Origin of the sequence: Microtetraspora fusca, assembly GCF_001570365.1 — a bacterium.
Classification (GTDB): Bacteria; Actinomycetota; Actinomycetes; order Streptosporangiales; family Streptosporangiaceae; genus Microtetraspora; species Microtetraspora fusca.
The window spans coordinates 1-111560 of sequence record NZ_BBYK01000049.1; the positions used below are offsets into that span (position 1 = coordinate 1).

General features: G+C 69.9%; 118 protein-coding genes and 2 pseudogenes (1 of these 120 running past the window's edge). 84 read left to right on the forward strand and 36 right to left on the reverse strand.

The features are described 5' to 3' along the window. Positions 1–97 precede the first annotated feature (97 nt). The 3 genes and pseudogenes from AWQ68_RS40995 to AWQ68_RS18860 all read left to right on the forward strand — a co-directional run. A pseudogene (locus AWQ68_RS40995) lies at positions 98–421 on the forward strand (SDR family NAD(P)-dependent oxidoreductase); the annotation flags it as partial. Positions 422–531: 110 nt separating this feature from the next. Further along, a complete protein-coding gene (locus AWQ68_RS18855; protein WP_245655981.1) occupies positions 532–1548 on the forward strand; it encodes a GAF domain-containing sensor histidine kinase in 1017 nt (338 codons plus the stop codon). Next, complete coding sequence (locus AWQ68_RS18860; RefSeq protein WP_066942183.1) at positions 1545–2174, forward strand: response regulator; 630 nt, start codon at positions 1545–1547, stop codon at positions 2172–2174. The genes AWQ68_RS18855 and AWQ68_RS18860 overlap by 4 nt, the downstream gene beginning before the upstream one ends. 4 nt (positions 2175–2178) lie before the next feature. On the opposite strand, the gene AWQ68_RS18865 is transcribed toward AWQ68_RS18860, so the two are convergent. Further along, entirely contained in the window at positions 2179–2901 is a 723-nt protein-coding gene (locus tag AWQ68_RS18865) for an Rv1486c family protein (protein ID WP_066942185.1), read from the reverse strand. Positions 2902–2970: 69 nt separating this feature from the next. Here AWQ68_RS18865 and AWQ68_RS18870 point away from each other — a divergent pair, with 69 nt between their 5' ends. Next, on the forward strand, positions 2971–3759 hold the full coding sequence (locus AWQ68_RS18870; protein WP_066942187.1) for an ABC transporter ATP-binding protein: 789 nt from the start codon (positions 2971–2973) through the stop codon (positions 3757–3759). 202 nt (positions 3760–3961) lie between these two features. Continuing rightward, positions 3962–4708: a sulfite exporter TauE/SafE family protein gene (locus AWQ68_RS18875; RefSeq protein ID WP_066942189.1), complete on the forward strand. Its 747-nt coding sequence runs from the start codon at positions 3962–3964 to the stop codon at positions 4706–4708. Positions 4709–4808: 100 nt separating this feature from the next. Here the strand turns inward: AWQ68_RS18875 and AWQ68_RS18880 are convergent, their stop codons facing one another. Further along, positions 4809–5588, reverse strand: a complete 780-nt coding sequence (locus AWQ68_RS18880) for an IclR family transcriptional regulator (RefSeq protein WP_066942191.1) — start codon at positions 5586–5588, stop codon at positions 4809–4811. A 151-nt stretch (positions 5589–5739) separates the two neighbouring features. On the opposite strand from AWQ68_RS18880, the gene AWQ68_RS18885 reads away from it, so the two are divergent. Continuing rightward, on the forward strand, positions 5740–5970 hold the full coding sequence (locus AWQ68_RS18885) for a DUF8836 family protein (protein ID WP_066942358.1): 231 nt from the start codon (positions 5740–5742) through the stop codon (positions 5968–5970). Positions 5971–5982: 12 nt separating this feature from the next. Here the strand turns inward: AWQ68_RS18885 and AWQ68_RS18890 are convergent, their stop codons facing one another. The 3 genes from AWQ68_RS18890 to AWQ68_RS18900 form a co-directional block, all read right to left on the reverse strand. Next, complete coding sequence (locus AWQ68_RS18890) at positions 5983–6894, reverse strand: Rieske (2Fe-2S) protein (protein ID WP_066942192.1); 912 nt, start codon at positions 6892–6894, stop codon at positions 5983–5985. Between the two features lie 59 nt (positions 6895–6953). Beyond that, a complete protein-coding gene (locus AWQ68_RS18895; RefSeq protein WP_066942193.1) occupies positions 6954–7526 on the reverse strand; it encodes an HD domain-containing protein in 573 nt (190 codons plus the stop codon). Positions 7527–7999: 473 nt separating this feature from the next. After that, on the reverse strand, positions 8000–8212 hold the full coding sequence (locus tag AWQ68_RS18900) for a hypothetical protein (protein WP_066942194.1): 213 nt from the start codon (positions 8210–8212) through the stop codon (positions 8000–8002). 286 nt (positions 8213–8498) lie between these two features. On the opposite strand from AWQ68_RS18900, the gene AWQ68_RS18905 reads away from it, so the two are divergent. The 4 genes from AWQ68_RS18905 (at position 8499) to AWQ68_RS18920 (ending at position 11847) form a co-directional block, all read left to right on the forward strand. Continuing rightward, positions 8499–9356: a helix-turn-helix domain-containing protein gene (locus AWQ68_RS18905; RefSeq protein WP_066942195.1), complete on the forward strand. Its 858-nt coding sequence runs from the start codon at positions 8499–8501 to the stop codon at positions 9354–9356. Positions 9357–9406: 50 nt separating this feature from the next. Further along, a complete protein-coding gene (locus AWQ68_RS18910; protein WP_066942196.1) occupies positions 9407–9613 on the forward strand; it encodes a DUF397 domain-containing protein in 207 nt (68 codons plus the stop codon). 377 nt (positions 9614–9990) lie between these two features. Further along, on the forward strand, positions 9991–11097 hold the full coding sequence (locus AWQ68_RS18915; RefSeq protein ID WP_066942197.1) for a CapA family protein: 1107 nt from the start codon (positions 9991–9993) through the stop codon (positions 11095–11097). 99 nt (positions 11098–11196) lie between these two features. Beyond that, positions 11197–11847, forward strand: a complete 651-nt coding sequence (locus tag AWQ68_RS18920) for a TetR/AcrR family transcriptional regulator (protein ID WP_084464167.1) — start codon at positions 11197–11199, stop codon at positions 11845–11847. 8 nt (positions 11848–11855) lie between these two features. Here the strand turns inward: AWQ68_RS18920 and AWQ68_RS18925 are convergent, their stop codons facing one another. Further along, positions 11856–12143: a hypothetical protein gene (locus tag AWQ68_RS18925; RefSeq protein WP_157545457.1), complete on the reverse strand. Its 288-nt coding sequence runs from the start codon at positions 12141–12143 to the stop codon at positions 11856–11858. A gap of 173 nt (positions 12144–12316) precedes the next feature. Between AWQ68_RS18925 and AWQ68_RS18930 the strand changes: the two genes are divergently transcribed. Beyond that, positions 12317–12853 (forward strand): hypothetical protein, encoded by a 537-nt coding sequence (locus tag AWQ68_RS18930; RefSeq protein WP_066942200.1) that lies wholly within the window; start codon positions 12317–12319, stop codon positions 12851–12853. Between the two features lie 85 nt (positions 12854–12938). Here the strand turns inward: AWQ68_RS18930 and AWQ68_RS18935 are convergent, their stop codons facing one another. From AWQ68_RS18935 to AWQ68_RS42560, 8 genes are all read right to left on the reverse strand, one after another. Beyond that, complete coding sequence (locus AWQ68_RS18935) at positions 12939–13586, reverse strand: hypothetical protein (protein WP_066942201.1); 648 nt, start codon at positions 13584–13586, stop codon at positions 12939–12941. Between the two features lie 147 nt (positions 13587–13733). Continuing rightward, entirely contained in the window at positions 13734–16328 is a 2595-nt protein-coding gene (clpB, locus tag AWQ68_RS18940; protein ID WP_066942202.1) for an ATP-dependent chaperone ClpB, read from the reverse strand. Between the two features lie 149 nt (positions 16329–16477). Further along, positions 16478–16825, reverse strand: coding sequence for a heat shock protein transcriptional repressor HspR (locus AWQ68_RS18945; protein ID WP_066942203.1), 348 nt, complete (start codon positions 16823–16825; stop codon positions 16478–16480). Positions 16826–16829: 4 nt separating this feature from the next. Then, on the reverse strand, positions 16830–18008 hold the full coding sequence (gene dnaJ, locus AWQ68_RS18950) for a molecular chaperone DnaJ (RefSeq protein ID WP_066942204.1): 1179 nt from the start codon (positions 18006–18008) through the stop codon (positions 16830–16832). Positions 18009–18087: 79 nt separating this feature from the next. Beyond that, the gene (gene grpE / locus AWQ68_RS18955; protein WP_066942205.1) at positions 18088–18729 is read right to left on the reverse strand and encodes a nucleotide exchange factor GrpE; all 642 of its coding nucleotides are present in this window, start codon (positions 18727–18729) and stop codon (positions 18088–18090) included. Continuing rightward, on the reverse strand, positions 18726–20594 hold the full coding sequence (gene dnaK / locus AWQ68_RS18960) for a molecular chaperone DnaK (RefSeq protein ID WP_066942206.1): 1869 nt from the start codon (positions 20592–20594) through the stop codon (positions 18726–18728). The genes grpE and dnaK overlap by 4 nt, the downstream gene beginning before the upstream one ends. Before the next feature lie 169 nt (positions 20595–20763). After that, positions 20764–21219 carry a hypothetical protein gene (locus AWQ68_RS18965; RefSeq protein ID WP_066942207.1) on the reverse strand — a complete coding sequence of 152 codons (456 nt, stop codon included), beginning with the start codon at positions 21217–21219 and terminating at the stop codon, positions 20764–20766. Between the two features lie 35 nt (positions 21220–21254). After that, entirely contained in the window at positions 21255–21539 is a 285-nt protein-coding gene (locus AWQ68_RS42560) for a hypothetical protein (protein WP_157545459.1), read from the reverse strand. A 253-nt stretch (positions 21540–21792) separates the two neighbouring features. Here AWQ68_RS42560 and AWQ68_RS18975 point away from each other — a divergent pair, with 253 nt between their 5' ends. From AWQ68_RS18975 to AWQ68_RS19020, 11 genes are all read left to right on the forward strand, one after another. Beyond that, positions 21793–22527, forward strand: a complete 735-nt coding sequence (locus tag AWQ68_RS18975; RefSeq protein WP_218006928.1) for an ABC transporter ATP-binding protein — start codon at positions 21793–21795, stop codon at positions 22525–22527. Beyond that, the gene (locus AWQ68_RS18980; RefSeq protein WP_066942208.1) at positions 22524–23258 is read left to right on the forward strand and encodes an ABC transporter permease; all 735 of its coding nucleotides are present in this window, start codon (positions 22524–22526) and stop codon (positions 23256–23258) included. The genes AWQ68_RS18975 and AWQ68_RS18980 overlap by 4 nt, the downstream gene beginning before the upstream one ends. 71 nt (positions 23259–23329) lie before the next feature. Continuing rightward, the gene (gene proC / locus AWQ68_RS18985) at positions 23330–24124 is read left to right on the forward strand and encodes a pyrroline-5-carboxylate reductase (protein WP_066942209.1); all 795 of its coding nucleotides are present in this window, start codon (positions 23330–23332) and stop codon (positions 24122–24124) included. A gap of 117 nt (positions 24125–24241) precedes the next feature. Beyond that, positions 24242–25492 (forward strand): MFS transporter, encoded by a 1251-nt coding sequence (locus AWQ68_RS18990; protein ID WP_066942210.1) that lies wholly within the window; start codon positions 24242–24244, stop codon positions 25490–25492. 143 nt (positions 25493–25635) lie between these two features. Then, on the forward strand, positions 25636–26823 hold the full coding sequence (locus AWQ68_RS18995) for an acetoin utilization protein AcuC (RefSeq protein WP_066942211.1): 1188 nt from the start codon (positions 25636–25638) through the stop codon (positions 26821–26823). A 37-nt stretch (positions 26824–26860) separates the two neighbouring features. After that, positions 26861–27640, forward strand: coding sequence for a phosphatase (locus AWQ68_RS19000; RefSeq protein WP_157545461.1), 780 nt, complete (start codon positions 26861–26863; stop codon positions 27638–27640). Between the two features lie 312 nt (positions 27641–27952). Then, positions 27953–28156, forward strand: coding sequence for a helix-turn-helix domain-containing protein (locus AWQ68_RS19005; protein ID WP_030456159.1), 204 nt, complete (start codon positions 27953–27955; stop codon positions 28154–28156). A gap of 161 nt (positions 28157–28317) precedes the next feature. After that, positions 28318–28416 (forward strand): 30S ribosomal protein bS22, encoded by a 99-nt coding sequence (locus AWQ68_RS41000; RefSeq protein ID WP_018654693.1) that lies wholly within the window; start codon positions 28318–28320, stop codon positions 28414–28416. An 83-nt stretch (positions 28417–28499) separates the two neighbouring features. Further along, positions 28500–29546 (forward strand): NAD-dependent epimerase/dehydratase family protein, encoded by a 1047-nt coding sequence (locus AWQ68_RS19010; RefSeq protein WP_066942213.1) that lies wholly within the window; start codon positions 28500–28502, stop codon positions 29544–29546. A 93-nt stretch (positions 29547–29639) separates the two neighbouring features. Then, positions 29640–30482, forward strand: coding sequence for a lysophospholipid acyltransferase family protein (locus tag AWQ68_RS19015; RefSeq protein WP_084464193.1), 843 nt, complete (start codon positions 29640–29642; stop codon positions 30480–30482). A gap of 124 nt (positions 30483–30606) precedes the next feature. Next, positions 30607–31644: an alpha/beta fold hydrolase gene (locus AWQ68_RS19020; protein WP_066942215.1), complete on the forward strand. Its 1038-nt coding sequence runs from the start codon at positions 30607–30609 to the stop codon at positions 31642–31644. Between the two features lie 21 nt (positions 31645–31665). Here AWQ68_RS19020 and AWQ68_RS19025 read toward each other — a convergent pair whose 3' ends face one another. From AWQ68_RS19025 to AWQ68_RS19035, 3 genes are all read right to left on the reverse strand, one after another. Continuing rightward, complete coding sequence (locus AWQ68_RS19025; RefSeq protein ID WP_066942216.1) at positions 31666–32532, reverse strand: HAD family hydrolase; 867 nt, start codon at positions 32530–32532, stop codon at positions 31666–31668. Positions 32533–32626: 94 nt separating this feature from the next. Beyond that, positions 32627–33352 carry a DUF5667 domain-containing protein gene (locus AWQ68_RS19030; RefSeq protein WP_157545463.1) on the reverse strand — a complete coding sequence of 242 codons (726 nt, stop codon included), beginning with the start codon at positions 33350–33352 and terminating at the stop codon, positions 32627–32629. Positions 33353–33402: 50 nt separating this feature from the next. Beyond that, a complete protein-coding gene (locus AWQ68_RS19035) occupies positions 33403–34047 on the reverse strand; it encodes a sigma-70 family RNA polymerase sigma factor (RefSeq protein ID WP_066942218.1) in 645 nt (214 codons plus the stop codon). Positions 34048–34205: 158 nt separating this feature from the next. Here AWQ68_RS19035 and AWQ68_RS19040 point away from each other — a divergent pair, with 158 nt between their 5' ends. Then, a complete protein-coding gene (locus AWQ68_RS19040; RefSeq protein ID WP_066942219.1) occupies positions 34206–35708 on the forward strand; it encodes a putative quinol monooxygenase in 1503 nt (500 codons plus the stop codon). 132 nt (positions 35709–35840) lie between these two features. Here the strand turns inward: AWQ68_RS19040 and AWQ68_RS19045 are convergent, their stop codons facing one another. Further along, positions 35841–36089, reverse strand: coding sequence for a glutaredoxin family protein (locus AWQ68_RS19045; protein ID WP_066942220.1), 249 nt, complete (start codon positions 36087–36089; stop codon positions 35841–35843). Positions 36090–36382: 293 nt separating this feature from the next. On the opposite strand from AWQ68_RS19045, the gene AWQ68_RS19050 reads away from it, so the two are divergent. The 13 genes from AWQ68_RS19050 to ccsB all read left to right on the forward strand — a co-directional run bounded on the left by AWQ68_RS19050 (position 36383) and on the right by ccsB (position 49681). Next, complete coding sequence (locus AWQ68_RS19050; RefSeq protein ID WP_066942221.1) at positions 36383–37120, forward strand: redox-sensing transcriptional repressor Rex; 738 nt, start codon at positions 36383–36385, stop codon at positions 37118–37120. Beyond that, positions 37117–38424 carry a glutamyl-tRNA reductase gene (locus AWQ68_RS19055; RefSeq protein WP_066942222.1) on the forward strand — a complete coding sequence of 436 codons (1308 nt, stop codon included), beginning with the start codon at positions 37117–37119 and terminating at the stop codon, positions 38422–38424. Before AWQ68_RS19050 ends, AWQ68_RS19055 begins: the two co-directional genes overlap by 4 nt. Next, positions 38421–39332 carry a hydroxymethylbilane synthase gene (gene hemC, locus AWQ68_RS19060; protein WP_066942223.1) on the forward strand — a complete coding sequence of 304 codons (912 nt, stop codon included), beginning with the start codon at positions 38421–38423 and terminating at the stop codon, positions 39330–39332. The genes AWQ68_RS19055 and hemC overlap by 4 nt, the downstream gene beginning before the upstream one ends. Next, positions 39329–40918, forward strand: coding sequence for a bifunctional uroporphyrinogen-III C-methyltransferase/uroporphyrinogen-III synthase (locus AWQ68_RS19065; protein ID WP_066942224.1), 1590 nt, complete (start codon positions 39329–39331; stop codon positions 40916–40918). The genes hemC and AWQ68_RS19065 overlap by 4 nt, the downstream gene beginning before the upstream one ends. A gap of 68 nt (positions 40919–40986) precedes the next feature. Continuing rightward, the gene (gene hemB, locus AWQ68_RS19070; RefSeq protein WP_066942360.1) at positions 40987–41976 is read left to right on the forward strand and encodes a porphobilinogen synthase; all 990 of its coding nucleotides are present in this window, start codon (positions 40987–40989) and stop codon (positions 41974–41976) included. 87 nt (positions 41977–42063) lie between these two features. Then, entirely contained in the window at positions 42064–42708 is a 645-nt protein-coding gene (locus tag AWQ68_RS19075) for a bifunctional DNA primase/polymerase (protein WP_066942225.1), read from the forward strand. A gap of 49 nt (positions 42709–42757) precedes the next feature. After that, complete coding sequence (hemL, locus tag AWQ68_RS19080) at positions 42758–44047, forward strand: glutamate-1-semialdehyde 2,1-aminomutase (protein WP_066942226.1); 1290 nt, start codon at positions 42758–42760, stop codon at positions 44045–44047. Positions 44048–44103: 56 nt separating this feature from the next. Further along, positions 44104–45003 carry a LysR family transcriptional regulator gene (locus AWQ68_RS19085; protein ID WP_066942227.1) on the forward strand — a complete coding sequence of 300 codons (900 nt, stop codon included), beginning with the start codon at positions 44104–44106 and terminating at the stop codon, positions 45001–45003. Between the two features lie 22 nt (positions 45004–45025). Then, a complete protein-coding gene (locus AWQ68_RS19090) occupies positions 45026–45664 on the forward strand; it encodes a histidine phosphatase family protein (RefSeq protein ID WP_066942228.1) in 639 nt (212 codons plus the stop codon). Between the two features lie 76 nt (positions 45665–45740). Further along, positions 45741–46322 (forward strand): TlpA family protein disulfide reductase, encoded by a 582-nt coding sequence (locus tag AWQ68_RS19095; protein ID WP_157545465.1) that lies wholly within the window; start codon positions 45741–45743, stop codon positions 46320–46322. Then, the gene (locus tag AWQ68_RS19100) at positions 46309–47046 is read left to right on the forward strand and encodes a cytochrome c biogenesis CcdA family protein (RefSeq protein ID WP_066942229.1); all 738 of its coding nucleotides are present in this window, start codon (positions 46309–46311) and stop codon (positions 47044–47046) included. Before AWQ68_RS19095 ends, AWQ68_RS19100 begins: the two co-directional genes overlap by 14 nt. Before the next feature lies 1 nt (position 47047). Next, entirely contained in the window at positions 47048–48700 is a 1653-nt protein-coding gene (resB, locus tag AWQ68_RS19105) for a cytochrome c biogenesis protein ResB (protein ID WP_066942230.1), read from the forward strand. Positions 48701–48703: 3 nt separating this feature from the next. Continuing rightward, complete coding sequence (gene ccsB, locus AWQ68_RS19110) at positions 48704–49681, forward strand: c-type cytochrome biogenesis protein CcsB (protein WP_066942231.1); 978 nt, start codon at positions 48704–48706, stop codon at positions 49679–49681. A gap of 60 nt (positions 49682–49741) precedes the next feature. Here the strand turns inward: ccsB and AWQ68_RS19115 are convergent, their stop codons facing one another. Continuing rightward, complete coding sequence (locus AWQ68_RS19115; protein WP_066942232.1) at positions 49742–50068, reverse strand: PLD nuclease N-terminal domain-containing protein; 327 nt, start codon at positions 50066–50068, stop codon at positions 49742–49744. A gap of 292 nt (positions 50069–50360) precedes the next feature. On the opposite strand from AWQ68_RS19115, the gene AWQ68_RS19120 reads away from it, so the two are divergent. Together AWQ68_RS19120 and AWQ68_RS19125 are read left to right on the forward strand one after the other, a co-directional pair. Next, positions 50361–51269 carry a hypothetical protein gene (locus AWQ68_RS19120; protein ID WP_066942233.1) on the forward strand — a complete coding sequence of 303 codons (909 nt, stop codon included), beginning with the start codon at positions 50361–50363 and terminating at the stop codon, positions 51267–51269. 10 nt (positions 51270–51279) lie between these two features. After that, the gene (locus tag AWQ68_RS19125) at positions 51280–51621 is read left to right on the forward strand and encodes a hypothetical protein (protein ID WP_245655983.1); all 342 of its coding nucleotides are present in this window, start codon (positions 51280–51282) and stop codon (positions 51619–51621) included. 158 nt (positions 51622–51779) lie between these two features. Here the strand turns inward: AWQ68_RS19125 and AWQ68_RS41005 are convergent, their stop codons facing one another. Then, complete coding sequence (locus AWQ68_RS41005; RefSeq protein ID WP_082776639.1) at positions 51780–52019, reverse strand: BldC family transcriptional regulator; 240 nt, start codon at positions 52017–52019, stop codon at positions 51780–51782. A 236-nt stretch (positions 52020–52255) separates the two neighbouring features. Here AWQ68_RS41005 and AWQ68_RS19130 point away from each other — a divergent pair, with 236 nt between their 5' ends. Next, positions 52256–52462, forward strand: a complete 207-nt coding sequence (locus AWQ68_RS19130; protein ID WP_066942234.1) for a DUF4229 domain-containing protein — start codon at positions 52256–52258, stop codon at positions 52460–52462. On the opposite strand, the gene AWQ68_RS19135 is transcribed toward AWQ68_RS19130, so the two are convergent. Then, a complete protein-coding gene (locus tag AWQ68_RS19135) occupies positions 52459–53706 on the reverse strand; it encodes a delta-60 repeat domain-containing protein (RefSeq protein WP_066942235.1) in 1248 nt (415 codons plus the stop codon). The two genes, AWQ68_RS19130 and AWQ68_RS19135, sit on opposite strands and share 4 nt — an antisense overlap. Before the next feature lie 101 nt (positions 53707–53807). Here AWQ68_RS19135 and AWQ68_RS19140 point away from each other — a divergent pair, with 101 nt between their 5' ends. The 17 genes from AWQ68_RS19140 to AWQ68_RS19220 all read left to right on the forward strand — a co-directional run bounded on the left by AWQ68_RS19140 (position 53808) and on the right by AWQ68_RS19220 (position 72515). After that, complete coding sequence (locus AWQ68_RS19140) at positions 53808–54545, forward strand: demethylmenaquinone methyltransferase (protein WP_066942236.1); 738 nt, start codon at positions 53808–53810, stop codon at positions 54543–54545. A 129-nt stretch (positions 54546–54674) separates the two neighbouring features. Further along, entirely contained in the window at positions 54675–55982 is a 1308-nt protein-coding gene (locus AWQ68_RS19145) for a geranylgeranyl reductase family protein (protein WP_174554121.1), read from the forward strand. 43 nt (positions 55983–56025) lie between these two features. Next, positions 56026–56385 carry an NADH-quinone oxidoreductase subunit A gene (locus AWQ68_RS19150; protein ID WP_066942238.1) on the forward strand — a complete coding sequence of 120 codons (360 nt, stop codon included), beginning with the start codon at positions 56026–56028 and terminating at the stop codon, positions 56383–56385. A gap of 2 nt (positions 56386–56387) precedes the next feature. Next, positions 56388–56939 (forward strand): NuoB/complex I 20 kDa subunit family protein, encoded by a 552-nt coding sequence (locus AWQ68_RS19155; RefSeq protein ID WP_066942239.1) that lies wholly within the window; start codon positions 56388–56390, stop codon positions 56937–56939. A gap of 55 nt (positions 56940–56994) precedes the next feature. Next, positions 56995–57684 (forward strand): NADH-quinone oxidoreductase subunit C, encoded by a 690-nt coding sequence (locus AWQ68_RS19160; protein WP_066942362.1) that lies wholly within the window; start codon positions 56995–56997, stop codon positions 57682–57684. Beyond that, complete coding sequence (locus AWQ68_RS19165) at positions 57681–58997, forward strand: NADH-quinone oxidoreductase subunit D (protein ID WP_066942240.1); 1317 nt, start codon at positions 57681–57683, stop codon at positions 58995–58997. Before AWQ68_RS19160 ends, AWQ68_RS19165 begins: the two co-directional genes overlap by 4 nt. Before the next feature lie 76 nt (positions 58998–59073). Then, positions 59074–59745, forward strand: a complete 672-nt coding sequence (nuoE, locus tag AWQ68_RS19170) for an NADH-quinone oxidoreductase subunit NuoE (RefSeq protein ID WP_066942241.1) — start codon at positions 59074–59076, stop codon at positions 59743–59745. Continuing rightward, positions 59742–61028, forward strand: a complete 1287-nt coding sequence (nuoF, locus tag AWQ68_RS19175; protein ID WP_066942242.1) for an NADH-quinone oxidoreductase subunit NuoF — start codon at positions 59742–59744, stop codon at positions 61026–61028. Before nuoE ends, nuoF begins: the two co-directional genes overlap by 4 nt. Then, positions 61025–63472 (forward strand): NADH-quinone oxidoreductase subunit G, encoded by a 2448-nt coding sequence (locus AWQ68_RS19180; protein WP_084464169.1) that lies wholly within the window; start codon positions 61025–61027, stop codon positions 63470–63472. Before nuoF ends, AWQ68_RS19180 begins: the two co-directional genes overlap by 4 nt. Beyond that, entirely contained in the window at positions 63469–64830 is a 1362-nt protein-coding gene (nuoH, locus tag AWQ68_RS19185) for an NADH-quinone oxidoreductase subunit NuoH (RefSeq protein WP_066942243.1), read from the forward strand. Before AWQ68_RS19180 ends, nuoH begins: the two co-directional genes overlap by 4 nt. Further along, positions 64817–65332, forward strand: coding sequence for an NADH-quinone oxidoreductase subunit NuoI (nuoI, locus tag AWQ68_RS19190; RefSeq protein WP_082776637.1), 516 nt, complete (start codon positions 64817–64819; stop codon positions 65330–65332). The genes nuoH and nuoI overlap by 14 nt, the downstream gene beginning before the upstream one ends. Beyond that, on the forward strand, positions 65325–66248 hold the full coding sequence (locus AWQ68_RS19195; RefSeq protein WP_084464170.1) for an NADH-quinone oxidoreductase subunit J: 924 nt from the start codon (positions 65325–65327) through the stop codon (positions 66246–66248). The genes nuoI and AWQ68_RS19195 overlap by 8 nt, the downstream gene beginning before the upstream one ends. Then, on the forward strand, positions 66245–66541 hold the full coding sequence (gene nuoK, locus AWQ68_RS19200; protein WP_061253845.1) for an NADH-quinone oxidoreductase subunit NuoK: 297 nt from the start codon (positions 66245–66247) through the stop codon (positions 66539–66541). Before AWQ68_RS19195 ends, nuoK begins: the two co-directional genes overlap by 4 nt. A 9-nt stretch (positions 66542–66550) precedes the next feature. Then, positions 66551–68452: an NADH-quinone oxidoreductase subunit L gene (gene nuoL / locus AWQ68_RS19205; protein WP_373281532.1), complete on the forward strand. Its 1902-nt coding sequence runs from the start codon at positions 66551–66553 to the stop codon at positions 68450–68452. After that, positions 68452–69960 carry an NADH-quinone oxidoreductase subunit M gene (locus AWQ68_RS19210; RefSeq protein ID WP_066942244.1) on the forward strand — a complete coding sequence of 503 codons (1509 nt, stop codon included), beginning with the start codon at positions 68452–68454 and terminating at the stop codon, positions 69958–69960. Before nuoL ends, AWQ68_RS19210 begins: the two co-directional genes overlap by 1 nt. Beyond that, the gene (gene nuoN, locus AWQ68_RS19215) at positions 69957–71507 is read left to right on the forward strand and encodes an NADH-quinone oxidoreductase subunit NuoN (RefSeq protein ID WP_066942245.1); all 1551 of its coding nucleotides are present in this window, start codon (positions 69957–69959) and stop codon (positions 71505–71507) included. Before AWQ68_RS19210 ends, nuoN begins: the two co-directional genes overlap by 4 nt. Before the next feature lie 12 nt (positions 71508–71519). Further along, a complete protein-coding gene (locus AWQ68_RS19220) occupies positions 71520–72515 on the forward strand; it encodes a polyprenyl synthetase family protein (RefSeq protein WP_066942246.1) in 996 nt (331 codons plus the stop codon). An 80-nt stretch (positions 72516–72595) separates the two neighbouring features. Here the strand turns inward: AWQ68_RS19220 and rarD are convergent, their stop codons facing one another. Then, complete coding sequence (rarD, locus tag AWQ68_RS19225) at positions 72596–73507, reverse strand: EamA family transporter RarD (protein ID WP_066942247.1); 912 nt, start codon at positions 73505–73507, stop codon at positions 72596–72598. Between the two features lie 124 nt (positions 73508–73631). Here rarD and msrA point away from each other — a divergent pair, with 124 nt between their 5' ends. The 8 genes and pseudogenes from msrA (at position 73632) to AWQ68_RS19260 (ending at position 79523) form a co-directional block, all read left to right on the forward strand. After that, complete coding sequence (gene msrA, locus AWQ68_RS19230) at positions 73632–74294, forward strand: peptide-methionine (S)-S-oxide reductase MsrA (RefSeq protein WP_066942248.1); 663 nt, start codon at positions 73632–73634, stop codon at positions 74292–74294. Between the two features lie 123 nt (positions 74295–74417). Next, complete coding sequence (locus tag AWQ68_RS19235) at positions 74418–74888, forward strand: hypothetical protein (protein ID WP_066942249.1); 471 nt, start codon at positions 74418–74420, stop codon at positions 74886–74888. Beyond that, on the forward strand, positions 74885–75241 hold the full coding sequence (locus AWQ68_RS41010) for a hypothetical protein (RefSeq protein WP_084464171.1): 357 nt from the start codon (positions 74885–74887) through the stop codon (positions 75239–75241). Before AWQ68_RS19235 ends, AWQ68_RS41010 begins: the two co-directional genes overlap by 4 nt. A 39-nt stretch (positions 75242–75280) precedes the next feature. Beyond that, positions 75281–75373 (forward strand): annotated as a pseudogene (locus tag AWQ68_RS46445) (peptide-methionine (S)-S-oxide reductase MsrA); the annotation flags it as partial. 217 nt (positions 75374–75590) lie between these two features. After that, positions 75591–76427: a hypothetical protein gene (locus tag AWQ68_RS19240; RefSeq protein WP_066942250.1), complete on the forward strand. Its 837-nt coding sequence runs from the start codon at positions 75591–75593 to the stop codon at positions 76425–76427. Beyond that, the gene (locus AWQ68_RS19245; RefSeq protein WP_066942251.1) at positions 76424–76801 is read left to right on the forward strand and encodes a GntR family transcriptional regulator; all 378 of its coding nucleotides are present in this window, start codon (positions 76424–76426) and stop codon (positions 76799–76801) included. Before AWQ68_RS19240 ends, AWQ68_RS19245 begins: the two co-directional genes overlap by 4 nt. Before the next feature lie 1036 nt (positions 76802–77837). Then, entirely contained in the window at positions 77838–78599 is a 762-nt protein-coding gene (locus AWQ68_RS19255) for a neutral zinc metallopeptidase (protein WP_245656002.1), read from the forward strand. Positions 78600–78887: 288 nt separating this feature from the next. Then, the gene (locus AWQ68_RS19260) at positions 78888–79523 is read left to right on the forward strand and encodes a GNAT family N-acetyltransferase (protein ID WP_245655985.1); all 636 of its coding nucleotides are present in this window, start codon (positions 78888–78890) and stop codon (positions 79521–79523) included. Positions 79524–79673: 150 nt separating this feature from the next. On the opposite strand, the gene AWQ68_RS19265 is transcribed toward AWQ68_RS19260, so the two are convergent. Next, entirely contained in the window at positions 79674–80525 is an 852-nt protein-coding gene (locus tag AWQ68_RS19265; RefSeq protein WP_218006929.1) for a helix-turn-helix domain-containing protein, read from the reverse strand. Positions 80526–80683: 158 nt separating this feature from the next. Here AWQ68_RS19265 and AWQ68_RS19270 point away from each other — a divergent pair, with 158 nt between their 5' ends. The 3 genes from AWQ68_RS19270 (at position 80684) to AWQ68_RS19280 (ending at position 82585) form a co-directional block, all read left to right on the forward strand. Next, positions 80684–80917: a putative antibiotic biosynthesis monooxygenase gene (locus AWQ68_RS19270; protein ID WP_505781420.1), complete on the forward strand. Its 234-nt coding sequence runs from the start codon at positions 80684–80686 to the stop codon at positions 80915–80917. Continuing rightward, a complete protein-coding gene (locus AWQ68_RS19275; protein WP_066942256.1) occupies positions 80914–81894 on the forward strand; it encodes an SDR family NAD(P)-dependent oxidoreductase in 981 nt (326 codons plus the stop codon). Before AWQ68_RS19270 ends, AWQ68_RS19275 begins: the two co-directional genes overlap by 4 nt. A gap of 382 nt (positions 81895–82276) precedes the next feature. Beyond that, on the forward strand, positions 82277–82585 hold the full coding sequence (locus tag AWQ68_RS19280; RefSeq protein ID WP_066942257.1) for a VOC family protein: 309 nt from the start codon (positions 82277–82279) through the stop codon (positions 82583–82585). Between the two features lie 300 nt (positions 82586–82885). Here AWQ68_RS19280 and AWQ68_RS19285 read toward each other — a convergent pair whose 3' ends face one another. From AWQ68_RS19285 to AWQ68_RS19300, 4 genes are all read right to left on the reverse strand, one after another. Beyond that, on the reverse strand, positions 82886–83479 hold the full coding sequence (locus tag AWQ68_RS19285) for a hypothetical protein (RefSeq protein WP_066942258.1): 594 nt from the start codon (positions 83477–83479) through the stop codon (positions 82886–82888). Positions 83480–83727: 248 nt separating this feature from the next. Further along, entirely contained in the window at positions 83728–84246 is a 519-nt protein-coding gene (locus tag AWQ68_RS19290; protein WP_066942259.1) for a GNAT family N-acetyltransferase, read from the reverse strand. Between the two features lie 365 nt (positions 84247–84611). Beyond that, positions 84612–85775, reverse strand: coding sequence for a glycosyltransferase family 4 protein (locus AWQ68_RS19295; RefSeq protein ID WP_066942260.1), 1164 nt, complete (start codon positions 85773–85775; stop codon positions 84612–84614). Positions 85776–86124: 349 nt separating this feature from the next. Continuing rightward, positions 86125–87114 carry a S66 family peptidase gene (locus AWQ68_RS19300; RefSeq protein ID WP_066942261.1) on the reverse strand — a complete coding sequence of 330 codons (990 nt, stop codon included), beginning with the start codon at positions 87112–87114 and terminating at the stop codon, positions 86125–86127. A gap of 80 nt (positions 87115–87194) precedes the next feature. Between AWQ68_RS19300 and AWQ68_RS19305 the strand changes: the two genes are divergently transcribed. From AWQ68_RS19305 to AWQ68_RS19320, 5 genes are all read left to right on the forward strand, one after another. Then, a complete protein-coding gene (locus AWQ68_RS19305) occupies positions 87195–87911 on the forward strand; it encodes an HAD family hydrolase (RefSeq protein ID WP_157545469.1) in 717 nt (238 codons plus the stop codon). A gap of 77 nt (positions 87912–87988) precedes the next feature. Further along, a complete protein-coding gene (locus tag AWQ68_RS19310; protein ID WP_066942263.1) occupies positions 87989–88480 on the forward strand; it encodes a GNAT family N-acetyltransferase in 492 nt (163 codons plus the stop codon). Between the two features lie 441 nt (positions 88481–88921). Beyond that, positions 88922–89347, forward strand: coding sequence for a VOC family protein (locus AWQ68_RS19315; protein ID WP_066942264.1), 426 nt, complete (start codon positions 88922–88924; stop codon positions 89345–89347). Between the two features lie 179 nt (positions 89348–89526). Further along, positions 89527–89655 (forward strand): hypothetical protein, encoded by a 129-nt coding sequence (locus AWQ68_RS45735; RefSeq protein WP_281217685.1) that lies wholly within the window; start codon positions 89527–89529, stop codon positions 89653–89655. Beyond that, positions 89652–90752, forward strand: a complete 1101-nt coding sequence (locus AWQ68_RS19320; protein ID WP_066942265.1) for a winged helix DNA-binding domain-containing protein — start codon at positions 89652–89654, stop codon at positions 90750–90752. Before AWQ68_RS45735 ends, AWQ68_RS19320 begins: the two co-directional genes overlap by 4 nt. A 91-nt stretch (positions 90753–90843) precedes the next feature. Here AWQ68_RS19320 and AWQ68_RS19325 read toward each other — a convergent pair whose 3' ends face one another. From AWQ68_RS19325 to AWQ68_RS19335, 3 genes are all read right to left on the reverse strand, one after another. After that, the gene (locus AWQ68_RS19325; RefSeq protein WP_174554122.1) at positions 90844–91842 is read right to left on the reverse strand and encodes a helix-turn-helix transcriptional regulator; all 999 of its coding nucleotides are present in this window, start codon (positions 91840–91842) and stop codon (positions 90844–90846) included. A 273-nt stretch (positions 91843–92115) separates the two neighbouring features. Next, positions 92116–92697 (reverse strand): dihydrofolate reductase family protein, encoded by a 582-nt coding sequence (locus AWQ68_RS19330; protein ID WP_066942267.1) that lies wholly within the window; start codon positions 92695–92697, stop codon positions 92116–92118. A gap of 67 nt (positions 92698–92764) precedes the next feature. Beyond that, positions 92765–93604, reverse strand: coding sequence for a helix-turn-helix domain-containing protein (locus AWQ68_RS19335; RefSeq protein WP_218006931.1), 840 nt, complete (start codon positions 93602–93604; stop codon positions 92765–92767). Positions 93605–93753: 149 nt separating this feature from the next. Between AWQ68_RS19335 and AWQ68_RS42570 the strand changes: the two genes are divergently transcribed. After that, a complete protein-coding gene (locus AWQ68_RS42570; protein ID WP_157545473.1) occupies positions 93754–93900 on the forward strand; it encodes a hypothetical protein in 147 nt (48 codons plus the stop codon). After that, positions 93897–94265, forward strand: a complete 369-nt coding sequence (locus AWQ68_RS19340) for a type II toxin-antitoxin system death-on-curing family toxin (protein WP_066942268.1) — start codon at positions 93897–93899, stop codon at positions 94263–94265. The genes AWQ68_RS42570 and AWQ68_RS19340 overlap by 4 nt, the downstream gene beginning before the upstream one ends. Positions 94266–94379: 114 nt before the next feature. Here AWQ68_RS19340 and AWQ68_RS19345 read toward each other — a convergent pair whose 3' ends face one another. Continuing rightward, positions 94380–94826: a protein-tyrosine phosphatase family protein gene (locus AWQ68_RS19345; protein WP_066942269.1), complete on the reverse strand. Its 447-nt coding sequence runs from the start codon at positions 94824–94826 to the stop codon at positions 94380–94382. A 183-nt stretch (positions 94827–95009) separates the two neighbouring features. On the opposite strand from AWQ68_RS19345, the gene AWQ68_RS19350 reads away from it, so the two are divergent. The 5 genes from AWQ68_RS19350 (at position 95010) to AWQ68_RS19370 (ending at position 102387) form a co-directional block, all read left to right on the forward strand. After that, a complete protein-coding gene (locus AWQ68_RS19350; protein WP_066942270.1) occupies positions 95010–98087 on the forward strand; it encodes an AfsR/SARP family transcriptional regulator in 3078 nt (1025 codons plus the stop codon). A 124-nt stretch (positions 98088–98211) separates the two neighbouring features. Next, positions 98212–99411 carry an FAD-dependent monooxygenase gene (locus AWQ68_RS19355; protein WP_245655986.1) on the forward strand — a complete coding sequence of 400 codons (1200 nt, stop codon included), beginning with the start codon at positions 98212–98214 and terminating at the stop codon, positions 99409–99411. A 165-nt stretch (positions 99412–99576) separates the two neighbouring features. Further along, entirely contained in the window at positions 99577–100428 is an 852-nt protein-coding gene (locus tag AWQ68_RS19360) for a M23 family metallopeptidase (RefSeq protein WP_245655987.1), read from the forward strand. 204 nt (positions 100429–100632) lie between these two features. Beyond that, positions 100633–100998 (forward strand): YciI family protein, encoded by a 366-nt coding sequence (locus AWQ68_RS19365; protein ID WP_245655988.1) that lies wholly within the window; start codon positions 100633–100635, stop codon positions 100996–100998. 99 nt (positions 100999–101097) lie between these two features. Continuing rightward, entirely contained in the window at positions 101098–102387 is a 1290-nt protein-coding gene (locus tag AWQ68_RS19370; RefSeq protein WP_066942368.1) for an RNA polymerase sigma factor, read from the forward strand. Between the two features lie 122 nt (positions 102388–102509). Here the strand turns inward: AWQ68_RS19370 and AWQ68_RS19375 are convergent, their stop codons facing one another. After that, positions 102510–103004, reverse strand: coding sequence for an SRPBCC family protein (locus tag AWQ68_RS19375; protein ID WP_066942273.1), 495 nt, complete (start codon positions 103002–103004; stop codon positions 102510–102512). A 113-nt stretch (positions 103005–103117) separates the two neighbouring features. Then, complete coding sequence (locus AWQ68_RS19380) at positions 103118–104296, reverse strand: FAD-dependent oxidoreductase (protein WP_066942274.1); 1179 nt, start codon at positions 104294–104296, stop codon at positions 103118–103120. A 54-nt stretch (positions 104297–104350) separates the two neighbouring features. Between AWQ68_RS19380 and AWQ68_RS19385 the strand changes: the two genes are divergently transcribed. Further along, positions 104351–104920, forward strand: coding sequence for a PadR family transcriptional regulator (locus AWQ68_RS19385; RefSeq protein ID WP_245655989.1), 570 nt, complete (start codon positions 104351–104353; stop codon positions 104918–104920). Positions 104921–105164: 244 nt separating this feature from the next. Beyond that, entirely contained in the window at positions 105165–106253 is a 1089-nt protein-coding gene (locus tag AWQ68_RS19390) for a hypothetical protein (RefSeq protein ID WP_066942276.1), read from the forward strand. Positions 106254–106425: 172 nt separating this feature from the next. Here AWQ68_RS19390 and AWQ68_RS19395 read toward each other — a convergent pair whose 3' ends face one another. Continuing rightward, positions 106426–107370: a GNAT family N-acetyltransferase gene (locus tag AWQ68_RS19395; protein ID WP_373281533.1), complete on the reverse strand. Its 945-nt coding sequence runs from the start codon at positions 107368–107370 to the stop codon at positions 106426–106428. Positions 107371–107670: 300 nt separating this feature from the next. Here AWQ68_RS19395 and AWQ68_RS19400 point away from each other — a divergent pair, with 300 nt between their 5' ends. Further along, on the forward strand, positions 107671–108108 hold the full coding sequence (locus tag AWQ68_RS19400) for an NUDIX hydrolase (protein ID WP_066942277.1): 438 nt from the start codon (positions 107671–107673) through the stop codon (positions 108106–108108). A 52-nt stretch (positions 108109–108160) separates the two neighbouring features. Here AWQ68_RS19400 and AWQ68_RS19405 read toward each other — a convergent pair whose 3' ends face one another. Further along, positions 108161–108532: a winged helix-turn-helix transcriptional regulator gene (locus AWQ68_RS19405; protein ID WP_066942370.1), complete on the reverse strand. Its 372-nt coding sequence runs from the start codon at positions 108530–108532 to the stop codon at positions 108161–108163. A 102-nt stretch (positions 108533–108634) separates the two neighbouring features. Here AWQ68_RS19405 and AWQ68_RS19410 point away from each other — a divergent pair, with 102 nt between their 5' ends. Then, positions 108635–109282 carry an NAD(P)-dependent oxidoreductase gene (locus tag AWQ68_RS19410; RefSeq protein WP_066942278.1) on the forward strand — a complete coding sequence of 216 codons (648 nt, stop codon included), beginning with the start codon at positions 108635–108637 and terminating at the stop codon, positions 109280–109282. Between the two features lie 151 nt (positions 109283–109433). Here the strand turns inward: AWQ68_RS19410 and AWQ68_RS19415 are convergent, their stop codons facing one another. Continuing rightward, positions 109434–110837 (reverse strand): amino acid permease, encoded by a 1404-nt coding sequence (locus tag AWQ68_RS19415; protein WP_245655990.1) that lies wholly within the window; start codon positions 110835–110837, stop codon positions 109434–109436. A gap of 165 nt (positions 110838–111002) precedes the next feature. Here AWQ68_RS19415 and AWQ68_RS19420 point away from each other — a divergent pair, with 165 nt between their 5' ends. Next, a protein-coding gene (locus tag AWQ68_RS19420; protein WP_066942280.1) for a response regulator transcription factor crosses the window boundary here: on the forward strand, positions 111003–111560 show its 5' portion. It continues 96 nt past the right edge of the window; 558 of the gene's 654 nt are visible here — the first part of the coding sequence; it begins with the start codon at positions 111003–111005; its stop codon lies beyond the right edge, outside the window.

Consider the following 111560-nt stretch of genomic DNA (forward strand, 5'->3'; position numbering starts at 1 on the left):
CCCCGGCGCGAGCCCGGGGTCCTAGGGCGAACTGCCGAGGCGGGGCAGGGCCTCTCGCCCGATGTGCGACGACCGCCCGGTTCCTAGCGTCGGCGGTATGAAGCACGCACTCATCACCGGCGCCTCCCGCGGTCTCGGGCTGGCGCTCGCCAGGGCGCTCGCCGCGGAGGGCTGGGCCCTCACCCTCACCGCCCGGGGCGAGGAGGACCTCCACTGCGCCGCCTTCGACCTCGACGCCTCCGCCGACGTGACGACCATCGCGGGCGACGTGGCCGACCCCGCCCACCGGGCCCGCCTGGCGAAAGCCGTACCCCGGCTCGATCTCCTGGTGAACAACGCGAGCGGGCTGGGGCCGGTACCGCTTCCCGCGCTCGCCGGATATCCGCTCGACGGGCTGCGCGACCTGTTCGAGACGAACGTGATCGCGCCGGCCGTCACGCGGGCGGGCTCGGCGATGTCGGTGGCCCAGCGTGGAGACGGCGGCGAAGGCGGAGCGCTACGCGGGCGGTCATCGTCCGGTCGGCGAGCCGGTTGCTCGACGCGCGCTACGCCGCGCTCGGCGTCCCCGACGATCAGGGCGCGTTCGCCGAGTTCGTCGCCGAGGGCATCTCCGAGGAGCAGTGGGAGGCCATCGGCCCCACCCCGCGCCAGCACGGGATGCTCGGCGCGATGCTGCGCGACGGCGATTCGGTCCGGCTGGCCGACATCCGCAGGGATCCCCGGTTCGAGTGGTGGCCGCGGGCGCATCCCGTGCTCAAGGACTTCCTCGGTGTGCCCATTCGGGACGGCGACCAGGTCCTCGGCATCATCTTCCTCTCCAACAAGCGGACGCCGGGCGGGTTCACGGCGGCCGACGAGGACCTGCTCACCATGTTCGCGGCGCACGCCGCCATCGCCATCACCAACGCCCGGCTGTACGAGCGGGGGCGCGAGCTGACCGTGATCGAGGAGCGCACGCGCATGGCGCACGAGCTCCACGACGCGGTTTCGCAGAAGCTCTTCTCGCTGCGGCTGACCGCGCAGGCCGCCGCGTCGCTGCTGAAGGCCGATCCCGGCCGGGCCGCCCGGGAGATCGACCAGGTCCAGCGCCTGGCGGGCGAGGCCCTGGCGGAACTGCGCGCGGTGATCGTCGAGCTGCGCCCGGCCGAGCTGGACCGGCACGGCCTGGTCGAGACCCTGCGCAAGCACGTCCACCTGCTCGACCGGCTGCATCCGGTGTCGGCCCGGTTCGCCTTCGACGGCGACCCGTCCGCCGCCAGAGTCGACGTCACGGCCGAGGTGACGGTGCTGCGGGTGGCGCAGGAAGCCCTGCACAACGCGGTACGGCACGCCGAGGCCGCCCACGTCGACGTACGGCTCTCGCGCCGCGACGGCGCGCTGGTCCTGGAGGTCGGCGACGACGGGAAGGGGTTCGATCCGGACGCCGACCCGGTCAAGGGGCTCGGTCTGGCCTCTATGCGCGACCGGGCGGAGAACGCACGGGGATCGCTCGAGGTGGTGTCCGCGCCCGGGGCGGGCACCACGGTACGGCTGGTGGTGCCCGCATGATCAACGTCCTGATCGCCGACGACCATCCGGTCGTCCGCCAGGGTCTGCGCACCTTCCTGGAGATCCAGGAGGACCTGGTCGTCGTGGGTGAGGCCGCCGACGGCGCGGAGGCGGTCGCGCTGACCGAGTCGCTGCGGCCGGACATCCTGCTCCTCGACCTGAAGATGCCCGTGCTCGACGGCCTGGGCGCGTTGACCCGGCTCGGCTCCGCCGGCGCCCTCGGCACCAGGGTGATCGTGCTGACCTCGGTCAGCGACCGCGCGGACGTCGCACCCGCGATGCGGGCCGGCGCGGCCGGCTTCCTGTACAAGGACGTCGACCCCACCGCCCTCATCCAGGCCATCCGGGCGGTCCACGGAGGGCAGGTGCTGCTCGCCCCCGAGGCGGCCGAGGCCATGATCTCCGGCGACGACCGTTCCCCGGCCCACGTCGGCGCGGCACTGACGGAGCGGGAGCGCGAGGTGCTGCGGCTGATCGCCGGAGGCCGGTCCAACCGCGAGATCGCCAGAGAGCTGCTCGTCGCGGAGAAGACCGTGAAGACCCACGTCTCCAACGTCCTGATGAAGCTCGGCGTGCAGGACCGCACCCAGGCCGCCCTCTACGCGGTACGGCATGGCCTCGGCTGAGGGGTCAGCCCTGCGGCTGCCCCTCCACGATGGCGTGGTGGGCGGCGACCCGTGCCCGCCGTACGGCCCGGTCCAACTCGCGCAGGGCCTCGCCGCGCGCGGCGAGCTGGCCGGAGGTCAGGCCGCGCTCCCCGGCGAGGCGGAGCGCCTCGGACAGCCGCGCGGCGAGCGCGCCCACCCGGTGCGCCCGTCCCGGGTAGCCCGGGGCGAGCGGCTCGTCGGGGTCCTTCAGGCTTGGAGCGCCGGGGCCGGGACCGGCCACGCCGCGCAGGGCGTCGGTGGCGGCGCGCATCGCGCCGGTGAGGGCCTGCTCGGCCTCCGCCAGCGACGGCACGTAGGGCTCGCTGTCCGCCGACTCGACGGCCGTCCAGCGCACCCCGGCGTACGAGGAGCCGCGCCGGTCGGGCGCGGGCACCAGGCCGAGGCGACGGCCGCGCAGCACGGCGATCACGGCCTGGCCGGCGTCGATGGCGCTCATGTTGAAGGCGGGCGGCCCGGCCAGCCCGAGCGGGTCGCCGGCCACCGGCAGGGCCAGCCGGAACGAGCCGAGCCCTTCGGAGCGGAGCCCGGCGAGGAAGGCGCGGAGCGTCGACTCCCTCGGGCCATCGGCCACGACCTGGGGGCCGCCGGCCCGCTCGACGCGGTCCACGGCCTCGTCCAGCCCGACGTGCCCGCCCAGCCAGGCGTTTCCCCACGAGACGAGGACGGCTGAGATCGGTGAATCCATACGCACCCGATCCACGATATGCCGACCGGCTGCAATAGTTTTATCTGAGTAACCTCAGGAGGGGGCCACATGGGCGGTCAGGTTCTGCGGCTGCGGGACGTCACGGTTCGCAGGGACGGTGCCGCGCTGTTGCGCGCCATCGACTGGTCCGTCCGCGAGGACGAGCGCTGGGTCGTCATCGGCCCCAACGGAGCGGGCAAGACCACGCTGCTGCAGGTGGCCGCAGCGCTGCTCTTCCCCACCGAGGGAGCGGTCGAGATCCTCGGCGAGCGGCTCGGCCAGGCCGACGTCTTCGACCTGCGCCCCCGGATCGGCCTCGCCAGCGCGGCGCTGGCCGAGCGGGTGCCGCCGGACGAGAAGGTCATCGACCTGGTGCTGACCGCGTCCTACGCCATCCTCGGCCGATGGAACGAGGAGTACGACTCCCACGACGTCACCCGCGCGGTCGAGCTCATCGACCAGCTCGGCTGCGCCCACCTGATCAGGCGGCGCTTCGGCACGCTCTCCGAGGGGGAGCGCAAGCGGGTGCAGATCGCCCGCGCCTTGATGCCGGACCCCGAGCTGCTGCTGCTCGACGAGCCCGCGGCCGGGCTCGACGTGGCGGGGCGCGAGGACCTCGTCCGCCGTCTGGGCGGGCTGGCCCGCGACCCCAAGGCGCCGACGATGGTCCTGGTCACCCATCACGTCGAGGAGATCCCGAGCGGATTCACCCACGTGATGCTGCTGCGCCACGGCTCCGTGGTCGCCCAGGGGCCGGTGGAGTCGGTGCTGACCGCGGACAACCTGTCCCGCACCTTCGGCGTGCCGCTGCGGCTCGACCGCGGATCCGGCGACCGCTGGTACGCCCGCCCGTTCTGACCGTCATGGCCGGCCGTCAGTTCTGACGCCGCGGCCGACCGCCAGGGCCGGGCTGACCGGCGCCGCCGCCGATCCTGCGGCGTCCCCGAGCAGCCGTCGGAGATCGCCTCCCGGCCGGCGGTCGGCTTCGCCGTACCCCGGCCGGACGTTTGCGGCGGACCTCCATCTACCATCGGGCGATAGCCGTTCGAGGGAGCAGGACTTGACGCCGTTGGAGGCGGTCGCGGTCTTCGCGGCCGGGGTCGGGGCCGGTGGCATCAACGTGATCGTCGGATCGGGCTCGCTCATCACGTTTCCCACGTTGCTCGCGGTCGGCCTGCCTCCCGTCGTGGCGAACGTCTCCAACAACGTCGGGCTGATCCCCGGCGGCGTGACCGGCGTGCTGGGCTACCGGCCCGAGCTCACCGGACAGCGCTCCCGGCTGCTGCGGCTCGGCGTGGCGTCCGTCATCGGTTCGCTCATCGGCGCGGTGCTGCTGCTCCGGCTGCCCGAGAGAGCCTTCCAGGTCATCGTCCCCGTCCTGATCGGGGCGGCCTGCGTGCTGGTCATCGTGCAGCCGAAGCTCAACGGCTGGCTGGCCGGACGGCGTACGCACCCGCACGGTGGCCCCTGGCTGTGGCTGACCGTGCTCGGTGCCGGCGTCTACGGCGGATATTTCGGCGCCGCCCAGGGCGTCGTGCTGATCGGCCTGCTCGGGATCTTCCTCGACGAGGAGCTGCAGCGGATCAACGCGGCGAAGAACTTCCTGTCGCTGCTGGTCAACCTGACGGCCGCGATCCTGTTCTCCCTCGTCGCCCATGTGGACTGGCTCGCCGCGCTCCTGGTCGCGCTGGGCACCGGCGTCGGCGGGTACCTGGGCGCCCGGCTGGGCCGCAGGCTGCCCGCCCCGGTGCTGCGCGCCGTGATCGTCTGCATCGGCATCGTGGCGATCGTCAAGCTGCTCACCTGATCGGCGGGCGCTCGCCGTACCGCTCGGCGGGCTTCCTGCCGTACGTCGCCGCGTCGCCTACCAGGCTCGCCGGGCGCATCACGGTCGCGCCGGCGAGGGGTCAGCGCGCCTCGCGGCCCAGCTCGGTGCTGACCTCGACGGCGGTCCGTTTGAGCGCTTCCGCGAGTGGTGAGCGGGTGCCCTCGGGCACGGAGGCGGTCGTCCCGACGATCGCCATGGCGGCGACGAGCGTGTTGCCGCGGAACAGCGGCGCCGCGATGCTGCGCACCCCGTTGACCGACGGGGTGTTGGCCGAGATGTTGTTCCGCCGGATCTTCTCCAGTTCGCGGCGCAGCTCGGCGTTCGCCTGGACGTCCTCCGCGAGCCCCGGCACCTCCTCCTCCGGCAGGAACGCGCAGAAGACCCGGCCCTGCGCCGACTCGGTGCGCGACAGCCGAGAGCCGGTGCGGACGCTGACCCGGATGATCCGGTCGGTGTTGTCGTCCACCCGCACCACGACCGCCGTGTCGCCGTCCCAGACGCTCAGCACCACGGTCTCGTCGATCTCGCGTACCAGCCGCTGCATGTACGGCCCGGCGATGCCGATGACCGGCATCCCGGCCCGCGCGGCGGCCGACAGCGTCAGGATCTGCGGGCCGAGGGAGTACAGCGCCTCGCGATCGTCGTAGCGCAGCAGGTTGCTCTCGCGCAGCGCCTTCGTGTACCGATGCGCGGTCGCCTTGCTGGTGCCCAGGCTGCTGGTGATCTCGTTCAGGCTGAGCTGCGGACGGCTGACCGTGAACGCGCTGAGGATCAGTGCGGCACGCTGGACGGTCTGGATCGCCGGAGCCGCCTTCGCGTCGGCGGAGTCCTCGTGAACGGGCCTGGCGGCATCACCCATGTCGGTTCACCCCGGTCGGTGCGATTCGTCGTTCGTTGCGTTTTGCGAGACAGCATCCTGTCATCCAGAATATTTCCTGTCGACGGTCGCCGCTCCGCTCCGCCGGATCGCACAGGTGATCGATGGTTGTTCGCCGGGTATGTACTTCTTTGTGAAGGGCGACCGAGTGGAGATCGTCATCGACGCGGGTGGCACCCCCCGCACCTACGAAGTGATCGCGACCAGGGCGGGCAGGCGGGTCGAGGTCACCACGGGCCGCGGCATCGTCGAGGTCAGCGAGGTCACGCGGACCGGTACCCCCGTCCGCACCGCGCGTTTCATGTCCAACCGTGTCATCGCGCTGGTCGAGCATCCCGTGGACGAGCGCCGTCCCGGCGACTGAGGGGCCCGGCCGTCACGGCGCGGGGCGTACCTGCACGATGCCGTCCCGGCGGAGGCGGGTCTGGAACGCGGGCTGCCGCGCGGTGGCCGGGCCGTGCGCCACGGTGCCGTCGGAGACGCGGAAGACGCTGCCGTGCCAGGGGCAAACCACGCATGCCTCGCCCTCCTCCATGACGAGGCGCCCCTGATGCAGCGGCCCGGCGAGGTGGGCACAGCGGTCGGCCAGCACGCTCACGCCGTCGCCCAGCCGGAGCACGAACAGGTCGATGTAGCCGAGCCGCCGGGTCACCGGCCGGCCGTTGGGCAGGTCCTTGAGCGCGCACAGGTCGTGCCAGCCGAGCGGTACGAGGTGGCTGAGCGACTCGGCGTGGTTGGCGCCGGCGGCCTGCCGATACGCGAGATGCCCGCCCAGATAGGCGCCTCCGAACGCGGCGCCGAGTCCGGCGAACGAGAAGAGGCGGCCCGCCCGCTCCTTACCGGCCATCCGCAGGAGCAGCGACGCGGTGTAGAGGCCGGTCGCGGTCGCGTTCGTCAGCGCGTGAACGAAGCCGACGCGCTGCTGCTCGCGGTGGAGGGTGGACCAGTCGGTCAGGCCGGCGGCCACCGTCGGCACCGCGGTGCCCAGACCGGCGGCCACCAGCACCCGGGACGCCCGCTCGTCCGCATCGGCCCAGTCGACCACCGCCGCCCCCACCCAGCAGCCGATGGCGATCGTGGCCAGCGAGGGGTGGAGGGGATGCCCGATGGGGACGCCGTGCAGCAGGTCGCGCACCGGCCCCGGGCCCAGCTTGCGGCGTACGGCCTTCGCGATGACCCGGATCGGGCGGTCGAGGGCCGTGACGTGCTCAAGTCCGTCGAGGATGTTCCCCGGCGGGATCTTGCGCGCCAGCCGGATCGCCCGTCGCGACCTGGTCGTCTTGTCCATTTTCGCCCCCTTGTACCAGCACTTACCCCCGGCCTGGAGAGGCGAACACCGGTGGGCGCTCAGGGAGCGAGGTGGCCCCGGGCGACGGACGACTCGATCATCCGGGCCGCGTAGGCGCCCAGAGTGGCCGAGCCCTCGTGGATGATCCGTACGCTGTCCGCCAGGTGGCGGGCGGTGACCTTGTAGAGGGCCCAGGTCCCTCCCTCGTTGTGGTGGTTGGCCAGGATGGGGGCGAGCCGGTCGAGCGCCTTGGCGAACCGCGCCTCCTGCGTCCGCCGCTCCTCGAACTCGTCCCACAGCGCGCGGAGCCGTACGCGCTGGTCGTGGGGGAGCAGGCCGAAGATGCGGGTCGCGGCGGCGAGCGTGTCCGGGCCGGGGCCGTCCTGCTGGAGGCCGGGCCGCGTCTCGCCGGGCACGTCGTGACGGAAGCAGTCTCCCGTGTCTATCTCCACCAGGTCGTGGACGAGCAGCAGGGCGACCACCCGCTCCAGGTCCGTTCCGGGAGGGGCGTGCTCACCCATGGTCATCGCCAGCATGCCGACGTGCCAGGAGTGCTCGGCGCCGTTCTCCCGTCGCGACCCGTCGATCAGCGTGTTGCGGCGGATGACGCGCTTGAGCTTGTCGATCTCCATGGCGAAGCTGATCTGTGCGTGCAGGCGATCCTCTTGGGTTGCGATGGTCACCTGGGCAAGCCTAACCTTCGTGATCAACGTACGCCCGGCCCTCAAGCGCTTGTTTACATATCGCGGTCGTATGGTGACCCTTTGCGTCTCGGGACCTGATGACGTGGGATGACGATCCGACTGCCACTTGGCGTCCGGGCGTGGCGCTCTACGGAATCCGTTGGGACGGGCCGTCACGAGGCCGGTCGCGTCAAGGTATTTCGGCGTCGCGGTGCCTCGGCGGTAGGCGGTGCATAGATGCGCCGTCCGGTTGCGGCGTGCCGGGCGGTGTGCGTCGCCGGCGGTGTGTCGTGCGGGGTGCGGCGCGGTGTGGGCGTGGGGTGAGGCGGCGCGGGGTGAGGCGGCGGCGAGGTGTGGGCGTGGACACGGGAAAGCCCCGAAGCGAGGCCCCCCAAGCTCCGGGGCTGGCTCGTCAGACCCTGTTACGCGCTCGGCATGGCCCCCTCAAGTTCGAGCACGAGGTCGAACCGGGGGTCGCGGTAGTGGCGGGCGCCGAAGCCGGTACGGGTGACCGTCCAGCCGAGGCGGTGAGCCCACCAATCCTGGTCGACGCAGAGATCCCGGTCGGCCTGCCCGGCGATGCCGCCGATCCGGGCCTTGATTCGTAAGAGCCGATTGGTACCGTGGAAATGCATAAGAGACTCCCCTTTCGCCGCTTCGATGAGGAGCTCTCGTTTGTCCGCCGGGTCGGGCGGTGGCAGCCTTCCGGCCCGGCTCTTCTGTGTCTCGATCACTCCCCTGAGTACCCCTGTTGGTTCGATCGTGACGCCGGAGCGATTTCCTTGCAATACTCAAAGTAAGGAAACTTGCAACAATCTTCCGGAGATGCGCCGCATGTAACGGTGCAAATTGCATTACGATGCCCGAGTAGGGGCGTCCGCCCCCGTATGCCTTCCACTGCGGGTGAGGAGGTCGGCCGAGTTGTCCGAACGCGGGAGTCCTACCCTCCGTCGGCGCAGGCTCGGACAGGAGCTTCGCCGCCTCAGGGAGCGTGCCGAGCTCACCGGAGACCAGGTCGCCGCGCAGCTTGGCTGGTCGGCGGCGAAGGTCAGCCGCATCGAGACCGCCAAGACGTCGCCGCGAAAGGCGGACGTCGAGGCGCTCCTGGAGGCGTACGAGGTCGATTCGGGTCAGCGCCAAGAGCTGCTCGACCTGCATCGGGACGCCGTGCGGAAGGGCTGGTGGGAGGACTACCAGAGCTCTCTGCCCCATGAGTACACCACTCTGCTGGGGCTGGAGGTGGAGGCCACCCTAGCGCGCAACTGGGAACCCCAGGTGGTGCCCGGCCTCCTCCAGACCGAGGAGTACGCTCTCGAGGTCGTCAAGGCGGTCCAGTCGATCACGCGGTTCGCGCAAGGGGGTGTGCGCAGCCGAGTAGAGACGAGGATGGCCCGACAGGAGATCATCCTGCGCGAGGAGGAGCCGCTCACCCTGTGGGTGGTCATGGACGAGTCCGTCCTTCTCCGGGGCTTCGGGAGCGCCGCGGTGATGCGGGGCCAGCTCGACCGGCTGGTGACCGTCTCCCAGCGGCCCAACATCCGGATTCAAGTGCTTCCGCTCGACGCCGGACATCCGGTCAACACCGGGTCTTTTCTTCACCTGAAGTTGCCGGAGTTCCACGACGTCGTGTACCTGGAGTCCCTTTTCGATGCACGCTTCGTCGAAGAGGAGGAGACCGTGTACGGCTACGAGATCGCCTTCGGCCAACTGCAGGCCGAGGCCCTCGACGTCGACGCCAGTCGGGAGCTGATCCAAAAATCAATCGAACGCTGGAAGTGAATCGCTTCCCTATATCGCCTCAGCGCCTTGTCTGAGGAGAAAGACCATAAATGTACTCGATCGATCTCTCAGGCGCGGCATGGCGTAAGAGCATCCGCAGCGCCGGCAACGGAAACTGCGTCGAAGTGGCGGCGCTCCCCGAGGGCCATGTCGGGGTCCGTGACAGCAAGGACCAGGATGGTCCTGTCCTCGTCTTCACACCCGGCGAGTGGGACGCCTTCATCGGGGGCGTCAAGGACGGCGAGTTCGACCTCTGACACCTTTGCGGGTGCCCGCCCCTCCGGTGAACCGGACGGGCTGACGCGGCCCGCCCCGAAGCGCCGCCGAGCAAACGACCGGCGCCCGGGGTGGTCGTGCCGCACGAAACCGAGGTCCCCGGCGGACATCCGCCGGGGACCTCTGGTTTTCGTGGTGCGTTGACTTCCTCCCACGACTGACCCCTCCTCGCGGTGCAATGGCGTCTACGTCGAGGTGGTCGCCTCCCTGACGACTTGCAGATGGCGGCCACCCGCAGTCCCACCTCGCGAAGCGATCGGCGTCCCAGGATGCCTCGCAGAGTGGATGTATTCAGCTTTTTGAGGTGCGCCAGTTTGATGGATCGGAAGATGACCTATTCCCCAGATATCGCCAAGAGATGGCATGCTCGGATCCCGTGAAGATTCGCGTCGCCGCTCTGGCCGCCCTTACCCTCCTGGTCGCCGCCTGCACGGCCGCGGAAGGTGAGCAGATCCCGGAGTCGTCCAAAGAGACCGGTGCCGCCGCGGCCTCACCCACGCGGGCGAAGCCGGAGCCGGCCCCCGAGCCGTACACGATCTCGTTCGCGGGCGACGTGCACTTCGAGGGCGTGCTGCGGACCCGGCTGGACAACGACCCGCGCACCGCCCTCGGCCCGATCGCGAACGTGCTGCGCCGGTCCGACCTGACCCTGCTCAACCTGGAGACCGCGATCACCACCGGTGGCACGCCCGCACCGGGCAAGCAGTTCACCTTCCGCGCGCCCCCCACCGCCTTCAGCGCGCTCAAGGCCGCCGGCGTGGACGCCGTGACCATGGCGAACAACCACGGCATGGACTACATGGAGAGCGGGCTGCGGGACTCGCTCGCCGCGATCAAGCGCACCAAGTTCCCCGTCATCGGCATCGGGAAGGACGCCGCCGAGGCGTACCGGCCGTTCCGGGCCACCGTGAAGGGCAACCGGGTGGCGGTCATCGGCGCGACGCAGGTGCTCGACTCCGAGTTCATCCAGTCCTGGACGGCCACCGACGACAAGGCGGGCCTCGCCTCCGCCAAGAACGAGCCGCGCCTCCTGCAGGCCGTACGGCAGGCCCGCAAGAACTCCGACACGGTGATCGTGTTCCTGCACTGGGGCGCGGAGCTGGTCAAGTGCCCGACCGATGTCCAGCGCGATCTCGCCACCAAGCTGTCAGAGGCGGGCGCCGATGTGATCGTGGGTAGCCACGCCCACATCCTGCTCGGCGGCGGCTACTCGGGCCGGAGCTACGTCCACTACGGCCTGGGCAACTTCGTCTTCTACAACTGGGGACCGGAGACCGGGAAGACCGGCGTGCTCACCCTCACGATCAAGGGCAGGAAGGTGCTCAAGGACCGGTGGACCCCGGCCCGCATCAACGGTGGCGTGCCCATCCCGCTGACCGGCGAGGCCGGCAAGCAGGCCTTGACCGAGTACGCCTCGCTGCGCCAGTGCACGGGGCTGACCGCCCGCCCGTCCGGGGAGCAGTGAGACGCCCGCCGGCGCTCCAGGTCGAGGCGCGGCCGAGGAAATCAAGGGACTGTCCGGGAGAGGACTGACCGGAAGGCGCTGAACGGGCAATATGGAGGGATGTCCACTCAGCTTGAAGAGGACGCCGACCCCGCCAATCCCGACCCACTCCGCCGTCGGCCGTCCCAGCGCCGGAGCGCCCGACGCGTCGAACGGATGCTCGACGCGTGCGCCGAGCTGCTGGACGAGATCGGCTACGAGGCGCTCACCACGACCCGCATCGCCGAGCGCGCCGGTGTCGCGATCGGCTCGGTCTACCAGTTCTTCCCGGACAAGCGGGCGATCACCCAGGCGCTGACCCGGCGCCACGTCGAGCTCTTCGTCGCCCGCGTGGGCCGCCGGTTCATCACGGAGGACTACACCGGCTGGTGGGACGCCGTGGACGCCATCATCGAGGAGTACGTCGAGATGCATCGGGCCGTTGCGGGGTTCCGGTCGCTGCATTTCGGCGACATCGTGGATCTCAACCTCCTCGACTCGGTCGCGGACAACAACACGGTGATCGCCGGACGGCTCCGGGCGCTGCTGCTCAAGGAGTTCGGCCTCGCCGACAGCGAGGAGCTGGACCGCGCCATGCTCGTCGCGGTCGAGGCGGGCGACGCGGTGCTGAAGCTGGCCTTCCGGCGCGATCCCCACGGCGCTCCCGACATCGTGGCCGAAGCCAAGCAACTGGTACGCGGCTACCTCTCCCGCCAGCTCCGCGCGGGCTGATCCGGCCGTCAGTCGTCCTGGTGCGGGCGGAGCCGGTCCCGATCGTCGGACAGGGGGTCGGAGAGCGGCATCAGGCGATAGCGCACCTGGACGGGGACGGCGTGCTTCCGCTTCAGCGGCCGGGCGACCAGGCAGGAGGCGGCGACCGGCCGCATCGAGGCTCCGGTGGAGTACATCTCGGACTGCAGCCGTGTTAGCTCGGCGCTCGCCCGCTCCAGGGCCTCGGACCTCGCTGTGGCATAACCGACGAGGCCGGGGATCACGGCGGAGAGTGCGACCGCCGAAGCGAACGTCATACTCACCTGCCTGAACACCGGCATCACCGCTCCCAGATTGCCCACGTGCCATGGCAATATGCCCGATTATCCCCCTCCAAACACACTTCGTAGTTAATCGAACACAATTCGCGATATGGGGAATGCGGGCGGATCTCCGGCGAACAGGCGGGCCGCCTCGATAGCCTCGCCTTGTGGCGCATGTGACACATGAGCAGCTCGATCGACTGCTCGAACAAGCTCTGCTGCTCGACGACCACGGCGCTCTGGCGCGCCGGCTCGACACGCTGGCCCGGCTCTACGAGTCCGGAGAGATGTCACGGGCGGCGATCCTCGTCATGGCGGCGGAGGAGTGGCGGCAGGCGGGCCAACCCGAGGTTGCCCTCGATCGTTTCCGCGAGGCGGCGCGAGACGGCGGAGAGGTCCTCGTGGATCCGCGCTCCGGTGTCGCCGACACGCTCTTCGAACTCGACCGCCCCGACGAGGCGCGAGAGGTCATCGCCGATATCCGCGACAGCGTCTGGAACCCCGCCACCGCGCTCACCGTCGCCGAGACGCTGGTCGCGTACGGGGACCTGGAGGGCGCGCACGAGTGGGCGACCGAGGGGGCCGCGGCCTGCCCGCCCGGCAGCACGGTGCGGGAGGCCCTGTTGCGCACCAGGTACCGCATCAGGGTGGATCTCGGGCTGCCCGAGGACGACCTGGACGCCTCGCTCGACATCGCACGATGACCGGAACATGACGAAGGGGCCGCGACCGCGGCCCCTTCTCGTTTCGTCGTCCCCGCTCACCGGCGAGCGGGCGCGTACGGCCCCGCTACGGCAGGACCGTGGTGTCGATCAGATCCTTGGCGATCCTGGCGACCGCTCCGTCCTTCTTGCCCGGCCGCGTCTCCGGGGCCTTCGGCGCGTTCTGCGTCTTCGTCGGCGGGGTCGCCGGCACGGCCTTCGCCCGCTCGGCCCGCTTCGCCGTCTTGCCCGGCTTCTTGCGGGCCGACTGAGCGGCGTCCGGGACCGACTGAGCGGCGTCCGGGACCGGCTGGGCGGGCGGCTGGGTGACCGGCTGGGTGGACCCGTCGGCGGCGGCGTCGGGCCGCGCCGGGATCGCGGGCAGCGCCGGAACGTCCGGCAGCTCCGGGAGCCGCACCGGTACGGCGAGCGGGTTCGGCAGGCCGGACGTCGCCGCGGCGGCCTGCGGGATGCCGGGCAGGCCGGGGTAGCCCTGGCCCGCGGCCGCGCCGCCCGGGTCGGCGATGCTCAGCACCCCGGTCGCGGAGGAGAGGCCGGGCAGTCCGGCCGCACGGGCGAGCCTGTTGATCGTGATGAGGCGCGCGCCCCGTGCCGGGCCGTTCGCGGTGACGGCCTCGCAGGCGGCGCGCGTCGTCGCACCCGCCGTCGTGCCCGTGCACGGTCCCGCCGCCGCGACCGCCTGACCGCCGGCGAACCAGCTCACGCCGGCGGTCACGGTGGCGAGCGCGGCATGTCGCGCTCGGACGCTTCGCGATGTTCCTGACATCGAATCCCCCCGATTACTTTCGGTGTCTCTCTGAGCACCGAACGTACCGGCGGGGGGATTCCAAGGGGCACGCTTGCCGCAATGGTGGGGGATTCCTTACCGAACGGCCCGCACGGCGAGGGTGTCCCCGGCCTCGTCGAGCTCCACGACCACGTCGTCACCGTCGCGGATCTCCCCGGACAGCAGCGCCTTGGCCAGCGTGTCGCCGATGGCCGACTGGATCAGCCGCCGGAGCGGGCGCGCGCCGTACACGGGGTCGTAGCCGGTCAGCGCCAGCCACTCCCGGGCGCCCGGAGTGACGCTCAGCGTGAGTCGGCGCTCGGCGAGCCGCGCCGCCAGACGCGACACCTGCAGGTCGGCGATCTGCGACAGCTCCTCGGTGCCGAGCGCGTCGAACACGATGACGTCGTCGAGCCGGTTGAGGAACTCGGGCTTGAAAGCGCTCCTGACCGCGGTCATCACGGCATCGCGCTTGGCGCCGTTCTCCATCTTGGGATCGACGAGGAACTGCGACCCGATGTTGGACGTGAGGATCAGGATGGTGTTCCTGAAGTCCACCGTGCGGCCCTGGCCGTCGGTGAGCCGGCCGTCGTCCAGCACCTGGAGCAGCACGTCGAAGACCTCGGGGTGCGCCTTCTCGACCTCGTCGAGCAGCACCACCGTGTACGGCCGGCGGCGGACGGCCTCGGTGAGCTGGCCACCCTCCTCGTACCCCACGTATCCCGGAGGGGCGCCGACGAGCCGCGCCACGCTGTGCTTCTCGCCGTACTCGCTCATGTCGATGCGGGTCATCGCCCGCTCGTCGTCGAACAGGAAATCGGCCAGCGCCTTGGCCAGCTCGGTCTTGCCGACGCCGGTCGGGCCGAGGAAGAGGAAGGAACCGGTCGGGCGGTCCGGGTCGGCGATGCCCGCCCGGGCCCGCCGTACCGCGTCGGACACGGCCTGCACGGCCGCGCGCTGGCCGATCAGGCGCCGGCCGAGCTCGTCCTCCATGCGCAGCAGCTTGGCGGTCTCCCCTTCGAGCAACCGGCCGGCCGGGATGCCGGTCCAGGACGAGATGACATCGGCGATGTCGTCCGGGCCGACCTCCTCCTTCACCATCGGCGGCTCGTCGGCCTCCTCGGCCTCCTCCGCGGCCTTGGTCGCCTCGGCCAGCTCCTTCTCCAGCCGGGGGACCTCGCCGTACATCATGCGGGAGGCCTCTTCGAACTTGCCGTCGCGCTGGGCCCGCTCGGCGGCGCCGCGCGCCTCGTCGAGCTGCTTCTTCAGCTCGCCGACCTTGTTCAGCCCGGCCTTCTCGCGCTCCCATCGGCCGACGAGGCCGTTGAGCTCCTCCTGGCGGTTCGCCAGCTCCTCGCGGAGCTTCTCCAGCCGCTGGCGGCTCGCCTCGTCGGTCTCCTTGACGAGGGCGAGCTCCTCCATCTTGAGCCGGTCCACGATGCGCTGGAGCTCGTCGATCTCCACCGGCCGGGAGTCGATCTCCATGCGCAGCCGCGACATGGACTCGTCGACCAGGTCGATGGCCTTGTCCGGGAGGAACCGCGCGGTGATGTAGCGGTCGGAGAGCGTCGCCGCGGCCACCAGCGCGCTGTCGGAGATCTGCACCTGGTGGTGGGCCTCGTAGCGGCCCTTCAGGCCGCGCAGGATCGCGATCGTGTCCTCGACGGTCGGCTCGCCCACGTAGACCTGCTGGAACCGGCGCTCCAGCGCGGGGTCCTTCTCGATGCGCTCGCGGTACTCGTCGAGCGTCGTCGCGCCGATCATGCGGAGCTCGCCGCGCGCCAGCATGGGCTTGAGCATGTTGCCGGCGTCCATCGCGCCCTCGGCCGCGCCCGCGCCCACCATGGTGTGCAGCTCGTCGATGAAGGTGACGATCTGGCCGTCGCTCTCCTTGATCTCGTTGAGCACGGCCTTGAGGCGCTCCTCGAACTCGCCGCGGTACTTCGCGCCGGCGACCATCGAGCCGAGGTCCAGCGCGACGAGCCGCTTGTTCCTGAGGCTCTCCGGCACGTCACCGGCGATCATCCGCTGCGCCAGGCCCTCGACCACCGCGGTCTTGCCGACGCCGGGCTCGCCGATCAGCACCGGGTTGTTCTTGGTGCGGCGGGAGAGCACCTGGACGACCCGGCGGATCTCCGTGTCCCGGCCGATGACCGGGTCGAGCTTGCCCGCCCGGGCCCGCTCGGTGAGATCGACGCCGTACTTCTCCAGGGCGCGGTAGGTGTCCTCGGGGGTCTCGCTGGTGACCCGGGCGTGCCCGCGCACCTTCTCGAACGCGTCGAGCAGCGCGCTCGCCGTCGCGCCCTGCGCCTTGAGCAGGTCGGCCACCTGGCCGCCGTCGGCCGCGAGGCTCACCAGGAGGTGCTCGGTCGAGACGTAGTCGTCCTCAAGCTGCTTGGCGCGCTGGGCCGCGGTGTTCAGCACGGTGAGGAGCTGCCGCGAGCTCGACGGGGCGCTCACCGTGGCGCCGTGCGCCTTGGGCAGCGCGGCGAGCAGCTCCTCGGCCTTGGTCCGGAGCTGCTTCCAGTCCGCGCCCACCGCTTCCAGGAGGGGGACGGCGGTGCCGCCCGTCTGGGCGAGAAGCGTGGTGAGGAGGTGAACGGGGGCCACCTCGGGGTTGCCCTCCGCGGCCGCCCGCCGGACCGCCCCTGCCAGGGCCTCCTGGCTCTTCTGCGTCAGCTTGTAGTCCATGGTGGTTCGTGGCCTCGCTTCGCTCAGCGGGCACGCGCGACCGGCGCGGCGGCGGTCTCCGCCACGCCGGCGGGTCGAGGGGCGCTGCGCTCCCCGAACCGCTCGACGTGGTCACCGCCGCGCGTCACGCGGGCCCGTGAATTCCCGGATCAGGCTGGTGGAAGTTCGTATCTGACCAGCGCGCGGATCATGGTCAGCTCGCTGCGGAGCCGTACCACCTCGTCGCGCAGGCGCAGGGTCTCGGTTTCGAGTTCGAGGATGCGTTTGATCCCCGCGAGGTTGATGCCGTCCTCCTGGGAGAGCCGTTGCACCTCGCGCAGCAGCACGATGTCTCTCGTCGAGTAGAGCCGTCCGCGACCGGCCGTGCGTCCCGGGCTGACCAGGCCGAGCCGGTCGTACTGCCGGAGTGTCTGCGGATGAAGGCCGGAGAGCTGGGCGGCAACCGAGATGACGTAGACCGGCGTGTCGTCGGACAGATCGAAGAAGTTGGCATCCATATGCTCACTCGCTTCTGGCCTGCTTGATCAGCTCTTCTCTCAGGTCGATGCCCTCGGTGGCGTCGCGGAACTCCTCCAGAGCTGCCCGCGCCTTGTCATCGAGGTGCGGCGGCACCGTCACCTGCACGGTGACGAGCAGGTCGCCCTTGGTGCCGTCCTTGCGGGGGGCTCCCCGGCCGCGCACGCGGAACGTGCGCCCGTTGGGCGTGCCCTCCGGGATGCGCAGGGTGACCGGCATGCCCTTGAGCGTGGGCACCTTGATCTCGGCGCCGAGCGCCGCCTCGGGGAACGTGACCGGCACGGTCACGGTCAGGTTCTCGCCCGTTCGGCCGAACACCGGGTGCGGCTTGACATGGACCTGGACGTAGAGGTCGCCGGCGGGACCGCCGTTCTCGCCGGGCGCGCCCTTGGCCTTGAGCCGGATGCGCTGGCCGTCGGCGACCCCCGCCGGGATGCGGGCCTGGATCGTGCGGGTGCTCTTGCCCCGGCCGCTGCCCTCGCAGACCGGGCACGGGTCGTCCACGATGAGACCCCGGCCGCGGCAGTCGCGGCACGGCTCGGAGAAGGCGAAGTTCCCCAGGTTGCGGCTGGCCGCGCCGGTGCCCTCGCAGGTCGGGCAGACGCGCGGCGTGGTGCCGGCCTTGGCACCCGTGCCGCTGCACGCTCCGCACGCAGACGAGCTGGTCAGCCGCAGCGAGACCGTGCTGCCCTCGACGGACTCGCCGAACGACATCGTGACCTCGGACTCGATGTCCTGCCCGCGGCGCGGCCGGTTGGCGCCGGTCGCCGTGGTGCGGCCGCCCCGGTTGAACAGGCCGCCGAACAGGTCGCCGATGCGGTCCCCCGCACTGCCGCCCTGCCCGGTGCCGGAGAACAGGTCGCCGAAGTCGAAGTTGAAGCCGCCGCCCCGCGACGCGCCCGTGCCGGCGTATCCGCCGAGCCCGGAGCCGAAGAGGGTGCGCGCCTCGTCGTACTCCTTACGGCGCTTGGTGTCGGAGAGCACGTCGTAGGCCTCGGAGACCTCCTTGAACTTCTCCTCGGTCTCGGTGTTGCCCTTGTTGGCGTCCGGGTGGTACTGCCTGGCCAGCTTCCGGTACGCCGTCTTGATCTCGGCGGCGGTGGCGGACTTGGGCACACCAAGGACGGCGTAATAGTCCTTCTCCAGGTAGTCCTTGGTGCTCATCTATCGCTTTCCTCCGCGCAAGGGGGTGTGTCTCGGTTTCTCTCCCGATCCTGCCGGATCGGGAGAGAAACCAGGGGTTTCAGTTCTGGTCGGATTCACCGGAATCCGCGGAGTCGGAGTCGGCGCCCGCCGCCTCGGCCGCGGCGGTCTCGTCCGGCTCAGCGACGGCGACCCGGGCCGGGCGCAGGACCTGCTCGCCCATGCGGTAGCCGGGCTGCAGGATCTCCACGCACGTCGGCTCGGAGACGTCGTCGGAGTAGCTGTGCAGAAGCGCCTCGTGCACGTTCGGGTCGAACGGGTCGCCCTTCGCGCCGTACCGCACCAGGCCGAGCTTGCCGAGGGTCGCCTCCAGCAACTCGCTCACCTTGGCGAACCCGCCGGTGAGCTCGCCGTGGTCGCGGGCCCGGCCGATGTCGTCGAGCACGGGCAGCAGCTCGGTGAGGACACCGGCCACCGCCTGCTCCCGGACGACGGACCGGTCCCGGTCCACCCGCTTGCGGTAGTTGGCGTACTCGGCGTGCAGCCGCTGCAGGTCGGCGGTGCGCTCCGCGAGCAGGTCCGCACCGTTGTCGCTGCCCACCGCGGCGGGCGCCTCCTCCGCCGTGGGCGCCTCGGCGTCCGGGGCAGCCGCGCCGGTGCGCGCCGTCCCCGTCTCCGGGTCGATCTTGCGGTTGTCGCGGATCACCGGCTCCTGCTCGGAACCGTTCTCGCGCGCGGTCACTTGTTGCCGCCCTCCCGCTTCGGCTCGTCGTCCACGATCTCGGCCTCGACGACGTCCTCGTCGGCCTTCGCCTGGCCGTCACCGGAGGCCGCGGCGCCCTCGGCGCCGCCCGCGGCCTGGGACTGGGCGTAGATCGCCGACCCCATCTTCTGGCTGACGGTCGCGAGCTTCTCGGCGGCGGCGCGGATCGCGGCCGAGTCGGTGCCCTCAAGGGTCTTCTTCAGCTCGGCGAGCGCGTCGTTGACCTCGGTCTTGACGTCGGCCGGGACCTTGTCGTCGTTGTCGTGCAGGAACTTCTCCGTCTGGTAGGCCAGGGCGTCCGCGTTGTTGCGGACCTCGGCCTCCTCGCGGCGGTTCTTGTCCTCCTCGGCGTACGACTCCGCCTCGCGCATCATGCGCTCGATGTCGTCCTTGGCCAGCGCGGAGCCGCCGGTGATCGTCATCGACTGCTCCTTGCCAGTGCCGAGGTCCTTGGCGCTGACGTTGACGATGCCGTTCGCGTCGATGTCGAAGGTGACCTCGATCTGCGGGATGCCGCGCGGAGCCGGGGCGATGCCGGTCAGCTCGAACGTGGCCAGCTTCTTGTTGTACGCCGCGATCTCGCGCTCGCCCTGGTAGACCTGGATCTGCACCGACGGCTGGTTGTCCTCGGCGGTGGTGAACACCTCCGACCGCTTGGTCGGGATCGTGGTGTTCCGCTCGATGATCTTGGTGAAGATGCCGCCCTTGGTCTCGATGCCCAGGCTCAGCGGGGTCACGTCGAGCAGCAGGACGTCCTTGACCTCGCCCTTGAGCACGCCGGCCTGGAGCGCGGCGCCGATCGCCACGACCTCGTCCGGGTTGACGCCCTTGTTCGGCTCCTTGCCGCCGGTCAGCTCCTTGACCAGGTCGGTCACGGCGGGCATACGGGTCGAGCCGCCGACGAGCACCACGTGGGCGATGTCGGAGACCTTGATGCCGGCGTCCTTGATGACCTGGTGGAACGGGTGCTTGCAGCGCTCGAGCAGGTCGGCGGTGATCCGCTGGAACTCGGCGCGGGTCAGCTTCTCCTCGAGGTGCAGCGGGCCCTCGGCCGAGGCGGTGATGTAGGGCAGGTTGAGCGTCGACTCGGTCTGGCTGGACAGCTCGATCTTGGCCTTCTCCGCGGCCTCACGCAGGCGCTGGAGGGCCATCTTGTCCTTGGACAGGTCGACGCCGTGCGCGTTCTTGAAGCGGGTCACCAGCTCGTCGACGACGCGCTGGTCCCAGTCGTCGCCGCCGAGGTGGTTGTCGCCGCTGGTGGCGCGGACCTCGACGAAGCCGTGGCCGTCCTCCTGGCCGACGTCGAGCAGGGACACGTCGAAGGTGCCGCCGCCGAGGTCGAAGACCAGGATGGTCTGGTCCTTCTCCTTGTCGAGGCCGTAGGCCAGGGCGGCCGAGGTCGGCTCGTTGATGATGCGCAGCACATTGAGGCCCGCGATGGTGCCGGCCTCCTTGGTGGCCTGCCGCTGGGCGTCGTTGAAGTACGCGGGGACGGTGATCACCGCGTCGGTGATCTTCTCACCCAGGTAGGCCTCGGCGTCCTGCTTGAGCTTCTGCAGGACGAAGGCGCTGATCTGCTGGGGAGTGAACTTCTTGCCGTCGATCTCGACGGACCAGTCCGTGCCCATCTCTCGCTTGACCGAGCGGATCGTCCGGTCGACGTTGGTCACGGCCTGACGCTTGGCGACCTCGCCGACCAGCACCTCGCCGTTCTTCGCGAAGGCGACCACGGACGGGGTGGTCCGCGAGCCCTGCGCGTTCGCGATGACGGTGGGCTCACCGCCCTCGAGGATCGAGACGACGGAGTTGGTCGTCCCCAGGTCGATACCTACCGCACGTGCCATGAGTTCGTCCTTGTGGTCAAAGTTGAGTCGGTACGACTCAATATTGGGTCGCCCAACGAGCTTTGTCAAACGACTTGAGCCTAGTGGACTCAACCTCATGGTGTGCGGGTGGAGCGCCCTGAATCCGCTCCGGATCCGCTCCGATCTGTCGAGGGCGTGAACCCTGCGGTCAGCGCGCCGCGCCGTCGACGACCCTGCGGTCGCCGAGTGGGGCCCTGAGCTTCACGATCGTGCTCTTCTGGACGGCGATCATCACGCACATCTGGGCGTCCTTGTCCCGGCCCTCGTAGAGGGTGACCGTGACCTTCCTCCTGGTCTCCTTGACGCGCACCCGGTCGAGCACCGTGCAGGGCTCGACGCCGGACCACCAGGTGACCCGCAGATATCCGCCGTTCCGGATCGGCTTGGCGGACGTCCACTTGACCTTGTGCGGGTCGACGGTGCCGCCCCTGGGCTTCACCGGGGCCGGGGCGCCGGCCGAGGCGGCGAAGGAGGCGGGGAGGTGGGACGCGGGCGTGCCGGAGACGGGGCCGGCGGACGCGGACGCCACCGAGGCCGAGGCCGTTCCGGCGATGGCGATCAGGAGAGTCGCGACCGTCGCCGCGGTTCGTCGAATCGTACGCATAACCGTATTGACGGAGCGGTCTTCCGGCCGGTTCATCACTTGGCGCCGTCGACCACCTCGCGGCCGTCGAGCGGGGCGGCGAGCCGCACCGTGGTCGTCTTCTCCAGCGCGATGTCGATGCAGGCGGTGTCGGGATGGCGCAGGTCGCGGCCCTCGTAGAGGGTGACCGTGACCCGCGTGGCGCTCTCCTCCACCTCGACCCGGTCGAGCACGGTGCACGGGGCGACGCCCGACCACCAGACGACGGCGAGCGACCGGCCGTCCGCGGACGGCGTCACGCTGGTCCAGGCGATCTTCCGGGGGTTGAGCGTGTGCCCCACGGGCGTCTGCGGCGCAGGCCTCCCGTGCCCGGGTTCCGTGCTCGCCGGCGCACTGGTCGGCTGCTCCGCGCCGTGTCCTCCAGGTGGCGGCGCGGACCGTGAATGCGGCGTGGACGGCGGTTGCCCGCACGCCGCCGCCATGAGCAGGAGCGTTATGGCGCAGAACCTTCGCATATCTCATTAAACGAGGTGGCCGTCCGTCTGGTTCGACGCCCTGTTGACGGTGCCCGCGACGCGGGTCTAATTTCAACGCATGATGAATTTATCCGGACCGGCGATCGCCGTACGGGACCTGCGGGTCGTACGGGGCGGGGCCGAGGTCCTGCACGGCCTCACCTTCGAGGTGCCGCGCGGACAGGTGACCGGCCTGCTCGGGCCCAGCGGATGCGGAAAGACGACGCTGATCCGCTCGATCGTCGGCGTGCAGATCGTCACCAGCGGCGAGGTGGCGGTGCTCGGCGAGCCGGCGGGCAGCCCGGCCCTCCGCCGCAAGATCGGGTACTCGACCCAGAGCGCCGCCATATATCGGGATCTGACGGTGCTGGAGAACCTGCGCTACTTCGCGGCGGTCCTCGGGGCGGGCAAGGACGACGCCGAGCGCGTGCTGGAGGAGGTCGGCCTCGCCGGCACGGGCCGGCAGCTCGCCGGCGCGCTTTCCGGCGGCCAGCTCGGCCGGGCCAGCCTGGCCGTCGCGTTGCTCGGCTCGCCCGAACTGTTGGTGCTCGACGAGCCGACCGTCGGCCTCGACCCCGTGCTGCGCCAGGACCTCTGGCGGCTCTTCCAGAGCCTCGCGGAGCGCGGCGTGACCCTGGTCGTCTCCAGCCACGTCATGGACGAAGCGGCCCGGTGCCACCGGCTGATCATCCTTCGGGAGGGCGAGATCCTCGCCGACGGAAGCCCCGACGGGCTGCGTGAGCGCGCCGGGACCACGGATCTGGAAGAGGCGTTCCTGCGCCTGGTCAAGGAGAAGGCGGAGCGCGTCCGATGAGCCCGACGATCACCCTAGCCACGGCGGGCCGGATCCTCGCCCAGCTCCGCCACGACCGCCGCACGCTCGCGCTGCTGGTCGGCGTGCCGACCGTGCTGATGATCCTGCTCAGGTACGTCATCGACGACGCGGCGTCGTTCGACCGGCTGGGCCCGACGCTGCTCGGCATCTTCCCGTTCATCGTGATGTTCATGGTCACCTCGATCACGACGCAGCGGGAGCGGGCGACCGGCACGCTCGAACGGCTGATGGCCGGCCCGCTCGGCCGTTTCGACCTGCTGCTCGGCTACGCCCTCGCGTTCGGGGCGGTGGCGGCGGCCCAGGTCGCGGTGGTGCTCGCCATCTCCCTGACCTGGCTCGGTCTGGAGATCGCCGGCTCCGTGTGGCTGCTGGTCCTGGTGGCCGTGCTCGACTCGCTGCTGGGCATGGCGCTCGGCCTGTTCTTCAGCGCCTTCGCCCGCACCGAGTTCCAGGCGGTGCAGTTCATGCCCGCGGTCGTGCTTCCGCAGTCGCTGCTGTGCGGGCTCGTCGTCCCCCGCGACGCCATGGCGTCCTGGCTGGAGCGGCTCTCCGACGTCATGCCGCTCACGTACGCGGTGGAGGCGATGCAGGAGGTCGCGCGGACCGGCGATGTCACCGGCGTGCTGGTCCGGGACATCCTGATCGTGGCCGGGTGCGCGGTCCTGGCGCTCGTCCTCGGCGCCGCCACGCTGCGCCGCCGTACGCCGTGACCTGGGCGCACCGTACGCGCCGCCGTCGTCGGTAAGCTGCGGGCGGATGTCCCTACCAGCGAGGAATGGTCATGATCGCGATTCTCGGCACCGGCAAGATGGGCGAGGCGCTGCTCTCCGGGCTGGTCCGGGCCGGGCTGCCGCCGAACGAGATCATGGTGACAGCGCGGCGCGGGGACCGGGCGGCGGCGCTGCGTGAGACCTACGGCGTGCGCGTCGTCTCCAACGCCGAGGCGGCCAAGGCCGCCGATACGATCATCCTCGCGGTCAAGCCGCAGGACATGGGGAGCCTGCTCGCCGAGATCGCCCCGTACGTCCCGGCCGATCGGCTGGTGATCACGGTGGCGGCGGGCATCACCACCGCCTTCGTGGAGTCCCGGCTGGGCGAGGCGGTGCCGGTGGTCCGTGTCATGTCCAACACGCCGGTCCTGGTCGACGAGGCGATGAGCGTCATCTCGCCCGGAGCGCACGCCGGCGAGCGCCACCTGGAGCGCACGGAGGACCTGCTCAGGCCGGTCGGCAAGGTCCTGCGCATCCCCGAGTCGCAGCAGGACGCCGCGACCGCGCTGTCGGGCAGCGGCCCGGCCTACTTCTTCTATCTGGTCGAGGCCATGGTTGACGCCGGGATCCTGCTCGGCATGCCGCGCGCCGCCGCCCTCGACATGGTCACCCAGTCGATCGTCGGCGCCGCGATCATGCTGCGCGACTCGGGGGAGCACCCCGTGATCCTGCGCGAGGCGGTCACGTCGCCGGGCGGGACGACCATCGCCGCGATCGCCGAGCTCGAACGCCACAAGGTCCGGGCCGCCTTCCTCGACGCCATCGAGGCCGCCAGGGACCGCAGCAGGCAGCTCGCCTCCGGCTGATTTTGTACGCCTCGTGACCGCCCTTACCGAAACACGCCGCGAAAACCATTAGGAAACTTTCCGTTCCGAACGGCATCATTCCGCTGGTGGCATCGGGGCGCGATCGGTGAGGGTGACGTGGCGGGAGCCGTACAGGCCGTGGCGGGGGTGGGGCGGCGACCGCTCTGGACGCCCGATTTCGGGTTCTACTTCACCGGGCGCGCGGTGTCGATGCTCGGCGACACCATGCTGCCCGTCGCGATCTCGCTGGCCGTGCTCGGCGCGGGGTACGGCCCGTCCGGCGTCGGGTTCGTGCTCGCGTCGTGGATGGCGCCGTTCGCCGCGCTGATCCTCTTCGGCGGCGTCTTCGCCGACCGGTTCACCGCCCGGCGGATGATGATCACCGCCGACCTGGTGCGGCTGGTCAGCCAGTCGGTCATGGCCGCGGCCTTCGCGGCCGGGACGCCGCGGCTGTGGCAGATCGTGGCCCTGTCGGCGATCAGCGGCGCGGCCGCCGCGATGTTCCAGCCGGGCGTGAGCAGCATGGTCCCCCATGTGGCGTCGGACCTGCAGCGTGCCAACGCCACGCTGCGCGTGGCCGACGCGATCGCCCAGTTGCTCGGCCCCGCGCTGGCGGGCGTGCTCGTCGGCCTCGGCGGCGCCGGGCTGGTCTTCGTCGTGGACGCGGCGACGTTCGCGGTGAGCGCCGTCTGCCTGCTGCTCCTGCGTGTACGGCCGCTGCCGAGCACGACAGCGGGCTCGTCGATGCTGCGCAACCTGCGCGAGGGGTGGGACGAGTTCCGCTCCCGCACCTGGATGTGGAGCGTCATCATCATCTGGTCCGTCTACGGCGTGCTCGTCTTCGGCCCGCTCATCCCCCTGGGCGCGGCGCTGATCACGGAGGGCCACGGCCGTGGCGCGTACGGCTGGATCATGTCGGCGGCCGGCGCGGGAACGGTCGTCGGCGGCCTCGTCGCCGTCTGGTTCCGGCCGTCGCGCCCGCTGATGGCCGGCGCGATCGCGATGACGCTGTACTTCTTCGAGCCGCTCGCCCTCGCTCTGCACATGCCGCTGCCGGTGCTCGCGGCGGCGTTCGCGCTCACCGGCTCGGTGTGGGGGTTCTGGTCGGTGATGTGGGCGACCAGCGTGCAGACCCAGGTCAGCCAGGACGTGCTGAACCGGGTGACGGCGTACGAGGTGGCGGGGTCGGTGCTGAGCCTTCCGGTGGGCCAGGCGCTGGCGGGTCCGGCGGCGGAACGGGTCGGCGCGGAGAACGTGCTGGCGGCGGGCTTCGTGGTCGGGCTGGTGGGCATCGCCTTCCTGCTCGGCATCCCCGCGATCCGCGGCCTCCGTCGCGTCGCGCCGGTCGGGGAGGCCGCCCGCCCATAGGCGCTGGGGGAGGAGGCCGACCTCCACGACACTTGCCGATATTTCGGTACGTGCGCGGGATGAGTGGCGTATGTCACGAGGGGGCGGAGCCACGCCCAGGCCCGTACGGTAGCGTCACGATCGTGCGGCGAGGAGGCGGCGGCATGATCGAGCGTACCGGCGGACAAGAATGCGGCTCCGTCCGCGTGCTCTGGGACGACGCGCTTACGTCGTACGACTTCGGCCCCGGCCATCCGCTCGCCCCCGTACGGGTGGAGCTGACCATGGCGCTCGCCCGCGACCTCGGCGTGCTCGACCGCGTCGAGATGGCCGGATGCGCCCCGGCGAGCGACGACGAGATCGCGCTGGTCCACCGCCGCGACTACATCGAGGCGGTCAAGGCGGTGTCGAAGACCGGCCGGCCCGACCTCGGCTGTGGGCTCGGCACGGCCGACAATCCCGCGTTCACCGGGGTTCACGAGGCGTCCGCGCTGATCACGGGGGCGTCCATCGAGGCCGCGAGGTCGGTGTGGGACGGAGAGTCGGACCACGCCGTCAACGTGGCGGGTGGCCTGCACCACGCGATGGCGGGCATGGCCAGCGGGTTCTGCGTCTACAACGATCCGGCCGTCGCGATCGCCTGGCTGCTCTCCCAGGGGGCGGAGCGGGTGGCGTACGTGGACGTGGACGTCCACCACGGCGACGGCGTGCAGGCCGCGTTCTACGACGACCCCCGGGTGCTCACGATCAGCCTGCACGAGAGCCCGCGCACGCTCTTCCCCGGCACCGGCTTCCCGGGCGAGACCGGGGCGAACGGCAGCGCGGTCAACGTGGCGCTGCCCGCGGGGTGCGGGGACGCCGGCTGGCTGCGCGCCTTCCACGCGGTCGTGCCGCCGCTGCTGCGCGAGTTCGGCCCCGAGATCCTCGTCACCCAGCACGGATGCGACAGCCACGCCCTCGACCCGCTGGCCAACCTCATGCTCAGCCTGGACGGCCAGCGCACGGCCTACGCCGCGCTGCACCGGCTCGCGCACGAGACGGCGGACGGCCGGTGGGTCGTCACCGGCGGCGGGGGATACGAGCTGGTCCAGGTGGTGCCGCGCGCGTGGACGCACCTGATCGCGGAGGCGTCCGGGTACCCCGTCGAGCCGTCCACGCCGACGCCCGCGAGCTGGCGGACCCTGGTCACCGAGCGGACCGGCGAGGTGCCTCCGCTGTCGATGACGGACGGCCGCCACCCGGCGTACTCCGACTTCTGCGACGGTTACGACCCCGCCGACGCGATCGATCGGGCCATCGTGGCCACCAGGAAGGCCGTCTTCCCCCTCCACGGATTGGACCCTCTGCCATGACGGGAATCCCGGCCGCGCGAGGAGCGCTGTGGCACCTGTGAACGCTCCCTCCCGCAGAGACCTCCGTGACCACCTGATCAGGACGCGCATCGCGGGCGACGTCGCCACGCCGCGCGAGAACAACCTCGACAACTACCGCTCCCTGGCCAACCGCGACCCCCGCTACACGTTCGGCCTCTCGTTCTCCGGCGAGTGGACCTTCCGGGACGTGCTGGAGCAGATGGCCAAGTCGGTGGGCGTCGTGGCCGACCCGGAGCACCGGGAGGGCCGGGACACCATCGACCCCGAGCTCACCATCGACGCGATCGAGGCGATGGGGGACCGCATCGGTGAGGTGCTGGCCAGGGGGAATCCCCGCATCGTCATCGCCACCGGCCACCCCACGGGCCTGCTCGCGGTCCACCTCGTCCTCGCCCGGTTCGCCCGCTCCCACGGCGCCACCCTCCTCACTCCGGCCGAGACGTGGAGCTACATGGGGAACGGGCTCGGACGCGTACGGCGGATCCGCTATCTCGACGACGTCGCGATGCTGGACGACGGCGCAGCCCTGGTGCACACGCACGACCCCGACCCGATGCGCGCCATCCTGGCCGAGGAGCGGCCCGACTTCGTGATCGCCGACCACGGCTGGGCGGGCGCCGCGGGCGAGGCGGGCGTCGAGACCGTGGGCTTCGCGGACAGCAACGACCCCGCCCTCTTCATCGGCCAGGCGGAGGGGAAGATCGCCGTCGCGGTCCCGCTCGACGACAATGTGTTGCCGAGATATTACGGACCGCTGACGGACTACCTGGTGGCCAGGATCGCGTCTCACCTCTGATCGCGCTGCGGACCGTCCGTTTCACGTATTTCGGACTGCCCTTTGTCGCGCCCTGCCGGGCCTTTGCCGACTCTTTCGTGTGCCGGGGCGACTCTTGTGGGAGAGAAGTTGGCTCGTTCCACCGCCGGGGCCAGGGGCACGCCGCCGTCCCCTACCAGCTACTTTCTCCATATTGACGGCATAGGGTCGCGGTGACTGATGAAATGGGGGGTTTGCCTACTCGCAGTCCCGACTTACGCTGACGGCAGTACACGTGCGTGAGCGATGGCACCAGTGGGGATAACCCGGAAACACGTGCGGAAGAGGCGTCCGATGGGTGCAGGCGAAAGACCTCTCAGCGAGGTGAAGTTCCTGACGGTGGCGGAAGTCGCCACGGTCATGCGAGTGTCCAAGATGACGGTGTACCGGCTCGTCCACTCAGGTGAGCTGCCGGCCATCCGTGTCGGCCGATCCTTCAGGGTGCCCGAACAGGCGGTACACGACTACCTCAGGGATGCGTTCATCGAGGCTGGATGACACGCCGAGGCGGTGCGGACCCGCGCTGACCAGGCGCGGGATCCGGCGTCGGCCACGCGGTGTCCCCCAGGGGGCGATCGACCGTGGATCGCCGGTAGTCTGTTGTGCCGGTGTGCGCTCGCGCACCGGTCTGGCATTCTCTACCTTCACCTGGGGGTCCCGTGGGCTCTGTGATCAAGAAGCGCCGTAAGCGCATGGCCAAGAAGAAGCACCGCAAGCTGCTCAAGAAGACCCGCATCCAGCGGCGTAACAAGAAGTAGCAGAAGTACGGAGCGCGCACCGGTCCCGCGGGGCCGGGCGACCGTGAACCGCCATTCCCCACCAGTCCCCCAGTGAGGCGACGATGACCCACACCGTGTTGGTCACCGGGGTCTCGCGCCACATCGGAGCACGAGTGGCGAGCGCGCTCGCCGCCGAACCGGGCGTCGACCGGGTCATCGGGGTGGACACGGTTCCGCCGCCGTCGGCGGCCCGAGACGGCGGCTCCCACGCCCGTCGCACCGAGTTCGTCCGCGTCGATCTGCGCAGTCCAGACATCGCGCAGGTCATCGCGGCGGCGGACGTCGATGTCGTCGTGCACGTGAGCCTGATGAGCGGCTCCTCGCGGAGCCGTTCCGCCGCGAAAGAGCACAACGTCATCGGCACGATGCAGTTGCTCGGCGCGTGCCAGCGCTCGACGAGCGTGCGCAGGGTGGTGGTGCGGTCCACGACCGCCATCTACGGCTCCGCGCCGAACGACCCCGCCGTCTTCACCGAGGACGGCGAGCCCTCCGAGGCGCCGCCCTCGGGGTACGCCAAGGACGCCGGCGACGTCGAGGGCTACGTCCGGGGCCTCGCCAGGCGGCGTCCCGACGTGGTCACCTCGACGCTGCGTTTCGCCGACTTCATCGGACCCGGGGTGGACACGCCCCTCACCCGGTACTTCACGCAGCCGGTCCCGCCGACCGTGCTCGGGTTCGACCCCCGGTTGCAGTTCGTCCACGAGGACGACGGGGTCGAGGTGCTGCGCCGGATGGCCCTTGAGGACCACCCCGGCACGTTCAACGTGGCCGGCGACGGCGTGCTCCTGCTGTCCCAGTGCCTGCGGCGGGCGGGGCGGCTGTCGCTGCCCGTTCCGTCGCCGCTCTTCCGTCTCCTGGGAGAGGCGGCGCGGGCCGCGGGCCGGGTGGACTTCTCACCCGAGCACCTCGCGCTGATGTGCCACGGCCGGGTCGTGGACTGCGGGCGGCTCGTCCGGGAGCTCGGATGGAAGCCCAAGTTCGGCACGGCTGCGGCCTTCGAGGATTTCCTCCGTTCGCGCGGCATCTCCGGCGGCCTCACCGCGGCGGTGGCCGACCGGCTGTCCGATCTCGCGCCGGGGCGCCCGGCTCCGTTCAAGGACGACCAGTAAGGCGTGTGTGACGTGACGCGTACCTCCGAGGAGGGCTCACCCGGCGTTCCCGGGGACGCACGGGAACGGTCCGGCGAGGAGAGGCTCGCCGAGATGCTGGCCTTCCTGCGCCGCCGCCTCACCGGCGAGTACGAGGTGGACGAGTTCGGGTTCGACCCCGAGCTCAACGACAAGGTCCTGCTCGAACTGCTCCGGCCGTTCTACCGGCACTGGTTCCGGGTCGAGACCAGCGGTCTCCAGCACATCCCCGTCGATTCGGGGGCGCTGGTCGTCGCGAACCACTCGGGGACGCTGCCGGTCGACGCGCTGATGTTGCAGGTCGCGCTGCACGACGAGGCGCGCCGGCCGGTCCGGCTGCTCGGGGCCGACCTCGTCTACCAGCTCCCCGTCCTCGGCCATCTGGCCCGCAAGACCGGGCACACGCTCGCCTGCCCCGAGGACGCCGACCGCCTGCTGCGCAAGGGCGAACTGGTCGGCGTCTTCCCTGAGGGGTTCAAGGGCGTCGGCAAGCCGTTCTCCGAGCGGTACAAGCTGCAGCGGTTCGGCCGGGGCGGCTTCGCCGCGTCGGCGATCCGGACCGGCGTGCCCATCATCCCGTGCGCCATCGTGGGCGCCGAGGAGATCTATCCCAAGATCGGCGACGTGCCCGTGCTGGCCCGGCTGCTCGGCCTGCCGTACCTGCCGATCACGCCGTTCTTCCCGTGGCTCGGGCCGCTCGGGCTGGTGCCGCTGCCGTCCAAGTGGCTGATCGAGTTCGGCGAGCCCATCATGACGAACGACTACGACCCCATCGACGCGGACGACCCCATGCTGGTCTTCAACCTCACCGACCAGGTACGCGAGACGATCCAGAGCCGGCTCGACGCGCTGCGGCTGCGCCGTGGCCCCGCGTTCCCGGCGTTCTCCGACATCGCGGCAGACCAGAGGCCCCTCTAGCCGCTTCGGCGCACGGTGAAGTAACGACCGGCGCCGTACGGTTTTTACCTGGGCATATCGGTCTCCGGGTCTAACAATGGCAGCTATTGGTGGCTATGGTGTACCTCACCAAGAGGAGTACATCATGCACCAAAGCGGGATAAAACGGAAAGTGCTGCTCGCCGGTATGGCGCTTGGGTACGCCGCCGGAGTCGTCCGGCGGCGCGCGGAGACCGTGCCGGACGTGGTGGACGCCCCCCGGCTCGGCTGCCTCGTGGGTAAGCCGATGACCGTGATCACCGATGATGGTGTGCACCTCGCCGTCGACGTCGACGAGCACCCGGATCCCGAGGTGGCCGTGGTGTTCGCGCACGGCTGGGTGATGAACCGCCACTGCTGGCACATCCAGCGCGAGGCCCTGGCCGGCCGCCCGGCCACGCTCGTCTTCTACGACCAGCGCGGGCACGGCGCCTCCTCCAACGGGCCGATCGACGACTGCACGATCGACCGGTTGGGTGACGACCTGGCGGCGGTGATCGAGCAGGCCGTACCCGAAGGGGTGCCGGTGGTGCTGGTCGGCCACTCGATGGGCGGCATGAGCATCATGGCGTTCGCCGCCCGGCACCCTGAGCTGCTCGCCTCCCGGGTGAAGGGCGTCGCCCTGCTGAGCACGTCGTCCGGGGGCCTGTCCCGGCACACGTTCGGCCTCCCTTGGCCCGTGGGACGGATCGCCGGGCTGATCACCCCGATCGTGTTCGAGGGCATGCTCGCCCGCGCGGACTGGATCGACCGCAGCGTGGCGCTGAAGACCCGCACCCACACGCCGGTCGCGCGGTTCATCGCGTTCGGCGGCGGCGCGCGCCCCGACCATGTGCGGTTCGTCAGCGACATCGCGGCGGCCACGCCGACCGAGGTGATGGTCGGCTTCTTCCGCGGCCTCTGCGTCCACGACAAGCTGGCCGCGCTCGCGGCGCTCAGTCAGATCGAGACGCTCGTCCTGGTCGGGGAGGACGACCGCGTCACCCCTCCCTCGCACAGCCGCAGGATCGCCGAGTCGCTGCCCGGCGCGCGGCTGACGATCGTCCCCGGCGCCGGTCACATGATCGGATTCGAGCGGCCGGACGTCGTCAACCAGGCGCTGGACGACTTCCTCCACCGGACCGCCCGGCTCGCGTCCCGGTGACCCTCCGCCCCTGAACGAGGGTCAGGACGAGCGGTAGTGCTTGCGCAGCGCGATGCCGGCCGCGATGCCCCCCGCCACCGCGCCCGCCGTCGCGGCGATCGGCAGCCCGATCAGCGTGGCCTTCCGCCCGGTGCGGAAGTCGCGGATCCGCCAGCCGTTCTCCTTCGCGTGCTCGCGCAGCTCGCTGTCGGGGTTGACCGCGCAGGGGCTGCCGACCAGCGACAGCATGGGCAGGTCGTTGGCCGAGTCGCTGTAGGCCGAGCAGTGGGACAGGTCGAGGCCCTCCCTGCGGGCCAGCGCCCGAATCGCCTCCGCCTTGGCCGGGCCGTGCAGCAGGTCGCCGACGAGCCTGCCGGTGTAGACGCCGTCCGCCGTCTCGGCCACCGTGCCGAGCGCGCCGGTCAGGCCGAGCCGCTGGGCGATCACCCGGGCCAGCTCGACCGGGGTCGCGGTGACCAGCCACACCCGCTGGCCCAGGTCCAGGTGGGCCTGCGCCAGCGCGCGGGTCCCGGCCCAGATGCGGTCGGACATGACCTCGTCGTAGATCTCCTCGCCGAGGTGCACCACCTCGTCGACCTTGAGACCGGCGACGAAGGCCAGCGCCGTCTCCTTCGCCTTGGCGATGTGGTCGGGGTTCTCGTTGCCCCGCACCCGGAACCAGGCCTGGCCGAGGGCGAACCGCACCAGGTCGTTCGTGGTGAACAGACCGCGCGAGGCCAGGCCCCGCGCGAAGTGGTAGATCGAGGCGCCGCGCATCATCGTGTTGTCCACATCGAAGAACGCCGCCGCCGTCGGGTCCGGCTCGACGCTCGGCGTGGGGACCACCGCCGCGGCCGCCACCTCACCCGCGATCTCCGCCGCTTCCCGCCGTCGCATTAGCCGCCTCATAGGGCCTCAGCTTAACCGGCCGGGTGCCGGATGACGGTGTACGCGGCGTTAGCACCGAGTGACCGTATTCCATGGTGATTCCATGCGACCGTGGTCACTGGACCGGAGTGCTGAAGGTGTCGATATAGGTGAGGTACTTGGTCGCCTTGTCGCGGTTCTCCTGGTCGAGCTTCGGGAGCAACGGCTCCACCATCGTCCGCTGCTCGCGGGCGAACCGCCCCACCTCCCTGTCGGGCTTGTCGCCGCGCCGCCTGACCCGGCCGAGCGCGGACCGGGTCGTACGCGCCATGTCGTCGAGGGCCTGGGTGATGAGTCGGTCCCGGTCGGGTCCCTCCGCGCCGGCCAGCGTCGCCGCCTCCGCCGCCCGCTCCCGCGCGGCCGTCATCTCCCGCCTGGCCCTCTCGGCGTCGCTCACCGCCAACCGCAGCACGGTCGCCTCCGCCGTCCGCTTCAGCGGGTAGAGCAGGTCCCCGGGCACCGAGTCGTACGCGCGGGCGCCGGTGGCGAACATCACCCCCAGGAGCACGGCGAACACCGCGAGCGGGCGCAGCCGTACGAGGAGGGAGGGACGGCGGCGCGGCTCGGGCCGTTCGGCGGGGGGCTCGGCGGCGGGCCCGCGCTCGGCGGCGTGCGCCTTCATCAGGTCCGCACGGAGGCGGGCGCGGAAGTCGGGGCGGGGGCCGGCGCCGGACCGGGAACCGGCCTCGGCGATCCGCGCGGCGACCCGGTCGGCGGCACGCCTCGTCCCCCTGGCCCGTCGCCGGCGCCCCGGCCGCCACCAGCCCATGAACGCTCCCGAGATCCCCCGCTGCCGATCCACGCCTGTGCCCTGCCCAACGAGGTGACCGGGCCAGGGTTACGGCACGTGAGCTAACCGAGATCTTTGGGCAGGGCGCGGGCCAGGGCCTTGATCGCGCGGAACTGGAGCGCCTTGATCGCGCCGCTCTGCTTGCCCATGATCATGGCGGTCTCCGCGAGGGACATACCGTGCAGGAAGCGCAGCACGACGCACTCCTGCTGCTCGGGGTTGAGTCGCTTGATCGCCCGGAGCACGTGCTCGTTCACCATGCTGGCGACGACGGCGTTCTCCGGGATGTGATGGCCGTCGAGGGGGGTGTCGAGGATCTCGGCCGTACACACTTCGAGTCGGCTCCGTCCGGACTTGAAGTGGTCGGTGACCAGATTCCTGGCGATGGTGACCAGCCAGGCGCCGAAGTCGCGCCCCTGCCAGGTGAAATCCGCGATACCACGCAGGGCGCGCAGGAAGGTGTCGCTCGTCAGGTCCTCGGCGAGCGCGTGCGAGCCCACCCGGAAGAGGACGTAGCGGTAGACGAGGTCCACGTAACGGTCGTAGAGCACGCCGAACGCCTCGGTGTCGCCGGTCTTGGCGCGCAGGACCAGCGTGCGCATCTCGTCGTGCTCGAGCTGCGCCGCCGCGGGGGCGGCGGGAGGCGCCTGCCGCACCACTCCAGCGGCTGGAGGGGAGAGCCCGGCGAACGGCCACGATGTCGGCATCCGGTGATCCCATTGGGGGGAGGGGAGTCGGCGTGCTCGAACACTCTAGAAATCATCGCGAGATAACACAATCCGCCGCGTACCGTAATCACTTCGCGTAACGGGGCGTGCCATCAGCTACCGGTCGGCGCGCGAAGTCCGGCAGCATAAGGTCCACCATGGAAGTCCTTGTCGCTGTCATCGCGCTCGCCGGTGCCGTTATCGCCGCCATCACCACAGGTGTCGTCGTCGGTCGCATCCGCGAGAAGCCGTCGGGATGGCTGGTCGCGTGGGGTGTCACCACGGCGACGACGTGCCTCTCGCTGGGATTGATCGCCGTAGGCCAGTTGCTCGGCTACGGGACCGTGATCTTCCGGTTGCTCCAGATCACCGGATCGCTCGTCGCCCCGCTCTGGCTCTCCGTAGGCATCGCCCAGCTCATCGCCAGGAAGCCGTTCCCGCGCTTCGCCGCGTGGCTCTTCGGCGGCGCGTTGACGGGCCTGGGCGCGGTCATCATGCTGATCGACCCGATCACCCAGACGTTCACGAAGGAGTTCCCGGCGTCCGACCGCTTCTGGGACATCTGGCCGGAATGGCTCCTGCGCGGCGTCCACATCGTCGTCATCGCGATGCTGGTGATCTGGCTCGTGATCGCGGTGCTGCGCGGGCGCAACGGCGACGACTACGACCTCGACAACATGAACGCGACGGTCGCGCTCGCGCCGGGCGGCATCGCCGTCGCCGCCGCGCTGGAGTTCACGCTCCCCGGGATCGTCGTGGTCGCCGCGATGGCCGCCACCGTCGGAGGCGTCTGGTTCGCCCTCGCCCGGCCGCTCGCGCCGTACGAGGACGAGGACGAGGAAGAAGACGCCGGGGCCGAGGAACCGGAGGACGGCTGGTCGCGGCGGGCCGGACGCGGGGTCGAAAGCCGGGCCGAGCCGCCGACGCAGGCTGCTCCGCGACGCGCCGGGCTCGGGGACCTCGTCGCCGAATATCGCGCGGGCGAGCAGGGCGACGTCGACTACGCGGCGCGCATGCAGCCGTCGGACGGGTTCGCCGCCCGGCCCGCCGGCCCTCCGGCCGGGCAGGACGCGTACGGCGGCCCGCACGGGCGGGAGTACACGATGCCTCCCCCGGCGGCGGAGGCCGACCGCCCGGCGCCCCAGGGCGGGCCGGACTACGGCATGCCGCAGGGCCCCGCGGAGCCCGGCCGGCCGCAGGGCGGCCGCCCCGACTACACCATGCCCGCCACCGGCACGATGATCCCCGGCGCGGATCTGGCGGCCGGCATGGGTGTCGGCTTCGCGGGCGCGGCCGCCGCCTCGCGCGGACAGGGCGGATCGGTCCGGCCGTCGCCCAACATCTACGGCCTGCTCACCGTGTTCACGCTGATGGACGGAGCGGGCGACGCGTTCGACAAGCTCGCCGAGGAGACGGTCGAGGCCGTGCTGCGCAACGAGCCGGACACGCTCATCTTCGTCTGCCACAGCGTGAAGTCCGCGCCGCTCCAGCGCATCGTGTACGAGCTCTATCGGGACGAGGTGGGGTACACCGAGCACCAGCGCCAGCCGCACATGGAGCGGTTCGCCACCGAGCGCACCGCGCTGGTCCTGGCCGCCAACGTCATCGAGCTGAGCGTGAACGCCGCCAAGGTGGTCCCCCTCCCCACCGCCTTCAGGTGAGGGGCGCGGCGGGGAACCGACTGAGGAGCGAGCGGGGAGCGGAGCGACTCCGAGCGAGGAGGGCGCGAGCCGCCTGAGGGGCGCCCTGAACGGTCGTGCCGGAGGCGCGACGATCGAACACTGCCGCGACCGTCAGGCGGTCAGCGTGGCGCGCAGGCGGGCCTCGTCCACCCGCCAGAAGTCGTGCTGGACCCCGTCGACCAGGGTGACCGGGATCATCTCCCAGTACTTGGCGTAATCCTCCTCGGAGGCGGTGATGTCCCGCTCCTCCCACGGCACGCCGAGCTCCGCGGCCACGCGCTCGATGACGGCGCGCGCGTCGTCGCAGAGGTGACAGCCGGGTTTGCCGAGGAGAGTGATCCGATGCTCGCGGGGTGCCATGCGGCCAGCCTATTGGGCGCTCCCCGCGGTCCTTTCGCGAAGCCGTACCGATGCCTTGCCGATGCCGTGCCGATGCCGTGCCGCGCCCGACGACGGCGGGGTACATACGAGGGGGCAGAGGCGACCTTGGGGCGAGTTGGTGACCACGCACCCGCTTTGGGACAGTGAACGGGACACCGACTTTGTGCATCTCTTCACAAAGGCACTAACCTGTAGGAACGCGAAATCGGTTACATCCGTTCGTACGGCCGGGGGCGTCCTCCGGCTGTCCGTCCCCCCTGGAGCACCGGCAAGTGACCCGCCGTATCCCTCAAGCGCGTGAGCGTGGCATTCCCGATGCGACGGTCGCGAGACTGCCGCTCTATCTGCGTGCGTTGAACGGGCTGGCCGAGCGCGGCATCGCCACGGTGAGCTCGGAGGACCTCGCGGTCGCGGCCGGGGTGAACTCGGCGAAGCTCCGCAAGGACCTCTCCCACCTCGGCTCGTACGGCACGCGCGGGGTCGGATACGACGTCCAGTACCTGATCTACCAGATCTCCCGTGAGCTAGGTCTCACCCAGGATTGGGCCGTCGCCATCGTGGGGGTGGGTAACCTCGGGCGAGCGCTCGCGAACTATGGGGGGTTCGTGTCCCGCGGCTTCCGGGTCGCGGGCCTCTTCGACGCCGATCCGGCAGTGGTGGGCGAGCGGATCGCCGGGCTCGTGGTGGAACATGCCGACGGCCTGGAGTCAGTGATCAGGAAGCGCGGGGTGTCCATAGTGGTGATCGCGACGCCGGCGACGGCGGCGCAGCAGGTCTGCGACCGCGTCATCGCCGCGGGGGTCACCAGTATTTTGAACTTCGCCCCCGCGGTGCTGACGGTGCCGGATGGCGTTGATGTCCGTAAAGTCGATTTGTCCATTGAACTGCAGATTCTTGCGTTCCACGAGCAGCGTAAGGCGAGTGGAGGGCCCATGATGGGCGATGAGTGGCCCGATGGGGTGGTCGTAGTGAGCGAGCGCGGGGCGGCGCTGGGCGAGGCGAGCCAATGAGCATCCTCGTCGTCGGCCTCAGCCACCGCACGGCTCCGGTGGCCCTCCTCGAACGCGTCTCCGTCAGCGGGGACGCTCTCGCCAAGCTGCTCCGCGACGTGCGCGACGAGGCCACCGTGTCCGAGGCGATGGTCGTCTCCACCTGCAACCGCGTCGAGGTCTACGCCGACGTGGACCGCTTCCACGGAGCGGTGACGGCCGTGACCGACCTGCTCGCCACCCACTGCGGCATCCCGCAGGAGCAGCTCACCCCGCACCTCTACGTGCAGTACGAGGACCGCGCCGTCCACCACCTCTTCTCGGTGGCCTGCGGCCTCGACTCGATGGTCGTCGGCGAGGGGCAGATCCTCGGCCAGATCCGCGTGGCGCTCAGGCTGGCCCAGGACCAGGACACCGTGGGGTCGGTTCTCAACGAGCTCTTCCAGCAGGCCCTGCGCGTCGGCAAGCGCGCGCACGCGGACACCGCCATCGACCGGGCGGGCGCGTCGCTCGTCGGGGTCGGCCTGACCCTCGCCGAGCGCGAGCTCGGCCCGATCGCCGGGATGCGGGCGCTGGTCGTCGGCGCGGGCTCGATGAGCGCGCTGTCGGCCGCCACCCTGGTCCGTTCCGGCGTGACCGACATCGTCATCGCCAACCGCACCTACGAGCGCGCCGTACGGCTGGCCGAGACCGTCGCCGGGCGCGCGGTGCGCCTGGACGACGTCGCCGCCGAGATCGCGGAGGCGGACCTCGTCATCTCCTGCACCGGCGCCGGGATGTGCCTGATCACCGCTGACACGGTCGCCGGCGCGGTGGGCCGCGGCCGCGACCTGTTCCTCCTCGACCTGGCCCTGCCGCACGACATCGACCCCGGCGTACGGGCGCTGCCCGGCGTGACGCTGGTCGACCTGGAGTCCATGCAGCAGGCCGGGGTCGCCGACGACATCGGCGACGGGGGCCGGGCGGAGGCCATCGCGGCGGTCCAGGCGATCGTCACCGAGGAGGTGGCCGCCTACCTGGAAGCCGCGCGCGCGGCCCGGGTGACGCCCACGGTTGTGGCGCTGCGCAGCAAGGCCGCCGAGGTGGTCGAGGCCGAGATGGGCCGGCTGATCTCCCGCGTCCCCGAGCTGGAGGGACGCCTGCGCGACGAGGTCGCGCAGACCGTCAACAGGGTCGTGGACAAGCTGCTCCACGAGCCCACCGTACGTGTGAAGCGGCTGGCGTCCTCGCCCGGCGGCGACCAGTACGCGGACGCGCTCCGTGAGCTGTTCAACCTGGACCCGCTGAAGCCCGAGGCCGTGTCGCGGATGGAGGTCGAGTCATGACCGCTCCCCTGAGGATGGGCACCCGCAAGAGCGAATTGGCCACGACCCAGTCGGGTCTGGTGGCCAGGCGGCTCACCGAGCTGACCGGACGCGAGGTGGAACTCGTCGGCATCACCACGTACGGCGACGTCTCCCGAGCGAACCTCACCCAGCTCGGCGGCACGGGCGTGTTCGTGAGCGAGCTGCGCAACAAACTGATCGACGGCGAGATCGACTTCGCCGTCCACTCGCTCAAGGACCTGCCGACCGCCGACGACCCCCGGATCACGCTCGTCGCCACGGCGCTGCGGGACGATCCGCGCGACGCGCTGGTGAGCTCCGCCAAGCTGGCCGACCTGGCGCCCGGCGCCCGGGTGGGCACCGGTTCGCCGCGCCGCGTCGCGCAGCTCCGCGCCCTGCGGCCGGATCTCCACTACGTCCCGATCAGGGGAAACGCGCCCACGCGGATCGGCAAGATCGCCGCTGGCGAGCTGGACGCCGTCGTGCTGGCCACCGCCGGCCTGCGCCGCCTGGGGCGCGACGGCGAGATCTCGCAGATCTTCGAGGTCGACGAGTTGCTGCCGGCGCCCGGCCAGGGAGCGCTCGCGGTCGAGTGCTCGTCCGACCGCGCCGACCTGATCGAGTTGCTGGGCGTCCTCGACGACCCGCGAACCCGTACGGCGGTTACTGCGGAGCGCGCCGTGCTTTCCGCCCTCGAAGCCGGTTGCGCGGCACCGGTAGGTGCTTTCGCCTCGGATGACGGGCACATTCTCAACCTGACCGCGACCGTCGTCGCCATCGACGGCGTGCGGTCAGTGCGCAAGTCCACCTCCGGACCCCGTCTGGCGGCCATGGAGCTCGGTCGTGATCTCGCGGCCGCCATGATCGCTGAGGGGGCCGGCACGTTGATGGGGGAGCAGGCCCATTGAGCCCCACAAATACCGTTCCAGAGCCCCGATCGGGTTTCGTCGCCTTCGTCGGCGCCGGCCCCGGTGACGAGAACCTGCTCACATTGCGTGGCGCCGACCTGCTGTCCAGGGCCGACGTCGTCGTGCTCGACCAGCAGGCGCACGCCCCGCTGCTGCGGCACTGCCGCGAAGGCGTCGAAGTGGTGGACATCACCGCCGACGTCGCGGAGAACTCGATCTCGCTGAAAACACTGCAGGACGCCAAGTCCGGACGGACGGTCGTGCGGGTGTGCCCGGGCGACCCGTCGTTCTTCTCCTCCGTGGTGGAGGAGGTCGCGGCCTGCGCCAAGGCCGACGTGGACTTCGAGATCGTGCCCGGAGTCCCGCCGGCGACGGCCGTGCTGACCTACGCGGGCATCCCGCCGGCGGTGGCCGTCCCCGAGTTCCGCATCGTCGACGCCGCCCAGGTGGACGACTGGGCGCGGCACGCCGGGTGCGAGGGCACCCTGGTGATCTACAACGGCGTCGCCGAGGCCGTGCCGATCGCCAAGGCGCTGATCGCCGCGGGCAAGCCGGACACCACGCCGGTCGCCGTGACGAGCGAGGGCACCACCACCGAGCAGTTCACCGTCGTGTCGTCGCTCGGCCGCCTCGGCCCCGACCTCAAGCACGCGGGCATGACCGAGCCGGCGCTCATCGTCGTCGGTGACGCGGTCGGCATGCGTGACCGCCTGTCGTGGTTCGAGACCAAGCCGCTGTTCGGCTGGCGGGTCCTGGTGCCGCGCACCAAGGAGCAGGCCGAGGGCCTGTCCGAGCAGCTCCGCTCGTACGGCGCGGTGCCGGAGGAGGTCCCGACGATCTCCGTCGAGCCGCCCCGGACGCCGCAGCAGATGGACCGCGCCATCAAGGGCCTGGTCACCGGCCGCTACGAGTGGGTCGCCTTCACCAGCTCCAACGCGGTCAAGGCGGTGCGGGAGAAGTTCGAGGAGTACGGCCTGGACGCGCGGGCGTTCGCCGGCCTGAAGGTCGCGGCCGTCGGCGAGGCGACGTCCCGGGCCCTCGTCGAGTTCGGAGTCAAGCCCGACCTGGTCCCGACCGGCGAGCAGTCGTCCGAGGGCCTGCTCGCGGAGTGGCCGCCGTACGACTCGATGCTCGACCCGATCAACCGCGTCCTGCTGCCCCGGGCGGACATCGCGACCGAGACGCTGGTCGCGGGTCTCACCGAGCTGGGCTGGGAGTGCGACGACGTGACCGCGTACCGCACGGTGCGCGCGGCGCCGCCGCCGGCCCCGATCCGCGAGGCGATCAAGGGCGGCGGCTTCGACGCGGTGCTGTTCACCTCGTCGTCCACGGTGCGGAACCTGGTCGGCATCGCCGGCAAGCCGCACAACGTGACCGTGATCGCCGTGATCGGGCCGCAGACGGCCAAGACCGCCGAGGAGTTCGGGCTGCGGGTCGACGTGATGGCCGACAGGCCGTCGGCCTCCGCGCTCGCGGCGGCCCTGGCGGAGTACGGTGCCAAGCAGCGGCACGCGGCCATCTCGGCCGGCGAGATGCCGCGCAGGCCCTCGCAGAACCGCAGAGGGGCGCGCCGGCGCTTCAAGTGAGGTCACCTCGCCGGTGACGCGCGCCGGCGCCGGTCCGGGTCCGTCCAGTCCGAGTGGAGAAGACGATCGTGAACGCTGAATTTCCGGCGGCCCGGCCGCGTCGGCTGCGCCGTACCGCCTCGATGCGCCGTCTGGTCGCCGGGACGCGTCTGCACCCGGCCGACCTGATCCTGCCCGTGTTCGTCAAGGAGGGCGTCACCGACCCGCAGCCGGTGGCGTCCATGCCGGGGGTCGTCCAGCATACCCGCGACTCGCTGCGCAAGGCCGTCCACGAGGCGGCGGAGGCGGGCGTCGGCGGGGTCATACTGTTCGGCATCCCCCTGCACAAGGACGCGCGCGGCTCGGCGGCCGACGACCCGCAGGGCGTCGTCCAGCTCGCGCTCGCCGACCTCGCCTCCGAGATCGGCGACGCGTTGGTCCTGATGACCGACACCTGTCTCGACGAGTACACCGACCACGGCCACTGCGGCCTGCTGACCGACTCCGGCGAGGTGGACAACGACGCCACGCTGGAGCGGTACGCCTCCGCGGCCGTCGCCCAGGCGCGGGCGGGGTCGCGTGTGATCGCGCCGAGCGGCATGATGGACGGCCAGGTCGCCGCGATCAGGCGGGCGCTCGACGCCGAGGGCTTCGCCGACGTGCCGATCCTCGCCTACTCGGTGAAGTACGCCTCCGCGTTCTACGGGCCGTTCCGCGACGCCGCCGAGTGCGCGCCGCAGTTCGGCGATCGCAGCGCGTACCAGCAGGACCCGGCCGGTCCGGTCGGCGAGGCGCTGCGGGAGGTGCGGCTCGACCTCGCCGAGGGCGCGGACGCGGTGATGGTCAAGCCCGCGCTGGCGTACCTGGACATCCTCCGCCAGGTGCGCGACACGGTCGAGGTGCCCGTGGCTGCCTACCAGGTGAGCGGCGAGTACGCGATGATCGAGGCGGCGGCGGCGAACGGCTGGATCGACCGCGAGCGGACCATCATGGAGTCGCTCGTCGCGATCCGCAGGGCCGGCGCCGACATGATTCTGACCTACTGGGCCACCGAGGTCGCGCGCCGCCTCCGGGCGTAGCGCGTTCCACGGGGGTGGCGCTGCGCGCGCTGATCCGTAAAGGGCATTATCAGGTACAGCAAAGAGCATCCGTGGGGGAGGAGCACGATGGTGGGGGCACCGCTGGTCCGCCGTACGAAACGACGTGCGCATCGAAAGCCACGGAAGATCACATCTGTACTTGAATACGCCCAGCTCGGCTGGGCGAGCTGCCTCGGCGCCCACCCGCTCCGCGAGGGTGGGCGCGCCTGTTCCTGCGACCGGGTCGGCTGTCCCGACCCGGGCGCGCACCCGCTGTCCCCGGCGTGGCAGATGGAGGCGACGGTGGACTCCGCCCGCCTCACGCGCTGGTGGGAGCACAACCCCGACGCGAACGTGATCCTGCCCACGGGCCGGGTGTTCGACGTGTTCGACGTACCGTCCGTCGCCGGGATGGCGGCCTTGGCCGCCATGGACGCCACCGGACAGGCCACGGGCCCGGTCGCCGAGAACGGCGACCGGGTCCTTTTCTATGTCGCCACCAGGGGCGCCCCCGAGGACGAGGACGAGTGGTGGTCCTGCCACCTCGACTGCGACCCCGCGACGATCGAGTCCTCCCCGGGACTGCGCTGGCACTGCCGGGACAGCTATGTGCTCGCCCCGCCCTCGACGCTGCTGAGCGGCGCGACGGTGAGCTGGCTGCGGCCGCCGGACGGGCGTCCCCTGCCCGACCCGCTCCGCGTCCTGGACCTGCTCGTCGACGCCTGCGAGTAAGACGCCTGCCAGTAAGAGGCCGGCCTGCGCCGCCCGTAGGCTGGGAGGCGTGAGCCGTACGGAGAAGTCAGCGGAACTGTTCGAGCGGGCGCGGCGGATCGTGCCCGGTGGTGTCAACTCCCCGGTGCGCGCGTTCGGCGCGGTCGGGGGAGTGCCGAGGTTCATGGCCTCGGGCCAGGGGCCCTACATCACCGACGTGGACGGCAACCGCTACGTCGATCTGGTGTGCTCGTGGGGGCCGATGATCCTCGGCCACCGTCACCCGGCCGTCATGGAGGCCGTCGAGGGCGCGCTGGCGCGGGGGCTGTCGTTCGGTACGGCGACCGAGGGTGAGGTCCTGCTCGCCGAGGAGATCGTCTCCCGGGTCGCCCCGGTGGAGAAGGTCCGGCTGGTCAGTTCGGGCACCGAGGCCACCATGTCGGCGGTGCGGCTCGCCCGGGGCTTCACCGGCCGGGCGAAGGTGGTCAAGTTCGCCGGCTGCTACCACGGGCACGTGGACGCCCTGCTGGCGTCGGCGGGCTCGGGGCTGGTGACGTTCGGCCTCCCGGACACGCCCGGCGTGACCGGCGCGTCGGCCGCCGACACGATCGTCCTGCCGTACAACTCGGTCGAGGCGGTCGAGGAGGCGTTCCGCACGTTCGAGATCGCGTGCGTCATCACCGAGGCGTGCCCGGCCAACATGGGCGTGGTCCCGCCGCTGCCCGGTTTCAACCAGCGGCTGCGCGAGCTGTGCACCGAGCACGGCGCGCTGCTGATCATCGACGAGGTGCTCACCGGCTTCCGCGTCTCAGCCGCCGGCTGGTATGGCCTCGACCCGGTCGAGGCCGACCTCATGACGTTCGGCAAGGTCATGGGCGGTGGGATGCCGGCCGCGGCCTTCGGCGGCCGGGCCGAGGTGATGGCCCTGCTCGCGCCGGAGGGGCCGGTCTACCAGGCGGGGACGCTCGCCGGGAACCCGCTGGCCTCCGCCGCCGGTCTGGCGACGCTGCGGGCCTGTGACGCGAGTGTGTACGAGCGGGTGGACGCCGCCGCGCTGACCGTCGGTCAGACCGCGTCCGACGCGCTGGCGGCCGAGGGCGTCCCGCACCGCCTCCAGCGCGCCGGCAACCTGTTCTCGATCTTCTTCACCGACAGGCCGGTCCACGACTTCGCCACGGCGAAGGTGCAGAGCACGGAGGCGTACCGGGCGTTCTTCCACGGCATGCTCGACCAGGGCGTCTACCTGCCGCCGTCGGCGTTCGAGGCGTGGTTCCTGTCCGCCGCCCACGACGAGGAGGCGCTGACTCGGGTCGTCGAGGCGCTGCCGCTCGCCGCCAAGGCCGCCGCTGCCACGCTGTAAAGCGACAGTTCAGCGATACCGGGATCAAACCGCCTCAACCGTTTAGACTGACTTACATGTTGGACCTGAACCGGTTGAAGGCGCTGCACGCGGTGGCCGTCTACGGTTCCGTGGCGGCCGCCGCCGAGGCGCTGATGGTGACCCCGTCGGCGATCTCGCAGCAGCTCGCCAAGCTCGAACGCGAGACGGGGGCGGTCCTCGTCGAACGCAACGGGCGCGGCGTCAAGCTCACCGACGCGGCCGGGCTGCTCGCCGACCACGCGGAGAAGATCCTCGCCCTGGTCGAGACGGCCGAGGCCGACTTCGAGGCGCTGCGCGGCGCCGTGGTCGGGCGGCTCGTCCTGGCCGCGTTCCCGACCGCGGCCCGGGGGATCATGCCCCAGGCGCTGGCGACGATCAAGCAGCAACACCCCGACCTCGACGTCGTCCTGTACGAGCGCGAGCCGGAGCGGCAGATGCGCGAGGTGACCCGGGGCGAGATCGACCTCGCCGTGGTCCAGGACTGGATGAACCGGCCGATGGCCATCCCGGACGGGCTGTCGCGCGCCCCGCTGCTCGACGACATCGCCGACGTGGCGGTGCCCGTCGGCCACCCGCTGGCGGACAAGCGGGAGGTCGAGCTGGCCGACCTCCCGGGAGCGGGCTGGATCAGCAGCGCGTCCGGCACGGTCTGCCACGACTTCCTGATGTTCCTGCTCAGGTCCGCCGAGAAGGAGCCGAAGATCGTGTGCATGGCCGACGAGTACCCGACACAGCTCGCGCTCGTCGCCGCTGGCCACGGATGCGCCCTGATCCCGCGCCTCGGGCGCGGCCGGCTGCCCGAGGGCGTGCGCGCGATCCCCGTCGCGCCCCGGCTCCAGCGCCGCATCTACGCCCTGTGGCGCACCGACGCCGCCCGCCGCCCCGCCATCAGGGCCGCCGTGGACGCGCTGATGCGCGCCGCGTGCGCCGCGTGACCGGCGGGTAGGCTCACCTGCCATGACCGAGACCACCGTCGTCCACCTGCTCCGTCACGGCGAGGTTCACAACCCCGAGGGCATCCTGTACGGCAGGCTGCCCGGCTACCACCTGTCGGAGAACGGCCACCTGATGGCCGAGACCGTCGCCAAGGCGGTCGGCGGGCGCGACATCGTCGTCCTGCGCAGCTCCCCGATGGAACGGGCCCAGGAGACCGCGGCGCCCCTGGCGGCCGTCCTCGACCTGGAGGTCGTCCTCGACGAGCGGCTGATCGAGGCGGCCAACGTCTTCGAGGGGCTGCGGGTGGCCGGCGGCAACGGCGTCTTCCGCGACGTGCGCGCCTACCGCCACTTCGTGAACCCGTTCCGTCCGTCCTGGGGCGAGCCGTACGACGAGGTGGTCCTGCGGATGAGGGCGGCCATCGACGACGCCAGGGCGGCGGCCCGAGGGCACGAGGCGCTGCTGGTCAGCCACCAGCTGCCCATCTGGATCATCCGCCTGGCGGCCGAGCGGCGGCGGCTGTGGCACGACCCGCGCCGCCGCCAGTGCTCCCTCGCCAGCCTCACCAGTTTCACCTTCGAGGGCGACCGGCTGGCCAGCATCGGCTACAGCGAGCCCGCCGGGGCCCTGCTGCGCGGCAATCCCGTTCCCGGAGCGTGAGCCCCGCGACGGGAGCATCGGATCCGCTGGGTAGGCTTACAGCTCTACCGGTTGTAGTTTTAGGAGATACTCCCGCGTGTCCGCCAAGAGACTGTCTCTGATCGCGGCGAGCACCGCTCTGGCCGTGACAGCCCTCGCGGGCTGTGCCGGAAACCAGCAGGCGCAGCCGCAGTCCGGTGACACCCGCTTCGTCCCTGGTGACGGCAAGGTTCAGGTCTTCGACGCCGCGAGCCGCACCACGGCGCCGGCCGTCGAGGGCACGACCCTCGACGGCGCGACGGAGAAGCTCGGCAACGGCAAGGTCTACGTCCTGAACTTCTGGGCGTCCTGGTGCGCGCCGTGCCGCGCCGAGGGGCCCGTGCTCAAGGACATCGCGACCAAGACCAAGGACAAGGGCGTCCAGTTCCTCGGCGTCAACTTCAAGGACCAGAAGGCGGCCGCCCAGGCGTACGACCGCTCGCTGCAGCCCGGATATCCCAGCATCTTCGACCAGGCGGGCCGGGTGCTGCTCTCCTTCCAGGGCACGGTCCCGCCCGCCGCCATCCCGTCCACGCTGATCATCGACGGGCAGGGCCGGATCGCCGCCCGAGCCCTCGGCGCGGTGAAGTACAACGACCTGCTCGCCGCGATCGACAAGGTCACCGATGAGCGGGGCTGACCTGGCCTCCACCGTCGCGACCGGCTCGCTGCTGGTCGCGGTGCCGATCGCGGTCGCGGCCGGCGTGGTGTCCTTCCTGTCGCCGTGCGTGCTGCCGCTGGTGCCGGGCTACCTGTCGTACGTCACGGGCATGAGCAGCGATCCCCGGCGCGGCCGGATGGTGTTGGGCAGCGCCCTGTTCGTCCTCGGGTTCGCCGCGGTGTTCGTGCTCGGGGGAGCGCTCTTCGGCGGCCTCGGCGGCGTCCTCTTCGGCAACATGGAGCTGATCACGCGGGTGCTCGGCGTGGTCACGATCGTTCTCGGGCTGGCCTTCATCGGGCTGGTGCCCGGCCTCCAGCGCGACATCCGCATCCACAAGGCGCCCGCCGCCGGGCTGGCCGGAGCGCCGCTGCTCGGCGTCGTCTTCGGCCTCGGCTGGACCCCGTGCATCGGGCCCACGCTCGCCGTGGTCCTCGCGCTCTCGGTCGACCAGGGCAGCGCGGCCCGCGGCGCCGCGCTCGCCTTCGCGTACGCGCTGGGGCTGGGGCTGCCCTTCGTGCTCGCCGGGCTCGCCTACCGCCGCGCGCTTCACGCGTTCAAGGCGGTCCGCCGCCACTCACGGCTGATCACCAGGATCGGCGGCGCGATGCTCGTGGCCGTCGGGATCCTCCTGGTGACCGGGCTCTGGGGTGACCTCATCGCCGGCCTGCAGGTGTGGGTGGGCGGATTCAAGCCGGTGATCTGAGATGACCAAGAAGAACGACACGACCGAGGCCACCGGGGCCACCGAGGAGCGCGAGGCGCGGCCCGTCGGGCTCGGCGTGGTCGGCTGGCTGCGGTGGGGCTGGCGGACGCTCACGTCCATGCGCACCGCCCTGATCCTGCTGTTCCTGTTCGCGCTCGGTTCGGTGCCCGGGTCGATCTACCCGCAGCGGAGCGTCGATCCCGGCCGGGTCGCGCAGTACTTCCAGAACAGTCCGACCGAGGCCAAGTGGCTGGACCGGTTCTGGATGTTCGACGTCTTCACGTCGCCCTGGTTCGCCGCGATCTACCTGCTGCTGTTCCTCTCGCTCGCCGGGTGCGTCTTCCCGCGGGCGGTCGCCCACTTCAAGGAGCTGCGCAGGAAGCCGCCGGCCGCGCCGCGCAACCTGCACCGGCTCCCGCAGAACGCGGCCTTCGACGGCGACCTGACCGTCGAGGAGGCGGCGGCGCGGCTGCGTCGCGACCGGTTCCGCGTGGTCACCGGCCCCGACTGGGTCGCGGCCGAGAAGGGCTACCTGCGTGAGACGGGCAACCTGCTCTTCCACGTCTCGCTGCTCGCGCTGCTGTTCGCGGTCGGCGCGGGCGCGCTGTTCGGCTACCGGGGCAACGTCCTGGTCGTGGAGGGCGAGGGCTTCTCCAACACGGTCGCCGCCTACGACCGGTTCATGCCGGGACAGCAGGTGTCGGCGGAGTCGCTCCAGCCGTTCTCGTTCACGGTGAAGGACTTCCAGGCGACATACATCGCGTCCGGTGAGAAGCGGGGCCAGCCGCTCGACTACTCGGCCACGCTGTCGGTGCAGGACACGCCCACCTCGCGCCCCCGTGACGTCGAGCTGAAGGTCAACGAGCCGCTCGACGTGAACGGCACGCTGACCTACCTCCTCGGCCACGGCTACGCGCCCACGTTCAAGGTCGTCGACGGGAAGGGCAACACGGCGTTCGAGGGTCCGGTCCCCTGCCTGGCGGGCGACCAGATGACCTACACGTCCGAATGCGTCATCAAGGCCCCGGACGCCCAGCCCGACCAGCTCGGCTTCCTGATCCGCTTCCTGCCGACCACCGTCCCCAACGGCAAGGCGTGGGTGTCGATCTTCCCTGGCGCGGCCAACCCGACGGTACAGATCTTCCCGTTCTCAGGTGATCTCGGATTGAAGTCCGGGCAGCCCCAGTCGGTCTACCAGCTCGACACCAAGAGCCTGAAGCCGCTGGGCAAGATGTCCGCCGATCCCACCCCGCTCAACGTGGGGGACACCAAGGAACTCGCCGACGGCGCCGGGTCGATCCAGTTCACCGGCGTCAAGGAGTGGATCAGCCTGCAGACCGCCTACGACCCGGGCCGGTTGCCCGCCCTGATCGCCGCCGCCCTGGCCGTGATCGGCCTGGTGCTGTCGCTGACCGTACAGCGCCGCCGGGTGTGGGTGCGCGTGAAGGGCCGACAGGTCACGGTGGGAGGATTGACCCGCACCGAAGGCGGCGGAGCGGGCTTCGCGGAGGAGTTCGCCGAGATCCTCACCAAGCTTCGCGGTGCCGCCCCCGCCGAGCCCTCCGGGCACTCCCAGCCCGAGGACCGGTCCGAGGACGCCTCCGCGTCCGACCGCGAACCCGTTTCGCCGAGCACTCGCTCGTCCGAGGAGTAGAAGATGCCGCCCGCCCAGGTCAACGAGGGCCTCGCCACGCTGAGCGACCAGCTCATCCTGGTGACCGTCCTGCTCTACCTCGCCGCCATGATCGCCTACGCGCTGGAGCTGGCCTTCGGCAGGGCCCGCACGGCCGTCGCCCCGGCGAAGAGCCGTCGGCTCGTCGCCGTCGGCGCGGGAGCGGGCTCCTCCGCCCCCGCCGAGTCGGCGGAGGAGGACGCGAGCTCCGCCACGCCGGTCCCGCCCGCGGGCTGGGCGCTCAAGGCCGGGGCGGCCGCGGTCGTCGTCTCCTGGCTCGGCTGGGCGACCAACCTCGGCGGCATCCTCACCCGCGGCATCGCGGTGGACCGCTGGCCGTGGGGAAACATGTACGAGTTCGTCGTGGCGCTGTGCTTCGCCTCGGTGACCGTGTTCCTCGTCCTGCTCACCAGGCAGCCGATCCGGTTCCTCGGCGCGTTCGTGACGGTGGCGGCGGCGCTCGGCCTCGGCTTCGCCGTCCTCTTCCTGCACGTCCAGGCCGGTCCGGTGATGCCCGCGCTGAACTCCTACTGGATCGCGATCCATGTGACCGCCGCGGTCATCGCGGGCGGGCTGTTCCTGGTCTCCGGGGTGAGCGCCGTCCTCTACCTGGTGCGCAACGACGGGCGGCTGTCGGTGCTGCCGTCGAAGGAGCAGCTCGACCGCATCGCGCACCGCGCGATCGTGATCGGGTTCCCCATCTGGACGTTCGCCGTCATCGCGGGGGCGCTGTGGGCGGACCGTGCCTGGGGCCGCTACTGGGGCTGGGACCCCAAGGAGGTCTGGTCCTTCATCACCTGGATCGCCTACGCGGCGTACCTGCACGCCCGGGCGACCGCCGGATGGCGCGGCAAGGCGGCCATGATCGTGTCGCTGGTGGCGTTCGGCTGCCTGCTGTTCAACCTGGTCGGCGTCAACATCTTCTTCAGCGGGCTGCACTCCTACGCCGACGTCCCGAAGTAAGCACGTACGCGGGAGCAGGGCCGCCCGGCCCGGCTCCCGCGCAGCTCACCCGGACCCGGGTCAGTCCTCGTTCCGCAGCCGGCGCTCCAGCGCGCGCAGGAACTCCGGGTCGTCGTCCGGCCCCCGCGGCGCCTCGGCGCGCGGGGGCCGTTGCCATGTCTCGTCCCGGCCTCCGGCCGGCATCGCCCCGCCCAGCACGGCGTCGCCGCTCCTGGGACGCCCGAGGGCCAGCCAGAACACGCCACCGAGCGCGGCCAGGAACAGCACGATCAGCACCCACAGCAGTTTGGGGAGGTTGCGCGCCGCGTCTTCCGGTGTTGTGATCACGTCGAACAGGCAGTAGAGCCAGAAGGCCAGCAGCGCCAAACCGAGAATCACGCTAGGCATGCCCACACGCTAAGCCATGCCACCGCTTGATCGGGCCGCGTCGCCCCAGCGGTAGGGGTTTCCGCGCGCCACGGACGGCATTACTGGGGGATGACGGGGCGCGGACCCGCAACGTACGGTGGACCGGTACCGCGCCCCCCGGATCACGCCCGGGTCCCGGCGCGGCGGTGGCACCGCCCAGAGCGAGGGACGGGTGAGCACATGAGCACCGTAGGCGGACGGATCCCGCCGGGGCGCGAGACGGGGAGGGCGTTACACACCGCCGCTCCCGACGAGGCGACGGGTGGGGGCCATGGCGCAGCCGGGAGATAGGGGCCGCCACCGGCGCGGCCCGCGATGGTGGCAGCGCGGCGGGTACACCCAGCAGGGGCGGGGCGCGGACGCGCCGGAGCGTTCCCCTGAGCGCGTGCGCGAGCGCCTGCAGGAGCGCATCCAGGACGGGCGGGAGCGTGTGCAGGAACGCTTCCCCGAACGGCTGGCGGAGCGTGTCCACGCGGTCACCGCCCCGGTCGTGGACCGGCCCCAGTACACATGGAGAGACTTCGAGCTGGACGACGCGCCCACCAGGGCGCGACCGCACCGGCCGGACGCCCCGGACCTGGGGGACGGCCGCCGGCACTGCGGGCCGCTCGAGCGCGTGCTCCACCGCGAGTGGGACGCCGCGGACGGCCCGCCCTCGGCGGACGCCGTACGGGCCGTGGACAGCCTCGCCCGGCTGCCGGAGAACCTCAAACTGATGCTCGCCGCGACGTTGGACGGCATCTACGTGGGCCGCGGCGGCGTCCCCGACCTCGACGACATGGGCTACCTGCGCGGGGCCCCGCTGCCGTCCGGCCGGGCCACCTGGGACGTCTGCGCCGGCGCGTACGGCGATCGTAAGATCGTGGTGGGCGACCGCCCGTCACCGACGCCGGACGTGATGATGCACGAAGTCGGACATGCTCTGGACGACGTGGACGCGCATCCGGGAGAGTGGGTCTCCGACTCACCCGAGTTCGCCGCGCTGTACGAGGAATGCTTCCCGCTGTTCGCCTCGGCGTTCCACCGGCAGCCCGGTGGGCTGGGGCGCAAGGAGTTCTTCGCCGACGCGTTCGCGGCGATCGCATCCCGGCAGCGTCCGGCCCTGGTCGACATGCTGGGCGGTGACACGCGTGCGGCGCTGAACGTGATGCTGTTCTTCAACCGGCGCTACGGAATCTAGGTGATCGTGGATGTACGTGATCCGGCTCACTGACGGGACACTGCGCGTGCCGCAATCACTGACGAGCGACGACGGCCGGCTGATCGGCAACGCGTACGTCGACGTCGTCCCGGGGGAGCCGGACTACGAACGGTGGCTCGCCGAGTCGGTCACCGAGGAGGAGGACGCCGAACGGCGGCGCCGGTGGCGCGAGGAGAACGACGATCTGGAACGGGAGTTCCTCGCCTTCAAGGCCGGCGCCGAGGCGTCACCCGGCGGCGACGAGCAGGAGACCGCCGACCCCGACGGGACCCGACCCGCGCCTTCCGAGAACACGGGCCGAGGCCACGCGGACGGGCAGGACGCGCGCTGAGAGATGCGAGGCGCCGCGTGGCGTACAAGGGCGAGGCACGATGCCATGAGAACGGCGCCGGGATGCGGGCCCGGGAGAGCGGCCCGGCAATGTGGCACCATCTGACTCGGGTGACCCTGCGGCATCCGGGTGGCACGCAGGATCACCTGGTCGGTGTATCAGACCCGAGGTGAGTCGCCGTTCGGCCGGTCGGCCGTCAGAACGTCCTCTCCACGGAGGAGGGCGTGCACTTCCGACTCTCGGAACCGCCGATGCCCCCCGGGGGTACGGATGCTGCTGATTCGTCCCGCCGCGGCCCAACGTGTCACGGTCTTCGGGTCGACCCGGAAGAGGGCGGCAACCTCTCCAGGGGTCAGCAGTCGCTCGCTGCTACTCTCCACAATCTCTCCCCCTCGCATCCCGCGTCCTGCAGCGGGCGGACAGGTAACCAGTGTGCCGAGCGAAGCCTGATTTATCCGTGGTTTTCGTAGAAGATCACGGGTTGTTATCGGCTCAGTGCCCGATTGTTATATGATAGAGCCTCTTTGGGGTGCTCATGGGTGTTTCTTTACAAAAGGCCCCTGTTGGGCACACTAGCAGCGGTCGCACGGGATGCGAAGAGAGTCACTCGCCTCCGTGACGTAACCTCGACGGTGTGCGTCCGGTTGTCGTTTACACGCTCTCCCGCCTCGGCCTGTTCGCCGTGGCCCTCGCGGTCCTCTATCTGCTCGGGCTGCGCACGTTCTGGTTGCTGATCGCGGCCTTCCTGGTCAGTGGCCTGGCCAGCTACGTGCTCCTGTCCAAGCAGCGGGACGCGGTCAGCGCCCAGATGGCGCAGAAACGCCCGCCAGTCGGAAACTAGGGCAACGGGAACATACCGATCCGGGCATGGTACTCATGCCCGAGCTTCGTCGTGTCACTTCCGACCAAAAGGCCGCTCTTTGTCGTCAGGAACGCCTTTACTCCGATTCCTCGGGTGCGTGTGGGGTTCCAGGCGAGGGCCTTGCCCGTGGTCGGGTGGATCGCTCCGATTCCCGGCCGTTGGACCGCTCCAGGACCGGCGCTGTCGGAGCCCTTGGGGTTGTCGAGCCAGCGCTGGTGGCCGCCCACGTAGACCGCCGCGCCGGTCACCGCGACCGAGTAGAGCGAGTCGCCGCCGGTCAGGTTGACCCAGGTCGGCCGCACGTCGTTTCCTTTGGCGTACGTCTCGAACCTGGCGGCGGAGTCGCACAGCTTCCCGGTGCCCGGGGCCGGACCGCCCGTCGTGACGACGACGAAGAAGCTGCCGTCCGGCGAGAAGTCGAGACCGCGCACGTACCAGGGGAACACCGACATGCAGGACGGCGCGTACACCTCGGTGTGCCAGTCGGCCACCCGGCCGCGGACCAGGTCGATCAGCGCGACCTGCGGCCGACGCAGCCCGTCCACGGTGGTGAACGAGCCGTCGATGGCGAGCCGGTCGCCGGTGGCGGCCATGGCGTAGACCTTGACGGTCGCCCCGCGCGGATTGCCGGGCTCGACGGCGAACGTCGGATCCACGGCCCCCGTGGCGGCGTCGAGGCGGGCCAGCGCGGTGCGGGGCGTGCCGCCGATCATGGCGAAGTCGCCGCCGACGTAGAGCCGGTCGCCCTGGCGGACGAGGGCGGAGACGCCGCCGCCGTACGCGGGTGCGTCGAAGGAGGTGACGGCCGAGCCGTCGGCCAGGCTGACCAGCGCCAGCGCGCTGGCGGGGAAGTCGAACGAGCCGCCGACGTAGACGGTGGCGTCGTCCCCGGGGGCCAGGGCGTAGACCGGGCCGCTCACCTCGGGGGTGAAGTCGCGCAGGACCCGGCCGGTCCGCAAGTCGTAGGCGAAGAGGTTCTGCCGAGGGAGCCGCACGTTGCTGCCCGCGTCGCTCACGGCGCTGAAGTCGCCGCCGACGACCACCGTGCCGCCGACCAGGGCGATCGCGTTCACGATGCCGTCCAGCACGTGGGGGGTGTTGGCGACCGGCTTCTGCGAGACGACGGCGGGCTGCCGGACACCGGCCTGTGCTGTGCCGGCGGGGAGCGCGGGGACTACGGCGAGCGCCGCGATGAGCAGCGCGGTGGAGTGTCTGGCAAGCATTCCCGAAGTTTTAGCACACCCTTCGTAATCAATGTGCTACGTTCCGTGCATTCGGTGCGGGTGTGAAGATGGTGCCCCTGGCGCGGCCTAGGCTTGCCTCCATGACGCGCGCTTCCCTGGACAAGCAGCCGCACGAGGTCGCGGCGATGTTCGATCGCACGGCCCGGCGCTACGACCTGGTCAACGACGTCCTCTCACTCGGGCAGGACCGGCTGTGGCGCAAGGCCACGGCCACGGCGATCGACGCGGGCCCGGGCGAGCTGGTGCTGGACCTGGCCGCGGGCACCGGGACCTCGACGGACGCCTTCACCCTCCTGGGCGCGCGCGCGATCGCCTGCGACTTCTCCCTCGGCATGCTGCGCACCGGCGTGGAGCGGCGCGGCGGCTCCGGGCTCTCCGGCGGCGGGGTGCGCGGCGTCACGTTCGTCGCGGGCGACGCGCTGCGGCTGCCCTTCGCCGACGGGGCGTTCGACGCGGTCACGATCTCGTTCGGGCTGCGCAACATGGCCGACACCCACGAGGCGCTCCGTGAGTTGCTGCGCGTGACCAAGCCGGGTGGCCGCCTCGTGATCTGCGAGTTCTCCAGGCCGGAGATCAAGCCCTTCGAGCTGGTCTACTCGCAGTACCTCATGAAGCTGCTCCCGCCGGTCGCGCGCGTGGTCAGCTCCAACCCCGACTCCTATGAGTACCTCGCGGAGTCGATCCGGGAGTGGCCGGACCAGGCGGCGCTCGCGCGCATCATCCAGGAGTCGGGCTGGGGGAAGGTGGCCTGGCGTAACCTCTCGCTCGGCATCGTCGCGCTCCACCGCGCGGTGAAACCCCAAGTTACCGACGGGTAGCAACACCCCTCTGACATGGAACACGCAATAGGGGTTAGACTTCCGCCGACAGTTTGTGAAGTTGTTCACAAAGGCACGAAGGTCCCGTACCAGTGAGATCTTCGTCAGAGGACAGGAATCAGGTCCCCCGTGAGCGAGTCAGCCCCTGCGCGGCCGAGATTGGCGACGTCCGACAGGACATCGGCCTCTGAGAGCGGACGGGACGCCGACGTCATCGTCGTCGGCGCCGGCCCCGCGGGATCGACGACTGCTTTTTACCTCGCCCAGGCCGGTCTGACCGTCCTCCTCCTGGAGAAGACCCGGTTCCCGCGCGAGAAGGTATGCGGCGACGGGCTCACGCCGAGGGCGGTCAAGCAGCTCATCGACATGGGCATCGACATCGACGCCCCGGGCTGGACCAGGAACCGGGGCCTGCGGGTCGTCGGCGGCGGCCTGCGCTTCGAGCTCGACTGGCCCGAGCTGTCCAGCTTCCCCGACTTCGGCCTGGTGCGCACCCGCAAGGACTTCGACCAGATCCTGGCCGACAACGCCGTGCGCGCCGGCGTCACGCTGCTGCAGGGCGTCAACGTCACCGGCCCGATCCTCGACGAGCGCAGCGGCCACGTCGTGGGCGTCACCGCCAAGCAGGACGGCGAGGAGGTCGCCTTCCGCTCGCGCCTCGTCATCGCGGCCGACGGCAACTCCACCCGGCTCTCCCTGGCCCTGGGGCTGCACAAGCGGGAGGACCGCCCGATGGGCGTCGCCGTACGGACCTACTTCACCAGCCCGCGGCACGACGACGACTACCTGGAGACGTGGCTGGAGCTGTGGGACGGCGACCGGCTCCTCCCCGGCTACGGCTGGATCTTCGGCGTCGGCGACGGCACCTCGAACGTCGGTCTCGGGCTGCTGAACACCAATGACGCGTTCAAGAACATCGACTACCGCGACCTGCTCAGGCGCTGGGTGAAGAACATGCCCGCGGAGTGGGGGTACAGCGAGGAGAACATGACCGGCCCCGTCCGGGGGGCGGCGCTGCCGATGGGCTTCAACCGGCAGCCGCACTACACCCGGGGCCTGGTTCTGGTCGGCGATGCCGGCGGCATGATCAACCCGTTCAACGGCGAGGGCATCGCGTACGCCATGGAGACCGGCCGGACCGCGGCCGACACCGTGGTCACCGCGCTCTCCCAGCCCACGCCCGCCCGCCGGGAACGGGTTCTGCGGGCCTACCCGCAGGTCCTCAAGGACGCCTATGGTGGCTATTTCACGCTTGGTCGATATTTTGTCGAGGCCATCGGCAGGCCCGGCGTGATGAACTTCGCGACGCGGCACGCCATGCCGCACCCGCGGTTGATGAGGTTCGCCCTGAAGCTTCTGGGCAACCTCACCGATCCGCGGGGCGACGCGTCCGACCGGATCATCAACGCACTCTCCAAGGTGGCTCCGTCCGCATGAGATTGATCACCCTTTTCCACCGAGCAAACGAGGACATGTAGCCATGGAGCTGTATGTGCCCATCCTGGTGCTCGCGGTCCTCGCGGCGGGCTTCGCCGTGTTCTCCGTGAGCATCGCCCCCTTCACCGGGCCGAAGCGCTGGAACCGCGCCAAGCTGGACGCCTACGAGTGCGGCATCGAGCCGACCCCGCAGCCCGTCGGCGGTGGGCGCTTCCCGCTCAAGTACATGATCACAGCGATGCTGTTCATCGTGTTCGACATCGAGATCATCTTCCTCTATCCGTGGGCGGTCGCGTTCGACAGTCTCGGCCTGTTCGGGCTGGTCGAGATGGTGCTGTTCATCGTCACCGTCCTCGTGGCGTACGCCTACGTGTGGCGCCGCCGCGGTCTTGATTGGGATTAGCCATGGGTCTTGAAGAGAAACTGCCGAGCGGCTTCATCCTGACGACGGTCGAGCAGGTGGCCGGCTGGGCGCGGAAGAGTTCGGTCTGGCCCGCGACGTTCGGTCTCGCGTGCTGCGCGATCGAGCTGATGGCGACCGGCGCCTCCAAGCACGACCTCGCGCGGTTCGGCATGGAGCGGGCCTCCGCCTCACCGCGTCAGGCCGACCTGATGATCGTGGCGGGCCGCCTGTCGCAGAAGATGGCGCCCGTGCTGCGTCAGATCTACGACCAGATGGCCGAGCCCAAGTGGGTCATCGCGATGGGCGTCTGCGCGTCCAGCGGCGGCATGTTCAACAACTACGCCATCGTGCAGGGCGTGGACCACGTCGTGCCGGTCGACATCTACCTGCCGGGCTGCCCGCCCCGGCCCGAGATGCTGATCGACGCCATCGTGAAGCTGCACGACAAGATCCAGAACATGAAGTTCGGCGCCCACCGCGCCAAGCAGATCGAGGAGCTCGAGCTCCAGGCACTGCGGACGCTGCCGTTGATCGACCAGGGGGCGGACAGATGAGCGCGAACGTGAGGAACGAGCGCTTCGTGCGGGATTCGTGGAGCGGAGCCACCAGATGAGCAGCGACAACCTCCCCGGCGTGCCGCAGGGCGAGGCGGCGGAGCAGGCCACCGAGAGCGTCGCCCGCAGGGGCATGTTCGGCGCCCGCGACACCGGCGACACCTCCGGTTACGGCCGCCTGGTCGTACGGCACGCGCCCCGGCTCGCCACCGAGCGGCCGTACGGGTCGTACTTCGACGAGGTGGCCGACGCGCTGGAGCCCGTCGCCGGCGACGCGATCGAGCGCGTGGTCGTGGACCGCGACGAGGTCACCTTCCACATCGCGCGTGAGCGTCTCGTCGAGGTGATGCGCCACCTGCGCGACGACGCGGCGCTGCGGTTCGAGCTCTCGCTCGGCGTCTCCGGCGTCCACTACCCGGACGAGACGGGCGCCGAGCTGCACGCGGTCTACCACCTGTGCTCGATCACGCACAACCGGCGGATCCGCGTCGAGGTCTCCTGCCCCGACTCCGACCGGCACATCCCGTCCACCGTTTCTGTCTACCCGACGCACGACTGGCACGAGCGGGAGACGTACGACTTTTTCGGGATCATCTTCGACGGGCACCCGGCGCTGACCCGCATCGAGATGCCCGACGACTGGGAGGGCCACCCCCAGCGCAAGGACTACCCCCTCGGCGGCATCCCGGTGGAGTACCGCGGCGCCGAGACCCCCGCGCCGGACCAGAGGAGGTCGTACGCATGAGTACAACGACGACCGAGGGCAAGGTCTACGACGTCGCCGGCCAGGACTGGGACGAGCTCGTCGAGACGGTCACCGAGTCGGCCGAAGAGCGCCTGGTCATCAACATGGGCCCGCAGCACCCGTCCACGCACGGCGTGCTCCGGCTGGTCCTGACGCTCGACGGTGAGACGGTGACCGAGGCCCGGACGGTGATCGGGTACCTCCACACCGGCATCGAGAAGAACATGGAGTTCCGGACGTGGACCCAGGGGGTCACGTTCGTCACCCGCATGGACTACCTCGCGCCGATCTTCAACGAGACGGCGTACTGCCTGGGCGTCGAGAAGCTCCTCGGCATCACCGACCGGGTCCCCGAGCGGGCCCAGGCGATCCGCGTGATGATGATGGAGCTCAACCGGATCTCCTCGCACCTGGTGGCGCTCGCCACCTATGGCCTGGAGCTGGGCGCCACCACGCCGATGATCTTCGGCTTCCGCGAGCGCGAGATGATCCTCGACCTGTTCGAGTACATCACCGGCCTGCGCATGAACATGGCGTACGTGCGGCCGGGCGGCGTGAGCGTCGACCTGCCGGCGGGGGCCGTCGACAAGATCGGCGAGTTCCTCAAGGTCATGCCGAAGCGCATCAAGGACATGCGCAAGCTGCTCGACGAGAACCCGGTCTACACCCGCAGGACCAAGGACGTCGCCTACCTCGACCTGACCGGCTGCATGGCCCTCGGTGTCACCGGGCCGATGCTCCGCGCGGCGGGCCTGCCCTGGGACCTGCGCAAGTCGCAGCCCTACTGCGGTTACGAGACGTACGAGTTCGACGTCCCGACCGAGAAGACCTGCGACGTGTACGGCCGCTACCTCGTCCGCATGGCCGAGATGGAGGAGTCGCTGAAGATCGTCGAGCAGGCGCTCGACCGCCTGACCGGCCCGCTCAAGGGCGGCTCGGTGATGATCGACGACAAGAAGATCGGCTGGCCGTCGCAGCTCGCGCTCGGCCCCGACGGCCTCGGCAACTCGCCCGACCACATCGCGCACATCATGGGCAGCTCGATGGAGGCCCTGATCCACCACTTCAAGCTGGTGACCGAGGGCTTCCGGGTGCCGGCCGGCCAGGTGTACGCGGCGGTCGAGTCGCCGCGCGGCGAGCTGGGCGCGCACGTGGTCAGCGACGGTGGGACGCGGCCCTACCGCGTCCACTTCCGCGACCCGTCCTTCACGAACCTGCAGGCCGTGCCGGCGACCTGCGAAGGTGGCATGATCGCCGACGTCATCTCGGCCGTCGCCTCGATCGACCCGGTCATGGGAGGTGTGGACAGGTGAGCGAGCGCAGCGAGCGAGCCAATAAGCACAGCACGTTTACGGCACTGGCCAACGAGCCGGTAGGCGAGGTGGCCAAGTGACGTATTCACCCGAGGTCCGCGAGCGTCTGGAGACGGACGCCAAGGAGATCATCGGCCGCTACCCCAAGGCCAGGTCGGCCCTGCTGCCGCTGCTGCACCTGGTGCAGTCGGAGGACGGCTACGTCTCCGACGACGGCTACGAGTTCTGCGCCGAGATGCTCGGCCTGAGCAAGGCCGAGGTCGTGGGCGTCGCGACCTTCTACACCATGTACAAGCGCAAGCCCGCGGGTGACTACAACGTGGGCGTCTGCATCAACGCGCTGTGCGCGGTCATGGGTGGCGACCAGATCTGGGAGGAGCTCTCCGAGCACGTCGGCGTCGGCCACGACGAGACCACGCCGGACGGCAAGGTCACGCTGGAGCGGCTGGAGTGCAACGCCGCCTGTGACTTCGCCCCGGTGATGATGGTCAACTGGGAGTTCTTCGACAACCAGACTCCGGAGTCGGCCAAGCAGCTCGTGGACGACCTGCGCGCCGGCAAGGAGATCGTGCCGACCCGCGGCCCCAAGAAGCTGTGCACGTTCAAGGAGGCCGCGCGGGTCCTCGCCGGCCTGCCGGACGGCCTGGCCGGCGAGGGTCCCTCGGCCGCCGGACCGTCCCTGGAAGGTTTGAAGGTCGCCAAGGCCAACGGCTGGGAGGCGCCCGGAGGAGCGGTGAGCGACCGATGACGACCCTTACCCCTGTCCTCACCCGGAACTGGGACCAGCCGGGCTCCTTCACCCTGGAGGGGTACGGCGACTACGCCGCGGCGCGGAAGGCCCTGAGCCAGGACCCGGACGCCATCATCCAGATGGTCAAGGACTCCGGCCTGCGCGGTCGTGGCGGCGCCGGCTTCCCCACCGGCATGAAGTGGGGATTCATCCCGCAGGGCGACGGCAAGGCGCACTACCTCGTGGTGAACGCCGACGAGTCCGAGCCGGGGACCTGCAAGGACATCCCGCTGATGATGGCCAACCCGCACGCGCTGGTCGAGGGCGTCATCATCACCTCGTACGCGATCCGGGCCAACCACGCCTTCATCTACGTCCGCGGCGAGGTGCTCCACGTCATCCGCCGGGTCCAGGCCGCGGTCCGCGAGGCGTACGAGAAGGGCTACCTCGGCAAGGACATCTTCGGCTCCGGGTACGACCTCGAACTCGTCGTCCACAGCGGCGCCGGGGCGTACATCTGCGGCGAGGAGACCGCGCTGCTCGACTCGCTGGAGGGTCACCGGGGCCAGCCGCGACTCAAGCCGCCGTTCCCCGCGGTCGCCGGCCTGTACGCCTGCCCGACGGTCATCAACAACGTCGAGTCGGTGGCCAGCGTGCCGAGCATCGTGGCCAACGGCGCCGACTGGTTCGCCGGCATGGGCACCGAGAAGTCCAAGGGCTTCGGCATCTTCTCGCTGAGCGGCCACGTCACCCGGCCCGGCCAGTACGAGGCCCCGCTGGGGATCACCCTGCGCGAGCTGCTCGACATGGCGGGCGGCATCCGGGCCGGCCACGAGCTGAAGTTCTGGACGCCGGGCGGCTCCTCGACGCCGATCTTCACCGCCGAGCACCTGGACGTGCCGCTCGACTTCGAGTCGGTCGGTGCCAAGGGCTCGATGCTCGGCACCCGCGCGCTGCAGATCTTCGACGAGACCACCTGCGTGGTCCGCACCGTGCTCCGGTGGACGGAGTTCTACGCGCACGAGTCCTGCGGCAAGTGCACCCCGTGCCGCGAGGGCACCTTCTGGCTCAAGCAGGTGCTCAAGCGGCTGGAGAAGGGCCAGGGGTCCGAGGAGGACCTCGCCACGATCACCGACATCGCCGACAACATCCTGGGCCGCTCGTTCTGCGCCCTGGGCGACGGCGCCACGAGCTGCATCCACTCGTCGGTGAAGCTCTTCCGCGACGAATATCTCAAGCACTTCGAGATCGGCGGCTGCCCGTTCGATCCCGCTGCTTCCACTGTGTGGGGGTCCAAGTGACGGTTCAGACAACGCAGCCGGAACAGCCCGTCGTGACCATGGTGACCCTGACCATCGACGGCTTCCAGATCAGCGTGCCCAAGGGCACCCTGATCATCCGGGCCGCTGAGCTGCTCGGGATCCAGATCCCCCGGTTCTGCGACCACCCGCTGCTCGATCCCGCGGCGAACTGCCGCCAGTGCCTGGTGGACATCACCGACGCCGGCAACGGCCGCGGCTTCCCCAAGCCGCAGCCGTCCTGCGCCATCGAGGTGGCCGAGGGCATGGTGATCAAGACCCAGCTCACCTCGCCGGTGGCCGAGAAGGCCCAGCGCGGCGTGATGGAGATGCTGCTCCTGAACCACCCGCTCGACTGCCCGGTCTGCGACAAGGGCGGCGAGTGCCCCCTGCAGAACCAGGCCATGTCGAACGGCCAGGGCGAGAGCCGGTTCGTGGAGCAGAAGCGGACATTCGAGAAGCCGATCGCGCTGTCCACCGAGGTGCTGCTCGACCGCGAGCGCTGCATCCAGTGCGCGCGGTGCATCCGCTTCTCCGACCAGATCGCCGGTGACCCGCTCATCGACTTCTTCGAGCGCGGGGCCAAGGAGCAGGTGGGCGTCGCCGACGGTGAGCCGTTCGAGTCCTACTTCTCGGGCAACACCATCCAGATCTGCCCGGTGGGCGCGCTGACCGGCGCCGCGTACCGGTTCCGCTCCCGCCCGTTCGACCTGGTGTCCACGCCGAGCGCCTGCGAGCACTGCGCCTCCGGCTGCTCGCTGCGTACGGACCACCGCCGCGGCCGGGTCACCCGTCGCCTGGCCGGGGACGACCCGCAGGTCAACGAGGAGTGGAACTGCGACAAGGGCCGCTGGGCGTTCCAGTACGCGACCCAGTCCGACCGGCTCAGGACGCCGCTGGTCCGCGACGAGGACGGCAAGCTCGTGCCCGCCTCGTGGCCGGAGGCCCTCGAGGTCGCGGCCAAGGGCCTCGCGGCGGCGCGCGGTAAGGCCGGCGTGCTGGTCGGCGGCCGTGTCACCGTCGAGGACGCCTACGCGTACGGCAAGTTCGCCCGGGTCGCGCTCGGCACCAACGACATCGACTTCCGCGCCCGCCCGCTGTCGGACGAGGAGGCCCGCTTCCTCGCCAACGCCGTCGCGGGCAAGGGCATCGAGGTCTCCTACGCCGACCTGGAGCAGGCCCCGGCCGTGCTCCTCGCCGGGTTCGAGCCCGAGGAGGAGTCGCCGATCGTCTTCCTGCGGCTGCGCAAGGCCGCGCGGAAGAAGGGCCTCAAGGTCTACTCCCTGGCGCCGTTCGCCACCCCGGGCCTGACCAAGATGCGCGGGACGCTCCTGCGAGCCGTGCCCGGCGGCGAGGCCGAGGCCATCGGCGACCTGATCAACTCGGGCACCGATCTGCTGCCCGCCGGCTCGATCATCCTGGCCGGCGAGCGGCTCGCCACCGCCCAGGGCGCGCTCTCCGCCGTCCTGCGGCTCGCGCAGACCACCGGCGCGAAGCTCGCCTGGGTGCCGCGCCGGGCCGGTGAGCGGGGCGCGATCGAGGCGGGCGCGCTGCCCAACCTGCTGCCGATCGGCCGCCCGGTCGCCGAAGAGGCGGCCCGGGCCGAGGTGGCCAAGGCGTGGAACGTCTCGGCCCTGCCCGAGGCCGAGGGCCGCGACACCGACGGCATCCTCACCGCCGCCCTTGAGGGAGAGCTCGACGCGCTGGTCGTCGCCGGCGTCGATCCGTACGACCTGGCCGACCCGGGCCGGGCGCTCGCCGCGCTGGAGAACACGCCGTTCATCGTCAGCCTGGAGATCCGCGCCAGCGCGGTGACCGACCGGGCCGACGTCGTGCTCCCGGTCGCCGTGGTGGCCGAGAAGTCCGGCACGTTCGTCGACTGGGAGGGCCGCGGCCGCTCCTTCGATGTCGCGACCGGCGTTCCCGGCGTGATGAGCGACCTCGGCGTCGTCTCGGCCATCGCCGACCGGATGGACGTCCACCTGGCGCTGCCGGACGCCGCCGCCGCGCGGCGCGAGCTCGGCGCCCTGGGATCGTGGCGCGGGCCGCGTGCCGCCGCGCCGAACGTGACCGGCGGGCGGCAGACCCGGGAGGCGGAGGCGGGGGAGGCCGTGCTGGCCACCTGGCACCTGCTGCTCGACGACGGCAGCCTGCAGGACGGCGAGCCGTACCTCGCGGGCACCGCCCGCGAGGCGGTCGCGCTGCTGTCCGAGGCCACCGCCGCGGAGGTCGGTGTGGCCGACGGCGACAAGCTGACCGTCGGCGGCTCGGTGACCCTGCCGGTGCGGATCGCCGACCTGCCCGACCGCGTCGTCTGGCTGCCGGCCAACTCCGCCGGCGTCTCGGTCACCCGCGACCTGCGCGCCGTCGCCGGCGACGTGGTGACGATCTCCGGCGACCAGGCCGTCCTCGAGACCGTGAACGAGGAAGTGGAGACCGACCGATGAACCCGACAACTGGTCCCACGCTGGTCGACTTCGGCCACGATCCGCTGTGGCTGTCCATCATCAAGGCCGTGTTCATCTTCGTGGTCCTGATGCTGGGCGTGCTGTTCGGCGTGTGGTTCGAGCGCAAGCTCATCTCCCGGATGCAGCACCGGTACGGCCCCAACCGGGCGGGCAAGTTCGGCCTGCTCCAGTCGGTGGCCGACGGCCTGAAGATGGGGCTCAAGGAAGACATCATGCCCCGCACGGTGGACAAGATCGTCTACCTGCTGGCGCCTGTGATCATCGCCGTGCCCGCGTTCCTGGCCTTCTCGGTCATGCCGTTCGGCCCGATGGTGTCGATCTTCGGCGTGGAGACGCCGCTGCAGCTCACCGACCTGCCGGTCGCGGTGCTGCTGGTCCTGGCGATGGCCTCGATCGGCGTGTACGGCATCGTGCTCGCCGGATGGGGCTCCCGCTCGCCGTACGCCATCCTGGGCGGCCTGCGTTCCAGCGCCCAGGTGGTCTCGTACGAGATCGCGATGGGTCTGTCCTTCGTGGCGGTCTTCCTGGCCGCGGGCACGCTCTCCACCTCGGAGATCGTGGCCAAGCAGGCCGGCGGCGGCACGTGGGACGTCTTCGGGCTGGAGGTCCCGCAGCCGTCCTGGTACGCGATCTCGCTCCTGCCCTCGTTCCTGATCTACGCGATCACGATGCTGGGCGAGACCAACCGCGTGCCGTTCGACCTCCCCGAGGGTGAGGGCGAATTGGTCGGAGGCTTCCACACGGAGTACTCCTCCTCGCTGAAGTTCGCGATGTTCATGCTGGCCGAGTACGTCAACGTGTTCACGGTCTCCGGCGTCGCGATCACGCTGTTCCTCGGCGGTTGGCGGGCCCCCTGGCCGATCTCGATCTGGGAGGGGGCGAACACCGGCTGGTGGCCGATGCTCTGGTTCTTCATCAAGCTCGTCCTGGTGTTCGCGTTCTTCGTCTGGGTCCGCGCCTCGCTGCCGCGCGTACGGTACGACCAGCTCATGGCGTTCGGGTGGAAGGTCCTCATCCCCCTCAACCTGGCCTGGATCCTGCTCTACGCCACGCTCAAGGCGCTGCGCGTGCCCGAGAGCAACAAGGCGTTCATCCTCACCCTCGGCGCGATCATCGTCGTGGGCGGGCTGGCGATCTGGTTCCGGTTCGACACGCTGCTGCAGCGGCGGCGGGAGGCCAAGGCCGCTCAGATCGAGAGGGAGTTCGAGCAGCTCCGCGAGGAGCCGGAGGCGGGCGGGTTCCCGGTTCCGCCGCTGGACCTCCCGCACTACCACGGCGTCCTGCCGGCAGGCCAAGCAAGCACTGCGGTCAAGGAGGTGACCAGTGGGAGCAACTGATTGGCTGAATCCGATCAAGGGATTCGGCGTCACCTTCCACCACATGTTCAAGAAGCCGGTGACGGTCAACTATCCGGAGGAGAAGCGGCCGACGGCGCCGCGCTTCCACGGACGGCACCAGCTCAACCGGTGGCCCGACGGGCTGGAGAAGTGCGTCGGCTGCGAGCTGTGCGCCTGGGCCTGCCCGGCGGACGCGATCTTCGTGGAAGGTGCCGACAACACCGAGACCGAGCGCTTCTCCCCGGGGGAGCGGTACGGGCGCACCTACCAGATCAACTATCTGCGGTGCATCCTGTGCGGTCTGTGCATCGAGGCGTGCCCGACGCGGGCGCTGACGATGACCAACGAGTACGAGCTCGCCGACTCCAGCCGCGAATCCTTGATCTACACCAAGGAGATGCTCCTCGCGCCGCTGGCTCCGGGCATGGAGCAGCCGCCCCACCCGATGCGTCTCGGCGAGACCGAAGAGGACTACTACCGGTTGGGTCGTAGCAATGGGTGAGACCATCACGTTCTGGGTGCTGGCGGTCGTGTCCGTGACCGCCGCGCTCGGACTCGTATTCAGCCGCAAGGCGGTCTACTCGGCGTTGATGCTGGGCACCGTCATGCTGTCGCTGGCGGTGCTGTACGCCGTCCAGGACGCTCCGTTCCTGGCCGCCGTGCAGATCATCGTCTACACGGGCGCGGTCATGATGCTGTTCCTGTTCGTGCTCATGCTCGTGGGCGTGGACTCCTCCGACTCGCTCGTGGAGACGATCAGGGGTCAACGGTTCTGGGCGATCGTGGCCGGGCTCGCGTTCGCCGTGCTGCTCGGGCTCGGCGTCGGCAACGCCGTACTGTCGGCCCCGAAGGGGCTGGAGGCGGTGACCGCGAAGGGCAACGTGCCCTCGCTGGCCGAGCTGATCTTCACACGGTACGTCTTCGCGTTCGAGGTCACGTCGGCGCTGCTGATCACCGCGGCGCTCGGCGCGATGGTGCTGGCGCACCGCGAGCGCACCGCGCCGAAGCCGACCCAGAAGGACCTGTCCCGGGCCCGCTTCGTCGAGTACGCCGAGCACGGCACCAACCCGGCGCCGCTGCCCGGCCCCGGCACCTACGCCCGGCACAACGCCATCGACATGCCGGCGCTGCTGCCGGACGGCTCGGTCTCGTCGCTGTCGGTCAACCGCGTACTCGCCCGCCGCGAGGCCGCCGAGGGCACCCTGGCCCCCGAGATCGCCGCGGCGCTGGAGGCCGAGGCGCGCGCCGCCGAGGAGCGTGCGGCCGCCCGGCGCGAGGAGCTGGTCCACCACGCGAGCGGCGTCAACGGATCGGGGCCGAACGGAGCCGCGTCCAACGGAGCCGCGCCGACCGCTTCGGCCGCTCCGGATGAGGAGTCGCCCGCGACGGGCCCGGAGACGGGCGAGGAGGCGAAATGACAACGCACTACCTGGTGCTCTCCGCGCTGCTCTTCGTGATCGGCGGCGTCGGGGTGCTGGTACGGCGCAACGCCATCGTGGTCTTCATGTGCGTCGAGCTCATGCTCAACGCCTGCAACCTGGCGTTCGTCACCTTCGCCCGGCAGAACGGCAACCTCGACGGCCAGATCATCGCCTTCTTCGTGATGATCGTGGCCGCCGCCGAGGTCGTCATCGGCCTGGCCATCATCGTGACGATCTTCCGAACCCGCAGGTCCGCGTCCGTCGACGACGTGAACCTGCTGAAGTACTAAGAGGTGGCCGTGGAACCCGCAAAGATCATCGAGCACTCCGGGGGAGTGATCGGCGTCTCCTGGCTGCTGATCGCTCTGCCACTGCTCGGCGCCGCCGTCCTGCTGCTGGGCGGGCGCAAGACCGACAGGTTCGGTCACCTGCTGGGTGTCGCCACCGCCGTCGCCTCCTTCGTGGTGGGCGTGCTGGTCTTCCTCCAGCTCCTCGGGTTCGACCCGGCCGAGCGCCGCCGGACGGTCCCGCTGTACGACTTCATCCCCGGTCTCACGAAGATGGGGCTGCTGGTCGACCCGCTGTCGATCTCGTTCGTCCTGTTGATCACCGGTGTGGGTTCGCTGATCCACATCTACTCGATCGGCTACATGGCGCACGACCCGAACCGGCGGCGGTTCTTCGCCTACCTGAACCTGTTCGTCGCGGCGATGCTGCTGTTGGTGCTCGCCGACAACTACATCGGCCTGTACGTCGGCTGGGAGGGCGTGGGTCTCGCGTCGTACCTGCTGATCGGGTTCTGGCAGCACAAGCCGTCGGCGGCCACCGCGGCGAAGAAGGCGTTCATCGTCAACCGGGTCGGCGACTTCGGCCTGGCGATCGCCATCTTCACCATCTTCACGGCGTTCAACACGGTCTCGTTTGCCGGGGTCATGGAGTCCGGAGCGCACCCCAGCCAGGGGACGCTCACCGCGATCGGCCTGCTGCTCCTCCTCGGGGCGTGCGGCAAGTCGGCCCAGCTCCCGCTGCAGTCCTGGCTCCTGGACGCGATGGAGGGCCCGACCCCGGTCTCGGCTCTCATCCACGCCGCCACCATGGTCACCGCCGGCGTCTACCTGGTGACCCGCTCGGGTGCGATGTTCTTCCCGGAGGGCTCGACCGCGGCGATCGCGGTCACGATCGTCGGCGTCGCCACGCTGCTCGCCGGTGCGATCATCGGTACCGCCAAGGACGACATCAAGAAGGCGCTCGCCGGCTCGACGATGTCGCAGATCGGCTACATGATGCTGGCCGCGGGCGTCGGCCCCGCCGGGTACGCCTTCGCGATCGCGCACCTGATCACGCACGGCTTCTTCAAGGCCGACATGTTCCTCGGCGCCGGCTCGGTCATGCACGCCATGAACGACGAGGTCGACATGCGCAAGTACGGCGGCCTGCGCAAGGTCATGCCGATCACTTTCGCGACCTTCCTCATCGGCTACCTGGCGATCATCGGGTTCCCGCTGCTGTCCGGCTACTTCACCAAGGACGGCATCATCGAGAGCGCGATGGAGCACAACGCCACCCTCGGCTGGCTCGCGGTGCTCGGCGCCGGCATCACCGGCTTCTACATGTCCCGCCTGGTGTTCATGACGTTCTTCGGCCAGAAGCGCTGGGAGGCGGACGCCCACCCGCACGAGTCGCCCGCCGTCATGACGTGGCCGCTGATCATCCTGTCCGTCGGCTCGATCTTCCTCGGCGGCTTCCTGATCCTGGGCAACCGGTTCATGACGTTCCTGGCCCCGGCCGTCGGCCGGCCGGAGCACCTGCCCTCGTTCCACCCGTTCAGCGTGGCCGGGCTGGTCACCCTGGCGCTCGTGGCGGCCGGCGCGGCCCTCGCATGGTTCAAGTACGGCGCGGCCGAGGTGCCGGTCACCGCTCCGCGCGGCTCGTTCCTCACCACGTTCGCCCGGCGTGACCTGTACGGCGACGCGCTGAACGAGGCGCTGTTCATGCGGCCCGGCCAGTGGCTGACCCGCCTCGCGGTGTTCTTCGACAACCGCGGGATCGACGGCCTCGTCAACGGGATCGCCGCGGGCATCGGTGGCACGTCGGGCCGGCTGCGGCGAGTCCAGACGGGCTTCGTCCGCTCGTACGCGCTGTCGATATTCGTCGGCGCCGCCATCCTGGTCGGTGCCTGGTTCGTCGTAGGGAACCTGTGATGCACTACTGGCTCTCAACCCTGATAGGTGTGCCCGTGGTGGGCGCCATCGGCGTCGCGGCCGTGAAGAACGACCAACGCGCCAAGCAGGCGACCCTCGGGATCTCCCTGCTGGTGCTGGCACTGGCCGTCGCCATGGCGGTCCAGTTCAGCCCCAACGGCGACAAGTTCCAGTTCACCGAGACGTACAACTGGGTGCCCTCGTTCGGCGTCCACTTCGGTCTCGGTGTGGACGGCATCGCGCTGGTTCTCATCCTGCTGTCGGTCGTGCTCGTGCCGATCGTGGTGCTCGCCTCCTGGCATGAGGCGGAGAAGGGCAAGCGGTCGGCGCGGACCTACTTCGCGCTGCTCCTGGTGCTGGAAGCGATGATGATCGGCGTCTTCGCGGCGACCGACGTCTTCCTCTTCTACGTCTTCTTCGAAGCCATGCTGATCCCGATGTACTTCATGATCGGGTCGTACGGCGGTGCGCAGCGGTCCTACGCGGCCGTCAAGTTCCTGCTCTACTCGCTCTTCGGCGGCCTGCTGATGCTCGTCGCGGTGATCGCGCTCTACACGATCGCCGGCAAGGGCTCGTTCATGTTCTCCGACCTCGTCGGGAGCATCCAGGACGTCGGCACCCAGAAGTGGCTGTTCCTCGGCTTCTTCATCGCGTTCGCGATCAAGGCGCCGCTGTGGCCGTTCCACACCTGGCTGCCCGACGCGGCGGCGCAGGCCCCCGCCGGCGCCGCGGTGCTGCTCGTCGGCGTGCTCGACAAGGTCGGCACGTACGGCATGCTGCGCTTCTGCCTGGAGCTGTTCCCGGACGCGTCGCACTACTTCACGCCGCTGGTGCTGGTGCTCTCGGTCGTCGGCATCGTCTACGGCGCGATCGTCGCCATCGGGCAGACCGACATGAAGCGCCTCATCGCGTACACGTCGATCTCGCACTTCGGCTTCATCACCCTGGGCGTGTTCGCGATCACCGTGAACGCGGCGTCCGGGGCCACGCTGTACATGGTCAACCACGGGTTCTCGACCGGCGCGCTGTTCCTGATCGCCGGCTTCCTGATCCACCGCCGCGGCTCGCAGTACATCTCGGACTACGGCGGCGTGCAGAAGGTGGCCCCGCTCCTGGCCGGGACGTTCTTGGTCGCCGGTCTGTCCGGGCTCGCGCTGCCGGGCCTCAACTCGTTCGTCAGCGAGTTCATGGTGCTGATCGGCAGCTACGAGACGCAGCCCGTCTACGCGATCATCGCCACCAGCGGCGTGGTGCTGGCCGCCATCTACATCCTGTGGATGTACCAGCGCACCATGAACGGTCCGACCGCGGACTCCGTCCGGGAGATGAAGGATCTGAACGGCCGTGAGAAGTGGGTCCTCGCCCCGCTGATCGCGGTGATCATCGCGCTCGGTTTCTTCCCGAAGCCGCTGCTCGACGTCATCAATCCTGCCGTCAAGGACTCGATTTCCCAGGTCCAGCACGTCCAGGAGGCCAGTAAGGCGTCCGTTGCACAGGAGGGCCAGTGAACGGCACCATCCCAGCGCCGACCATCGAATACGCCCTGTTGGCGCCGATGCTGGTCGTCTTCGGCGCGGCGATCATCGGCGTGCTCGTGGAGGCGTTCGCTCCCCGCTATCTGCGTTCGGCGATCCACAAGCCGCTGACGCTGCTGGCGCTGGCCGGCGCCTTCGTGATCACGATCTGGCAGGCGCGCACCAACATCCCGACCAGGCCCTCGGCGATGGGCGCGGTGGCGATCGACGGTCCGGCGCTGTTCATCTGGGGCACGATCCTCGTGCTCGCGTTCGTGAGCGTGCTGCTCATCAACGACGAGGGCCACTTCGTCGCCTCGGCCTCCGCCGTGCCCGGCTCGGCCGAGGAGGAGCGGGCGCTCACCGAGGGCGCCGTGCACACCGAGGTCTATCCGCTGGTGCTCTTCGCGGTCGGCGGCATGCTGCTCTTCCCGGCGGCCAACGACCTGCTGGCCATGTTCGTGGCCCTTGAGGTCATGTCGCTGCCGCTCTACCTGCTGTGCGGGCTGGCCCGCCGTCGCCGCCTGCTCTCGCAGGAGGCCGCGGTCAAGTACTTCCTGCTCGGCGCCTTCTCCTCCGCGTTCTTCCTGTACGGCACGGCCCTGCTGTACGGCTACGCGGGCTCGGTGGACCTGGCGAAGATCGGTAGCGCGCTGGGCTCGGTCGGCGGGCAGGACACCCTGCTCTACATCGGCGTCGCGATGCTCGGCGTCGGCCTGCTCTTCAAGATCGGCGCGGCGCCGTTCCAGGCGTGGAAGCCGGACGTCTACCAGGGCTCGCCGACCCCGATCACCGCGCTGATGGCCTCGGGCACGCTCGTCGCCGCGTTCGGTGCGCTGCTGCGGGTGTTCTGGGTGGCGCTGGGCGGCCTGCAGTGGAGCTGGACCCCGATCATGTGGGGTGTGGCGATTCTCACGATGGTCGTCGGCGCGATCCTCGCGATCACCCAGACGGACATCAAGCGCATGCTCGCCTACTCGTCGATCGCGCACGGAGGTTTCCTGCTCATCGGCGTCGTCGCGCTCGGCGACAAGCAGCAGCACAACGTCTCGGCGCTGTCCGCGCTGCTGTTCTACCTGGTGGCCTACGGGTTCACCACGGTGGGCGCGTTCGCGATCGTCACGACGGTGCGGGACGCGGGTGGCGAGGCGTGGCACCTGTCCCGGTGGGCCGGTCTCGGCAAGCGCCGTCCGCTGGTCGCCGTGGTGTTCTCCCTCTTCCTGCTCGCCTTCGCCGGAATCCCGCTGACCAGCGGTTTCTTCGGGAAGTACGCGGTCTTCCAGGCTGCCGTGGAGGCCGGGGCGACCCCGCTCGTGGTGGTCGGCGTGGTGTCCTCGGCGATCGCCGCGTTCTTCTACGTCCGGGTCATCGTGCTGATGTTCTTCAGCGATCCGGCGGCCGACGGACCCTCCGTGGTGATTCCTGGGGGCACCTGGGCGGTCGGAGCCGCGGCGGTATTGGCTACCGTAGTCCTCGGGGTCTTCCCGCAGCCCGTGCTCGACCTGGCGCACACGGCTGCCCAGTCGTTGTTCGTCCGATAGGAGCTTCCCTCTATGGCCGCGCCGCCCGTTGTTGACCTGCCTCTCGTCGACGAGCGGCTGGCCGCGGACCTGGCGAACGGGCTCGCGGCCGTGGAGAAGCAGCTCCGCGCCTCGGTGGAGAGCGAGGACGCCTTCGTCACGGAGGCGTCCCGGCACCTCATCGAGGCCGGCGGCAAGCGTTTCCGGGCGATGCTCGTCCTGCTCGCCGCCCAGTTCGGCAACCCCGACGCCCCGGGCGTGGTGCCCGGGGCCGTCGTGATCGAGCTGACCCACCTGGCCACGCTGTACCACGACGACGTCATGGACGAGGCGCCCGTGCGGCGCGGCTCGCCCTCGGCGAACGCCCGCTGGGACAACACGGTGGCCATCCTGACGGGCGACTACCTGTTCGCCCAGGCGTCCGAGATCCTCTCCGATCTCGGGCCAGAGCTCATCCGCATCCAGGCGCAGACGTTCTCCCGCCTGGTCCGGGGACAGATCCGCGAGACCATCGGGCCGTCCGAGGGCGTCGACCCGATCACGCACTACATCCAGGTGCTCGCCGACAAGACCGGCTCTCTCATCGCCACCTCGGGCCGCTTCGGCGCCCTGCTGTCGGGCGCGCCCGCCGAGGTGACCACCCGGCTGACCGAGGCGTGCGAGGCGATCGGCGTGGCCTGGCAGCTCGGCGACGACCTCATCGACGTGGCCGCGCCGACGGCCGACTCGGGCAAGACCCCGGGCACCGACCTTCGTGAGGGCGTCCAGACCCTGCCCGTGCTGTACGCGCTGGCGTCCGACCGGCCGGAGGACGCGCGGCTGCGGGCCCTGCTCTCCGGGCCGGTCGCCGAGGAGGACGTCGACGAGGCGTTGGAGCTGCTGCGGGCCAACCGGGCGATGATCGAGGCCCGCGAGGAGCTGCTGCGGTGGGCGGACAAGGCCAAGAAGGCGCTCGCCGGCCTGCCCGCGATCCCCGCCCGCGAGGCTCTGATCGGCCTCTGCGACTACGTGGTCGAGCGTTCGGGCTGAGAGACGGCCCCGGCGACCGCCGGGGCCCAGCGAGCCGCTCAGGCCCCCTGGAGTGGCTTTCCTCCCAAGGGGCCCAGAGGTCAGACCGCTTCGAGTGTGGGTGCCGTGCGCGCCTCGCGCCGGGCCGCGCGGGCGGTGCGCAGACCGTCCCAGGTGAAGACGCAGAGCGCGAGCCAGACGATCGCGAAGCCGATCCACCTGCTGCCCGGCATCGTCTCGCGCAGGACCAGGACGCCGCACAGGAACTGCAGCACCGGGGCGATGTACTGGAGCAGGCCGACGACGGTCAGTGGTACCCGGATCGCGGCGGCGGAGAAGAACAGCAGGGGCACCGCGGTGATCAGCCCGGCGCCCACGAGCAGCGCGATGTGGGCGGCCCCGTGGTCGACGAACGTGCCGCTGCCGTTCGCCTGGAGGACGACGAGGTAGCCGAGCGCGGGCACCAGGAGCACCAGCGTCTCGATGGTGAGGCTCTCCGCCGCGTCCACCTGCGCGGCTTTCTTGACCAGCCCGTACGTGCCGAAGGACGCGGCCAGGACCAGCGCGATCCAGGGCAGCCGGCCGTAGTCGAGCGTCAGGACGAGCACCGCGAGGGCGCCGAGGCCGACCGCCGCCCACTGCCAGGGACGCAGCCGCTCGCGGAAGATGACGACGCCGAGCAGGACGCTGACCAGCGGGTTGATGAAGTAACCGAGCGCGCTCTCCACGACGTGGCCGGTGTTGACCGCGTAGATGTACATGCCCCAGTTGGTGGAGATGACGACGGCGGCGAGGGTGAGCAGGAGGAGCTGGCGGCGCGTGATCGAGCGGATCCACGACCAGTGGCGGCGGACGCCCAGGATGGCCAGGACCGCGACGAGAGACCAGACCATGCGATGCGCGAGGATCTCGACGGCTCCGGCGGGCTTCAGGAGCGGCCAGTACAGGGGGAACAGACCCCACATGGCGTACGCGGCTATGCCGTACAGGACTCCTCGGCGTGATTCAGGCATGACACCCAGTGTGACTCCTTACGGGATTTAATACAAATAAGCAATGGTTGCCTTCATATTTAGTGATGCTTATGAAAGGGAACAATCGGCGCGACGCCCCGGTTTGGGGCGATGGAGGTGCGACATGGGCTGGCTGTTCGGACATGACAAGACATCGATGGTGGCTCCCTCGGAAGCGCTGCCCGGCCGATCCGAGCCGATGCCGGTGGCGTCCCGGCACCTGGTGCTCGAGGCGCCGCTGGCTCCGCCGTACGACGAGGGGCTGGAGATCGCCGACTTCGGGCTGGGGTGCTTCTGGGGCGCCGAACGCAAGTTCTGGCAGACGCCCGGCGTCGTCTCCACCGCCGTCGGCTACGCGGGCGGATACACGCCCAACCCGACGTACGAGGAGGTGTGCACCGGGCTGACCGGTCACACCGAGGCCGTCCGGGTGGTCTTCGACCCCAAGCGGGTGTCGTTCGAGGAACTGCTGAAGGTCTTCTGGGAGGCTCACGACCCGACCCAGGGCATGCGCCAGGGCAACGACGTCGGGACGCAGTACCGCTCGGCCATCTACACGCACGGCGCCGAGCAGGAGAAGGCCGCCCTCGCCTCTCGTGACGCGTACCAGCGGGTGTTGAACGAGGCCGGCTACGGCCACATCACGACCGAGATCGCCCCCGCCGGCCCGTTCTACTTCGCCGAGGACTACCACCAGCAGTACCTAGAGCGGAATCCGGGCGGCTACTGCGGCATCGGAGGCACGGGTGTCGCATGTCCGGTCGGCCTCACGTCCGGTGAGGCGTAGACCTGCGGTAACTGATCGACCCTGGCCCTTGGTCGCCCGGCTTGCCCGGTGACGATCAAGGGCCAGAGCCGTCTCCAGCAAATCAGGATGTATATCAGAATACGTTCTGACTATGATTGAGATATGAGCGCGAGCCACGCAGAGTCGGTGACGTTCTCAGACCTGTCGAGGAACCCGCGAGCGGTCGCGGAGCGGGCGACACGTCTGGGGCGGGTACGTGTCACTCATCGGGATGCACCGGACTTCTATCTGACGGCTGCGGACCGCGAGGAGCAGCGAGACCGGACGCTCGCGACGGCGTCTCGCTTGTTCCTTGCGCTTCTCAAGCACGATCCGACGGCCAGGACGTTGGCTATCGCGATGCCTGAGGTTTTCCCCTGGGTTCGCCACCTCACCACGGACGAACTACGGAACTTTACGTTCGAACTGGTCGAGGCTCTGTCTGACGCTGCAGAGCTGGACTTGGACAACAGGGCCGAAGAAGTGATCGTGGGCTGGCGGGCGACGGCTCGGATCAAGGCGGACCCAGCGGAGTACGCGGACGCGCGTAAGCCTACGAGCGGAGACTTCGGACCGGTTGAGGTCTCTGTATGAGTCCCAAACGCGGGGATCGTGTCACCGTTCCCCCTCCTGACGATGAGTGGGACGTTCGCTTCGCCACCAGTGATGCGGCAAGGGGGTGGGAGGAACTGTGCAGGCACGCCCTGGCCAACGCACGGCGCTGTCTTGAAGTCTTGCGCGCGGATCCACGCTCGCGCGCGGATCACGAGCGCCAGCATCGTCTCCGTGGCGACCTCGCGATTCACCGTCACAACGGCAAGGATCTCGAACAGTGGGAGTTCGAGGTCACAAGTGGAGGTCGCGTCCGGTACGTCATCGACGACGGGATGCGTACCGTGTGGTTGATCTACGCCTCGCCCCGCCATCCGAAAGACACGGATACGTGATCCGTTGCTTGCCGATCTATCGCCCGACGTGAACCGCTACAGCAGTACCTAGAGCGGAATCCGGGCGGTTACTGCGGCATCGGAGGCACGGGTGTCGCATGTCCGGTCGGCCTCACGTCCGGTGAGGCGTAGACCTGCGGTAACTGACTGAACCTGGCCCTTGGTCGCCCGGCTTGTCCGGTGACGATCAGGGGCCAGAGCCGTTTGAAGCGCTGTCGCTACAAGGTCAAGGCGACCGACATGGCTTCGGTGGGACCTCCGTGGTGCACGCTCTGGGCTGCCCGGCATTGACTTTGTCGCAACCTATGACTCATTCTAGTGAGACAAAGATTGCGACAAAGGAGGTGTCATGCGGCGCACATCCTCATCGGCCGCCTACCTGCCGGCGCGTCCGGAGGACCTACGGCGAGCGGAGGCATGGCTGGTACGGCACGACTTGGCCGGTGTCCGGCCGACCCCGTTGCTGGCCGTGCGTCTGAAGGTACGGCGACGGGCCCGCCTGGCCGGCAATATGGCGCTGGCACTGCTGATCGTGGCCGCGGCGTTCGCGCTGGCTTACGACCGGCCTGCCACCTCCGCCTTAGGGAGGTTCCAGCCAACACACCAGCCGATGCCGCTGCTGGCTCTGGCGGTGTCGGTGGCCGGGCTGCTGCTGGCTCAGTCGCTGCTCGACCTGTGGGTGCGGCGCGTCGACCGGCGTGCCGGTGTGGCGTTGTCGCGGCGGGCGGCACACCCGGTCCCACCCGGCTGGCGAGCCGTGCTCGGTAGGCCGTACGCGGCCTTCGCGGTCGTAACCTTCTGCGGCGCGCTGGTGCTGGCGGTGAGTGCTCTGACCGTCCAAGACTCCGCCGTGCGGTACGCGGCCGTCGTGCTGCTGGTCGGTCTGTTCGGTGTGGGCGTCGGCGCTGCCCTGCGGCTGCGTGAGCTGTTGGTTCGTCCGGTCGTGGCCGAGGACGAGGTCTCGCTGACGGCCGATGTCGTCATGCGTGTCGAGGACGCACGCGAGCTGACAGCGCCGGCCGTGTTGTGGGCGCTGCCCGTGGTGCTTCTGTTCGGATCCGCGCCCGGATGGTGGAATGTCGCCGCGCTCGCCTTCGTGATTTTGGGCGTGGTGGCGTGCGTCGTGATCCAGGTCAGGACGCCGCCGAGTGTCGCCGTGGCACGGCGAGCGATGAGCGCCGCATGATCGTCATCGACGCGGCCTCGCCGGTTCCGCCGTTCGAGCAACTGCGCGCCCAACTCGCCAGGCAGATCCAGGACCGCACGCTCGCGGTGGGCACTCGGCTGCCGACGATCCGACACCTGGCGGCGGACCTGGGCTTGGCCGTCAACACGGTGGGCAGGGCGTACCGGGAGCTGGAGGAGGCGGGCCTGATAGAGACCCGTGGGCGGGCAGGGTCGTTCGTGTCGTCTACCGGGGAGGAGGGGCGAGAACGTGCCCGCCGTGCTGCCGCCGAGTACGCGGCAGTGATCGCCGGCGTCGGCATCGATACGAACGAGGCGATCCGCATCGTCGAGGCGGCGTTGACATCCGGCATGCCGGCAGCGGACTTCGCCTGACCTCACCGCAATCGCCGATCGGTTCACGCAGACGCATGCTCGCCGGAACGGGCGTCCTGATCTGAGGCGGAAGTCGAGCAAGAATTGTTGTCTGAGGCCAAGTGCTACCACCAGCAGTACTTGTACCGAAACCCGGGCGGCTACTGCGGCATCGTGGCCCTCGGCGTGGTGCCCGACGGGGATGACTTCTTCCGAGGAATAGCCGGAATCGCTGAGACCTCCGGGTGACTTCAGGTCTGCTCGGAGGTCTTCTTTCTCATTCCTGACGAAGGAGCCTGTGCTTGGGATGGTGAAGATGAGGCCGTCTTCGTCGGAGCTTGTCGGTCACCTGCGGGTAGTCACGGATGATGGACTTGCAGGACAGTGGCCGTTTGCACTGCGTGACGGCTGGAACTTGCGTAAGCTGAAAGCTATGTTTCAGTTTATGAAACAACCGCCTCCCGTGCTCCTCCCCTTGCTTCGATCTGCCTTCCAAGGGAAGCTGCCTCCTTCATCGCTCAGGAAAGAAGAAGACCTCCGAGGGGCAGTTGGAGGAGTCTACGGGCGACCTCCGCATCATCGGCGATATCCCAGTGTTCCCCGCCGAATTCGACCGCCAGAAGCGGAAACCTACTCCGGACTCCTCGGGCTTCGACAGCGGCATGGAGACTGCCCGCAGCCTCGCCGGTGACCTGCTCATAGGCGTCATCCGTACCCGGCCTTCGAACTCCTTGCTTACGCGGCTCCCGACGTAACGCCACTCCTGATATGTCAGGGTCTCCGCTCCACAACGGCCGGGAGACCGAGCAACTCGTGTGCTTCCTTGACGCGGTGATTGGCTGGCGCCTGCGGCGACCGTTGTCGGATACCGCCCTGGGCTGCGAGGTGGCTCCTGGCCTTGGGCTTTCGCCAGCGCACCGTGAGGCTGCCTATGCGTCGGGTAGTCGGGTAACCGCCTTCGTTCGACGCAGTAGGTTCGTGGGCCCCATGTCGGTGTAGTGAACCGTTACCAAGTGGCCCTTACATGCGGCTTCGCATCCTCCTAGCCTTGATCGCCATGAAACTAATTCCGATCATTCTTACCAGCATAGTCGCCGCCCTACTCCCCTACGGAACAGCCCATGCGTATCCAGTAAAGAACAACACGCTCACCGCCAACGCGATCTACAGCAGCGGGGCGCTCGACACCACTGAGTGCCCGGAGAAGCCCATCAGGCGGCGCAATGTGAAGCTCGCCAAAACATATGTGAAGGCCGTCGTGGGCTGTCTCAACACCACGTGGGCTGCCCAGTTCGAGAAGTCGGGCCAGAGCTTCAGGGGCCCGAAACTAAAGCTGGCCACAAAGCCGCCCACCAAGTTCTGCGCGCTCAAGTGGGATCAGTCCGAGCAGGACGCGTACTACTGCGACGAGTCCGAAACGATATTCATCGTGCTCAGCAACAATCTGCTCGACGACCCTTCCGATCTGTACCTCTTCAACCTGGTGAGCATGGAATACGGCCAGCACGTTCAGACGCTCACCGACATCTACAGCGATTGGCAGGACCTCGGCTTCCGCAACAAAAAGGAGTACAGCGAACACAGCCGCCGCTACGAGCTGCAGAACGACTGCTTCGGCGCTGCTTTCCTCGCGAGTGTCTGGAAGTCCCTCGACCGCTCTTCGGCTGATTGGAAGCTGCTGCTCTCGTACGTCAAGGAATGGACCGACAAGGACAACGGGGCAAGGACAAGCATTGCCTACTGGATGAACCAGGGGTTCACCACGGGCGACCCGGGAGCATGCAACACCTGGGCGGCATCCGCCAAGCGCGTGGCCTAGCCGACGATGACGACCGGCCGGGCCGGGACGGGCTGCGGCGTGGGAAGGCACTGGGTTCAGGTGCCTTCGGCAGTCCACCGGCCGGGCCACTCCGACGCGTGGTTTGCACGTCACCCAGCCCTCGATATGAGCGTGCCGAACGTTCGGGTTGGCACGCGAGGTAAACAGGTTGGACGGGGGCCTGGTCGTCGGGATCATGGGGGAGTGCCGCGGAGTTCCTTGGATCGCGCGTGTCGGCTGTGGGCGAGCTTGGCTCGTGTCCCTGTCACGTTCCCCGTGCGTGGAGGCGTGACCGTGGTCGTCTCTCCCGAGTCGTGGTTGTGTCCGTCGGGATGGACAGGCGTCGTCACGTTGGATGGGGCCGCTTTGGTCACGGTGCCCGACGCCAGTTTGATCGAGCCGTTGCGTCATGTCCTGCTTGGCGATCTCGACGAAACCGGCATTGATCTTTCGCGACTCCCCGTCCAGCTGCCGGTCCACGACGTCTTGGGCCCGGCAACGCTTGCGTACCTCGATGCCGATGACTTCGCTCCCATCCACGTCGATGCCGAAGTCGAACGTCTGTCAGCGGGTCATCGCGACATCGACGGCCTGGTGGCCGCGGTGGACAAGCAGGATGCCGATGAAAGCGGGATGGAGGAGGTCACTTCGGCGGCCTGGGTGATCCGTGAAGGCAAGAATGTGATCGCCGCCGCCGGGTATCGCCCATGGCTGAACACAGCCGCGCATCTGTCCGTCTTGACCGCCGTGAAGTATCGCGGCCGTGGTCTGGCCCGTTTGGTGGCCTCGGCGGCGATAGCTGACGCCCTGGCCGACGGGTTGCTGCCGCAGTGGAGAGCGCGTCCGGAGCCGTCGCGACGAGTCGCCCGAGCCCTCGGTTTCCGGGAGTTCGGCTCGCAGATGAGCCTTCTCGTGAAGTACTGACCGCTGGTGGTCCATCGCGTCTCTGACGACAGCCGATCGAGATCTGCGAAGCGTGGGCGGTGGGCGAAATACGTTGCCGCTCCCCTTCCCAAGTGCCGAAGCCACTCCCAGGACGGGCATACCTGAGTCGGGTATCCGCAGAGGTTCGAGTTACATGTACGACTTCTTCACCGTCAGCGCCAGCAAGTGCACAGCATCATGAGCAGGATTTCCCGGAGGGGTCTGGTAAATGGCCAGGCGCTGTCCCCCAGGTTCGATTTCCAGGCTCTCGTACAGGAAAGTGATCTCCCCGGCGACGGGATGACAGAAGGTTTTCCGGTCGGTGCGGCGGCGCCGTACTTCGTGGCGTTTCCACAGTGCCACGAACTCCGGGCTGGCTTCGGTGAGCTCCTCCACCAACGCGGTCAGGTTCGGGTCGTCGGGGTCGGCGCCGACGGCCTCGCGTAGCTGGGTGACGGTGGCCGCGGCGGCCTCGGTCCAGTCGGGGTACAGCGTCCTGGCCGCAGGATGCAGAAAGACGTAACGTGTGGTGTTTCGCCGCTCGGCCGGCCATTCGTCGATTCCAGCCAGCAGCGCGAGCCCTTCCGGATTGCTGGCCAGGATGTCGTTGGTACGACTGCGCACGTACGCGGGACAGGGCCGCAGCTTCTCCAGCAGTTGCCGTATGCCGGGGCGCACGCTCGGGCCGGTGGCCGGTCGTGCGCTGCGGCCGGAGGCGCGGTCGGCCAGCGCGAACAGGTGCTCGGTGCCTTCGGCGTCCAGGCACAGGGCACGGGCGAGGCCTCGCAGGACGCTGACGCTGGGGTTGGTCTCCTTGCCCTGCTCCAAGCGTATGTAGTAGTCGATGCTGATCCCCGCCAGCGCCGCCATCTCCTCGCGCCGTAGCCCGGGTGCGCGTCGCCTGCCGATGCCGAGGGGCAGGCCGAGGTCGGTGTGATCCAGTTGGGCGCGGCGGGCTCGCAGGAACTCCCCTAAAGCCGTTTGGGCGGAAGAACTGACCACGGGTTTCAGTGTGACACGGCCTGCCACGCCGGCCAGAGCGGGCAGGTGGCAGTGTCACTACCACGCCGGCCGGCCCGGCTTCACGGGGATCTTCCTCGCAATGGCAGCGCTTCGAAAAGGTGGATCCGTTCAAGGCAACCTCGTGAAGGGACCGGACTATGGCGGTTTCCGCCCCTCCTGTCGCGCAGCCCAGGCGTTGGAAGATGTGGGTCCTCACCTGCGTCGCGATCTACCCGATCATCACGGCGCTCGGCTATCTCCTGCAGGCGACCACTCCCGACCTGCCGGTGTTCGCGCATTTCCTCATCATGGTGCCCGCCGCCGTCGCACTACTGATCTCCCTGGTGATGCCCACGCTCACCAGGCTTTTCAGGGGGTGGCTCGTCCGATGACCGCGCATCTGTTCGGCGCCGGCTCCACCGCGATGCAGGTGATCGCGGGCCACGACCTGAGCGGCAAGGAAGCGATCGTGACTGGCGGCGCGTCGGGGCTGGGCTACGAGACCGCCAGGGCGCTGGCCTCCGCGGGCGCCCGCGTGGTGATAGCGGCCCGGGACGAAGCCAAGGGTGCCCAGGCGGCGCAGGCGATCAGCAACCAGACGGGGAACGAGAAGGTCGTCTACCGGCGTCTGGACCTCGGCTCGCTGGAGTCCGTGACCACCTGGGCGAGCCGGCACGTGGCCACGGGAAGGCCGCTGCACATCCTTGTGCTCAACGCCGGTGTGATGGCGGTCCCGCTGTCGAGGACGGTGGACGGGTTCGAGTCGCAGTTCGGCGTCAATTACCTCGGGCACTTCGCCTTCGCCGTAGGGCTGCTGCCCGCATTGCGAGCGGCCGGGAACGCGCGGGTGGTGTCCCTGTCGTCGCGCGCCCATCGCTACAGCGACGTCCACTTCGAGGACCCGAACTACGAGCGCCGTCCCTACGACCCGTGGGAGGCCTACGGCCAGTCCAAGAGCGCCTGCTCGCTCCTGGCGGTCGCCCTGGCCGCACGTTACGGCGACCACGGTGTCACCGCCAACGCGGTGATGCCCGGCGGGATCAAGACCAACCTGCAGCGCCACATGTCGCGAGAGGACCTCGCCTCCCGGGGCTGGAATGTGGAGCGTCCTCAGGGCTGGAAGACGCCGGAGCAGGGCGCGGCCACCTCGGTCTGGGCGGCCGTCGCTCCCGAACTGGAGGGCATCGGCGGCGAATGTTTGGAGGACTGCGCGATCGCGGCGCCCTGGACGGGGGCTGGGGCGCCGCCCACCGGCTGCTATTTCCCGTATGCCGTGAACCCGGGCAACGCCGACCGCCTGTGGGCACTGTCCGAAAAACTGATCTCCGACTGCGGCCTGCCAAGCCCTTCGACTCCTGAGGCTGCCTGAGACCCGCCGAGGCCGGCTCAGACAGCCCCGCGGACGGAGTCCGTACGTACAGGTGGGGGCGATCAGGAGAGGAGGCGGAACTGGCGTGAGCTGATCTCGTGGCCTGACATCGGGAGAGCTTGACCTTCGGGTGAACGGCGGGCAGCGACGCCTCTCACCCAGTTACGTTGGGCGTATGACCGCTGAGCCACTGCATGAACGACTTGATCAGGATCTTCAACGTAACCTGGCCGGCTGACTTCGGCGCTGAAGGCGAACGGGACGTCCCCAGATCGGGCAATGGGCCCTTGAAGGCGCCTGCACGGGCAGCCATGGGTCAGGCCCATGGCTGCGGCGGCTGCGCCGCTACACCACGGGCCTGTCAGCTGGAATTCAGTCGGTCGTGACCGATGCGGTCATGGGCATCGATCTCTACTTCGACCAGCCCTTCTACGTGGGCTTCAACATCAACGGCTACGAACTGGCCCTCGATCCGAACGGGCACGCCGAAAGCGGCTCCGGCGCGGTCGTCTACTGGGGCGTCAAGGACATCGCGCAGGCCACGGACGCGCTCGCCAAGGCCGGAGCAGCAGTCCATGCCCCCGCAACGGACCACGGTGGCGGGATCCGCACCGCTACCCTCACCGCACCGGACGGAAGCCTCATCGGCGTGATCGAAAACCCGCACTTCCCGGGTCCGGTCCCCACGTGACACCACACGCCCACCACGCCACCGCCGTTCTCCTGTCTGGTCCCAGGCCCCCGGAAGCGTGGACGACGCGCTGGTCAGGCAGGCGGGCAGGGGGCACCGACTCGATTTCGTCGCGTCGACCTCTGAGGCATACATGGCGCCAACGTGTTCATGCTCGACCAGGCGGACCGACTCTTCGCCGTACGGCACGGCAAGCCCGCCCGAGGATTCGGCAAGCCCGCCCGAGGATTCGGCAAGCGCCGACGGATGATCGTCGTTGACGATCACCCGTCGGTCCGGGGAATCCGCCGCATGGCGCGCTCAGGCGGCGGTGGGGACGGCGACGACGGGCTCAGCGGTACGGGTGACCTGACCGATGATCGGGATGAAGGACACGAGCATCAGGATCGCCCCGACCGGGATGAGGTCCTTGTCCACGAGCGGCATGAGGACGTTGAGCACGTACACGAAGGGGACCCAGATCTTGACGTGACGCTGGACGGTGAGCTGCACGATGAGTGCGAGCTGACCGACGTAGAAGAGGACCGGCACCACGTTGTAGACCACGAAGAGGACGCCGGGGACGGCCTGGACCCGGGTGAAGATGGCGTCCATGCCCGCGCGGTCAGTGGCCATGAAGCTGACCGCGATGTCGATGACGAACTGCGCGAGGAGCGCCAGTGATCCGGCGAATCCGATCACGGTGCTCACGGTTGACAGGGTGCCCCGCCCCGCCAGACGGCGCATGTGCCAGGAGACAGGGACGAACAGGGCCAGGGCCCCGATGAAGGCGAGATGGCCGGAAGTCCAGGCGAGGCCGGGACCGCGGACACCGTCCAGTCCGTCCAGAATCCGGATCACTCCGTACGCCAGGACGAGGAGCGGTGCTGCGACGAACGCGATACGGGGGTTCATCAGGGGGTCTCCTTCGGATCGGTTGCGTCCAATCCTGGATTTCCCGGGCTCGAGAGTAATCGCCGAGAAGAGCGATCTCGGCGCTCCCCCGCGCGGGGGAGAAGGGCTCCCTCGCGTCGGCGATGCCCCCGGCCGTGTCGAGCCCGGCTCCGGCGCGGTGCTCAGGGGCGCCCACCGGGACAGTGCGTCGAACGCCCCCGTGACCCTGTCTCATCCGGTATGTCAGCGGGAGTCCGATGAACGCGGGGTCAGCGCTCGAGGTCCAGGCGCCATCGGATCTCGCCGTCCTGCCACTGGTCCGTGGGCGTGAGCCCGGCGGCGGTGGCGACGGCGGCGGACGCCTCGTGGTCCGGATGGATGTGGGCGATGACGCTTCGCACGGGTTTCCCGCCGAGCCAGGCGACGAGCCCTCTGGCCGCCTCCGCGGCGATGCCCCGGCGCTGCCAGGGAGTTCCCACTACCCATGCGATCTCGGCGACGAGGCCGTCGGCAGAGGGGGCGATGGTGGCCTGGACGGTTCCCGTCAGGCATTCCTGCTCCTGGAGGAGGATGACCCAGTTGCACCAGGAGATCGCGGGGTCGGGCGAGCCGGCGAGCATGCGCTGGTAACGGGAACGCAGCGCGTCCACGCCGACCGGTGACCCGCCGATGAAGATGTGCAGGTCCGGATCGGACAGGACGGCGGCCATCTCCTCGGCGTGCTCGACGCGAAGCGGCAGAAGCAGCAGTCGGTCGGTACGGATGGTCTCGGCGGTGATGATGCTCATGCTGCAGCGAACCTCTCGAACCGAAGTGGCTTGATTTTTTTTCCGTCATGCGCTGGCTGACACACACCGATGCCTGGAGACGCTGCGCGCCAATTCACGCTCACGAGCGGATTATGAGCGTCGACATCGGCTTCGTGGCGACCTCGTTACTCATCGCCACAATGGGCAGGGTCTTGAGCAATGGGAGTTCGAGGTCACCAGTGGCGGGCGTGCAGTACGACCCACCTGATGGTCCTGGGCGGCGCTTGGTTTGAGGCGTTTAGGGCGTCGGACCGACTGATAGCACCCAGTAGGTGCGTTAGGAATTCCGTTGTTCGGCAGGCGATTTGACCTAACCGGGAACGGCCTTCGGCCGTGTGCTTTGTTTATGGAATGGATTCCGTCTTCCTGGTGTGTGGCGACCGAGTGTGAGTTTGGCGTGAGCGGCGTGCGCGGACCTTGGGCATGGCCATAATCGTCAAAACGCCGACAGCGGCGACCGCTGTCAGGATGAGCACGATCACGGGGACGCCTCCGAGCGCCAGTCCGACGACCGCCGAGGCGAACAGGAAACTCCACGCATACATGATCAGAACGCTCTGACGGTGTGAGTGGCCGATGTCGAGGAGTCGGTGATGGAGATGGCCACGGTCGGGGGCGAAGGGGGACATGCCGGCGGAGGTGCGCCTGATCACGGCCATGATGAGATCCATCAAGGGAAGGACGATCACGCTCACCGGAAGCAGCAGCGGAAGCACCAGGGGGAACCGATTGAACGTGTGCGACGAACCGGGAAAAGATGAGGTGATCGTAATCAGCGATGTGCCGAGCAGCATTCCGATCAGCATGGCGCCGGTGTCACCCATGAAAATCTTCGCGGGATTGAAGTTGTGAGGCAGGAATCCCAGGCACATGCCGATGAGGATGGCGCATACCGCCGCCGTCATGTTGATGCGCGATTCCATCACATCCCATGACAGCGCGATGGAGTAGGCGAAGGTGGCCATCGCGCCGATGCCGACTATGCCGGCCGCCAGGCCGTCAAGGCCGTCAACGAAATTCACCGCATTGATGGTGACGACGATCACCAGGACGGTGAGGGTCGGCCGTAACATGTCGTCGAGGCTGATCGTGTAGTTCCCGGGCAGAGGAATCCACCGCAGCGCGACATCGAAGTAGGCAAGTATTCCAGCCGCCGCGATCTGGCCGAGAAGCTTCACCATGGCGCTCATGCCGAGCCAGTCGTCCAGGAACCCGATGAGCGTGAGGAGGCCGCCCGCCAGGATGAGCGCGGTCACGGCCTGCCCTCCGCCGATGCTCTTACTGGTGAGGGCGGAGCCCACGTACGGCAGGTGAGTCGCGAACAACAGCCCCGCGGCCATCCCGCCGAACATCGCCAGTCCTCCGAGGCGTGGCGTCGGGGTCGTGTGGACGTCTCGGTCTCGCACTTCGGGAGCCGCCCCGATTCGTAACGCGAAGCTCCTGACCGCTGGGACGAGGAGGTACGTGACCGCGGCCGTGACAAGCGTCAGGAGAAGATACTCGCGCATGGATCCAAGCATTCCGGTCGTCGGTCACCGTCTCCGCCGAGACGGCACAGATGTCTCCTGAGCGTGCTGAAGGTAGAGCCTTCATGGTTGGAATTCGCTGTTCTCAGGAGGACGGACGCAATCACAATTTGTGACTGGCGGATCACCGGCCGGTTGGGCGAACAAATGAAGGATCGCCGGCAATGGTCGCCGGAATCGGCGGATCCAGCCTGGCCCTGCGCGGCGCCACCAGCCAGATCGTCCGGGCGTCGACGTACGAAGTCTCGTGCACTGGGGGCGGCATTCCGGCGTAGAGCCGCGCCGGACCGTACCGGGCCGTATCGGGCCGATCGACTTTTGATCGACGTGATCAGTGGCGTCGCAGTATGAGGCTCGTCTTGTCGCCGGTGACGGTCAACTGGGCTTCGCCCCCGATGGGGAAGGTGGCCAAGGGGTGGGTGTGCCCGATGTCGATGTTGGCGAGGACCGGGATGCCCGCCGGCAACGGCTGAGTGGCGATGATCTGCTCCAGCAGCGAGCGAGTCATGTGGCTCTCCCTCTGGAAGCGTCCGATCGCCAGTCCCCGGATGTTGACGGCGCCGGGAAGTTGGAGCAGAGATGTCAGGTCTCGCGCGAAGTTCCCGGGGTGGGATTCGAAATCGTCTTCCACGATCAGGATCGCGTCATCGAGGGACGGCATGTAAGGGGTGCCTTGCAGCAGGTTGAGCGTACAGAGATTCCCGCCCACAATCCGCCCTTCGGCTGTGCCGGGGTGGATGGGCCACCATCCTTCGTTCGGGATCGGTTCGCGCTTGTCCTGGTCGAGGAACCAGAGATCGTCGCTCCAGGTCGCCGACGGGGTGAGAGCGACCGGGGCGGTATCGAACATGACGGCGGTGAACCATCGCAGGGTCTGCTCGAAGTGGTCGCGCATTCCGAACGTCGACCAGTGCGGCCCCGAATAGGTGACGAGACCGGTGCGGGCCAGGATGGCGTTCTGCAGAGCGGTGATGTCGGAGTAGCCGCACAAGATTTTCGGGTTGTCGCGAATGAGATCCCAGTCCAGGAAAGGCAGGAGTTCGTTGCAGTTGTAGCCGCCGATAACCGTCAGGATCGCCGACACCGACGGGTCCGCGAAGGCGTCATGGAGGTCGGCGACTCGTGAGGCGACGCTGGAGGAGTCGAGTGGATCCCGCTCATCGACGTGACGGCCATAGGACACGTGCAGGCCGAGCTCCGCGAACCGACGTTCGATGATGTCGGTGTGGTCGTGCTCCGTCACCATCGCACGGGATATGGCGGGCGCCACTATTCGTATTGTGTCGCCATTGCTGAGCTTTGGGGGGAAGATCCTATCCATTGCGCGAGGATAGCGGGTCCTGAGGACGTGCCTCCGCCGATTTTTTGCCAACGGAACGAGTCACGATCAGAAGGCTTCCGATGACAAGCACAAGAGTGCGGCCGCATGTCGCGCGTGTCCTGCAACGGACGCATGCCGTGTTGTTCGCCTTCGACGGCACACTTTGCGACCTGTTCGCCGGTGTGGACACCGCGGCGATCGCCCAGAAGATCCGCGACAGGCTTTTCTCCGCGGGACACCGGATGTCGCTGCTTACGGCCATCAACGACGATCCGCTGTCGATGACGGCGTACGCCTACCGCGTCGGACCGGAGTACGGCGTGGAAGCGGAGGAGATGGTGCGTGACGTCGAGACCGCCGCCGTCGTGACGGCCACGCCCGCGCCGGGGGCGTACGAGGTGCTGCAGGCCTGCCAGGCCGGCGGCAGGCTCGTCGCCGTGATGGGTGACACCTGCTCCGCCGCCGTGGAGACCTACCTCGATGCGCAGGGTCTACGTCACCTGGTGGGCCCGGTCATCGGGCGCGAGCGACGACCGGCGTTGTCGGAGACACCGGGGACCGACCTCGCGCGGCAGGCGGTGAAGGTCCTGGATGTGGAGCCGTCCGTCTGCACCCTGGTCAGCATGTCGGTCATGGGGATGTACGTGGCGGAGGAGGCCGGCGTCCAGGCGATCGGCGTGGTGGGCGAACACGGCAGCCGTAAGCACCTTGCCGGTATCCACGGTTCGGTCGTCGTCTCCACGTTGCACCAACTGGCCGGTGCGCTCGCCGCAGTCCCGGTGGCGAATCCCCGCTGAGCGTCACCACAAGCCGCAAGACCGCCGCGTCCCCGGCGGCGGCACCGCTCTCCGCGCCACGTCAGTAAGGTCCTTTCATGCCCGAACTCCAACTCCTGCGGCCTGACCACGCCTCGGCCCTGCTCGCGTTCGAGATGGAGAACCGCGCGTATTTCGCGGCGTCGGTACCCGAGCGTGGCGACGACTATTTCGAGAATTTCGCGGCGAGGCACGAGGCTCTGCTCGCCGAGCAGGAAACGGGGCTGATCCTCTTTCACGTTCTGGTCGGCGATGACGGTGAAGTGCTGGGACGAGTGAATCTCGTCGATGTTTCGGACGGTACCGCCGAGCTGGGATTCCGGATCGCGGAGAAGGCGGCCGGTCGCGGCCTGGCGACGACAGGAGTTCGTCAGGTGTGCGACCTGGCGGTCACGACGTACGGTTTGACGACCCTGCGCGCCGCCGCGGCGCTGGACAACGCGGGGTCGCGGGCGGTCCTGGAGCGTACGGGGTTCGTGCCGACGGGCGAGACCCTGCTGGACGGCCGACCCGGGATCACCTATGTCCTTGACCTGCGTCAGCGCCACTGACGGCGTTCCGTAAAACGCGGATACGGGAGATCGGACGCGCCTGCGTCCGCGTCTTCCTGACAAGACCTCGGTGCAGAACGCCCCCCGCCGACCTCGCCCAGCTGTTACCTGTGGCCCGGCGACACCTCGTCGTCCCGTCCTTGAACCGCCCCGCTCGCTCCAATCGGACACCAATGCGCGTCCGGCGACTACGCGAGCTCATCGGCATTGAAAGCCGGTCACGCAACATCGCGCAGAGAAGCGGCCACTACCTGGCCGCTTCTCCTGCCAATGTGCTCCCTGAGCAGGGCTGGGCGAGCTGATCCTCCTGATCGTCGTCGGTGGCCGGGGCCAGGCTCCCGCCATCACAGCGAACCGGCTCCTGCGCTATGTCGTGCGGGCCGTCAGACCAGGATCCGTCCGGCCGCCCAGACAAGGTGAATCGAGAAACAAGGAGCCATCATGTCCGTCAACGCCGTGACCCACCTGAACTTCCGAGGTGACGCCCGCGCGGCACTCACGTTCTACCAGTCGGTGTTCGGCGGGGACGTGGCCGTGGTCACCTACAAGGACGCCGGAAACGTCCAGGATCCGTCCGAGGCCGACCAGGTGATGTGGGGCCAGGTGGCCGCCGCCGGTGGTTTCCGCGTGATGGCCTACGACGTGCCCTCGCGCCTGCCGTGGAACCAGGGGGAGAACGCGTTCTTCGTTTCGGTCCGGGGCGAAGCGGCCGAGGAGGTCACCGCGTACTGGGAGAAGCTCTCCGACGGCGCGACCGTCCTGCAGCCGCTGGGACCTGCGCAGTGGGCGCCCCTGTACGGGATGCTGAAGGACCGGTTCGGCGTCACCTGGGTCCTGGACGTCGTCAGCGAGTACCAGGCGTCCTGACGATCAGAGCCCGGGCGGCGGGCGACCGTCGCCCGGCCGACGCTCCGACGACGGCGTTCAACTCCGGTCGGTGGCCGGTATGGCCAGGAGCGTGCCCGTGGAGCCGCCATCATGCGTTCCGTCATGACGCTGGCGGCTCCCACCAGACCACCACGCGACTCGAAGGCAAGGACGTAGCAGTGAAGACGCGCCCACTGGGCCGGACCGGAATCCAGGGCACCACGATGTCCGGCCAGGCCGGGAACCCTGACCACGACGACATCATGCCGATGGTCGGCCAGCCAGTACGCGGCGGTGTGAGCCGATGACCGTCCTGGACACCCGGGCGCTCAACCGCGCCACGCTCGCCCGCCAGCTGCTGCTCGACCAGGCCGACATACCGGTCCTCGACGCCGTCACGCACCTGTGCGGCCTGCAGGCCCAGGAGCCGCAGGAGCCGTTCGTCGGGCTCTGGTCGCGGCTTCGCGCCTTCGACGCGGCGGACCTCTCGAAGCTGCTGATCGGCCGAAGCGTCGTGCGGACCCACCTCATGCGCCGCACCGTCCACCTGCTGAGCGCCGACGACGTCCTGGCCTGGCGCGCCCGCCACGACGGCATGCTGCGCGGGCGGGTCCTCGGGGCCTATCGCCGCGAGCTCGACGGGGTGGACCTCGATGAGCTCGCCGCGGCGGGCCTGAAGGTGATGAGCGACGGCGAGCCCCGTTCGATGGGCGAACTCGCGCGGGCGCTCGCCGACCGCTGGCCGGGGCCGGGCCCGCGGGCGCTGGGCGAGATGCTGGTCGCCGCCCTCATCCCGATGGTGCAGCTGCCGCCCCGGGGGCTGTGGCGCACCAAGGCGGGCGTGCGCAATGTCCCGATCTCCTTCTGGCTGGGCCGCGAGGTCGACCCGCCCGCCCCGGACGGCTCCGACCCGGTCGGCCAGGAGTTGGTACGCCGCTATCTGGCCGCCTACGGCCCCGCGGCCACAGCCGACCTCCGAGCCTGGTCCGGCCTCACCGGCCTCCCGGCCGCGGTCGCCGCGATCCGCGACGAGCTGATCTCCTTCCGGGACGAACGCGGCCGCGAACTCCTCGACCTCCCCGACGCGCCCCGCCCCGACCCCGACACCCCTGCTCCGGTCCGCTTCCTGCCGGCCTTCGACAACGCGATCCTCGGCTACCACGACCGCACCCGCATCATCGACGACGCCCACCGCGGCCTGTCGGTGGCCGGCGAACGCGTCGTCCTCCTTGACGGCCGGGTCGCCGCGACCTGGACCGTCCAGGCCGACACCGTGGTCATCACCCCGCTGCGCCGCTTCTCCCGCGCCGACCGCGACACGGTGGCCGAGCGGGGCCGGGCACTGGCGGCGTTCCTCTCCGACGATGGCAGCCACCGCGTACAGGTCACCGCCTCTCCCCGCTGAGCGCCACCTACGCCGCATCCGCGCGACCGACCGCTGCCACATCGCGGACCCGCGAGCAGACGAGTCCGCGTCCCGTGCCGTCATGACGCGGTCAGCCCGGTTCGCCGGTCGCCGCGTCGGCGAAGCGGCGGGCCAGGTCCGCGAAGGCGTCTTTGAGCGCGGTCGGCCCCACGACCTGGATGTCGGCGTCGAATCTGCCGATGGTGGCGGCCAGTGCGGGCCATGACCACGCGCCCATGACGAGGCGGCAGCGGTCCGGGCCGAGTTCTTCGACGACCGCGTCGCGGGTGTAGGCGGACACGACGCGGGCGGGGAGGTCGAGGATCACCTCGCCCCGGCAGGGCCACTCCCCGGGGCCGTCGAAGCGGTGGAACCTGGCGGCGACGAAGGCGGCGACGTCTCCTCCGGGCAGCTCGCGCGGGGTGAAGCGGGGTCCCGTGGGAGTGCGCGGCGTGATCCGGTCGACGCGGAAGGTACGCCAGTCGTCGCGGTCGAGGTCCCAGGCGACGAGGTACCAGCGCCCGCCCCAGGTGACGAGGTGGTGCGGCTGCACCCGGCGGGGCGGGGGACCGGCGGGGTCGGCGTCGGCTTCCGCTGGGGATACGGGGGCGTAGTCGAAGCGCAGTACTTCGCGGGCGCGGACGGCGGCGCTGACGGCCACGAGGACCTGCGGGTCGGCCTGCGGGTTCGGCCGGATCCCCGGGCGTTCGACGGCGGTGACCTGGAGGGAGTCGACACGATGGCGCAGCCGTGCCGGCATGACCTGCCGAACGGTGCTCAGCGCGCGTGCCGCGGCTTCCTCGATTCCCGCCCCGGTGGCGGCCGCGGTCTGGAGCGCGACGGCGAGGGCGACGGCCTGGTCGTCGTCGAACAGCAGCGGCGGCAGTTCCGTGCCGGCACCGAGCCGGTAGCCCCCGTCCGGGCCTTTGGTGGTCACGATCGGGTAGCCGAGCTCGCGCAAGCGGTCGACATCGCGGCGCACGGTGCGCGGGCTGACCTCCAGCCGCTCGGCCAGTTCCTGCCCCGGCCAGTCCCGGCGCCTCTGGAGCAGGGAGAGCAGCGCCAGCAGTCGCGCGGACGTCTTCGGCATGAGCCGCAATCTACCCGGAGAAGCGGCCACACCCTGTCCACTTCTCGGAGGCGAAATCCTCTTGCCGCCATGTCGGCGATATTCCTGGGGGTCGGCCAAAGATACGACGGAAACCGGCAACCAGTGATCTTGAGTTGAACTTGCCGCAGGTGAGGCGCTGGGGCGGATCGGCGTCGGCTGCCCAACCAGGGACAGCGATGCGCAAACGCGGCCGGAGGCCCGATCTTGTGTCACCGTTCGCAGTGGACTTGTTCGCGTACCCGCTCAGATCGGTCAACGGCGCACCCGATAGCGCAGGTGAAGCACCCGGTTGCCCTGAATCACCACCTCAGGATCCTCCAACATGTGCTGCGCGTGGACCGACCCGAAGTAGCGCTTGCCGGACCCGAACACGACGGGTACGACGTCCATGCGCACCTCGTCGATCAGGCCCGCGGCAAGCACCTGGCCACCGACGTCGCCAGCGGCGACCTCGACCATGCGGTCACCCGCAAGCTCCTGCGCCTTGGCCACGGCTGCCTCGACGCCGTCGACGAAGTGAAACGGCGCCTCGGGGTCCCAGCCCTCGGGCTCCGGCCGGTGCGTCACGACGACCACGTGATCGATCCCGCCCGGAGGCTTCCCGTCCCAGCCGTCCGTCATGTCGAAGACGTGGCGGCCGACGACTGTCGCCCCGATCTGGTCCCAGTACGGCCGGGTGTAGTCGTAGGACGTCTGCGACACCTTCACCTCGCCGCTCTCGTCCAACGGGACGTCACCGCTGGACAACCAGTCGAACAGCGGTCCGGGCTGGTCATTCTCGTCCGCGACGAAGCCGTCCACCGACACCGAGCTGTACATGACCACCTTGCCCACGGGGCTCTCCTCTGCTTTGGGGTGCCCACAAATTAGCGTGTCGTGAGCTGTCGCTTCTTGTAAGAAATCAATCGGCCGGCAGCGGCCAGCTGTCCAGCACGTGGCCGGGATGTTCGCGCAGGAACCGCCGCCGTACTTCGACGTACCGGGTCGGCGTGAGCCCGGTGAACGCCCGGAACTCGTGGCCGAAGTGGGCCTGGTCGAAGTAGCCTGCGCCACCGGCGAGGTCGCCCCAGTCGATCGGTCCGGCGGGGTTGATCGCGAAAACGGTGGCGGCGAAGCGGTAGGTGCGGGCCAGCCGCTTCGGCGTGACGCCGATGAGCTCCTTGAACCGCTGTGCCAGATGAGTGCTGCTGACACCGGCTGCCACCCTCAGGTCGCCGATCGCCACCGCCCCGCTGGTCGCCGCGATGACACTGCTCGTATGGCGGACCAGCCCCAGGCCGGCGGTCTCGCACAGCCGTCGCATTAGCTCCTCCTCGAGCAGCGTCAGCATCTCGTGCGGTCCGTCCGCCGTGGCCAGCCGGTCTCGCAGCTCAGCAATGGCGGGCCGGCCCCAAACCTGCTCTACCGTCACCGGCCGGTCACACAGCTCGGCCGCGGGCATCGGCAGGAACGGCGCCAGCCCCCACGGCTTGAAGTGCACGCCGACGGACCGGGTCCGGAGTGGGTAGCCGAACTCCAACGCGCGGGTGGGCATGGTGACCACGCAGCCGTCGGCGTACTCGGCCGTCTCGATGTCGGTGCCGGCGCGGATGCGGAACGGCGCCCCGAGGTTGACGATGAGCAACGCCGACGGCATCGGCGGCAGCGTCAGCCGGGCGTACGGCGGCGCACCCTCCAGGTAGTAAAGGTCGTCGATCAGCCCGTCCAGCGGCGGTCGCGGCACTCTGGACACGTACTCCACGCCCACAGCATCGCCGCCACCGTGTTCGCGATCAACCCCGCCGGCATCGCGCGCCGGGATGGTCCAGCCGCGCTGCCGCCAGCATCGAGCCGGCGCCGACCCCGGACGAGCGCCCGGCCGCGGACATTTGCGTGGGTTACGCGTGCTGCGTGAGCGATGGAGGATTCTCGGCCCACCAGTTGTCGCCCTGCATGGGGGAGGAGTACGTGGCACGGCGGCGGCGTGAACGCTACGCGGCCATGGGCCGAAAGATCGCCCGGCGCGACGGGGAACTGCTCGATCGGCTCGCGCGGTGACCGCCTTTCCGGCGACGGCGGACATCCTCGCCCTGGCGGGAGTCGTGCTGCCCGCCGTCGAGATTCGTGAGGGCGGTCTTCTGGACGCGGCCGTGCTGCGGCCGCGGACGTCGGTGCTGCGCGAGGACGCCTACCCGGACCTGTGGGAGAAGGCCGCCGCGCTCATGCATGGCATCGTCCTGGGCCACCCCTTGGTCGACGGCAACAAGCGGCTCGGCTGGGCGTCCGCCGTCGCCTTTCTGGAGGACAACGGGGAGATCCTGGAGTACCACGACGTGGATGTGGCGGAGGACCTGGTCATAGCGCTGGCCAAAGGCGAGCTGGACGACATCCCCGACCTCGCCCGCCGCCTGCGTGCCCTCTGACGTGTGACTCTCGACCGGCATCGTCGCGTCGCTCGAGCCCGGCGAAGCCGCCGGCACGGAGTCACGTCATCCTGCGCGGTCACGGTCCGGGCGGGGACGGTAAGGCTCGGGGGATCAAGCCCCGCCGGGCCGGGCGTGGAAGCGGGTGACGAAGCGGCGTTGCCACGGAGTCTCCACCGCGCGTGGCGCGTAGTGCGCCCGCACGTAGGCGACCGCCTCGCCGTTGGGCACGCCGTCGAGTACGGCGAGGCACGCCAGCGCCGTGCCGGTGCGCCCGTGGCCGCCCGCGCAGGCGATCTCGACGCGCTCGGTCTCGGCCCGCTCCCATGCCTCGCGCAGCGCCTTGGCGGTCTCCGTACGGTCGGACGGCAGCCAGAAGTCCGGCCAGCGCAGCCAGCGGGTCTCCCAGGTCACCGGAGGCGGCTCATGGCCCAGCAAGTAGAGGGCGAAGTCGGGTGTCGGACCGTCCGGAAGTGAGCGGCGGAGCCCCCGGCCGCGAACAAGTCGTCCCGAGGGAAGCCGTAGCACACCTGCCGCCGCGGAGTCCCATGTAGCGCTCACGAACGGGAGCGTAGTCCGCCCGCTTCCGTCCGTCCTGACATATCGGCAGATGCAGCGATTCCTCGCGGCCGCCAGGAGTTCGGCCCCGCGGCCCCGGCGGCCCGCGGGAAGGTGGGCCCGTGAAGGGGGCCGAGGGGGAAGCCGTTCGCCGGGAAACGGGTGGAATGCGTCAGAATCGGCGTTGTGCAGTTTGGCATCCTTGGGCCGCTACGGGTTCGGACGGCCGAAGGGGAACCGGTCTCCGTCGGCGGGTCGCGGCCGCGCGCGCTTCTGGCGATGCTGCTGCTCGACGCGGGGCGGCCGGTCGGGATCGACCGGCTGATCGACGGTCAGTACGGTGACGACCCGCCCGCGGGCGCGGCCAACGCGATCCAGGCGCACGTCTCCCGGCTCCGGCGCGCTCTGCCGTCCGGGCTGATCGAGTTCCACGGCGGGGGCTACCGGCTCGCCGTCGATCCCGAGGACGTGGACGCCCACCGCTTCGAGCGGCTCGCCCGCGAAGGACGCCGGCTTCTGGCCGCCGGTCACCACGAACGCGCGGCGAAGTCGCTCAGGGAGGCGCTGGCGCTGTGGCGGGGCCCCGCGCTGGCCGACGTGGGCGACGCCCCCTTCGCGCCACCGCGGGTGACCCGCCTTGAGGAGGCGCGGCTGGAGGCGCGGGAAGACCTCGTCGAGGCCGAGCTGGCCCTTCCCGAGGGCACCTCGACGGCCGAGCTGCGGGAGATCGTGGCCGCGTACCCGCTGCGTGAGCGGCTGCGCGGACAGCTCATGCGGGCGCTGCACGCGTCGGGGCAGCAGGCGGCGGCGCTGGCCGTGTACGAGGAGGCCAGGCGGCTGCTCGCCGACGAGCTCGGGGCCGACCCCTCGCCCGAGCTGGCCGAGATCCACCTGGCGATCCTGCGGGGAGCCGAGCAGCGCCCGGAGCGGGCGGCGGGCCGCGGGTTGCCCGCACAGCTCACCAGCTTCGTCGGCCGGGTGGCGGAGCTGGAGCGGCTCGGCGGGCTCCGGGACGCCCGGCTGATCACGCTGACCGGTCCCGGAGGCGCGGGCAAGACCAGGCTGGCGATCGAGACGGCCCGCCGCCGGGGCGGGGACGTCCGGTTCGTCGATCTGTCGCCGCTCGACGACGGCGGCCAGGTCCCGCAGGCCGTCCTGGGTGCCCTCGGCCTGCGGGAGACGGGGCTGCGGTCGCCCGACGCCGAGCGCCTCGACGCCGCCGACCGGATCGCCGCCGCGCTCGCGGAGCGCGAGCTCCTGATCGTCCTGGACAACTGCGAGCACGTGATCGCCGCGGCCGCCGTCCTGGTCCGCCGCCTGCTCGACGACTGCCCGGGGCTCGCCGTCCTGGCCACCAGCCGCGAGCCGCTCGGGCTCACCGGCGAGACACTCGTTCCGCTGACGCCGTTGGCCGTGGCTCCGCCGGAGGCGGACCTCGACCGGGCCGCGGCCTACCCCGCCGTACGGCTGTTCGCCGACCGGGCCGCCGCCGTACGGCCGGGCTTCACGATGACGCCCGAGGTCGTCGAGATCTGCGCGGCTCTGGAGGGGCTGCCGCTCGCCATCGAGCTGGCCGCGGCGCGGGTCCGCTCGTTCACGGTGGCGGAGATCGCCGCGCGGCTGGGCGAGCACGGCAGGTTCGCGCTGCTGTCGCGCGGCGACCGCACCGCGTCCGAACGCCACCGGACGCTGCACGCGGTGGTGGAGTGGAGCTGGAGCCTGCTCAGCGCCGACGAGCGGGCGATGGCCCGGCGTTTCTCCGTGTTCTCGGGCGGCGCGTCACTGGAGGCGGTGGAGCGGATCTGCGGGCCCGCCGAGGTGCTGGCCGACCTGGTGGACAAGTCCCTCGTCGAGGCGAGCGGCGGCCGCTACCGAATGCTCGACACGATTCGGCTGTTCTGCGCGGAACGGCTGGCGGAGGCGGGGGAGGAGCGGCGGCTGCGCGACGCCCACGCCGCGTACTTCCTCGACCTGGCACGGCGCGCCGACCCCTGGCTGCGGCGGGCCGAGCAGCTCGACTGGCTGGCCCGGCTCTCCGCCGAGCACAGCAACTTCGACGCCGCGTTGCGCCATGCCGTACCCGCGGATCCGGAGACGGCGCTGCGGCTGATCGCGGCCCTGTCGGCGTACCGGTGGCTGAGCGGGCGGCGCGGGCAGGCGACGGCGTCCGCCCTCGACCTGCTGGTACGGCTCGGCGGCGCGGCGGCGGAACCACCGCCGGGCCTGGAGGAGGAGTACGTCCTCTGCGTGCTCGCCGTCGTGCCGGACGTGTTGCCCGAGCAGTGGGCGCGGGCCGCCGAGATCATAGGGTCGCTCGGGCACGAACTGCGGCATCCGTTCGCGGCGGTCATGTGGGGGATGGTGGCCGGGCCGCCGGAACCGGGGTCGGTCCGGACCCGGCAGTTCGGCTCCGACCCGTGGGGCCGGGCGGTCGTGCTGCTGGGCCAGGGGACGATGAGCCTGCTCGGAGGCGAGGTGGCCGAGGCCGAGCGGCTGCTCGCGGCGAGCCTGGCGGGCTTCCAGGCCGCCGGCGAGCGCTGGGGGATGGCGCAGGGGTTCGAGTGGCTGGGGACGATCTCCAGTTGGAGAGGCGACCGGGCGCGAGCCCGGGAGATGTGGGCCGGCGCCCTCGATCTGCACGAGCAGCTCGGCGCGCTGGAGGAGATGGTGGACGTGCTCTGCCGGCGGGCGGGCACCGTGCTTCGCGAGGGTGACGCGGACGGAGCGGCCGCCGACCTGCGGCGCGCCGCCGAGCTGGCCCGCCAGGCGGGCCGCTCCCATCGGCCGGCCCTGGTCGCGCTGGGCTGGGGCGACCTCGCCCGGCTGCGCGGCGATCACGCCGAGGCGCGCGCCCGCTATATGGAGGCGTTGGACGGCGTCGTTCCCGGCACCTACGTGGGCGACACCACGCGGATATGCACGCTCACCGCGCTGGGATGGCTGGCCCAGGCCGAGGGCGACCTCGCCGAGGCGCGGCTCCGGCACGGCGAGGCGTTCGCCCTCGCGTCCGCGGTTCCGGCGACGGACCTCGCGGACGTCGTGGAGGGGCAGGCCGGGCTCGCCCTGCTCGAGGGCGCGGCGGAGCGCGCCGCGTTCCTGCTCGGAGCCGGTACGGCGCTGCGCGGCACGGCCGTCACGGGCGACCCCGACGTGGCCGGGGTCGCGGCGCGGGCCACGGAGGCGATCGGCGCGGAGGCGTTCGCGGCGGTGTACGCGCGTGGGGCCGCGCTCGACCGCGCCAGGGTGTGGGCGGCTCTCGGCTGACCCGGCCCGCCGTACGCGCGGAACGCTGACGGCGGCGGTTCACGCGCGGAGCGCTGACGGCGGCGGTCCCGGGCTGTCAGCGGAGTGTCCATGGCCTGTCAGCGCTCCCGGCGACGCTGAACGCATGAACTTCACGAACCGCGTGGCCGGGACGAACGGCCTGACGAACACCCACATCCTGATCTCCGGCGCGAGCATCGCCGGTCCGGCGCTGGCCCACTGGCTCATCCGTTACGGCTTCACGGTGACCGTGGTCGAGAAGGCCCCCGCGCTGCGTCTCGGCGGCCAGGCTGTCGACTTCAAGGGCGAGACCCACCTGACCGTGCTGGAGCGGATGGGCATCCTGGAGGATGTACGGCGGTTGCAGACCGGCGGCACCGACCAGGAGATCGTTGACGCGAACGGTCGCAGGCTGGCGGTGATGCCCGGCGAGTTCACCGGCGGTGAGCTGGAGATCCGGCGCGGCGAGCTGTCCCGGCTGCTGTACGAAAGGACGGTCGCCGCCGGCTGCGAGTACGTCTTCGGCGACTCCATCACCTCGATCACCGAGACGGCGGGCGGGGTGCACGTGACGTTCGAGCGCGGCGCGCCGCGTACCTTCGACCTGGTCGTGGGCGCGGACGGCATCCACTCCAACGTCCGCCGCCTGGTGTTCGGCCCCGAGTCGGACTATGTCCACTTCCTCGGCTACTACTACGGCCTCGTCGACGTACAGGGAGATTTCGGGTCGATGCCGACGATGTACAACGAGCCCGGCCGGCTGGTCTCCACCGGCGGTCCCGCGGCGGCCGCCTTCTTCGCCTTCGCCTCGCCGGGTCTGGACTACGACCGCTACGACGCCAAGGAGATGAAGCGGATCCTGCGGGACGCCTACGCCGGGATGGGGTGGCGGACGTCCGAGATCATGGAAGCGGTCCGGCACGCGGACGACGTCTACCTCGACTCGATCAGCCAGGTCCGGATCGACCACTACTCCAAGGGCCGCGTGGTGCTGCTCGGAGACTCCGCGTACGGCAACACGCTGGGCGGCTTCGGCACCGGGCTCGCCATGGTCGGCGCGTACGTGCTGGCCGGCGAGTTGGCCGAGGCGGGTGGAAATCACCAGGTCGCCTTCCGGCGCTATGAGGAGGGGTTCCGCGACTACGCGAAGATCGCCAAGAACGGTAACGCGGGCCGCTTTCTCGCACCGCGCACCCGGCGCGGGATCCGGATGCGGAACCGGCTCTTCCGGTCCGGCGTCCTGTTCTCGCTGATGATGAAGATGACCGACAAGTACGCCACCGACATCACGCTCAAGGACTATCGCGCGCTTGTCCGCCGATGACCGCCGGTTCAGGGGCCGCGGGACGACGGAGGGCTGTGGAGTGGCTGAACATCCGTCGAATGATCTGGACGGGTTGGCGGCGGAATGGCAGCCTTACCCGTTATGCGAATGAAGATCATTACGGTCGGTGTTTGCGGTGCGATGGTGGCTTTGGGGAGTTCCGGGGTGGCGAGCGCGGCGGCTCGCGCCGCCGCTCCCAACTTCCAGTTGCCCTTCCCCTGCGGGGAGACCTGGGTGGGCAGCAGCGGCAGCTACGCGCACACCGGCAACGAGATCGATTTCAACGGCAGTGCGAACGACGGGGACGGCGACCTCGGAAGGACCGTCGTGGCGGCGGCGGCCGGCACCGTCGAGGTCTCCGCGTACCAGACCGGCAACGGCTACGGGAACCTGATCAAGATCCGGCACTCGGACGGCAGCGCGACCCTCTACGCGCACCTGAACACGCGCTCGGTCGCGCAGGGGGCGACCGTGGCGCAGGGGCAGAAGATCGGCGCGGTGGGCAAGAGCTCGGCCAAGTACAAGGTCGCGGCCCACCTCCACTACGAGCAGCGTTCGTCGTCCGGGGCCATCGTCCCGGCCGTCTTCAACGGTGTCACCTTCAAGTACCCCGGTCAGAAGGTGAAGTCCAACAACTGCGGTGGCTCCTCCACCCCCTCCAAGCCGTCCCCGCCGCCCAAGCCCGCCGGCAGCCCGAACCCGTACAGTGCGGGCAAGGTGTGCGGCGCGGGCTTCAAGGAGATCGACTCCGCGTCGTTGGCGTCGTACGGCCGCGTCGTCCTGATGTACTCCGCGGCGACCGGAAAGAACTGCGTCGTCACCCTGCGCGCCGGCGGCACGGGCAGGGACAACGTCAGCGCCTTCCTGGAGGTCAAGGGCAAGAGCCGGCAGAGCGACTCCGGGAGCTACCAGTACTACGCCGGACCGCTGCGCGCCGCGGCGGCCCGCACCTGCGTGAAGTGGGGCGGCTCGATCGGGTCCGCCCGGTACGAGAGCTCGTTCGAGCACTGCGGCTGACGCCGCCCCCGGGCGCGCGGCCCCGCGTGCGCCGCGCGCCCGGCTCGTGTGACGTCCTGACCTGGGAGAATGGCCGGCGGAAAAATCTTGAAAAAAGTGTGGCCGCCGTGTCGAATCGGCCGCCCTCCGTTCGATGCGTAGTCGAAGGGCCGGAGAGATCCGGCGCACGACACCTCACCGAGAAGGGACCCCGCGATGCGGTACATGATCACTCTTAAGGCCACCGCCAAGCCCACCACCCCGCCGCCCGCCGAGCTGATGGAGGCCATCACCGCGCTGGGGCAGGAGGCGACCGCGGCCGGCGCCCTCCTGGACACGAACGGGCTGGCGCCGAGCGCCGAGGGCGCGCGGGTCGAGCTCGTCGGAGGGAAGCTGAGCGTCACGGACGGCCCGTTCGCCGAGGCGAAGGAGCTGATCAGCTACGCCCTGTACCAGGTCAGGTCGAAGGAGGAGGCGATCGAGTGGACCTCGCGCTTCCTGAAGCTCCACCGCGACCTGTGGGACGGCTGGGAGGGTGAGGCCGACATCTGGCGCGTCTTCGGCCCGGAGGACTTCGCCCCCGGCGCCTGACGGCCGGCGCCGTTCGCCGCCCAGACGGACCTTGTGACGACATGTCATGAGAAGAAGCCGCCTGGGTGGCGACGAGGTGCTGTGCTTGAATCGGTCGTCATGACAGGTGGCGACCCCCGGCAGGCGATAGAGGCGGTCTGGCGGATCGAGTCCGCCCGGGTGATCGCGGGGCTGGCCCGGATGGTCGGCGATGTCGGGCTGGCCGAGGAGCTGGCGCAGGACGCCCTGGTCGCCGCTTTGGAGCGGTGGCCGGAGTCCGGCGTTCCGGATAATCCGGGCGGGTGGCTCATGCTGACCGCCAAGCACCGTGCCATCGACCTGCTCCGCCGCCGGTCCCGGTACGACCAGAAGCTCGTGGAGCTCGGCCGGGACATGGAGATCCGGCAGGAGGCGGCCGAGGCAGAGCTGGACGACGCGCTCGACGATCACATCGGCGACGACCTGCTGCGGCTGCTCTTCACGGCCTGCCATCCCGTGCTCTCGACCGAGGGGCGCCTCGCGCTCACCCTCCGGCTGCTCGGCGGCCTGACCACCGAGGAGATCGCCCGCGCCTTCCTCGTGCCCGAGCCGACCGTCGCGCAGCGGATCGTCCGCGCCAAGCGCACCCTCGCGGACCGGCGGGTGAAGATCGAGATGCCCGCGCCGGACGAGCTGGCCGAGCGGCTCTCGTCCGTCCTGGAGGTCGTCTATCTCATCTTCAACGAGGGCTACTCGCCGACCGCTGGCGCCGACTGGATGCGCACGTCGCTCTGCGAGGAGGCGCTGCGCCTCGGCCGCGTCCTGGCCGGACTCATGCCGGACGAGGCCGAGGTGCACGGCCTCGTCGCCCTGATGGAGATCCAGGCGTCCCGCGCCGCCGCGCGGATCGGTCCGGACGGCGCGGCCGTCACCCTGCTCGACCAGGACCGGCGCCTGTGGGACCGGCTGCTCATCCGCCGGGGGCTGGAGGCGCTCGGCCGCGCCGAGGCGCTCGGGAGGCTCGGGCCGTACGGGCTGCAGGCGGCGATCGCGGCCTGTCACGCCCGCGCGCTGTCCCCCGAGGACACCGACTGGGAGCGGATAGCCGCGCTCTATCGGCTGCTGGCCCACGTCGCGCCCTCGCCCGTCGTCGAGCTGAACCGCGCGGTCGCGGTGAGCATGGCGTACGGCCCGGAACGCGGCCTGGAGATCGCGGACCGGCTGGTGACGGAACGGGCGCTCGCGAACTATCCGCAGCTGCCGGCCGTACGGGGTGATCTGCTGGAGAGGCTGGGCCGCCTCGACGAGGCGGGCGAGGAGTTCGAGCGCGCGGTCGGGCTGACCCGCAACGAGCAGGAGCGTGCGCTCTTCACCGCCCGCGTGGCCGCCCTCCGCGAGCGGGGAGCCCAAGAAGGCACGGGGAGGCGGTAGCGAGCGCGGCGACGAAGGGGAGCGGCGTCTTCCTCGGAGCCCGTGTAGCTCACGACCAGCAGGTGCGGCACCCCGCCATCCAAGCAGCCCCGGACCCGCCCGTGACACGCCGCCGAGTGGTGCTACGGCTTCTCGACGGCGGCCTTCAACTCGGTGAGCCAGCGTTCGTGGTTGGCCCGGAGCTTGCGCTCGCTGTAGAAGAGCGGCAGGAGCGGGCCGGCGAGCGACTCCTCGACCGTGACCCTGGTCCGCCCGCCGTCCAGCGGCTCCAGGACGTGCCGGTCCACCGCCTTGTAGCCGAAGAACGTGCCCGTCCAGGTCAGCTCCCGTTCCGGGGCCACGACGGCGAAGCGCGACCGCAGCGTGACGCCGTTGAGCTTCCACCGGAAGGGAGCCCCGGGCCGGACGTCGGAGAGTTCGATGATCTCCAGGTTCGAGACCCACCGCGACCAGGTGGCGAGATCGGCCATCACCGCCCACACCCGCTCCACGGGAGCGTCCACGACGACGCTGGACGAGGAGACGAGCTGGGCGTTCGGGTCGATGCGGCCGTGGCGGGCGTACTCGTCGTGCAGGACCGTCAGCGCCGGGCCCGAGTAGAACAGCGTGCTCGCCATGGCGAACTCCTTCTGGATCAGCGTTACGTTGCGAGAGCAATGCTCTCTCTTCTGGCCGATCTCGTCAAGAGCAGTGCTCTCTATTTACTCCAGCGCTCTCGATTTGGTGGTCGTCACCGGGACGGGGTGGGGACGCGGTCGTCCCAGGAGATCCGGTAGTCGTGCATCCAGGCCAGCGCGTTCTTCTTGTCCACCTGCCGCATGATCGCCGGAAGGACGAGGTCGCGGACGACCGCGCCGAACGCTCCGGGCGCCTTGCCGTCCCCGTTTCGCTTGCCTTGGGCCACGATGCGCTCGACCCGCTCCCGCCGCAGCCCCTCGAAGGCGGCGAACGCGGCGGGGAGTTCGCGGACGTCCCGCAGGCACTTGGCCAGCACCACCGCGTCCTCGATCGCCATGGAGGCGCCCTGGCCGGACGACGGCGAGGTCGCGTGCGCGGCGTCGCCGACGATCACCATGCGATCGTTGAACCACTTCGGCACGGTCGGGAAGTCGTAGGTGTTCCAGCCGCTGATGATGTGCTCGGTGGCGTCGATGATGTCGAGCATCGGACCGACGTCGTCCGAGAACAGCGACCTCAGCCGGGCGCGCCACTGTGCCGGCGTGATCGCCGCGAGCTCCTCCCGGGTCGGCTCCTTGGGGCTCGGCGGGTTGGCGAACCACCACACTTCTCCGTTGGGGTGGATCAGGTAACCGAAGAAGCACTTCTTCCCGAAGATGAAGTGGTTCGTTCCCGGCTCGCCCGGCACCGTGACGCCGCTCGCGAAGCCGCCGGTGTTCAGCAGCCCGACGTGCCGGGCGCGCGGGGCGTCGGGATCGATGATCGCGCGGGTGCGCGACCGCAGGCCGTCGGCGCCGATCAGGAGATCGCCCTCGGCCGTGCTCCCGTCGGCGAAGACGGCGCGCACGCCGTCCCGAGTCATCTGCGCGTCGACGAGGCGCTTGCCGTAGTGGATGCGCACGCCGCGCTGTACGGCCTCGTCGCGTAGCGCCCGGTAGAGGTCGGCGCGCTTGAGCGTGCGGGCGGGCTGCCGGATGGTGGCCAGCTCCTTCCCGCGCCTGTTGCTCATCCGCATCCGCGGGGAGTCCATGCCGAGGTCGCAGACGAGGTCGTGCAGGTCGAGGACCCGCAGGGCCTCCAGCCCGTTGACCGCGAGGGTGAGGAAGGCGCCGACGCCGTCGGAGCCGTGGTCGTACGCCTCGAAGACGTCGCTGTCGATGCCCGCCTGCCGCAGGGCCATGGCCGTGACCGGGCCCGCGATGCCGCCGCCGATGATGAGTGCCTTAGTCATGGTTTGAATATACATAACATGACTAGCTGCCGCCAGACCGATACGATGTCCGGCATGTCGACGAGGCGGTCTCCCCTGGCCATGGCGCTGCTCTCCCTGGTCTGTGAAGAGCCGATGCACGCGTACCGCATGCAGCAGATGATCAAGGAACGCCACAAGGACGACGTGGTCAACGTCGCGCAGCGCAACAGCGTCTACCAGACCATCGACCGGCTGCTCCGGGCCGGACTCATCGCGGTACGGGAGACCTCACGTGAGGAGAACCGCCCCGAGCGCACGGTCTACGAGCCCACGGACGCGGGCCGGGAGACCCTGCGCGAGTGGATGCGGACCATGCTCTCCACCCCAGCCCGGGAGTTCCCCGAGTTCCCCGCCGCGCTCGCCTTCCTGCCCGTCCTCACGCCCGACGAGGTCGAGGCCGCGCTGCGGGAGCGCGTCGCCGCCCTTGAGCAACGGCTCGACGCGGCGGACGCCGAGATGGAGGTGGTAGGGAAGTTCCTGAAGCGGGTCTTCCTCGTGGAGACCGAATACCAGCGGTGCGTGCTCGCGGCCGAACTCGAGTACATACGCGGCCTCATCGACGAGCTGCGCGCCGGCCGGATCGACTGGGATTTCCGCCTCTGATCCCTCTTCTCGGCGTCGTATTCCGACCGCTCGTCTTCCGCGGCGCATTTCGCCCGTGCCGTTTTGCGTTATCCCGCCGTGACGGCCCTCGCTTACGGTGGCCTCCGGCGTGCCGGTGAGAATTCGCGGAGAGAAAATGGACGGGGCGGCGGAAGAGCAGGGAATCACTCCGGACGAGCCGGCTCACCCGTCCGGAGCCAGGGGATCGATACGGTGGCGCGTCCTTCTCATGTGGCTTCCGTATATGGTTCTCGGCACCCTGCTGGTGGTCGGCCTGAGTTCGGTCCTTGCGTCCAAAACTCGGGTGGCCATCGAATGGAGGCCCCGCCCTTTCGACCCGCCCATCCAGTACGCGTACGTGCCGGCGGACGCGTCATGCGACCCGTTCCCGCAGGCGGACGACGAGGACGCCGAACCGGTGATGTGCGCCGAATGGCACCTGCGCTCCGTGTTCAAGGAGGGCGAGGGGCGACGGGATTCTGGGCTGAACGGTGGCGGCGGGTGCGGCGACGACGGGACCTGTTGGGAAGACGTCGACTTCTTCGACGCGGTGAGCATGACTCAGGTGGAGGACGGCCGAGGGCGCCCGTTGCCGCTCCTGGTCAGCCCGGACGGACACCACCTGGCCTATTTCAGCAAGACGCGCCGTCGGTTCGTGGGGTGGGACCTGCCGGACGCGCGGCTGCTCGACCTTTCCCCGAAACTGGACGCGCGGGCGCTCGGCGATTTCCGGAGCCTGCACGTGTCTCCGGACGGCGGCTATTTCGCCGTCGCCTTCGGCGAGCCCAATTCCCGCGTCATGCTCACGGAAACGTCTTCGGGTCGTACGACCACCATCCAGGGATTCTGCGGCGTCATCGGGATGAGCAGGCAGGCGATGGGCGTTCTCGGGTGTTCGCCAGTCGAGCGGGACGACCCGGATGAGGACATCGTCACCCTGATCGACAAACAGGGGAAAGTCCTCGGGGAATGGACGGGCGACTACGCCGCCGACGGCCTTTCTCCGGACGGCCGGGTGATCGTCGAGATCCGGAGTGAGGATACGAGCGAAAAGAACGTCCTCGTCGTCCACGACGCCCGCACCGGGCGAGTCATGGAAAGACATCCGCTGCGCCTGCTGTCGGAGGAGAACACCCCTTACGGATACGGCTGGCTCGACGACCACGAATACGTCGTCAAGGCCGAGGCCCCAGAGGGAGCCGGGTCCTTCGGTTTCTACGCGGTCGACGTGCGCACCGGGAAATCGCATCGCATCCGCGATTTCCCGCTCAACGCTCCAGGCGTGAGTTTCCGGAGCGAGATCTCCATCGGAAGGCCCGGAGGTGGCGGCTGAACCGCCGGCGGCGCTGGACATGACACTGCTCGGAATCCTCGCCGCCCGCCGCCGCCTCAAGAGCGGTGCGCCGGAGCCGGAGGCTGTCAGTTCCGACTCCTCGTCACCCGCACTTTCACCGGACCGGCCGGACCGGGACGAACGCGACGGTCCGGCCCAGCCCGGACGGGGGTCAGCTCCAGGTCATGTTGATCTCACGTTCGAAGTTGACGTATCCGGCCCGCTCGAAGGCCCGTGCCATCGGGACGTTTGCGAGGTCCGTGGACGCGCGGATCCGCGGGACGTCGTGCGCGGCGAGGATCCGCGTGCCCTCGGCGAGCAGATCGTCGATGTGGCCGTTTCCCCGGTACGCGGGCAGCACGCCGATGTAGGCGATGATCGCGTTGTAGCTGTTCCGAGCCGGGATGACGAAGCCCACGGGATCGTCGTCGGGCGTGGTCGCCGTCTGCCACCACTCTCGCGGGCTCCTGTACCGCGCCATCTCGTCGTCGTACTGCGCGGCCGCCGCCTGGGCGGGGGTCATCCGCGCCAGGTCGGCGTGACTGTGCGCGTCGAGAGTGCCCTCCAGGACGTGGGTCATCAGCTCGACGAGCTCGTCCCGGCCGTGCACCGGCCGGAACCGGAGCCGCCCGCTCGGTTCGGGGATCGGCGTCCCCGGTCGCCATTCGAGGCGCAGCCGTTCGACGAGCAGCCGGGCGCCGGTCCGTTCGAGGACGGTCATGCGACTCTCGACGGCGCGGCGGGTGGTCTCGTCGTCGCGCCAGGCGGGCGGGACGAACCGGCTGTACTCCGCTTGTGGGGCGCCCGGCGGCATGACCGCGGCCGTGGCGGTCTCCAGCAGCCGGACCCCGAGGTCGAGGCGCTCGGCTTCGGGCAGCGTGTCGTCGAGGTCGAAGACGTCCAGCATGAACGGCGGCTCACCCGCGCCCCGGGACCACCAGGCGAGCCTGGCGAGAAGGCGGTCGCCCCGCAGGGCCATCCACATCCACTCCGGTCGGCGGCGGCCGGCGTGCAGGTCGTCGGCCAGCTCGTGGTCGAAGACGTACGAGAGGCGGGTGAAGAGGTCGAGTTCCTCACGCCCGTTGATCGGGCGCATGGTCAGGTCGTTGTGAATCACGGCACGTTCCCTCGGTGAGGTGTGCCGGGTCGCCCCTGGGTCAGCGCGCGGCCGTGTCCAGGGAAGGGACCGGCACGATGGTCATGGCACGCATCGGCTTATCCCTCCTCTCGTCAGCGGGGCCGGTGGTCGCCGGCCGGAGAACCGGCAGCAGTTCTATCCGCTCCCTGTACGCCCGGGCAACCCGTTTTCCGTCCGCGGCCCTCCAATCCCTCCACCGGCGCCTCCACCCCTGCCGCTCGCACCGGCCGGATCCCGCTGTTCTGTCCCCATCGGCGCCGTCTGAGAAGATGGCGCGTCGTGTGGCAGGAAACGGACAGCGTCGCCGGGAACCCGGCACGGGGCATCGTCGTGTCGGCGGCGGCGATCATCGAAGAGGGCCGCCTTCTCATCGTCAGCAAGAAGGCCGCCCCGGAGGTCTTCTACCTGCCCGGCGGCAAGCCGGAGCCGGGCGAAAGCGCGGAGGAGGCGCTGATCCGAGAGCTCGACGAGGAGCTCGGCGTCACGCCCACCGAGCTCGCCCCGCTGGCCCAGGTGCAGGACGTGGCGGTGCTTGAGGGCGTGCCCATGCGGCTGATCGTCTTCACCGCCGGGATCGACCGGGCTCCCCGGGCCGCCGCCGAACTGGCCGCGCTCGGCTGGACGAGCGGCTCCGACCGGTACGCGCCGCTGCTCGCCCCGGCGATCCGCAACCAGGTCGTCCCGCTGCTCGTCCGATCGGGTCTGCTCGCCGGGTGATCCGGGGCCGCCGCCCTGGTGCCGGGGACGCCCTGGCCGCGGGCGGTCGGCGTCACCGTGGAGGGCCGACGGCGGCCTCGCGGGCGTCGAGCAGCTCCTCCCAGTGCTCCTCGGCCCAGGCGCAGGCGGCCGCGATCGGTTCGAGGAGGCTGCGGCCGAGCGGGGTCAGCTCGTACTCGACCTGCCGCACCGGCCCGGGATGTTCGGTGCGGACGACCATGCCGTCCCGTTCGAGGGCGCGGAGCGTCCGCGTGAGCACTTTCGCGGAGATGCCGCGCAGGGGGACCCGCAGCTCGGAGAAGCGCCGCGGCCCGTGTTCGAGGCAGCGGACGATCATGCCGTACCACTTGTCGCCGAAGCGGATCGGCGTGAGATCGGAGGGGCAGACCGGATCGAACATGTCCGGATCGAGGGGCTCTCGCACGGTCCCCACGCTAACCGGTATCCCGGTGGTAACCACGTCACCGGATAGCGTCCGCGCAGCGGCCGGAGATCCGATCCGGCCTCCACGGACGAGGTGATTCGGATGGGCAAAATCATCATTTTCGGCGCGGGCGGAAGGGCCGGCCGGGCGGCGGTCCACGAGGCTCGCCGACGCGGTCACGACGTCACCGCCGTCGTCCGCGACCCGGCCAAGCACCGCGACCAGGCGGACGACGGGCTGTGGGACGGTGTGACACTCGTCGCGGGCGACGTCACCGACGCGGACGGCGTCGCACGGCTCGCCGCGGGACACGACGCCGTCGTCAACGCCGCCGCCGATCTGGCCACCCCGTCGGACGTCTTCTTCCCCGCCGCCACGCGCGCCCTGCTCGACGGCCTGGCCCGCGCGGGCGTGGCGCGGCTGCTGTCGGTCGGCCTCGCCTCCGTCCTGGAGACCTCCTCCGGCGTGCGCCTGATGGACACGCCCGGTTATCCGCAGGAGTACCGCGACTTCTGCCTGGGGCACGGCGCGGGGACGGACGCCCTGCGCTCCGCGGACACGCCCGTGGACTGGCTGGTGATCAGCCCGTCCGGCGACTTCGACCACGGCGGCGGGCGCACCGGGCGCTATCGCATCGCCCCGGCGGACATGGACAGCCGCATCTCCTACGCCGACTTCGCGATCGCGCTGCTCGACGAGATCGACACCCCGAAGCACCACCGTACGCACCTGGGCGTCGAGCAGGACTGACGTCGGCGCGTGGGTCTGGGCGCGCGGGTTGGGGGTTCGCTGCGCCGTCCGGAAGCTCCGGTCCTCGCTCCCGCCCGCTCCGCTCTCCCGTACGAGCGCGTGGGGGCGATGGGCCGGTTGTGCAGGTTCGCTCTCCGGCAGGGGGCGGAGGTCAGGGCGGGCCGGACTCGCTGGTGGTGGCCAGGGCCGAATGCCGGTACGAATAGCCGAAATAGATGGCCAGCCCGATCAGGAACCAGACCCCGAACCGGGCCCACGTTGTCACGCCCAGATACGTGATCAACCAAAGGGAGAAGAGGGCGCCGAGCGCTGGCACCACGGGCATCCCCGGACAGTGGAAGGTGCGCGGCAGATCCGGTCGCCGGTAGCGCAGGACGATCACCGCGACGCACACGACCACGAAGGCCAGCAGGATCCCGATGTTGGTGAGCTCGGCGGCCTCGCCGATCGGCACGAGCCCCGCGATGACGGCGGAACCGGCGCCGACCAGCCAGGTCACCCGGGTGGGCACGTGCCGGGTCGGGTGCGTCCTGGCGAACCAGCGGGGCAGCAGACCATCCCGGCTCATCGCGAACCACACCCGGGTGACGCCGAGCATGAACGTGAACATCACGGTCAGAATGCCGATGATCGCCCCGGCCGCGATGACGTCGGCGAGCCGGTGCAGGCCCGCCGACTGGAACGCCGAGGAGAAGCCGCTCCTCGGATCGATCTCCGTGTAGCGCTGCATCCCGGTCAGCACCAGGCAGGCCAGGACATACAGCACCATCGCGATGCCGAGCGAATAGACGATCGCCCGGGGCATGTGCCGCATGGCGTCTCTGGACTCCTCCGCGGCCGTGCTCATGGCGTCGTAGCCGAACACGGCGAAGAAGACCGTCGCCGCGCCTGTCACCGCCCCGCCCACGCCGTACGGGAAGAACGGCGTGTAGTTGGCGGCGTCCACGTGGAAGAAGCCGACGACGATGACGAGCAGCACCACCGCGACCTTCACCACTACGACGACGGTCTCGAACCGCGCCGCGTTCCTGATCCCGAGGGTCAGCAGGTAGGCGATCAGCAGGCAGAGGGCGGCGGCGAACAGGTCCACCCGGTGCCCCTCACCCGTCCCTGGGGCGCCCAGCATCCACGCGGGCAGGTGCACGCCCACGTTACCGAGCAGGAACGACAGGTAGCCCGAGATCCCGATCGCCACGACCGCGACGATCGCCGTGTACTCCAGCAGCAGGTCCCAGCCGATGAACCAGCCCGGAAGCTCGCCGAGGGCGACATATCCGTACGTGTAGGCCGACCCGGCCTTCGGCACCAGCCCGGCGAACTCGGCGTAGGAGAAGGCGGCGGCCGCGCTCGCAACCCCGGCGATCAGGAAGGACACCACGACGGCCGGCCCGGCCGTCCCGTTCGCGACGGTGCCCGCGAGCGTGAAGATGCCCGCGCCGATGATGCCGCCCACGCCGATCGCGGTGAGTTGCCACAGCCCGAGCACCTTGGTGAGCCGGACCGACTCCTCACCCGGCGTCTCGTCGACGAGTTCGATCGGTTTGCGACGCAGCACGCCCGTTCCGGGCCGGAGCCTCCCCATAGCGCATCCCCCGAGCGGTGATCACAGACCCGTCCGATGCTTCCACCCGTGGTCGCGGCGGTGCCGGACGTTCCCCCGCGTGTCCCCTCGTACGGCTCGGCCGCCGCGCGCGGTGGCGGGACCGGCCAGAATGAGCGGATGGCCATACGAGTCTTGATCGCCGACGACCAGGAGATGGTACGGCGCGGCCTGCGCCGCATCCTGGAGAGCCAGCCGGACATCGAGGTCGTCTGCGAGGCGGCCGACGGCGTGACCGCGGTGGAGATGGCCCGGCGGTTCCAGCCGGACGTGGCGCTGGTCGACATCCGGATGCCGCGGATGGACGGGCTGGAGGTGACCCGCCTGCTCGCCGGTCCCGACGTCGCGTCCCCGGTCAAGGTGGTGGTGGTGACGACGTTCGATCTGGACGAGTACGTCTACCCGGCCTTGCAGTACGGCGCTTCCGGCTTCCTGCTCAAGCGGTCGGGACCGGCGCTCCTCATCGAGGCGGTCCGGGCGGCGGTGGCCGGGGACAGCCTGATCAGCCCCTCCGTCACCGTGCGGCTGCTGAAGCACGTCACCGGCTCCGGCCCCCGGCACGCGCCGCTGCCCGAGCCGCTGACCGAGCGCGAGATCGAGATCGCCGGCCAGGTGGCCGAGGGCAAGACCAACGCCGACATCGCCGCCGAGCTGTTCATCTCGCCCGGCACGGTCAAG

Coding starts and splice junctions, on each gene's coding strand:
- AWQ68_RS18865 (WP_066942185.1), bottom strand. CDS start 2,901: ATGGATTCACCGATCTCAGCCGTCCTCGTCTCGTGGGGAAACGCCTGG.
- AWQ68_RS19165 (WP_066942240.1), top strand. CDS start 57,681: ATGAGTACAACGACGACCGAGGGCAAGGTCTACGACGTCGCCGGCCAG.
- AWQ68_RS18980 (WP_066942208.1), top strand. CDS start 22,524: ATGAGCCCGACGATCACCCTAGCCACGGCGGGCCGGATCCTCGCCCAG.
- AWQ68_RS19155 (WP_066942239.1), top strand. CDS start 56,388: ATGGGTCTTGAAGAGAAACTGCCGAGCGGCTTCATCCTGACGACGGTC.
- AWQ68_RS41010 (WP_084464171.1), top strand. CDS start 74,885: ATGAGTCCCAAACGCGGGGATCGTGTCACCGTTCCCCCTCCTGACGAT.
- AWQ68_RS18900 (WP_066942194.1), bottom strand. CDS start 8,212: ATGCATTTCCACGGTACCAATCGGCTCTTACGAATCAAGGCCCGGATC.
- AWQ68_RS19320 (WP_066942265.1), top strand. CDS start 89,652: ATGACCGTCCTGGACACCCGGGCGCTCAACCGCGCCACGCTCGCCCGC.
- nuoH (WP_066942243.1), top strand. CDS start 63,469: ATGAACCCGACAACTGGTCCCACGCTGGTCGACTTCGGCCACGATCCG.
- AWQ68_RS19390 (WP_066942276.1), top strand. CDS start 105,165: ATGGTTCTCGGCACCCTGCTGGTGGTCGGCCTGAGTTCGGTCCTTGCG.
- AWQ68_RS19140 (WP_066942236.1), top strand. CDS start 53,808: ATGACGCGCGCTTCCCTGGACAAGCAGCCGCACGAGGTCGCGGCGATG.
- AWQ68_RS19150 (WP_066942238.1), top strand. CDS start 56,026: ATGGAGCTGTATGTGCCCATCCTGGTGCTCGCGGTCCTCGCGGCGGGC.
- AWQ68_RS19285 (WP_066942258.1), bottom strand. CDS start 83,479: ATGAACCCCCGTATCGCGTTCGTCGCAGCACCGCTCCTCGTCCTGGCG.
- AWQ68_RS19310 (WP_066942263.1), top strand. CDS start 87,989: ATGCCCGAACTCCAACTCCTGCGGCCTGACCACGCCTCGGCCCTGCTC.
- AWQ68_RS18910 (WP_066942196.1), top strand. CDS start 9,407: ATGTACTCGATCGATCTCTCAGGCGCGGCATGGCGTAAGAGCATCCGC.
- rarD (WP_066942247.1), bottom strand. CDS start 73,507: ATGCCTGAATCACGCCGAGGAGTCCTGTACGGCATAGCCGCGTACGCC.
- AWQ68_RS19295 (WP_066942260.1), bottom strand. CDS start 85,775: ATGCGCGAGTATCTTCTCCTGACGCTTGTCACGGCCGCGGTCACGTAC.
- AWQ68_RS19075 (WP_066942225.1), top strand. CDS start 42,064: ATGGTGGGGGCACCGCTGGTCCGCCGTACGAAACGACGTGCGCATCGA.
- AWQ68_RS19270 (WP_505781420.1), top strand. CDS start 80,684: ATGGCGGTTTCCGCCCCTCCTGTCGCGCAGCCCAGGCGTTGGAAGATG.
- AWQ68_RS19300 (WP_066942261.1), bottom strand. CDS start 87,114: ATGGATAGGATCTTCCCCCCAAAGCTCAGCAATGGCGACACAATACGA.
- AWQ68_RS19290 (WP_066942259.1), bottom strand. CDS start 84,246: ATGAGCATCATCACCGCCGAGACCATCCGTACCGACCGACTGCTGCTT.
- AWQ68_RS18920 (WP_084464167.1), top strand. CDS start 11,197: ATGTCCACTCAGCTTGAAGAGGACGCCGACCCCGCCAATCCCGACCCA.
- AWQ68_RS19210 (WP_066942244.1), top strand. CDS start 68,452: ATGCACTACTGGCTCTCAACCCTGATAGGTGTGCCCGTGGTGGGCGCC.
- AWQ68_RS19120 (WP_066942233.1), top strand. CDS start 50,361: ATGGCGCAGCCGGGAGATAGGGGCCGCCACCGGCGCGGCCCGCGATGG.
- AWQ68_RS19125 (WP_245655983.1), top strand. CDS start 51,280: ATGTACGTGATCCGGCTCACTGACGGGACACTGCGCGTGCCGCAATCA.
- AWQ68_RS19045 (WP_066942220.1), bottom strand. CDS start 36,089: ATGGCACCCCGCGAGCATCGGATCACTCTCCTCGGCAAACCCGGCTGT.
- AWQ68_RS18895 (WP_066942193.1), bottom strand. CDS start 7,526: ATGGAGATCGACAAGCTCAAGCGCGTCATCCGCCGCAACACGCTGATC.
- AWQ68_RS18870 (WP_066942187.1), top strand. CDS start 2,971: ATGGGCGGTCAGGTTCTGCGGCTGCGGGACGTCACGGTTCGCAGGGAC.
- AWQ68_RS19245 (WP_066942251.1), top strand. CDS start 76,424: ATGATCGTCATCGACGCGGCCTCGCCGGTTCCGCCGTTCGAGCAACTG.
- dnaJ (WP_066942204.1), bottom strand. CDS start 18,008: ATGAGCACCAAGGACTACCTGGAGAAGGACTATTACGCCGTCCTTGGT.
- AWQ68_RS19410 (WP_066942278.1), top strand. CDS start 108,635: ATGGGCAAAATCATCATTTTCGGCGCGGGCGGAAGGGCCGGCCGGGCG.
- AWQ68_RS19235 (WP_066942249.1), top strand. CDS start 74,418: ATGAGCGCGAGCCACGCAGAGTCGGTGACGTTCTCAGACCTGTCGAGG.
- AWQ68_RS19160 (WP_066942362.1), top strand. CDS start 56,995: ATGAGCAGCGACAACCTCCCCGGCGTGCCGCAGGGCGAGGCGGCGGAG.
- AWQ68_RS19025 (WP_066942216.1), bottom strand. CDS start 32,532: ATGAGGCGGCTAATGCGACGGCGGGAAGCGGCGGAGATCGCGGGTGAG.
- ccsB (WP_066942231.1), top strand. CDS start 48,704: ATGCCGCCCGCCCAGGTCAACGAGGGCCTCGCCACGCTGAGCGACCAG.
- AWQ68_RS19015 (WP_084464193.1), top strand. CDS start 29,640: ATGCTGGCCTTCCTGCGCCGCCGCCTCACCGGCGAGTACGAGGTGGAC.
- AWQ68_RS19010 (WP_066942213.1), top strand. CDS start 28,500: ATGACCCACACCGTGTTGGTCACCGGGGTCTCGCGCCACATCGGAGCA.
- proC (WP_066942209.1), top strand. CDS start 23,330: ATGATCGCGATTCTCGGCACCGGCAAGATGGGCGAGGCGCTGCTCTCC.
- AWQ68_RS19385 (WP_245655989.1), top strand. CDS start 104,351: ATGTCGACGAGGCGGTCTCCCCTGGCCATGGCGCTGCTCTCCCTGGTC.
- AWQ68_RS19035 (WP_066942218.1), bottom strand. CDS start 34,047: ATGCCGACATCGTGGCCGTTCGCCGGGCTCTCCCCTCCAGCCGCTGGA.
- clpB (WP_066942202.1), bottom strand. CDS start 16,328: ATGGACTACAAGCTGACGCAGAAGAGCCAGGAGGCCCTGGCAGGGGCG.
- AWQ68_RS18975 (WP_218006928.1), top strand. CDS start 21,793: ATGATGAATTTATCCGGACCGGCGATCGCCGTACGGGACCTGCGGGTC.
- AWQ68_RS19020 (WP_066942215.1), top strand. CDS start 30,607: ATGCACCAAAGCGGGATAAAACGGAAAGTGCTGCTCGCCGGTATGGCG.
- hemC (WP_066942223.1), top strand. CDS start 38,421: ATGACCGCTCCCCTGAGGATGGGCACCCGCAAGAGCGAATTGGCCACG.
- nuoK (WP_061253845.1), top strand. CDS start 66,245: ATGACAACGCACTACCTGGTGCTCTCCGCGCTGCTCTTCGTGATCGGC.
- AWQ68_RS19365 (WP_245655988.1), top strand. CDS start 100,633: ATGATCACTCTTAAGGCCACCGCCAAGCCCACCACCCCGCCGCCCGCC.
- AWQ68_RS19100 (WP_066942229.1), top strand. CDS start 46,309: ATGAGCGGGGCTGACCTGGCCTCCACCGTCGCGACCGGCTCGCTGCTG.
- AWQ68_RS18945 (WP_066942203.1), bottom strand. CDS start 16,825: ATGGATGCCAACTTCTTCGATCTGTCCGACGACACGCCGGTCTACGTC.
- AWQ68_RS19220 (WP_066942246.1), top strand. CDS start 71,520: ATGGCCGCGCCGCCCGTTGTTGACCTGCCTCTCGTCGACGAGCGGCTG.
- AWQ68_RS18915 (WP_066942197.1), top strand. CDS start 9,991: ATGGCATGCTCGGATCCCGTGAAGATTCGCGTCGCCGCTCTGGCCGCC.
- AWQ68_RS18860 (WP_066942183.1), top strand. CDS start 1,545: ATGATCAACGTCCTGATCGCCGACGACCATCCGGTCGTCCGCCAGGGT.
- AWQ68_RS19275 (WP_066942256.1), top strand. CDS start 80,914: ATGACCGCGCATCTGTTCGGCGCCGGCTCCACCGCGATGCAGGTGATC.
- AWQ68_RS19195 (WP_084464170.1), top strand. CDS start 65,325: ATGGGTGAGACCATCACGTTCTGGGTGCTGGCGGTCGTGTCCGTGACC.
- AWQ68_RS19135 (WP_066942235.1), bottom strand. CDS start 53,706: ATGCTTGCCAGACACTCCACCGCGCTGCTCATCGCGGCGCTCGCCGTA.
- AWQ68_RS19055 (WP_066942222.1), top strand. CDS start 37,117: ATGAGCATCCTCGTCGTCGGCCTCAGCCACCGCACGGCTCCGGTGGCC.
- AWQ68_RS18890 (WP_066942192.1), bottom strand. CDS start 6,894: ATGGACAAGACGACCAGGTCGCGACGGGCGATCCGGCTGGCGCGCAAG.
- AWQ68_RS18925 (WP_157545457.1), bottom strand. CDS start 12,143: ATGACGTTCGCTTCGGCGGTCGCACTCTCCGCCGTGATCCCCGGCCTC.
- resB (WP_066942230.1), top strand. CDS start 47,048: ATGACCAAGAAGAACGACACGACCGAGGCCACCGGGGCCACCGAGGAG.
- AWQ68_RS19325 (WP_174554122.1), bottom strand. CDS start 91,842: ATGCCGAAGACGTCCGCGCGACTGCTGGCGCTGCTCTCCCTGCTCCAG.
- AWQ68_RS41005 (WP_082776639.1), bottom strand. CDS start 52,019: ATGCGAGGGGGAGAGATTGTGGAGAGTAGCAGCGAGCGACTGCTGACC.
- AWQ68_RS19375 (WP_066942273.1), bottom strand. CDS start 103,004: ATGGCGAGCACGCTGTTCTACTCGGGCCCGGCGCTGACGGTCCTGCAC.
- AWQ68_RS19090 (WP_066942228.1), top strand. CDS start 45,026: ATGACCGAGACCACCGTCGTCCACCTGCTCCGTCACGGCGAGGTTCAC.
- AWQ68_RS19115 (WP_066942232.1), bottom strand. CDS start 50,068: ATGCCTAGCGTGATTCTCGGTTTGGCGCTGCTGGCCTTCTGGCTCTAC.
- AWQ68_RS19315 (WP_066942264.1), top strand. CDS start 88,922: ATGTCCGTCAACGCCGTGACCCACCTGAACTTCCGAGGTGACGCCCGC.
- AWQ68_RS19380 (WP_066942274.1), bottom strand. CDS start 104,296: ATGACTAAGGCACTCATCATCGGCGGCGGCATCGCGGGCCCGGTCACG.
- nuoF (WP_066942242.1), top strand. CDS start 59,742: ATGACGACCCTTACCCCTGTCCTCACCCGGAACTGGGACCAGCCGGGC.
- AWQ68_RS19085 (WP_066942227.1), top strand. CDS start 44,104: ATGTTGGACCTGAACCGGTTGAAGGCGCTGCACGCGGTGGCCGTCTAC.
- AWQ68_RS18995 (WP_066942211.1), top strand. CDS start 25,636: ATGATCGAGCGTACCGGCGGACAAGAATGCGGCTCCGTCCGCGTGCTC.
- AWQ68_RS19005 (WP_030456159.1), top strand. CDS start 27,953: ATGGGTGCAGGCGAAAGACCTCTCAGCGAGGTGAAGTTCCTGACGGTG.
- AWQ68_RS19240 (WP_066942250.1), top strand. CDS start 75,591: ATGCGGCGCACATCCTCATCGGCCGCCTACCTGCCGGCGCGTCCGGAG.
- dnaK (WP_066942206.1), bottom strand. CDS start 20,594: ATGGCACGTGCGGTAGGTATCGACCTGGGGACGACCAACTCCGTCGTC.
- msrA (WP_066942248.1), top strand. CDS start 73,632: ATGGGCTGGCTGTTCGGACATGACAAGACATCGATGGTGGCTCCCTCG.
- AWQ68_RS18965 (WP_066942207.1), bottom strand. CDS start 21,219: ATGCGTACGATTCGACGAACCGCGGCGACGGTCGCGACTCTCCTGATC.
- AWQ68_RS19040 (WP_066942219.1), top strand. CDS start 34,206: ATGGAAGTCCTTGTCGCTGTCATCGCGCTCGCCGGTGCCGTTATCGCC.
- AWQ68_RS19305 (WP_157545469.1), top strand. CDS start 87,195: ATGACAAGCACAAGAGTGCGGCCGCATGTCGCGCGTGTCCTGCAACGG.
- AWQ68_RS18880 (WP_066942191.1), bottom strand. CDS start 5,588: ATGGGTGATGCCGCCAGGCCCGTTCACGAGGACTCCGCCGACGCGAAG.
- AWQ68_RS19255 (WP_245656002.1), top strand. CDS start 77,838: ATGAAACTAATTCCGATCATTCTTACCAGCATAGTCGCCGCCCTACTC.
- AWQ68_RS19370 (WP_066942368.1), top strand. CDS start 101,098: ATGACAGGTGGCGACCCCCGGCAGGCGATAGAGGCGGTCTGGCGGATC.
- AWQ68_RS19355 (WP_245655986.1), top strand. CDS start 98,212: ATGAACTTCACGAACCGCGTGGCCGGGACGAACGGCCTGACGAACACC.